At 63.2% G+C, this 111,209-nt stretch carries 112 protein-coding genes (1 of these 112 cut by a window edge); 54 read left to right on the top strand and 58 right to left on the bottom strand.

The features are described 5' to 3' along the window. Positions 1–23: 23 nt before the first annotated feature. From BSY16_RS01875 to BSY16_RS01860, 4 genes are all read left to right on the top strand, one after another. A complete protein-coding gene (locus BSY16_RS01875; RefSeq protein WP_502695995.1) occupies positions 24–512 on the top strand; it encodes a MarR family winged helix-turn-helix transcriptional regulator in 489 nt (162 codons plus the stop codon). 23 nt (positions 513–535) lie between these two features. After that, positions 536–1,243, top strand: coding sequence for a response regulator (locus tag BSY16_RS01870; protein WP_069058098.1), 708 nt, complete (start codon positions 536–538; stop codon positions 1,241–1,243). Between the two features lie 67 nt (positions 1,244–1,310). Next, entirely contained in the window at positions 1,311–2,693 is a 1,383-nt protein-coding gene (locus BSY16_RS01865) for an ATP-binding protein (RefSeq protein ID WP_069058097.1), read from the top strand. A gap of 19 nt (positions 2,694–2,712) precedes the next feature. Then, complete coding sequence (locus BSY16_RS01860) at positions 2,713–3,297, top strand: DUF1349 domain-containing protein (protein ID WP_069058096.1); 585 nt, start codon at positions 2,713–2,715, stop codon at positions 3,295–3,297. Positions 3,298–3,307: 10 nt separating this feature from the next. On the opposite strand, the gene BSY16_RS01855 is transcribed toward BSY16_RS01860, so the two are convergent. The 4 genes from BSY16_RS01855 to BSY16_RS01840 all read right to left on the bottom strand — a co-directional run bounded on the left by BSY16_RS01855 (position 3,308) and on the right by BSY16_RS01840 (position 5,641). Then, complete coding sequence (locus BSY16_RS01855) at positions 3,308–3,649, bottom strand: tRNA-binding protein (RefSeq protein ID WP_069058095.1); 342 nt, start codon at positions 3,647–3,649, stop codon at positions 3,308–3,310. Between the two features lie 21 nt (positions 3,650–3,670). After that, complete coding sequence (gene proC, locus BSY16_RS01850; protein ID WP_069058094.1) at positions 3,671–4,489, bottom strand: pyrroline-5-carboxylate reductase; 819 nt, start codon at positions 4,487–4,489, stop codon at positions 3,671–3,673. Between the two features lie 2 nt (positions 4,490–4,491). Next, positions 4,492–4,992 carry a type III secretion system chaperone family protein gene (locus BSY16_RS01845; RefSeq protein ID WP_069058093.1) on the bottom strand — a complete coding sequence of 167 codons (501 nt, stop codon included), beginning with the start codon at positions 4,990–4,992 and terminating at the stop codon, positions 4,492–4,494. Between the two features lie 391 nt (positions 4,993–5,383). Continuing rightward, positions 5,384–5,641 carry an accessory factor UbiK family protein gene (locus tag BSY16_RS01840; RefSeq protein WP_069058092.1) on the bottom strand — a complete coding sequence of 86 codons (258 nt, stop codon included), beginning with the start codon at positions 5,639–5,641 and terminating at the stop codon, positions 5,384–5,386. 241 nt (positions 5,642–5,882) lie between these two features. On the opposite strand from BSY16_RS01840, the gene lgt reads away from it, so the two are divergent. The 7 genes from lgt to BSY16_RS01805 all read left to right on the top strand — a co-directional run bounded on the left by lgt (position 5,883) and on the right by BSY16_RS01805 (position 12,865). After that, positions 5,883–6,695, top strand: a complete 813-nt coding sequence (gene lgt / locus BSY16_RS01835) for a prolipoprotein diacylglyceryl transferase (RefSeq protein ID WP_069061312.1) — start codon at positions 5,883–5,885, stop codon at positions 6,693–6,695. Between the two features lie 14 nt (positions 6,696–6,709). Beyond that, a complete protein-coding gene (locus BSY16_RS01830; protein ID WP_069058091.1) occupies positions 6,710–7,810 on the top strand; it encodes a class I SAM-dependent methyltransferase in 1,101 nt (366 codons plus the stop codon). Between the two features lie 101 nt (positions 7,811–7,911). Further along, on the top strand, positions 7,912–8,703 hold the full coding sequence (gene pgeF / locus BSY16_RS01825; RefSeq protein WP_069058090.1) for a peptidoglycan editing factor PgeF: 792 nt from the start codon (positions 7,912–7,914) through the stop codon (positions 8,701–8,703). A gap of 36 nt (positions 8,704–8,739) precedes the next feature. Continuing rightward, entirely contained in the window at positions 8,740–9,891 is a 1,152-nt protein-coding gene (locus BSY16_RS01820) for a M24 family metallopeptidase (protein ID WP_069058089.1), read from the top strand. A 116-nt stretch (positions 9,892–10,007) separates the two neighbouring features. Further along, on the top strand, positions 10,008–10,796 hold the full coding sequence (locus BSY16_RS01815; RefSeq protein ID WP_069058088.1) for a hypothetical protein: 789 nt from the start codon (positions 10,008–10,010) through the stop codon (positions 10,794–10,796). Positions 10,797–11,087: 291 nt separating this feature from the next. After that, positions 11,088–12,020 (top strand): ribose-phosphate pyrophosphokinase, encoded by a 933-nt coding sequence (locus BSY16_RS01810; protein ID WP_069058087.1) that lies wholly within the window; start codon positions 11,088–11,090, stop codon positions 12,018–12,020. 155 nt (positions 12,021–12,175) lie between these two features. Beyond that, on the top strand, positions 12,176–12,865 hold the full coding sequence (locus BSY16_RS01805; protein ID WP_069058086.1) for a Kazal-type serine protease inhibitor family protein: 690 nt from the start codon (positions 12,176–12,178) through the stop codon (positions 12,863–12,865). Positions 12,866–12,946: 81 nt separating this feature from the next. On the opposite strand, the gene BSY16_RS01800 is transcribed toward BSY16_RS01805, so the two are convergent. The 3 genes from BSY16_RS01800 to BSY16_RS01790 form a co-directional block, all read right to left on the bottom strand. Beyond that, complete coding sequence (locus BSY16_RS01800; RefSeq protein ID WP_069058085.1) at positions 12,947–13,321, bottom strand: DUF779 domain-containing protein; 375 nt, start codon at positions 13,319–13,321, stop codon at positions 12,947–12,949. A 138-nt stretch (positions 13,322–13,459) separates the two neighbouring features. Then, a complete protein-coding gene (gene adh, locus BSY16_RS01795) occupies positions 13,460–14,968 on the bottom strand; it encodes an aldehyde dehydrogenase (protein ID WP_069058084.1) in 1,509 nt (502 codons plus the stop codon). Between the two features lie 159 nt (positions 14,969–15,127). After that, complete coding sequence (locus BSY16_RS01790) at positions 15,128–16,087, bottom strand: helix-turn-helix domain-containing protein (protein WP_069058083.1); 960 nt, start codon at positions 16,085–16,087, stop codon at positions 15,128–15,130. A 222-nt stretch (positions 16,088–16,309) separates the two neighbouring features. On the opposite strand from BSY16_RS01790, the gene BSY16_RS01785 reads away from it, so the two are divergent. Then, a complete protein-coding gene (locus BSY16_RS01785; protein WP_150129846.1) occupies positions 16,310–17,494 on the top strand; it encodes a benzoate/H(+) symporter BenE family transporter in 1,185 nt (394 codons plus the stop codon). A gap of 3 nt (positions 17,495–17,497) precedes the next feature. Here the strand turns inward: BSY16_RS01785 and BSY16_RS01780 are convergent, their stop codons facing one another. Further along, positions 17,498–18,952 carry a hypothetical protein gene (locus BSY16_RS01780; RefSeq protein WP_150129845.1) on the bottom strand — a complete coding sequence of 485 codons (1,455 nt, stop codon included), beginning with the start codon at positions 18,950–18,952 and terminating at the stop codon, positions 17,498–17,500. A gap of 242 nt (positions 18,953–19,194) precedes the next feature. Here BSY16_RS01780 and BSY16_RS01775 point away from each other — a divergent pair, with 242 nt between their 5' ends. From BSY16_RS01775 to BSY16_RS01755, 5 genes are all read left to right on the top strand, one after another. Beyond that, positions 19,195–19,803, top strand: a complete 609-nt coding sequence (locus BSY16_RS01775; protein ID WP_069058080.1) for a 50S ribosomal protein L25/general stress protein Ctc — start codon at positions 19,195–19,197, stop codon at positions 19,801–19,803. Positions 19,804–20,039: 236 nt separating this feature from the next. Further along, positions 20,040–22,427, top strand: coding sequence for a putative bifunctional diguanylate cyclase/phosphodiesterase (locus BSY16_RS01770; protein ID WP_069061311.1), 2,388 nt, complete (start codon positions 20,040–20,042; stop codon positions 22,425–22,427). Between the two features lie 20 nt (positions 22,428–22,447). Continuing rightward, on the top strand, positions 22,448–23,197 hold the full coding sequence (locus tag BSY16_RS01765; RefSeq protein ID WP_069058079.1) for a substrate-binding periplasmic protein: 750 nt from the start codon (positions 22,448–22,450) through the stop codon (positions 23,195–23,197). A gap of 72 nt (positions 23,198–23,269) precedes the next feature. Beyond that, positions 23,270–23,986, top strand: a complete 717-nt coding sequence (gene pth / locus BSY16_RS01760) for an aminoacyl-tRNA hydrolase (RefSeq protein WP_069061310.1) — start codon at positions 23,270–23,272, stop codon at positions 23,984–23,986. 245 nt (positions 23,987–24,231) lie between these two features. Continuing rightward, the gene (locus BSY16_RS01755) at positions 24,232–24,570 is read left to right on the top strand and encodes a hypothetical protein (protein ID WP_069058078.1); all 339 of its coding nucleotides are present in this window, start codon (positions 24,232–24,234) and stop codon (positions 24,568–24,570) included. A 60-nt stretch (positions 24,571–24,630) separates the two neighbouring features. Here the strand turns inward: BSY16_RS01755 and BSY16_RS01750 are convergent, their stop codons facing one another. Further along, positions 24,631–24,867 carry a hypothetical protein gene (locus tag BSY16_RS01750; protein ID WP_083242801.1) on the bottom strand — a complete coding sequence of 79 codons (237 nt, stop codon included), beginning with the start codon at positions 24,865–24,867 and terminating at the stop codon, positions 24,631–24,633. 78 nt (positions 24,868–24,945) lie between these two features. On the opposite strand from BSY16_RS01750, the gene BSY16_RS33230 reads away from it, so the two are divergent. Continuing rightward, positions 24,946–25,380 carry a DUF7684 family protein gene (locus BSY16_RS33230; RefSeq protein ID WP_502696015.1) on the top strand — a complete coding sequence of 145 codons (435 nt, stop codon included), beginning with the start codon at positions 24,946–24,948 and terminating at the stop codon, positions 25,378–25,380. Between the two features lie 35 nt (positions 25,381–25,415). Here the strand turns inward: BSY16_RS33230 and clpS are convergent, their stop codons facing one another. After that, positions 25,416–25,727, bottom strand: a complete 312-nt coding sequence (gene clpS, locus BSY16_RS01740; protein ID WP_069058077.1) for an ATP-dependent Clp protease adapter ClpS — start codon at positions 25,725–25,727, stop codon at positions 25,416–25,418. 160 nt (positions 25,728–25,887) lie between these two features. Here clpS and ychF point away from each other — a divergent pair, with 160 nt between their 5' ends. Beyond that, positions 25,888–26,991, top strand: a complete 1,104-nt coding sequence (gene ychF, locus BSY16_RS01735) for a redox-regulated ATPase YchF (RefSeq protein ID WP_069058076.1) — start codon at positions 25,888–25,890, stop codon at positions 26,989–26,991. A gap of 43 nt (positions 26,992–27,034) precedes the next feature. On the opposite strand, the gene BSY16_RS01730 is transcribed toward ychF, so the two are convergent. Then, positions 27,035–28,156, bottom strand: a complete 1,122-nt coding sequence (locus BSY16_RS01730; protein ID WP_069058075.1) for a hypothetical protein — start codon at positions 28,154–28,156, stop codon at positions 27,035–27,037. A 120-nt stretch (positions 28,157–28,276) separates the two neighbouring features. On the opposite strand from BSY16_RS01730, the gene BSY16_RS01725 reads away from it, so the two are divergent. Then, positions 28,277–28,762: a MaoC family dehydratase gene (locus BSY16_RS01725; protein WP_069061307.1), complete on the top strand. Its 486-nt coding sequence runs from the start codon at positions 28,277–28,279 to the stop codon at positions 28,760–28,762. Further along, entirely contained in the window at positions 28,749–29,216 is a 468-nt protein-coding gene (locus BSY16_RS01720) for a MaoC family dehydratase (RefSeq protein WP_069058074.1), read from the top strand. The genes BSY16_RS01725 and BSY16_RS01720 overlap by 14 nt, the downstream gene beginning before the upstream one ends. A 136-nt stretch (positions 29,217–29,352) precedes the next feature. Here BSY16_RS01720 and BSY16_RS01715 read toward each other — a convergent pair whose 3' ends face one another. The 6 genes from BSY16_RS01715 to BSY16_RS01690 form a co-directional block, all read right to left on the bottom strand. After that, the gene (locus tag BSY16_RS01715; RefSeq protein ID WP_069058073.1) at positions 29,353–29,895 is read right to left on the bottom strand and encodes an adenine phosphoribosyltransferase; all 543 of its coding nucleotides are present in this window, start codon (positions 29,893–29,895) and stop codon (positions 29,353–29,355) included. A 110-nt stretch (positions 29,896–30,005) separates the two neighbouring features. Further along, positions 30,006–30,884: a cytochrome c1 gene (locus tag BSY16_RS01710; protein WP_069061306.1), complete on the bottom strand. Its 879-nt coding sequence runs from the start codon at positions 30,882–30,884 to the stop codon at positions 30,006–30,008. A 26-nt stretch (positions 30,885–30,910) separates the two neighbouring features. Beyond that, a complete protein-coding gene (locus BSY16_RS01705) occupies positions 30,911–32,179 on the bottom strand; it encodes a cytochrome b (RefSeq protein WP_069058072.1) in 1,269 nt (422 codons plus the stop codon). Positions 32,180–32,193: 14 nt separating this feature from the next. Beyond that, positions 32,194–32,772: a ubiquinol-cytochrome c reductase iron-sulfur subunit gene (gene petA, locus BSY16_RS01700; protein ID WP_069058071.1), complete on the bottom strand. Its 579-nt coding sequence runs from the start codon at positions 32,770–32,772 to the stop codon at positions 32,194–32,196. 263 nt (positions 32,773–33,035) lie between these two features. After that, on the bottom strand, positions 33,036–34,904 hold the full coding sequence (locus tag BSY16_RS01695; protein WP_069058070.1) for an ABC transporter ATP-binding protein: 1,869 nt from the start codon (positions 34,902–34,904) through the stop codon (positions 33,036–33,038). A 91-nt stretch (positions 34,905–34,995) separates the two neighbouring features. Next, positions 34,996–36,849 (bottom strand): ABC transporter ATP-binding protein, encoded by a 1,854-nt coding sequence (locus BSY16_RS01690; RefSeq protein WP_069058069.1) that lies wholly within the window; start codon positions 36,847–36,849, stop codon positions 34,996–34,998. A 350-nt stretch (positions 36,850–37,199) separates the two neighbouring features. Here BSY16_RS01690 and BSY16_RS01685 point away from each other — a divergent pair, with 350 nt between their 5' ends. Then, a complete protein-coding gene (locus tag BSY16_RS01685; protein WP_069058068.1) occupies positions 37,200–37,661 on the top strand; it encodes a tRNA (cytidine(34)-2'-O)-methyltransferase in 462 nt (153 codons plus the stop codon). A gap of 1 nt (position 37,662) precedes the next feature. Here BSY16_RS01685 and BSY16_RS01680 read toward each other — a convergent pair whose 3' ends face one another. Further along, positions 37,663–38,871, bottom strand: coding sequence for an MFS transporter (locus tag BSY16_RS01680; RefSeq protein ID WP_083242799.1), 1,209 nt, complete (start codon positions 38,869–38,871; stop codon positions 37,663–37,665). Continuing rightward, positions 38,868–39,440: an NADPH-dependent FMN reductase gene (locus tag BSY16_RS01675; RefSeq protein WP_069058067.1), complete on the bottom strand. Its 573-nt coding sequence runs from the start codon at positions 39,438–39,440 to the stop codon at positions 38,868–38,870. Before BSY16_RS01675 ends, BSY16_RS01680 begins: the two co-directional genes overlap by 4 nt. A gap of 71 nt (positions 39,441–39,511) precedes the next feature. Between BSY16_RS01675 and soxR the strand changes: the two genes are divergently transcribed. After that, entirely contained in the window at positions 39,512–39,973 is a 462-nt protein-coding gene (gene soxR / locus BSY16_RS01670; RefSeq protein WP_069058066.1) for a redox-sensitive transcriptional activator SoxR, read from the top strand. Between the two features lie 10 nt (positions 39,974–39,983). Here the strand turns inward: soxR and BSY16_RS01665 are convergent, their stop codons facing one another. Beyond that, entirely contained in the window at positions 39,984–41,264 is a 1,281-nt protein-coding gene (locus BSY16_RS01665) for a hemolysin family protein (protein WP_069058065.1), read from the bottom strand. A gap of 112 nt (positions 41,265–41,376) precedes the next feature. Continuing rightward, positions 41,377–42,249, bottom strand: coding sequence for a LysR substrate-binding domain-containing protein (locus BSY16_RS01660; protein ID WP_069058064.1), 873 nt, complete (start codon positions 42,247–42,249; stop codon positions 41,377–41,379). Positions 42,250–42,343: 94 nt separating this feature from the next. On the opposite strand from BSY16_RS01660, the gene BSY16_RS01655 reads away from it, so the two are divergent. Next, the gene (locus BSY16_RS01655) at positions 42,344–42,736 is read left to right on the top strand and encodes a tautomerase family protein (protein WP_069058063.1); all 393 of its coding nucleotides are present in this window, start codon (positions 42,344–42,346) and stop codon (positions 42,734–42,736) included. 4 nt (positions 42,737–42,740) lie between these two features. Here the strand turns inward: BSY16_RS01655 and BSY16_RS01650 are convergent, their stop codons facing one another. Beyond that, entirely contained in the window at positions 42,741–42,998 is a 258-nt protein-coding gene (locus BSY16_RS01650; protein ID WP_069058062.1) for a hypothetical protein, read from the bottom strand. Between the two features lie 276 nt (positions 42,999–43,274). Here BSY16_RS01650 and hemF point away from each other — a divergent pair, with 276 nt between their 5' ends. The 3 genes from hemF to BSY16_RS01635 all read left to right on the top strand — a co-directional run bounded on the left by hemF (position 43,275) and on the right by BSY16_RS01635 (position 44,885). Continuing rightward, positions 43,275–44,186 carry an oxygen-dependent coproporphyrinogen oxidase gene (gene hemF / locus BSY16_RS01645; protein WP_069058061.1) on the top strand — a complete coding sequence of 304 codons (912 nt, stop codon included), beginning with the start codon at positions 43,275–43,277 and terminating at the stop codon, positions 44,184–44,186. A 95-nt stretch (positions 44,187–44,281) separates the two neighbouring features. Then, positions 44,282–44,533 carry a hypothetical protein gene (locus BSY16_RS01640; protein ID WP_069058060.1) on the top strand — a complete coding sequence of 84 codons (252 nt, stop codon included), beginning with the start codon at positions 44,282–44,284 and terminating at the stop codon, positions 44,531–44,533. 160 nt (positions 44,534–44,693) lie between these two features. Continuing rightward, on the top strand, positions 44,694–44,885 hold the full coding sequence (locus BSY16_RS01635) for a DUF1059 domain-containing protein (RefSeq protein WP_069058059.1): 192 nt from the start codon (positions 44,694–44,696) through the stop codon (positions 44,883–44,885). Positions 44,886–44,896: 11 nt separating this feature from the next. On the opposite strand, the gene BSY16_RS01630 is transcribed toward BSY16_RS01635, so the two are convergent. The 3 genes from BSY16_RS01630 to BSY16_RS01620 are packed head-to-tail and all read right to left on the bottom strand — an operon-like array spanning position 44,897 to position 47,399. After that, complete coding sequence (locus tag BSY16_RS01630; RefSeq protein ID WP_069058058.1) at positions 44,897–46,156, bottom strand: CCA tRNA nucleotidyltransferase; 1,260 nt, start codon at positions 46,154–46,156, stop codon at positions 44,897–44,899. Further along, positions 46,153–46,785, bottom strand: coding sequence for a CoA pyrophosphatase (locus BSY16_RS01625; RefSeq protein ID WP_069058057.1), 633 nt, complete (start codon positions 46,783–46,785; stop codon positions 46,153–46,155). Before BSY16_RS01625 ends, BSY16_RS01630 begins: the two co-directional genes overlap by 4 nt. Further along, on the bottom strand, positions 46,782–47,399 hold the full coding sequence (locus BSY16_RS01620; RefSeq protein WP_069058056.1) for a DUF1285 domain-containing protein: 618 nt from the start codon (positions 47,397–47,399) through the stop codon (positions 46,782–46,784). Before BSY16_RS01620 ends, BSY16_RS01625 begins: the two co-directional genes overlap by 4 nt. Positions 47,400–47,615: 216 nt before the next feature. On the opposite strand from BSY16_RS01620, the gene BSY16_RS01615 reads away from it, so the two are divergent. From BSY16_RS01615 to BSY16_RS01595, 5 genes are all read left to right on the top strand, one after another. Next, positions 47,616–48,629 carry an AAA family ATPase gene (locus BSY16_RS01615; protein WP_069058055.1) on the top strand — a complete coding sequence of 338 codons (1,014 nt, stop codon included), beginning with the start codon at positions 47,616–47,618 and terminating at the stop codon, positions 48,627–48,629. A 14-nt stretch (positions 48,630–48,643) separates the two neighbouring features. Then, a complete protein-coding gene (locus BSY16_RS01610; protein ID WP_069058054.1) occupies positions 48,644–49,564 on the top strand; it encodes a DUF58 domain-containing protein in 921 nt (306 codons plus the stop codon). After that, positions 49,561–52,368 carry a DUF4159 domain-containing protein gene (locus tag BSY16_RS01605; RefSeq protein WP_069058053.1) on the top strand — a complete coding sequence of 936 codons (2,808 nt, stop codon included), beginning with the start codon at positions 49,561–49,563 and terminating at the stop codon, positions 52,366–52,368. The genes BSY16_RS01610 and BSY16_RS01605 overlap by 4 nt, the downstream gene beginning before the upstream one ends. Before the next feature lies 1 nt (position 52,369). Beyond that, positions 52,370–54,442: a hypothetical protein gene (locus BSY16_RS01600; protein ID WP_069058052.1), complete on the top strand. Its 2,073-nt coding sequence runs from the start codon at positions 52,370–52,372 to the stop codon at positions 54,440–54,442. A gap of 197 nt (positions 54,443–54,639) precedes the next feature. Further along, entirely contained in the window at positions 54,640–55,176 is a 537-nt protein-coding gene (locus tag BSY16_RS01595) for a glyoxalase superfamily protein (RefSeq protein WP_069058051.1), read from the top strand. Between the two features lie 42 nt (positions 55,177–55,218). On the opposite strand, the gene BSY16_RS01590 is transcribed toward BSY16_RS01595, so the two are convergent. Next, positions 55,219–56,178 carry a LysR family transcriptional regulator gene (locus tag BSY16_RS01590; protein WP_069061304.1) on the bottom strand — a complete coding sequence of 320 codons (960 nt, stop codon included), beginning with the start codon at positions 56,176–56,178 and terminating at the stop codon, positions 55,219–55,221. 94 nt (positions 56,179–56,272) lie between these two features. On the opposite strand from BSY16_RS01590, the gene BSY16_RS01585 reads away from it, so the two are divergent. Continuing rightward, entirely contained in the window at positions 56,273–57,247 is a 975-nt protein-coding gene (locus BSY16_RS01585; RefSeq protein WP_069058050.1) for an MBL fold metallo-hydrolase, read from the top strand. Between the two features lie 27 nt (positions 57,248–57,274). Here the strand turns inward: BSY16_RS01585 and BSY16_RS01580 are convergent, their stop codons facing one another. Further along, positions 57,275–57,781, bottom strand: coding sequence for a GNAT family N-acetyltransferase (locus BSY16_RS01580; protein WP_083242797.1), 507 nt, complete (start codon positions 57,779–57,781; stop codon positions 57,275–57,277). Positions 57,782–58,061: 280 nt separating this feature from the next. Between BSY16_RS01580 and BSY16_RS01575 the strand changes: the two genes are divergently transcribed. Continuing rightward, on the top strand, positions 58,062–59,048 hold the full coding sequence (locus BSY16_RS01575) for a glutathione S-transferase family protein (protein ID WP_069058049.1): 987 nt from the start codon (positions 58,062–58,064) through the stop codon (positions 59,046–59,048). Between the two features lies 1 nt (position 59,049). Here the strand turns inward: BSY16_RS01575 and BSY16_RS01570 are convergent, their stop codons facing one another. Beyond that, positions 59,050–59,550 carry an NUDIX domain-containing protein gene (locus tag BSY16_RS01570; protein ID WP_069058048.1) on the bottom strand — a complete coding sequence of 167 codons (501 nt, stop codon included), beginning with the start codon at positions 59,548–59,550 and terminating at the stop codon, positions 59,050–59,052. Between the two features lie 209 nt (positions 59,551–59,759). On the opposite strand from BSY16_RS01570, the gene BSY16_RS01565 reads away from it, so the two are divergent. The 4 genes from BSY16_RS01565 to BSY16_RS01550 all read left to right on the top strand — a co-directional run bounded on the left by BSY16_RS01565 (position 59,760) and on the right by BSY16_RS01550 (position 63,008). Then, a complete protein-coding gene (locus BSY16_RS01565) occupies positions 59,760–60,662 on the top strand; it encodes a metallophosphoesterase family protein (protein WP_069058047.1) in 903 nt (300 codons plus the stop codon). Positions 60,663–60,793: 131 nt separating this feature from the next. Next, positions 60,794–61,441, top strand: coding sequence for a tetratricopeptide repeat protein (locus BSY16_RS32250; RefSeq protein ID WP_069058046.1), 648 nt, complete (start codon positions 60,794–60,796; stop codon positions 61,439–61,441). Between the two features lie 194 nt (positions 61,442–61,635). After that, positions 61,636–62,154 (top strand): RNA polymerase sigma factor, encoded by a 519-nt coding sequence (locus BSY16_RS01555; protein ID WP_069058045.1) that lies wholly within the window; start codon positions 61,636–61,638, stop codon positions 62,152–62,154. Further along, positions 62,154–63,008: an anti-sigma factor family protein gene (locus tag BSY16_RS01550; RefSeq protein WP_069058044.1), complete on the top strand. Its 855-nt coding sequence runs from the start codon at positions 62,154–62,156 to the stop codon at positions 63,006–63,008. The genes BSY16_RS01555 and BSY16_RS01550 overlap by 1 nt, the downstream gene beginning before the upstream one ends. Positions 63,009–63,060: 52 nt before the next feature. On the opposite strand, the gene BSY16_RS01545 is transcribed toward BSY16_RS01550, so the two are convergent. The 3 genes from BSY16_RS01545 to BSY16_RS01535 form a co-directional block, all read right to left on the bottom strand. Then, complete coding sequence (locus BSY16_RS01545; RefSeq protein ID WP_069058043.1) at positions 63,061–63,534, bottom strand: VOC family protein; 474 nt, start codon at positions 63,532–63,534, stop codon at positions 63,061–63,063. A gap of 132 nt (positions 63,535–63,666) precedes the next feature. Next, positions 63,667–65,376: a 2-isopropylmalate synthase gene (gene leuA, locus BSY16_RS01540; protein ID WP_069061302.1), complete on the bottom strand. Its 1,710-nt coding sequence runs from the start codon at positions 65,374–65,376 to the stop codon at positions 63,667–63,669. A gap of 388 nt (positions 65,377–65,764) precedes the next feature. Continuing rightward, a complete protein-coding gene (locus BSY16_RS01535; protein WP_069058042.1) occupies positions 65,765–66,343 on the bottom strand; it encodes an ATP-dependent Clp protease proteolytic subunit in 579 nt (192 codons plus the stop codon). A gap of 269 nt (positions 66,344–66,612) precedes the next feature. Here BSY16_RS01535 and BSY16_RS01530 point away from each other — a divergent pair, with 269 nt between their 5' ends. After that, positions 66,613–67,191 (top strand): HupE/UreJ family protein, encoded by a 579-nt coding sequence (locus tag BSY16_RS01530; RefSeq protein WP_069058041.1) that lies wholly within the window; start codon positions 66,613–66,615, stop codon positions 67,189–67,191. A gap of 33 nt (positions 67,192–67,224) precedes the next feature. On the opposite strand, the gene queF is transcribed toward BSY16_RS01530, so the two are convergent. From queF to BSY16_RS01515, 3 genes are all read right to left on the bottom strand, one after another. Further along, positions 67,225–67,689 carry a preQ(1) synthase gene (queF, locus tag BSY16_RS01525; protein ID WP_069058040.1) on the bottom strand — a complete coding sequence of 155 codons (465 nt, stop codon included), beginning with the start codon at positions 67,687–67,689 and terminating at the stop codon, positions 67,225–67,227. A 2-nt stretch (positions 67,690–67,691) separates the two neighbouring features. Continuing rightward, entirely contained in the window at positions 67,692–68,603 is a 912-nt protein-coding gene (locus tag BSY16_RS01520) for a cation diffusion facilitator family transporter (protein WP_069058039.1), read from the bottom strand. A 131-nt stretch (positions 68,604–68,734) separates the two neighbouring features. Beyond that, complete coding sequence (locus BSY16_RS01515; RefSeq protein ID WP_069058038.1) at positions 68,735–70,924, bottom strand: anthranilate synthase; 2,190 nt, start codon at positions 70,922–70,924, stop codon at positions 68,735–68,737. Between the two features lie 398 nt (positions 70,925–71,322). Here BSY16_RS01515 and BSY16_RS01510 point away from each other — a divergent pair, with 398 nt between their 5' ends. The 3 genes from BSY16_RS01510 (at position 71,323) to BSY16_RS01500 (ending at position 73,085) form a co-directional block, all read left to right on the top strand. Further along, positions 71,323–71,619: a hypothetical protein gene (locus BSY16_RS01510; RefSeq protein ID WP_150129843.1), complete on the top strand. Its 297-nt coding sequence runs from the start codon at positions 71,323–71,325 to the stop codon at positions 71,617–71,619. Positions 71,620–71,724: 105 nt separating this feature from the next. Next, complete coding sequence (locus tag BSY16_RS01505) at positions 71,725–72,477, top strand: extensin-like domain-containing protein (protein ID WP_069058036.1); 753 nt, start codon at positions 71,725–71,727, stop codon at positions 72,475–72,477. Positions 72,478–72,578: 101 nt separating this feature from the next. After that, on the top strand, positions 72,579–73,085 hold the full coding sequence (locus BSY16_RS01500) for a DUF1993 domain-containing protein (protein ID WP_069058035.1): 507 nt from the start codon (positions 72,579–72,581) through the stop codon (positions 73,083–73,085). A 41-nt stretch (positions 73,086–73,126) separates the two neighbouring features. Here BSY16_RS01500 and BSY16_RS01495 read toward each other — a convergent pair whose 3' ends face one another. The 10 genes from BSY16_RS01495 to BSY16_RS01445 form a co-directional block, all read right to left on the bottom strand. Then, on the bottom strand, positions 73,127–74,806 hold the full coding sequence (locus BSY16_RS01495) for a formate--tetrahydrofolate ligase (RefSeq protein ID WP_069058034.1): 1,680 nt from the start codon (positions 74,804–74,806) through the stop codon (positions 73,127–73,129). Positions 74,807–75,032: 226 nt separating this feature from the next. After that, positions 75,033–76,190 carry a DUF2333 family protein gene (locus BSY16_RS01490; protein ID WP_069058033.1) on the bottom strand — a complete coding sequence of 386 codons (1,158 nt, stop codon included), beginning with the start codon at positions 76,188–76,190 and terminating at the stop codon, positions 75,033–75,035. Beyond that, entirely contained in the window at positions 76,183–77,484 is a 1,302-nt protein-coding gene (locus tag BSY16_RS01485) for a DUF6638 family protein (protein ID WP_069058032.1), read from the bottom strand. Before BSY16_RS01485 ends, BSY16_RS01490 begins: the two co-directional genes overlap by 8 nt. Positions 77,485–77,494: 10 nt before the next feature. After that, a complete protein-coding gene (locus tag BSY16_RS01480) occupies positions 77,495–77,902 on the bottom strand; it encodes a helix-turn-helix transcriptional regulator (protein ID WP_069058031.1) in 408 nt (135 codons plus the stop codon). Positions 77,903–77,913: 11 nt separating this feature from the next. After that, positions 77,914–78,162: a type II toxin-antitoxin system RelE family toxin gene (locus tag BSY16_RS01475; protein ID WP_069058030.1), complete on the bottom strand. Its 249-nt coding sequence runs from the start codon at positions 78,160–78,162 to the stop codon at positions 77,914–77,916. Positions 78,163–78,222: 60 nt separating this feature from the next. Beyond that, positions 78,223–80,133: an AAA family ATPase gene (locus tag BSY16_RS01470; protein WP_069058029.1), complete on the bottom strand. Its 1,911-nt coding sequence runs from the start codon at positions 80,131–80,133 to the stop codon at positions 78,223–78,225. 3 nt (positions 80,134–80,136) lie between these two features. Beyond that, entirely contained in the window at positions 80,137–81,285 is a 1,149-nt protein-coding gene (locus BSY16_RS01465; RefSeq protein ID WP_069058028.1) for a hypothetical protein, read from the bottom strand. 187 nt (positions 81,286–81,472) lie between these two features. Next, positions 81,473–82,561, bottom strand: coding sequence for a hypothetical protein (locus BSY16_RS01455; protein ID WP_069058026.1), 1,089 nt, complete (start codon positions 82,559–82,561; stop codon positions 81,473–81,475). Between the two features lie 173 nt (positions 82,562–82,734). Then, positions 82,735–83,112: a c-type cytochrome gene (locus BSY16_RS01450; RefSeq protein ID WP_069061301.1), complete on the bottom strand. Its 378-nt coding sequence runs from the start codon at positions 83,110–83,112 to the stop codon at positions 82,735–82,737. A gap of 27 nt (positions 83,113–83,139) precedes the next feature. Continuing rightward, entirely contained in the window at positions 83,140–83,727 is a 588-nt protein-coding gene (locus tag BSY16_RS01445) for a thymidine kinase (protein WP_069058025.1), read from the bottom strand. A 229-nt stretch (positions 83,728–83,956) separates the two neighbouring features. On the opposite strand from BSY16_RS01445, the gene BSY16_RS01440 reads away from it, so the two are divergent. From BSY16_RS01440 to aptA, 6 genes are all read left to right on the top strand, one after another. Continuing rightward, on the top strand, positions 83,957–84,916 hold the full coding sequence (locus BSY16_RS01440) for a choline ABC transporter substrate-binding protein (protein ID WP_069058024.1): 960 nt from the start codon (positions 83,957–83,959) through the stop codon (positions 84,914–84,916). A 145-nt stretch (positions 84,917–85,061) separates the two neighbouring features. After that, on the top strand, positions 85,062–85,931 hold the full coding sequence (choW, locus tag BSY16_RS01435; RefSeq protein WP_069058023.1) for a choline ABC transporter permease subunit: 870 nt from the start codon (positions 85,062–85,064) through the stop codon (positions 85,929–85,931). After that, the gene (gene choV / locus BSY16_RS01430; RefSeq protein ID WP_069058022.1) at positions 85,931–86,971 is read left to right on the top strand and encodes a choline ABC transporter ATP-binding protein; all 1,041 of its coding nucleotides are present in this window, start codon (positions 85,931–85,933) and stop codon (positions 86,969–86,971) included. Before choW ends, choV begins: the two co-directional genes overlap by 1 nt. Positions 86,972–87,056: 85 nt before the next feature. Further along, positions 87,057–87,821: a HugZ family pyridoxamine 5'-phosphate oxidase gene (locus BSY16_RS01425; RefSeq protein WP_069061300.1), complete on the top strand. Its 765-nt coding sequence runs from the start codon at positions 87,057–87,059 to the stop codon at positions 87,819–87,821. A gap of 183 nt (positions 87,822–88,004) precedes the next feature. Beyond that, the gene (locus tag BSY16_RS01420; protein WP_069058021.1) at positions 88,005–88,346 is read left to right on the top strand and encodes an ArsR/SmtB family transcription factor; all 342 of its coding nucleotides are present in this window, start codon (positions 88,005–88,007) and stop codon (positions 88,344–88,346) included. A 177-nt stretch (positions 88,347–88,523) separates the two neighbouring features. After that, on the top strand, positions 88,524–89,849 hold the full coding sequence (gene aptA, locus BSY16_RS01415) for an omega-aminotransferase AptA (RefSeq protein WP_069058020.1): 1,326 nt from the start codon (positions 88,524–88,526) through the stop codon (positions 89,847–89,849). A 58-nt stretch (positions 89,850–89,907) separates the two neighbouring features. Here aptA and BSY16_RS32650 read toward each other — a convergent pair whose 3' ends face one another. From BSY16_RS32650 to BSY16_RS01400, 4 genes are read right to left on the bottom strand one after another with little or no spacing between them, the layout of a single operon-like run. Beyond that, the gene (locus tag BSY16_RS32650; protein ID WP_286157169.1) at positions 89,908–90,498 is read right to left on the bottom strand and encodes a DUF4166 domain-containing protein; all 591 of its coding nucleotides are present in this window, start codon (positions 90,496–90,498) and stop codon (positions 89,908–89,910) included. Then, on the bottom strand, positions 90,499–91,530 hold the full coding sequence (locus tag BSY16_RS32645; RefSeq protein ID WP_286157168.1) for an SDR family NAD(P)-dependent oxidoreductase: 1,032 nt from the start codon (positions 91,528–91,530) through the stop codon (positions 90,499–90,501). It abuts the gene before it with no gap. After that, a complete protein-coding gene (locus BSY16_RS01405) occupies positions 91,527–91,937 on the bottom strand; it encodes a thiol-disulfide oxidoreductase DCC family protein (RefSeq protein ID WP_069058019.1) in 411 nt (136 codons plus the stop codon). Before BSY16_RS01405 ends, BSY16_RS32645 begins: the two co-directional genes overlap by 4 nt. A gap of 38 nt (positions 91,938–91,975) precedes the next feature. Continuing rightward, on the bottom strand, positions 91,976–92,470 hold the full coding sequence (locus BSY16_RS01400) for a GNAT family N-acetyltransferase (protein WP_069058018.1): 495 nt from the start codon (positions 92,468–92,470) through the stop codon (positions 91,976–91,978). 113 nt (positions 92,471–92,583) lie between these two features. On the opposite strand from BSY16_RS01400, the gene BSY16_RS01395 reads away from it, so the two are divergent. From BSY16_RS01395 to BSY16_RS01380, 4 genes are all read left to right on the top strand, one after another. Further along, entirely contained in the window at positions 92,584–93,453 is an 870-nt protein-coding gene (locus BSY16_RS01395; RefSeq protein ID WP_069058017.1) for an aldose 1-epimerase family protein, read from the top strand. Between the two features lie 74 nt (positions 93,454–93,527). Next, complete coding sequence (gene ade, locus BSY16_RS01390; RefSeq protein ID WP_069058016.1) at positions 93,528–95,222, top strand: adenine deaminase; 1,695 nt, start codon at positions 93,528–93,530, stop codon at positions 95,220–95,222. Positions 95,223–95,276: 54 nt separating this feature from the next. Then, the gene (locus BSY16_RS01385; RefSeq protein ID WP_069058015.1) at positions 95,277–95,477 is read left to right on the top strand and encodes a hypothetical protein; all 201 of its coding nucleotides are present in this window, start codon (positions 95,277–95,279) and stop codon (positions 95,475–95,477) included. Beyond that, positions 95,474–95,743 carry a ParE family toxin-like protein gene (locus BSY16_RS01380; protein ID WP_069058014.1) on the top strand — a complete coding sequence of 90 codons (270 nt, stop codon included), beginning with the start codon at positions 95,474–95,476 and terminating at the stop codon, positions 95,741–95,743. The genes BSY16_RS01385 and BSY16_RS01380 overlap by 4 nt, the downstream gene beginning before the upstream one ends. On the opposite strand, the gene bglA is transcribed toward BSY16_RS01380, so the two are convergent. Continuing rightward, the gene (bglA, locus tag BSY16_RS01375) at positions 95,740–97,383 is read right to left on the bottom strand and encodes a beta-galactosidase BglA (RefSeq protein WP_069058013.1); all 1,644 of its coding nucleotides are present in this window, start codon (positions 97,381–97,383) and stop codon (positions 95,740–95,742) included. The two genes, BSY16_RS01380 and bglA, sit on opposite strands and share 4 nt — an antisense overlap. A gap of 297 nt (positions 97,384–97,680) precedes the next feature. On the opposite strand from bglA, the gene BSY16_RS01370 reads away from it, so the two are divergent. Continuing rightward, positions 97,681–99,774 (top strand): oxidoreductase, encoded by a 2,094-nt coding sequence (locus BSY16_RS01370; RefSeq protein WP_069058012.1) that lies wholly within the window; start codon positions 97,681–97,683, stop codon positions 99,772–99,774. 37 nt (positions 99,775–99,811) lie between these two features. On the opposite strand, the gene BSY16_RS01365 is transcribed toward BSY16_RS01370, so the two are convergent. From BSY16_RS01365 to BSY16_RS01335, 7 genes are all read right to left on the bottom strand, one after another. Beyond that, the gene (locus BSY16_RS01365; RefSeq protein ID WP_069058011.1) at positions 99,812–101,266 is read right to left on the bottom strand and encodes a M20 family metallopeptidase; all 1,455 of its coding nucleotides are present in this window, start codon (positions 101,264–101,266) and stop codon (positions 99,812–99,814) included. Positions 101,267–101,394: 128 nt separating this feature from the next. Beyond that, positions 101,395–102,939: an ABC transporter substrate-binding protein gene (locus tag BSY16_RS01360; RefSeq protein ID WP_069058010.1), complete on the bottom strand. Its 1,545-nt coding sequence runs from the start codon at positions 102,937–102,939 to the stop codon at positions 101,395–101,397. Positions 102,940–102,968: 29 nt separating this feature from the next. After that, a complete protein-coding gene (locus BSY16_RS01355; RefSeq protein ID WP_069058009.1) occupies positions 102,969–103,832 on the bottom strand; it encodes a serine hydrolase in 864 nt (287 codons plus the stop codon). A gap of 1 nt (position 103,833) precedes the next feature. Further along, a complete protein-coding gene (locus BSY16_RS01350; protein WP_069058008.1) occupies positions 103,834–105,459 on the bottom strand; it encodes an ABC transporter ATP-binding protein in 1,626 nt (541 codons plus the stop codon). Further along, a complete protein-coding gene (locus BSY16_RS01345; protein WP_069058007.1) occupies positions 105,456–106,274 on the bottom strand; it encodes an ABC transporter permease in 819 nt (272 codons plus the stop codon). The genes BSY16_RS01350 and BSY16_RS01345 overlap by 4 nt, the downstream gene beginning before the upstream one ends. Further along, positions 106,271–107,215: an ABC transporter permease gene (locus BSY16_RS01340; protein WP_069061299.1), complete on the bottom strand. Its 945-nt coding sequence runs from the start codon at positions 107,213–107,215 to the stop codon at positions 106,271–106,273. Before BSY16_RS01340 ends, BSY16_RS01345 begins: the two co-directional genes overlap by 4 nt. Before the next feature lie 179 nt (positions 107,216–107,394). After that, a complete protein-coding gene (locus BSY16_RS01335; RefSeq protein ID WP_069058006.1) occupies positions 107,395–108,300 on the bottom strand; it encodes a LysR family transcriptional regulator in 906 nt (301 codons plus the stop codon). A 295-nt stretch (positions 108,301–108,595) separates the two neighbouring features. Here BSY16_RS01335 and BSY16_RS01330 point away from each other — a divergent pair, with 295 nt between their 5' ends. Then, the gene (locus tag BSY16_RS01330) at positions 108,596–109,510 is read left to right on the top strand and encodes a sugar kinase (RefSeq protein ID WP_069058005.1); all 915 of its coding nucleotides are present in this window, start codon (positions 108,596–108,598) and stop codon (positions 109,508–109,510) included. Positions 109,511–109,525: 15 nt separating this feature from the next. Here the strand turns inward: BSY16_RS01330 and der are convergent, their stop codons facing one another. Both der and BSY16_RS01320 read right to left on the bottom strand, forming a co-directional pair. Then, positions 109,526–110,959: a ribosome biogenesis GTPase Der gene (gene der / locus BSY16_RS01325; RefSeq protein WP_069058004.1), complete on the bottom strand. Its 1,434-nt coding sequence runs from the start codon at positions 110,957–110,959 to the stop codon at positions 109,526–109,528. A 37-nt stretch (positions 110,960–110,996) separates the two neighbouring features. After that, positions 110,997–111,209 carry the 3' portion of a tetratricopeptide repeat protein gene (locus tag BSY16_RS01320; RefSeq protein WP_069058003.1) on the bottom strand. The gene runs 459 nt beyond the window's last position, so 213 of the gene's 672 nt are visible here — the last part of the coding sequence; its start codon lies off the right edge, out of view — the gene reads right to left on this strand; it ends in the stop codon at positions 110,997–110,999.

The raw sequence follows: 111,209 nt of genomic DNA, 5'->3' as shown, positions 1-111,209 counted from the left end.
ACAGCATGAAAGGAAATGACAACGTGGCCCGACAGATGCCGGACAAGAACGGCGCAAGCGAGCTGCACGCGGACGCCATGACGGGCGACGGCCGCATCGACTTCGAAATTATCGAGGGCCTGTTCTTCGCCTATCGCGACTTCATTTCCGATCCCGACGCGATCCTGGAAAAGAGCGGCTTCGGCCGCGCCCATCACCGCGTCGTGCACTTCGTCAACCGCGAACCCGGCATGACGGTCGCCGATCTCCTCGACACGCTGAAGATAACCAAGCAGAGCCTGGCGCGTGTCTTGAAGGAGCTCATCGATTCCGGCTATATCCAGCAGGTGGCGGGGCCGGAGGATCGTCGTCAGCGCAAGCTCTATCCGACAAAAGCCGGGCGGGAACTTGCACTGGCACTCGCCGAGCCGCAATCCCGCCGCATCGCCCGTGCATTCGAAGAGATGAACGCAAACGACCGCCGGGCGGTGATCCAGTTCCTCACCGGCATGCAGAACACAAAGACCGAATGACAGACTGACTGGAGGACAAGACGATGACCGCTGCCGGCGCGCCCTCCGACGACGCTTCCCACCTTCTCGTCGTCGATGACGACACCCGTATCCGCGAACTTCTGAACCGCTACCTGATGGAACAGGGTTTTCGCGTCACCGTCGCAGGCGACGCCGACGAGGCGCGGCGCAAGCTGCGCGGCCTCGATTTCGACCTCATCATCATGGACGTGATGATGCCCGGCGAAAGCGGCCTGTCGCTGACGAAGAGCCTGCGCGACATCCGCCCCGTGCCGATCCTGATGCTGACGGCGCTCGCCGAATCGAAAGCGCGCATCGAAGGCCTGGAGGCCGGCGCCGACGACTATCTGTCAAAACCGTTCGAACCGCGCGAACTGGTGCTACGCATCAACAACATCCTGAAGCGCAATGCCGCCCCCTACGCGCCCAAGATCGAGCAGGTCATGTTCGGCCCCTACACGTTCTCCATCGTGCGCAAGGAGCTGAAACGCGGCGGCGACACCATCCGCCTGACGGACCGCGAACAGGAAATCATGCTGCTCTTTTCGTTGCGTGCCGGCGAGACGATCCCACGTCATGAACTGATCGGCGAAGAAACGGACGTCGGTGAACGTACTATCGACGTGCAGATCAACCGTTTGAGGCGTAAGATCGAAGAAGACCCTTCCAATCCGGTGTGGCTGCAGACCGTGCGCGGCATCGGCTATCGATTGAGTGTGGAGCAAGTCTGACCGTGTGCTGCCAACTACCATCCCAGGATAAGCCCATCGCGTCGTTCCACGCGGAAATGCCGGTGCTATGACCACCTTCGAGACATTCAAGCGCGATATCGAGCGCGCGCCGGCCCTTGGCTGGAAGCGTTTCGGCCGCTGGATGCGCCGGCAACTGCCGACAGGCCTCTATGCGCGCTCGCTGCTCATCATCATCATCCCGATGGTGCTTCTCCAGTCGGTCGTCGCCTTCGTCTTCATGGAACGCCACTGGCAGCTCGTCACGCAGCGCCTTTCCACGGCCGTCACCCGCGACATCGCCGCCATCATCGACCTGATCGAAACCTATCCGCAGGACACCAACTATACCGAGATCGCCCGCATCGCGCGCGAACGGCTGGAGCTCAACGTCGCCATCGAGCCGGGTACAGAACTGCCGCCGCCGCGTTCAAAACCGTTCTTCAACATCCTCGATGAGATTCTCAGCGAAGAAATCGTCCGGCAGATCCGCCGGCCCTTCTGGATCGACACGGTCGGCGAAAGCAATCTCGTCGAGATTCGCATCCTGCTCGACAACAAGATTCTCCGCGTCTACGCGCGGCGCAACCAGGCCTACGCCTCCAATACGCATATCTTCCTGCTCTGGATGGTCGGCACCTCGCTCGTGCTGATCGGCATCTCCATCCTGTTCCTGCGCGGCCAGATCCGCCCGATCCTGCATCTGGCGCAAGCGGCGGAAAGTTTTGGCAAGGGCCAAAAGATGCGCGAGGACTTTGCGCCGCGAGGTGCCGATGAGGTGCGCCGCGCCGGCCTCGCCTTCATCCTGATGCGCGAGCGCATCGAACGCCAGATGGAGCAGCGCACAGCAATGCTCACCGGCGTCAGCCACGACCTGCGCACCATCCTCACCCGCTTCAAGCTGCAACTGGCGCTTGCCGGCGACAATCCGGACCTGCAAGGCCTCAACAAGGATGTCGAGGACATGCAGACCATGCTCGAAGGGTATCTCTCCTTCGCGCGCGGCGATGCGGAAGAGGATGTCGGCGAGCTGCGGCTTTCGAACCTGTTCGAGAAATTTTCGCTGGAGGCGGAACTGCACGACCGCGCCTTCTCCAGCGATATCGACGGCGACGACCAAGTCATGGTGCGCCCGACCGCCTTCAGCCGCCTCGTCGGAAACCTCGTCTCGAATGCCATGCGCTATGCCAAGACCGTGCATGTCGAGGCGCGCCACCGCGCCAAATGGCTGACGATCACGGTGGACGACGACGGGCCGGGCATTCCCGAGCGCTCGCGCGACGATGTCTTCAAGCCGTTCTTCCGCCTTGACGAAGCGCGCAATCTCGATGCGTCGGGCACCGGCCTTGGTCTTGCGATTGCGCGCGACATCGCACGCAGCCATGGCGGCAATGTCACGCTCTCGGACAGCCCGATGGGCGGCCTGCGGGCGACGATCCGTATTCCTGCCTGATAATCGACGGGGTGAGCCGATGAACGACGACCCCTTCAACGATATGGCCTGGCTCAACCCGCCGACGGCGACCTCGGTTCGCGATGGCCATCTGCATCTCCGCACGGGCCTCAAGACCGACTTCTGGCAGCGCACCTATTACGGCTTCCAGCCGGACAGCGGCCATTTCCTGCATCGGCAATGGACCGGTGATTTCACGCTGGAAACGACGTTTCGCGGACAATACGAAACGCTCTACGATCAAGCGGGCCTGATGATCCGCCACGACGAAAGAAGCTGGGTGAAGTGTGGCATCGAATACACCGATGGTGCGAAGCATTTCAGCGTCGTCGTGACGCGCGGCCATTCGGATTGGTCCGCCTTCCGCATCGATCACGATTTCGACCTGATTTCCGTACGCGTCACCCACAATGGCGACTCGCTTTTCATCCAGTATCGGACGGATGCCATGACCGAATGGCGCGTGGCCCGCCTCGCCTATTTCCCACCGGAATTTTCGGAGCTGTCCGTCGGGCTGATGGCCTGTTCGCCCCAGCGCGAGGGTTTCGAAGCTGAATTCACCGACTTCCGGCTAGGGCCGCCGCTGTCGCGCGATATTCACTGACCTTTTCGGATCAGCACATCTTCTTGCCGTTCGGCACCGGGTGATCAACACCGGCGAGAACGATCGCACCGGCTTCATCCTCGAAACCGAGCGTCAGGACTTCCGAGCGCACCGGGCCGATCTGGCGCGGCGGGAAGTTGACGACGGCGAGCACCTGGCGGCCGACGAGGTCTTCCAGCGTATAGTGCACGGTGATCTGCGCCGACGACTTCTTGGTGCCGATCTCGGGGCCGAAGTCGATCGTCAGCTTGTAGGCCGGCTTGCGCGCTTCCGGGAAGGGCAGCGCTTCGATGATGGTGCCGACGCGAATATCGACGCGTTCGAAATCGGCATAGGTAATGGTTTCGGTCATGGAATATTCCTTGGAAGGCTATCAGCCCGCCAGTTCCTCGGCGCGCGTGCGGGCGGCGGCGATCGCCTTGTCGAAGAGCGGCTGCATACCATCCTCCGCCATGAGGACGGCAAGAGCCGCGGCAGTGGTGCCGCCGGGAGAGGTCACGTTCTGGCGCAGACGGCTGGCGTCGTCGGGGGACTGGTGAAGCAATTCACCAGCCCCCGCGACGGTTTCCCGTGCGAGACGCATGGCGAGGTCCGCCGGCAGGCCAGCTTTGCGACCCGCCTCCGCCATGCACTCGACGAGATAAAAGACATAAGCCGGGCCGCTGCCCGAGACCGCCGTGACGGCGTCAATATCGCCCTCGGTCGCGACCCACTCGACGGGGCCGCTCACCTTGAGCAAAGAATGCACGAAATCGCGCTGCGTTTCGGAAACACGCGCATTGGCGAAAGCGCCCGTGACACCGCGGCCGATCATCGCCGGCGTGTTGGGCATGGCGCGCACGGTGGCGGCCTCGCCGAGATGGCTTTCGAGATTGGCGATCGTCTTGCCGGCAGCGACCGAGACGACGACCGTCTCAGGCCCTACGAGACCCTTCAACGGCGGCAGGACCTGATCGATGACCTGCGGCTTCACGGCAACGAAGATCACGCCGGCCTTCACGCCTTCAGGCGCAGACGTCTCATGACGCGCGCCGTTGTCGGCGATCAGCTTGGCCATGGCAGGCTGCGGGCCGGGATCGATCACGATCACCGAGGAGCCGGAAATGCCGCTTTTCAGCCAGCCGGCCAGCATCGCGCCGCCCATGTTTCCAGCGCCGATGAGAACAATGGGGCCCGAAGCTGCAACCGCCATCTTCAAGCCTCTCCGACTGTCTCGAAAAGCACCGCATCGACGGCGGACTGGGCGTCCATGCCGGACCAGACGACGAACTGGAACGCCTGGAAATAGGCTTCGCAGGATTCAAGCGCGCTGGAGAGCAGCACCTCGACCTGTCGGTTCGTGGGCTCCGCGCCGCCGGCGAGCAGCAGCGACTGGCGGAAGATCACCACGTCCTCGCGGCGCCACAGGTCGAAATGCCCCATGAGCACCTGCCCGTTCACATGCGACAGCAGGCAATGCACTTCGGTGACCCGGCTTTCCGGGACCTTGATGTCGAAGGCGCAGGCAAGGTGCAGCGCCTCGAACTCTTCCATCCAGGAGAAGGAGACGTGGTAGTCCGCCCACTTGCCTTCGACGGTCATCGCGATCTCGTCTTCGCCCGACCGCTCGAATGTCCAGTCATTGTTGGCTGCGACGAATTCGATCATATCGACCGGGTTGGACTGACGTCCGATATCCAATTCCATAAGGCTCATGCATCACCTTCTAGGCCGGAAGGCATGCGCTATCGTGCTTACACACACGGCGCGGCAAACCAAACTCCGGAAACAACACTGAATGATTGCTCGGCACTACAAGCACTCTGGACGACTTACCCTGTCCGAAGCTTGCGCTGCCATTCTCGAATCATCATTTAAAATCAGTGTATAACGGCGGAGTCACGGCGCCAGCCCCTAAGCCGCCATTTTCTCCGCCCGGTTGTGGACAGAGGTTGTGAAAAAGATTCAGGTGGGGCGGGTAAGGGACTCTGCGAAAACAGCTTTTCGGAAGTGTCCACAGGGGTAAAAATTTTATTAAAAAAAACGGTTGGCGCGATGTGAATCACGCCAACCGAGTCCTGATGGTCAAAACCTGTGCTGAAACGGCTCAGCCGTTCGCGTTGAGACGGGCTTCCAGGGCCTCGATGCGCTTCAAAAGCGCGTCGTTTTCGTCCCGCGCCTTGACTGCCATTTCGCGCACCGCTTCGAATTCCTCGCGCTTGACGAGGTCCATGCCGTTGATGAAGCGCTCGGCCTGAGCGCGGAACACCGTCTCGGCCTCCTTGCGCACGCCCTGCGCGGCGCCGGCGGCATCGGTCATCAGCTTGGCGAAGTCGTCGAGAATGCGGTTCGCACCGGTGGTCATGGTCTGCCCTCCTCGGGTGTCGATGGTGGTCCTGCGGGCATTCCTATCCCGCGCCTTGGCACTGAGGTAGGGTTTGACGGCGCGGCTTGCAAGCGGATTCCGGTGGATCGGCGCCCGTGGCAGCCGCTGCGGCACCCCCCATCACGATTTATCGCCTTGACCCTGCCACGAGGCGTCGCCATCTTCCGCGCAAAACAGGAAGATCAAAACCTTGACGAACATCGCCCAGCTTTTCGCCATCATGCCCTATCCGGAGATCGACCCGATCGCCTTTTCGATCGGCCCCGTCGCTGTGCACTGGTATGGCATCGCCTATGTCGTGGGCATCATGCTGGGCTGGTTCTATGCGCGCCGGCTGGTCGAGACGCCGCGGCTGTGGGCTGGCGAGGCACCGGCAACGCGCGTGCAACTTGACGATTTCCTCGTCTGGGCGGCCGTCGGCATCATTCTGGGTGGCCGTATCGGTTACATCCTGTTCTACGATTTTCCGAACGTCGCCGCCGATCCCCTGCGCGCCCTCCAGGTGTGGAACGGCGGCATGTCCTTCCATGGCGGCCTTGCCGGCACGACGCTCGCCATGATCCTGTTTGCCCGGCGCAACGGCATTGCCATCTGGAGCCTGTTCGACATCGTCGCCGCGGTGGTGCCTATCGGCCTGTTCTTCGGCCGCATCGCCAACTTCGTCAACGGCGAACTCTGGGGCCGCCTTTCCGATGCGCCCTGGGCCGTGATCTTCCCGGAAGCCGGCCCCTTCGCCCGCCACCCGAGCCAGCTCTACGAGGCAGGCCTGGAGGGCATCGTGCTGCTCGCCGTCCTGGCGATCGCCATCTACCGTTTCGGCGCGCTGAAGCGCCCCGGCCTCGTCACCGGCATCTTCGTGGCAGGGTATGCCCTCTCGCGCATCACGGTCGAATTCTTCCGCGAGCCGGATCCGCAGCTCGGTTATCTCCTCGGCGGTTGGCTGACCATGGGCATGCTGCTGTCGCTGCCGATGCTGGCACTTGGCCTCTGGGCGATTGTTCGCGCCCGTGCGGCTCGCCCAGTCAGCGCCTGAGCGGACGGTAGCCCATGCCGACACCCCTCGCCCGCAAGATCAAGGCGCTGATCCGCATCAACGGCCCGATCAGCATCACCGACTATTTCGCACTCTGCCTCGCCGATCCCGAACACGGCTATTACCGTACCCGCGACCCCTTCGGCCGCGCCGGTGACTTTGTCACCGCACCGGAGGTGAGCCAGCTCTTCGGCGAAATGCTCGGCATCTTCCTCGTGCACGCCTGGCAGAAGCATGGCGGACCGGCAGAGGTGCGGATCGCCGAGATCGGCCCCGGCCGCGGCACGATGATGGCCGATATGCTGCGTGTCATCGTCAAGCTCGCGCCGCAGCTTTACGAGACCGCGACGATCCACCTGATCGAGACCAGCCCGAAGCTGCGCGCCCTCCAGCATGAGACGCTCGGCATGCACGCCGCGCGCGTCACCTGGCACGACAGTTTCGAGGAGCTGCCGGACGGCTTCGTGCTGCTTGCCGCCAACGAGCTTTTCGACGCCATCCCGATCCGCCAGTTCATCAAGACCCCATCCGGCTTCCGCGAGCGCATGGTCGGCCTCGATGCCGAGGACGAACTGACCTTCGCCGCCGGGGTCGCCGGCATCGATCCGGCCCTGCTGCCGGACCATCACAAAAATGTTCCCGACGGCACGATCTTCGAGATCGCTCCGGCCCGCGAAGCGGTCATGGCGACGATCGGCGAGCGCATCGCCCGCTTCGGCGGCACCGCATTGGCGATCGACTACGGTCATTTCGTCACCGGCTTCGGCGATACGCTCCAGGCGGTGCTGAAACACGACTTCGACCCGCCGCTCGCCCATCCCGGCGAGGCCGACCTGACAAGCCATGTCGATTTCGAGCGCCTTGCCGGCGCGGCTGCCGCGGCCGGCCTCCATGTGCACGGCATGCTGCACCAGGGCGATTTCCTCGTCGGCCTCGGTATCGGCGAACGCGCCTCCGCGCTCGGCCGTCACCGCGACGAGGCGACGCAGCAGTCGATCCTGAACGACGTCGCCCGGCTTGCCGGCTCCGGCGCGGGCAAAATGGGTGATCTTTTCAAGGTCTTGGCCGTCGGCAGCGCATCGCTTTCACTTTTTCCTTTCCGCCAGCCGGATTGACAGAGGGGGCAAGGCCCGACAACATCCGGCCCGATTTGCAGCCCGCATGCCCCGGCGACATTTTTGCCTGGCGATCCGTCCCCAAGCCCAGCCGAGAGACCATGAAGGACCAAGCATTTCCCGCCCCGATCGAAAGCCCGCTGCTGGCAGAACGTGCCGGCAAAACGGTGCAGCACGGCTTCTTCACCCGCGCCGGCGGCGTCTCGCAGGACATCTATCGCGGCCTCAATGTCGGCCTCGGCTCGAAGGATGAGCGCAAGAACGTCATCGAGAATCGCGCCCGCGTCGCCCGCTGGTTTTCCGCAACCCCCGAGCGCCTCGCCACGGTGCATCAGGTCCATTCGCCGGATGTCGTGGTTGTCGATGATAGCTATGACGGTGCCCGCCCGGAGGCCGACGCGATGGTCAGCGCCACGCCCGGCATCGTGCTCGGCGTTTTGGCTGCGGACTGCGGCCCGATCCTGTTCTGCGACCCCGACGCCCGCGTCGTCGGTGCCGCTCATGCCGGCTGGAAGGGCGCGCTCTACGGCGTGCTGGAAAGCACCATCACCGCCATGGAAAAGCTCGGCGCCAAGCGGCAAAACATCCTTGCCAGCCTCGGTCCCTCCATCAGTCGGCGCAACTACGAGGTCGGCCCGGAATTCGTTGAGCGTTTTCTTGGCGTCGACAAGGCCTATGCGCGTTATTTCACGCCGTCGGGAAAGCTCGATCACGCGATGTTCGACCTGCCGGGCCTGACCACGCAACGCTTGAGCGATGCCGGGGTGACCGCGGAAAACCTGGATATCTGCACCTATCCCGACGAAGATCGCTTCTTCTCCTACCGGCGCACGACGCACCGTCAGGAACCCGACTACGGCCGCCAGATATCGGCGATCATGATACGGGCGTAACGCCCCAAAACAGACGAAGACGACGGAGACACCACAATGGCACTTCACTTCGATACCGAGGAATACGCCAACCGACTCCAGCGCCTGACCGCCCGCATGCGGGAGGAAAAAATCGACGCCATGCTGCTTTTCGCGCAGGAGAGCATGTACTGGCTGACCGGCTACGACACGTTCGGCTACTGCTTCTTCCAGACGCTGGTCGTCAAGGCCGACGGCAGCATGGTTCTGCTGACGCGTTCGGCGGACCTGCGCCAGGCGCGCCACACCTCCAACATCGGGAAAATCGAGATCTGGATCGACCGCATGAATGCGGACCCGACGATGGATCTGAAAAACCTGCTGTCCGATATGGATCTGCTCGGCTGCCGCATCGGCATCGAATATGACACGCACGGCCTGACCGGCCGCAATGCCCGCCAGCTCGACATCCAGCTCCAGAGCTTCGGCCAGATCGTCGATGCTTCGAACATTGTCAGCCGGCTCCGGCTCATCAAGAGCCCTGCCGAGATCGCCTATGTCGAGCGCGCGGCCGTCCTCTCGGACGACGCGCTGGCTGCCGCCCTGCCGCTCATCGTGCCGGGCGGTGACGAGGCCGCGATCCTTGCCGCCCTGCAGGGCGCCGTGCTCGCCGGCGGCGGCGATTATCCCGCCAACGAATTCGTCATCGGCTCCGGCGTCGATGCCCTGCTCTGCCGCTCGAAATCCGGCCGGCGCCGGCTCGATGCCCAGGACCAGTTGACGATCGAATGGGCCGGCGTCAGTGCCCGCTATCATGCCCCGATGATGCGCACCGCCCTCATCGGCGAGCCGACCGCCCGCCACCGCGAACTCTACAGCACCTGCCGCGAGGCCATTCAGGCGATGGAAATGGTGCTTCGCCCCGGCAACACCTTCGGCACCGTTTTCGAGACCTTTGCCCGTATCATCGATGAGCGCGGCCTCGCCCGCCATCGGTTGAACACCTGCGGATACTCGGTCGGCGCCCGCTTCGCCCCCTCCTGGATGGACCTGCAGGCCTTCCTCCTCGGCAATCCCCAGGAAATCGAGCCGAACATGTCGCTCTTCGTGCATACGATCATTTTCGATTCCGATAGCGGCACCGCGATGACGCTCGGCCAGACCTATCTGACGACGACCGACACGCCGAAGCCGCTGTCACGCTACGGGCTTGATTTCATCGCGGTGTGATGGATCGATCGCCGGCCTGCCAGATCCCGCAATTGACAGGCCTTCGGCCGATACCCATAAATCGTTGCGGGGCACGGAGGAGGCAAAAGGCCTTCGGAGAAACACGGACGAGAACGATGCAAGAGCTGATGAAGCGGCTGGCAGTGATCGGCCTGATTGCCGCCCTTGCCGGCTGCAACAGCACCGACGCGCTGACACCACAGGTCGATGTCGGTGGCGGCGGGTTCAATTCGCCGCCCGTCACCCAGAACGACCTTGATCAGATGAGCGCCCAGACGACGTCTGTAACCACGACGCCGGCCACCTCGACAACCCAGAGAACGGCCTTCACGCCATCGGCCGAGGCCGGCAGCACGACGGGCGCGGATACCGCCGGCACGCTGGAGGCCCAGGCCGATGCGCTCGCCCGCAACAATACCGGCCGCAACACGACGCAATCCGACACCACACTCGCCCGCACCACCGCACAACGCTCGCTCGCGGCGGAAACATCGACCGGCGCGGAAGAGGTTGCAGCCGTCTCGCCCACAGCCGAGACCGGCGAGACGATCCGCTTCCTGCCGATTATCGGTGCGCCGGTCGAGGCCGTGACCCCGCTCTCCAAGCGCCTTGGCGCTGAAGCCCGCTCGAACGGCCTGAAGATCCGCAGCGCCTCCGACAATTCCAGCAAATACATCCTGAAGGGCTACTTCTCCGCCTTGAACGACGGTGGCAAGACGACCGTCGTCTATGTCTGGGACGTTCTCGATGGCAGCGGCGCGCGGCTGCACCGCATCCAGGGACAGGAAACCGTCTCGGGCACCGCATCGGATCCGTGGGCTGCCGTACCGTCCCGCACGATGGAAGGCATCGCCCAGAAGACGATCCGCCAATATCTCGACTGGCGCGGCACTGCGCCGGGTTAAGGGAGCCGGACAAACCCTCCGGGCGAAGGCTTGCCAGGAGATTTTCATCCGCCCGTCGGGAGCCGACCAAAGGCAGTGTTATCGGCATCGACAAGGGTCGGCGACGACGCGAAAGGCAAAAAGCACCAGCAGGTCGATCCCGAGAGGTTTTGTTAGGCACTCCGGGACTGCTGAAACGGTAAATCACAGCGAAATGCGAAGATTCGCTTTTCCGATGCGGCAAGGCCCTTGCATTCGCGGTTTGAGCCGCTTAAACGCCCCCCATCAGCTTAATCCACAGGCGGACCATAAATGAAGGTTTTCGCGGGCAATTCGAACCGGCTTCTGGCCGAAGCGATCTGCAATTATCTGAATGTTCCGCTCGGCCGGGCTACGGTCAGACGCTTCGCAGACCAGGAAATCTTCGTAGAAATCCAGGAGAATGTGCGCGGCGAGGACGTTTTCGTCGTGCAGTCGACCTCGTTCCCGACCAATGATCACCTGATGGAAATGCTCATCATGATCGATGCCATGCGCCGCTCCTCGGCGCGCCGCATCACGGCCGTGATCCCCTATTTCGGTTATGCCCGTCAGGACCGCAAGCCCGGTCCGCGCACGCCGATCTCGGCAAAGCTCGTCGCCAACCTGATCACCGAATCCGGCGCCGACCGCGTGATGACGCTCGACCTGCACGCCGGCCAGATCCAGGGCTTCTTCGACATCCCGACCGACAACCTCTACGCCGTGCCGATCCTGGCGCGTGACGTAAAGGAAAACTACAATCTCGAAAACGTCATGGTCGTCTCGCCGGACGTCGGCGGCGTGGTGCGCGCCCGCGCGCTTGCCAAGCGTCTCGATTGCCAGCTGGCGATCGTCGACAAGCGCCGTGAGCGCGCAGGCGAATCCGAAGTCATGAATGTGATCGGTGACGTCACCGGCAAGGACTGTCTGCTGATCGACGACATCGTCGACTCGGGCGGCACGCTCTGCAACGCTGCCGAAGCGCTGCTCAAGAACGGCGCGACCAGCGTCACCGCCTATATCACGCACGGCGTGCTCTCCGGCGGCGCCGTCGCGCGCGTCACCTCTTCCAAGCTCAAGGAACTGGTGATCACCGACTCGATCCAGCCGACTACGGCCGTCCAGTCGGCGCACAATATCCGCGTCATCTCGACTGCCAACCTGCTCGGCGAAGCGATCAACCGCACCAGCGCGGAAGAGTCGGTTTCCAGCCTCTTCGACTGAAGCCAATCCGGCGGTCGCAAGTCCCGATCTGGCCCATGCCCTGCATAGGTTGCGTGACCTAGCGCGTCTCAATCAGCCCCTGTTTTTTAAGCCAGCGCCAATACCGGATCTATCGGTTTTGCGATAGGGTCCACTAAGATTCGCTAGGAGGACCCATGACTTTGATATCGCCTTTCTTATCCCGGCTGGCGGGACGCATAGCCATCCTTCTCGCCGCCGGCACGCTGGCGGCTTGCCAGGTCGATGTCGACCAGGGCGGCGGCTACGACCCACGCCCGCAGATGTGCACCAGGGAATATGACCCGGTTTGCGGCTCGCGACCCGGTGATATCCAGACGTTTCCCAATGCCTGCGAAGCGCGCTCCAGCGGCTTCCAGATCGTCGGTCGCGGTGAGTGCCGTCCCGGCGGTCGACCGGACCCGCGTCCGGATGAAGGCCGTGCCTGCACGCGCGAATATGCACCGGTCTGCGGCTCGCGTGGCCGTGACCGCCAGACGTTTGCCAATGCCTGCGAGGCACGCTCGAGCGGCTTCGACGTCATCGGCCGCGGCGAGTGCCAGATCCGCCGTCCCGACAGTGGCTGGACTGACAGCGGCGACGGCCGGGATCGTCCGCGCGATCGGGATCGGGATCGCGAGGACAACCGCAGCGACCGCGAGCGGGAACGGGATCGCAACCGCGATGAAGGGGACCGCGAGCGTCCGCGTGATCAGCGCGCCTGCACGATGGAATACAATCCGGTCTGCGGACAGCGTGGCCGTGACGTCAAGACCTTCGGCAATACCTGCTCTGCGGGCGCTGCAGGCTACCGCGTCATTCGCCCCGGCGAGTGCCCTGCACGCTGAGCATCAGTTCGACCAACGCGCATGACCAGAACCCCGCCGTCCAAACGGCGGGGTTTTGCATTTGAGCCAACCGGGTGACGTTCAGCGTGCGGGTAGCGGACAGGCCTCGCCACCGCCGAACAGGCGCGAGCGGGTGAGGAAGCGTTTTTCCCGGCCATTGTCGAGCGAGAACATACCGCCGCGGCCGGGCACGACGTCGATGATCAGCTGCGTGTGTTGCCACACCCCGAACTGGCTCTCGCTGATATAGACCGGCACGCCGCCGATCTCGCCGAGCTTCACGTCCCGGTCTCCGACGATGTAGTCGTCCGCCGGATAGCACATCGGTGACGAGCCGTCGCAGCATCCCCCCGACTGGTGGAACAGGATTTCGGGATGATCCGCCTGGATCTCCCGGATGAGTGCAAGGGCGGCATCGGTCGCCACCACGCGCGGTTCGGTCGCAATTTCAGACATGGCACGGCTCCCTTGACGCGTTTTCCCTCCCCCCGGGCAGCGGGGAGAGGGATGGGGCGTGGAGCAACGGCGGACAGGGCTCCACCACCCGTCGATCGCCTTCTCTCGGGGAGGCCGGGGAGAAGGACGGGCGGTCGCTCAGAAGAAACCGAGCGCCTTGGGAGAGTAGCTGACCAGCATGTTCTTGGTCTGCTGGTAGTGGTCGAGCATCATCTTGTGCGTCTCGCGGCCGATGCCCGACTGCTTGTAGCCGCCGAAGGCAGCATGGGCCGGATAGGCATGGTAGCAGTTGGTCCACACACGACCGGCCTGGATATCGCGGCCGAAGTGGTAGCAACGGTTCGCTTCGCGGCTCCACACGCCGGCGCCGAGACCGTAGAGCGTGTCGTTGGCGATGGCGAGCGCTTCCGCATCGTCCTTGAAGGTCGTGACCGAAACCACCGGTCCGAAGATTTCCTCCTGGAAGATGCGCATCTTGTTGTGACCGCGGAAGACGGTCGGCTTGACGTAATAGCCGCCGGAAAGGTCGCCGTCGAGATCGTTGCGCCCGCCGCCGGTCAGCACTTCCGCACCTTCTTGCCGGCCGATGTCGATATAGGACAGGATCTTTTCCAGTTGCTCGGAGGAGGCCTGCGCCCCGATCATCGTCGCGGTGTCGAGCGGGTTGCCCTGCACGATCTTTTCGACGCGCTTGATCGCCTTTTCCATGAAGCGATCATAGATCTTTTCATGCACCAGCGCGCGGCTCGGGCACGTGCAGACCTCGCCCTGGTTCAGCGCGAACATCGCAAAACCTTCGAGCGCCTTGTCGAGATAGTCGTCGTCCTCGTTCATCACGTCGGAGAAGAAGATGTTCGGCGACTTGCCGCCCAGCTCCAGCGTGACCGGAATGAGGTTCTGGCTGGCATATTGCATGATCAGGCGGCCGGTCGTCGTCTCGCCGGTGAAGGCGATCTTGGCGATGCGCGGGTTGGAGGCAAGCGGCTTGCCGGCTTCCAGACCAAAACCGTTGACGATGTTGAGCACGCCGGCCGGCAGCAGGTCGCCGATGAGTTCGGCCCAGACGAGGATCGACGACGGCGTCTGTTCGGCGGGCTTCAGCACGACGCAGTTGCCGGCGGCAAGGGCCGGTGCCAGCTTCCAGGTGGCCATCAGGATCGGGAAGTTCCACGGAATGATCTGGCCGACGACGCCGAGCGGCTCGTGAAAGTGATAGGCGATGGTCTCGTGGTCGACCTCGCCGATCGTGCCTTCCTGCGCGCGAACACATGAAGCGAAGTAGCGGAAATGGTCGATCGCGAGCGGAATGTCGGCGGCGAGCGTTTCGCGCAGCGGCTTGCCGTTATCCCAGGTTTCGGCGCGGGCGAGGAGGTCGAGATTGTCCTCCATGCGCTGGGCGATCTTCATCAGGATGTTGGAGCGCTCGGTTGCCGAGGTGCGGCCCCACTTGTCCTTGGCGGCGTGGGCCGCGTCGAGGGCGAGCTCGATATCGGCAGCGTCGGAGCGGGCGACTTCGCAGAGCTTGCCGCCGGTGATCGGCGTGATGTTGTCGAAGTAGCGGCCCGCCACCGGCTCCTTCCATTCACCACCGATGAAATTGCCGTACTTCGCCTTGTACGGGTTTTCGACGATCTTCTGATGCAGCATGTCAATTCCTCCCAAAGAGACCCGGTTGGGCCGTCGAGAGCATGGTGCTGCGCTTCGTGGGGGAGCGGTAGAGGCCAGCCGGCGATGGCGGCGGGGACTGTTTCAGAATTGAGACAGGTGGATGCGACAGGCTGTGCTGCGCCGCAACATTCCGGGCATTCAGTTGATGGAGAGCTTCTTCATCTTCCGATAGAGCGTCGCGCGGCTGATGCCGAGCAGGTCCGCCGCCTGGCTGACATTGCCGCCGGCGCGCGTGAGGACGCGGCGAAGGGCTGCGCGCTCCGCGTCGTCGAGGTCACGCCCCTCCTCCGCCCGGTCCTCGTGCAGCAGATCGGAGGCCGCAATGCCGGTCGCGATCCGCCGGTCGTCGAGGCCGAGCATCTGACGGGCGGCGCGCGTGGCGCCGAGCACGAGATCGTCGCGATCGACCGCCAGCAGCGCCGGCGCGGTACGGCTTTCGGCCGGCACGAGAAGGATGCGGGCTGTGGAAAAGGCGCGGCGGAAGAGGCCCGCCTCGATGCGGGCAGCCGCATCACGCACCGCTTGCGAGAGGATCGACATGGTCATGTCGTTGGCATCGTCACGGCATGTGGAAATGTCGATGGCGGCAGCGATACGACCGGTGTGATCGCGGATCGGCGCCGTCGTGCAGGACAGCCCGGTGTTTTGCGAGAGGAAATGCTGGTCGCGCAGAATAAGCACCGGCCGCTCGTCGGCAAGCGCCGTGCCGATGCCGTTGGTGCCGACGCTCGCCTCGCTCCAGACGGTGCCGGACCAGAGCCCGACACCACGGAAATCGCGGTCGTCACCCGCAGCACCACGCCGTTCGAGCGCTATGCCGTTCTCGTCCGTCAGCAGCAGGCAGCAACCGGCCTTGCCGACCGTGGCGAAAAGCCGGTCGATCTCGCCGCGCGCCTCTTCGATCAACACGCTGGAGCGGGCGCGGGCATGGTGGAATTCGGATTCTGTCAGTCGCCACGGCACGCGGGCTTCTTCCGGCGTCAGGCCGTGCAGGGTCAGGCAGCGACGCCAGGAAGCAGCCACAGGGGAACTCGCCGCCGCCGAGGTATGGGCCGCAACGGTGTTCACATGATCCGCGTGATCGAAACGCGCAGACATCCGCTCTCCTCCCGAGGGCTTCCGACCGATCGTCGCATAAAAATACAACGCACCAGACTATACCCATGTTTCGGACGGCTGGTCCAGCCGGACGAAGGTCCAAGATCGGGTCGACCGTTTTGGGCTACGGCTTTTGACCCGCCGGCAGCGTCACAAGCCTGTTTCCAAGCCCCGCGCCGCCTGTTACCAGTGCAGCACATCCTTTTCAGCATCGATCCTGCCATGTTCCGTGACTTTTCCGCCCAAGCCCTGTTCATGGGCCTGCTCACCGCCTTTGTCGGCTTTGCCAGTTCCTTCGCCGTCGTCCTGCATGGCCTGACGGGTGTCGGCGCCACGGAGGCACAGGCCGCGTCCGGCCTGATGGCGCTGTCCGTGTCGATGGGCGTTTGCGCCATCGTGCTGAGCGCCGCGACGCGCCTGCCGATTTCCATCGCGTGGTCGACGCCGGGTGCAGCACTGCTCGCCAGTTCCGGCGCGGTCGAGGGCGGGTTTGCCACGGCGGTCGGCGGCTTTCTCGTGTGCGCCGTGCTGATCATCATTGCCGGACTGTGGAAGCCGCTCGGCCGCATGGTCGCGGCCATTCCGGCGACGCTCGCCAATGCCATGCTTGCCGGCGTGCTGATCGGGCTGTGTTTTGCGCCGGTGAAAGCCATTGCCTTCGATCCGCTGCTCGGCCTGCCCATTGTCATCGCCTGGGTCGTCGTCGGCAGCATCAACCGGCTCTACGCCGTGCCGGCAGCGCTGGCCGCCTTCGTCGTGGTGCTCGCCTTCGGCATCGACATTCCGGAGGGCGCTTTTGCGGGGCTTGGCGAATCGCTGCTGCCGAAGCCGGAACTCGTGATGCCCGCCTTCACGCTTGCCGGCCTGGTCGGCATTGCCCTGCCGCTCTTCATCGTCACCATGGCGTCGCAGAACATTCCGGGCATCGCCGTCCTGAAGGTGAACCACTACGAGCCCAAACCCGGCCCGCTCTTCGCCGTCACCGGCTTCTTTTCCCTGCTCTCCGCGCCCTTTGGCGGCCATGCGGTCAATCTTGCCGCCATCACCGCCGCCATGTGCGCCGGCAGCGACGCACATCCCGACCCGGCCAAACGCTACTGGTCGGCGATCAACGCGGGCATTTTCTATGTGATCTTCGGCCTCGCCGCCGGCGCGGTCACGGCCTTCGTCAGCCTCGCCCCGCCGATCCTCATCCAGGCGGTGGCCGGCCTCGCGCTGATCAGCGCATTCGCCGGCTCGGCACTCAACGCCTTCAAGGAACCGGAAAGCCGCGAGGCGGCGGCGGTGACTTTCCTCGTCACCGCCTCGGGCGTCTCGTTCGCCGGAATTTCCGGCGCATTCTGGGGGCTGATCGGTGGTGGCCTGATGCTGGCGCTTGCAAGGTTCACGGCAAAGCGCCGCGGCTGACCCTTACTGCTGGAACGGCAACGGCTGGCCGTTGATCAGCACCTTGCCGTCCTCGCCGACCTTCAAATCCCAGGCCTGCGCCCCGCTACCCGCGTCGCGCGCAAGCCCCTTCATCATCAACAGACCGAAAGCCGCCTGGCCGAACTGCGGCACGGCAGCGGCGTTCTTCTGGAGATAGGCGACGGTCTTGTCGAACGAGCGCATGGTGATCGTCACGTCGGCGCTGTGGCGATCCTGCTGGTCGGGATAGACCAGCATCTTGCCGGAGAGGTGCACGTCGTAGATCGGCGAGACGGCGGAAACATCCTCGAACTCGACCGTCATCGTGCCGTCCGGCAGCACGATCTTGCCGATCTCCTTGTTCTGCTCCTCCGTCAACGGCTCCGATTTGGTGAAATCCGCATGGTCGACGAGGTAGTTGACGGCACCTGCAAGATCCAGATTGGTGACGGCCGCCTTGAAGGTCGCCCGCTCGGGCACCGCCTCTGCAAAGACCGCCGGCAGGACCCCGGCTGGGGCTTTCGGTTTCTCCACGCCGAAGCCGAAGCCCACGCGCGTGGAATGGGCGATGCCGTTCATGTTGATATCGTAGGTGACAGTGTCAGCCCCGAAGAGGCCCTTGTCCGTGCCGACCGTGACGTTCGACGCCTTGATCGTTTCGGTCAGATTGTCGAAGACCGGCAGGGAGGCACGCAGCATCTCCTTCAGCCGCGCGGCATCCGCCGCCTCGAGCTTGTCCTTGTGCATGTTGTCGAGAATGAAGAAGACGAGGTCCTGCATCACCTTGTAGCGGGCGCCATCCATGCTGACATCGATATCGATCGTATCGGCGCCGATATCGACCCGGCCACTCGGCCCGCCGGTAATCGTCTCGGCAAAGGCCTTCATCACGCCCGTGCTCGTCACGTCGAGCGTACCTTCTCCCCGCTTCTCGGCCGCAACGCGCATCGCGGTTTCGCCGATGCTGGCCGTGACGCTCTCCTGCGGCGAGGTGGTGGAGAAGGCGATCTTCTGCGCCGTCCAGTCTGCGGAGGTAAAATAGAGAATCTCCGGATCATAGATCCCGTCGAGCTTCATCGAATCGATGAGGTAGGTGAAGGAATTCTTGCCCGGTGCTGCATCGACCGTGCCCTTGATGTCGAAACTGTCGTTCGCCTCGACGCGATAGGTGCCCTCCGGCATCGGCCTGAGATAGGCGGTCATCGGCTTCAGGCCTTCGACGGTCACCGGCCCCGTCTTCGCCTTCTCGAGTAGCACCGTCGGGTTGAAGCGCAGCTCGTAGAACGAGGAGGCGGCCTTGACGGTCACGAGGCCGGCGTCGATCATCTCCTGCGGCAGATAGCGGGTGAGCCGCTGCTGGATGCTTTCAGCCTCGGACGGCGAAACCTGCTGGGCCAAGGCGGGGCTCGCGAATACGAGCGCAAATGCGGCCGAGGCCATCAGGGTCTGTCGTCTCATCGGGGTCTCCTTCGCCGAACCGCTTCCTACCGAACATCCAATCACGGCGGCACCGTGTCAATCCGGGGTCAATCCGGGCCGAGGCCTTGCATTTCCGGGCATTCTCGTTTATCGAGCCCCCGTCCGCGTAGACACCCTTGGAGGCAACGCGGATGAGGCTTTCACGAAATCCTCAAGTTTTGCGCTGCTAGCGAATGCGCCAGCCGTGGAAAACTCTCCAGTAACACACGAAAGGTAAAGTCATGAGCCACGAAACTTACGAGCTCAAGGCCGAAACACGCGAACGGGTTGGTAAGGGGTCCTCCCGTGAACTTCGCCGCAACGGTCTTATTCCTGCAGTTATCTACGGCGACAAGCAGGCCCCGCTTTCCATCGCCCTGTCGACCAAGGACGTCACGCAGCGTATCCACGCCGGCGGCTTCAAGACGACAGTTGCCACGATCGACGTCAACGGCGAAAAGATCAAGGTCCTGCCGAAGGACTTCCAGCTTGATCCGGTCCGCGACTTCACGATGCATGTCGACTTCCTCCGCGTTTCGGGCAACACCCACGTCGTGGTCGAAGTTCCGGTTCACTTCATCAACGAAGAGAAGTCCCCGGGCATCAAGGTCGGCGGCGTCCTGAACATCGTTCGTCACGCTGTCGAACTGCATGCTCTGGCCGGCGACATTCCGGAATTCCTGACGGCTGACCTGTCCGGCCTCAAGGTCGGCGACGGCATCCACATCTCGAACATCAAGCTGCCGAAGGGCACGAGCCCGGTCATCACCGACCGCGACTTCACGATCGCCACGATTGCCACCCCGGCAGCCGGCGTGCGGGAAGAAGAAGCCGAAGGCTCCGCAGAATAATCCCTTCCAAAGGGATCGTTCGGAAAACCCCGCATTCTCCCGAATGCGGGGTTTTTCTTTGCCCGCTTGCCGGCACTACCGTGGCGGGAGGTTTGAATTATCAGCACTTTTCCGGATCGGTATTTCAGCAACATTTAAGACTTTGGTGAAAAGCTAAGCCTCTAAAAATGACGAAGACCAAAGAGGGGCACTATGGGCTGGCTTCGCACCATGGCAGGCGGGCAACCGGCATGAAGATGCATTCGGTGGAAAGCCGCTTCATTGCCATCGTCATCGGCGCCCTGCTCGTCTTCGTCGCTCCCCTGTTCGTCCTGTTCCTCATCCTTTCGTCCGATCGTGTCGCGCGCGAGCGCCTGCAGAACACCGAAGTGCTGCTGGAGGCCAATGTCCAGGCGCTCGGAAAACCGCTGTGGGATTTCGACAAGGACAGCATCGACCAGATCGTCACGGCACTCCAGGCCGAGGCCGATATCAGCTTCGTGCGTGTTCGCGACAGTTCGGACGTGATCGACATCCGCAAGCCGGCGGTGAGCCCCGATCCGGACGACGCCCGTTCCGTCGTCAAGACCGATATCCTCTATCGGGCGAGCGACGGCATCAAGAAGGTCGGCACGGCCGAGATCTGGCTGCGCAAGCAGGGCCTGTTCGCTCGTTTTACGAAGGACGAGATGACGATCTTCGCCATCTTCTTCTTTGCCGTCGCAACGCTGTTCACCGCCGCCATCATCGGCAACCGCATCACCATCATCCGGCCGCTGATGCGGCTGACGGCGGCCATAGAGGCCACGCGCCGGCTCGGCTCACGCCATCACGTCGACTGGACGTCGAACGACGAGATGGGCGCACTCGCCCATAATTTCAACGAGATGCAGAGCAAGCTGGAGCGCGAGGAGAAGGAACTCAAGCTGGCGCACGCCCGCGCCACCGACATCTACAATCTCACCCCGGCGATGCTCTTCTCCATCGATGGAGACAACCGCATCACCGCCGTCAGCGACTACTGGCTGACCGCTACCGGCTATCGCCGCGAAGCGGTGATCGGCCAGGAATTCACCGATTTCGTCGTCGAGGAATCGCGCGAGGCCTACCGCAAGCGCCATACCACCAGCATGGAAAACGGCGGCATCTGCGAGGTCACCGTGCGCTTCCGCTGCGCCGATGACAGCGTCATCGACGTGCTGATCCTGGAGACCGGCGTCGAGGCAAGCAACAGCCGGCAGGCCTTGTCGCTCTCGGTCATGACCGACGTCACCGACCTCAAGGAGGCGGAAACCCGCAACCACCGCCAGGCGATCACCGATCACCTGACGGGACTGCTCAACCGTCAGGGTTTCGAAGCCGTGCTGGACGACCTGATCGGCGAAGCCGACAAGCTCGGCCAGCAGCTCGCCTGCCTGTTCGTCGACCTCGACCGCTTCAAGTGGATCAACGACAATCTCGGCCACGCCGCCGGCGACGACGTGCTGTGCCAGGTCGCGATGCGCCTGCGCCGCCAGCTGCGCGCCAACGATGTGATTGCGCGCCTTGGCGGCGACGAGTTCGCCATCCTGCTATGCGCGCCCAATGCCCGCCAGCTCGCCATGGATATCAGCGATCGGCTGGTCGCAAGCCTGCGCGCGCCGCTAATCGTCAACGGCGCGGAACTCAATGTCAGCGCCAGTATCGGCGTCGCCGTCTATCCCGACCATGCCGAGACGGCCGCCTGCCTGCTGCAAAAGTCGGACATGGCGATGTATGCGCGCAAGCGCAGCGGCAAGAACGGCGTGCAGCTCTTCGACAACAACATGGTCGACATCGCCCGCAAGCGGCTGGAGACAGAGCAGTTCATCGACCAGGGCCTGCGCGACGACTGGTTCACCGCCCATCTCCAGCCGATCGTCAGCCTGTCGGACGGGCGCGTCGCCGGCTTCGAGGCCCTGATGCGCCTCAACCACCCCGAACGCGGCCTTTTGCCGCCGGCCGAGATCATCGGCATTGCCGAGGAGAATGGCTCGATCGGCCAGATCGGCGACGCCATCCTGTCGAAGGCCATTGCGAGCCTCGCGGTCATTTCCAGGCTCGACGGGCTTGCCGACAGCTATCTCGCGGTCAACTTCTCGCCCCTGCAGTTCGAGCCCGTCCTGCCCGCGCGCCTTGCCGCGCTGCTTCTCCAGAACGGTATCACGCCGTCGCGCATCGTCGTCGAGATCACCGAGGCCGTGCTGATGCTCGATAATCCGGTGGTACGCGACGTGCTCGACGCGCTCTCCGACCTCGGTTGCCGCATTGCACTCGACGATTTCGGCACGGGCTATTCCTCGCTCAGCTACCTCAACCGCTTCCCCGTCGATATCGTCAAGGTCGACCAGTCTTTCACCCGTTCGCTTTCGAGCGACCAGCCGGACGTGCGCCGCAAGAGCCGCATGCTGGTCGAAGGCATCCGCACGATTTCGCACCAGATGGGCTGCGCTGTGGTGGCCGAGGGCATCGAGACCACCGAGCAGTGGGACATCCTCCAGGCGATGAACATCGAATTCGGCCAGGGTTACCTGCTCAGCCGGCCCCTGCCGCTTGACGCGCTCATCGAAAAGCTGGACGAATTCGCAAGGCCCGCCGTGCCCAAGCGCCAGGCGATAGCATCCTGAGAGGACCAGGGGACGAGACGATGAAGACACTGCTTCTCACGCTTTGCCTGTCGCTTGCTCCCCTTTCCGCGCCGCTTGCCGAAACCCTGCATTTCGTCACCGAGGAATACGCGCCCTTCAACTACACGAAGGACGGCAAGGTCACCGGCATCGCAGTCGAGCAGGTCGAGGCGATCGCCAAGGCGGCCGGCATCGATTACAAGCTGGAGATCATGCCATGGGCGCGCGCCTTCGCCATGGCGGAAAGCCAGCCGATGCATTGCGTCTTTACCACGGGCTATAACCGCGAACGAGCCGACCGTTTTCTCTGGGTGAACCCGCTCCTGAAGGATGAGATGGTTTTGCTGAAACGCAAGGACGGCAGCAAGGGGCCGGCGACACTCAACGCAGCGCTCGGCATGAAGGCCGGCTCGCAACGCGGCGATTTCGCCGTCGAGGCGCTGGAAGACCTCGGCTTCAAGGATATCGATCTCGCTGCCGACATCGACATCAGCGTGCGCAAGCTGCTCTCAGGACGCATCGACCTGATGCCGACCTCCGTCAAGACCTACGAAAACCTGGTGAAGCAAGGGCAGCCGGTCGAAAAGGCCATGCTGATGGCCGGCCAGATCTACGGCCTCGCCTGCCAGAAGGACACGCCGCCGGATCTCATCAGGCGCCTTCAGGCAGAACTCGACAAACTGATCATGAGCGGCGAGCAGGACCGCATCTTCACCGCCTACGGGCTTCCGCCAAACACCCACACGGCACAAAACGGCGCGAAGAAATAACCGCAGGCGGTTGACTTCCGGCCGCTTTCGCGGTGGTGAAGGCAACGACAGATCCTTTTGGCGGACCATTCCATGCTGATCATCGCCGGGCTCGGCAATCCGGGCGCAAAATATGCGGGCAACCGCCACAATATCGGTTTCATGGCGCTGGACGCGATCCATCGCAAGAACCCGTTTTCGCCCTGGTCGAAGAAGTTCAAGGCCGAGATCTCGGAAGGCGAACTTGCCGGCGACAAGGTACTGCTGATCAAGCCGCAAACCTTCATGAACCTTTCGGGCGAATCCGTCGGCGAGGCCATGCGCTTCTACAAGCTCGCGCCGAAGGACATCGTCGCAATCTACGACGAGCTGGACCTCGCCGCCGGCAAGGCGCGCATCAAGACCGGTGGCGGCCATGGCGGCCACAACGGCATCAAGTCGATCGACGCCCATTGCGGCCGGGAGTACCGGCGGCTGCGCCTCGGCATCGGCCATCCCGGCGTCAAGGAGCTCGTTACCAACCATGTGCTCGGCGATTTCGCCAAGGCCGACCACAGCTGGCTCGATCCGCTGCTCGACGAACTGGCGCTCAATGCCGACATGCTGGTACGGGGCGAGGATTCGCAACTGATGAACAAGCTGGCGCTCGCCGTCGGCGGCAAGTCGGAGGAGAAGGAAGCGGCGGCGAAAAAGCCCGCCGCCCAGTCCCACATCCGCCCGGCGCGCAACCACGCCCAACCGAAGATCCTGCCGACGACCGGGCCGATGGCGGAAATGCTGAAAAAGCTGCTCGGCAACAAGGGCGAGTGATTTTTAGAGTACTTTCGGGAAACGGCGTGGTGGCCACACCACCGAAACCGCTTCACAGCGTGGCATTGCAGCAGGTGCGCGAGAAATAGAGCCGATGGTGCCGGACACGCGGCCGGCTGCGGTCATGTTGTCTGCATTGCTCCGGGAGCGGCCATTCCTGTTGCGCGCCGTGCTCCTGTGCCGTGGGGTGCTTTCCGGCGCGCAAGGTGTAAGCTGACCAGCATTCAAGATCATGGAGGTGATGCATGCCCCGTTTCCTTGCCGTTTACACTATTCGGCCCGAGGACGTCGCGTCTTTCCGAAGCCTTCCCAAAGCCGAGCAAGACGCTATCGATGCCATCGGCGTCAAACAGTGGGCGGCCTGGGAGGAAAGAAATACTGCGTCTATCCTCGATCGTGGCGGCATGGTGGGAAAGACGACACGTGTCACCAAGGACGGCGTCGCCAAAGCGGTCAATCCATTCTGCGGCTATCTGGTGGTCGAGGCTGAAACCGCCGATGCCGCCGCGCGACTTTTCCACGACCACCCCCACATCACGGTCTTTCCCGGCGACGGCGTGGATATCATGCCCTTTGTAACCTGACCGCCGAGGAGTGATCAGGCCGCTGTCATGCGGCGGCCTGTCTGACGTCAAAGGAAGGCTTCACGAAGCCGAGAATTTCACCGTCACGCCGCGCTGCCGAAAATAGGCCTGCATGAGCTTCCTGCCGGAGCGGTTGTTCTGCACGAGCCTGGACGGGTCGAATACGGCCTCTTTCAAACCCTCGCGCGTCAACGCGGCCTTGAGAGTCGCGATATGCACGTCGATGTCGGCATTGTCCGCTTGAAGTGATTCATAAATGCGGTTTGTTGCATCCGCTACGGTCGGTTCGCTCACCATTACGCTCCTGTTGTTGTTCGGCAGGCGCTTATCACACTTTTCGGCGTGACCCTACTGCGCCGAAAAATACCGTCTTCGATGGGTGGCAATGGATTGGAACATCGTGACCGCTTTCGAAAGTACAGCACCAGAAGCGGACCAGCGGGGACCGACCCCTTGCGGTCGAGATGCCACGACAGCTTCGCGCCACTTGCGGTCATTCTGCTTCCAACTTACACCTTGGCTATGGTCCTTGCCCGCAAAGTAGTCCTTCACAGTCCCATCTCTGACACGGCTGATCTCGCAGGGTTTGTCGAGCGGTGCCTTTCTGAGGGCGTGTTCCTGCTCGCAATTGTCGGACCGGGCGCGGACAAACTGGAAGATGAGGTGGATTGGATCGTTGTTGGCGACGGCAACGATCCCAGCCGCTTCCTTTGCACCACATCACACCCGAACGATCCCCTTGAAGAGGTCATCGGCATGGCGAATGCCTTCGATGCCGACCGCGGTGGGGTGGAGCAAGTATTTCTTTAGTGCGAATGGATTGATGCCACCAAGCGCAGGCCGAGCTACTCTTCCGGCTCGGTCTGGAAAAGCAGCGGGAAACCGGCTTCCTTGGCGAGGTCCGTCGCTTCTTTCGCCTTGGTCTCCGCAATATCGCGGGCGCAAACCACGACGACGCAGGTGCCCATCTTGTGTGCGGTGATCATCACGCGCTGGCTCGCATCCTCGTTCATGCTGAAGACCGCCTTCAGCACCAGCACAACGAATTCGCGCGGCGTGTAGTCGTCATTGACAAGAATGACCTTGTAGAGCTTCGGCCGTTCCAGCTTCGGCTTGGTTGTCGTCTTCGGGGTCAGGGTGACATCATCGTTGCCCATCGGAAGCCCTCCTCGTGAGTGTGCCTTCGAGCGATGTAGGCATCATTGTGCATCGCGAGAAGGGGGAGTTCAAGAGCTGCGCATGCGGCAAACACTTGACCCTGCCCCGTCCTTCCCCCATAGCGGGGGCAACGATTTTCGAGACGAATGGACCACCTCAATGGGTTTCAAATGCGGTATCGTCGGACTGCCGAATGTCGGCAAGTCGACCCTCTTCAATGCGCTGACCAAGACGGCGGCGGCGCAGGCGGCAAACTATCCCTTCTGCACGATCGAACCGAACACCGGCGAAGTGGCGGTTCCCGATCCGCGCATGAAGGCGCTTGCGACCATCGCAGGCTCCAAGGAGATCATCCCGACGCGCATCTCCTTCGTCGACATCGCCGGCCTCGTGCGCGGCGCCTCGAAGGGGGAAGGCCTCGGCAACAAGTTCCTCGCCAACATCCGCGAAGTCGACGCCGTGGTGCATGTGCTGCGCTGCTTCGAAGATGACGACATTACCCATGTCGAGGGGCGCATCAATCCGGTCGGCGACGCCGACACGATCGAGACCGAGCTTATGCTCGCCGACCTGGAAAGCCTTGAGCGCCGCGTCGAGCAGACGCGCAAGCGCGCCGCCAGCAAGGACAAGGAATCGCTCTCGCAGCTGCCGATCATGGAAGCCGTGGTCAAGCTCCTGAACGAGGGCAAGCCGGCCCGCCTTCTGCTGAAGACGCTGGCGCCTGAAGAGATCGAGATCCTGAAGGGCCTCAACCTCCTGACGTCGCATCCGGTTCTCTACGTCTGCAACGTCGCGGAAGGCGATGCATCGACCGGCAACAGCCATACCGAAGCCGTGGCCGCCATGGCCAAGGAACAGGGCGCCGAATGCGTCATCATCTCGGCTGCGATCGAGTCCGAGGTCGCCCAGCTTCCGGAAGAGGAAGCTCAGGAATTCCTCTCGGCGCTCGGCCTTGAGGAAGCTGGTCTCGACCGTCTCATCCGCGCCGGTTACCACCTGCTCGACCTGATCACCTATTTCACCGTCGGCCCCAAGGAAACCCGCGCCTGGACCATCGTGCGCGGTACCAAGGCGCCGCAGGCCGCCGGCGTCATCCACACCGATTTCGAACGCGGCTTCATCCGCGCCTTCACGATCGCCTATGACGATTACATCGCCTACAAGGGCGAAGTCGGCGCGAAGGAAGCTGGCAAGGGCCGCGACGAAGGCAAGGAATACGTGGTCCAGGACGGCGACGTCATCCACTTCCGCTTCAACACCTGAAGCAGCCGTTCCGCATCGCCGACAGCCGATCCGCTGCCGCCCTTTACCGAAGGGGCGGCAGTTTTTCTTTGAGCGCCATGGGCAGCGGCGTGACCGCCCATCGCCGGAAATGCGGCCAGCCAATGCCGATGGTCAGCACGACGACGCCGACGATCAGCAGCGTCAGGAAGACATAACCCTCCGGTGCGGCCTCGATGCCCTGGAGAAGGCTGGCGATCGCCAGACCGAGGGACACAAGGCCGGACGTGACGAAAGCCCGCCGGTCGATGATCAGTCCGATCGCCATGAGGACGATGACGATGCCGACAATGATCAGCGCGTCCGGCAGCCCCTTGCTGCCACTGAACAGCTGCTCATTGGCGAAGTCGCCCAGGAACACGAAGGCCAGCATCGCGTAGAGCAGCGCGGGTGCGGTGATGAGATGCAGCCAGAAAGCGATATCGGACCGGCGTGTGACGCGGAACCGGTCCGACAGGTCATAGACCATCGCCAGCGAAATGAGACCAAGCGCCGCGACAAGGAAGATGGCCGACGCGACGACCGGATGATCGGCAAGGACATCCGCGCTTCCCGTGAAGCGTGAAAGAGCGAGGAAAATCAGGCCGAGAGCGGTCGCAGCCAAGGAAAGGAACCACAGGCTCAGCGACAGTGGGATGCGATAACGCCAGTAGAACGGTGGCAGGAGGATCGCGAACGGCAGCATGACGAGCAAGAAATGCAGAACGGGTTCCGGCTCCGGCTGGCCGATGAAGCTATCGAGGGCGATGACCGTCGTCACGAAGATCCAGTGGACATAGAGAAGCGTCAGCAGTACCGCCGGCAGCGCCAGCCGCTGCCGTTTCACGAGGATTTCCGCCAGCACGATGATAACCGGCAGCGCGGCGAGGAAGGCACCGACACCCCAGACGCCTGCCATGGCAATCGCCACGCCGATGGTGATTAGCACGTCGTGGAAACCGCGGACGAAACGTGGTGCTTCCGTGTCCTCGATCGGGGAAATAGCGCGATCCTCAGCGGAGCCGGCAATGTCGAGCGTATCAGCCTTGGACGGCGATTGCAGCGTCACGCCGCGCGCCGCCATATAGGGCAGCAACGTGCCCGCCTGCTCGGCGGAGATGAGGCCCTCGCCGGCCGCTCCGTCGAGCACGGATTTCAAGGTCTGCATGGATCACTGTCTCCTCGTGCCGCAGGGAGCGCCACCTTACCCGCGGTCGGCGAGGTGGCAAGCGCATGAGCGGACAAGACCTTGCAAAACCGTGCCGCGCTCGCCATTGTTTTTCGAAACATGACGGATCAGGCAGTGACGACCTACACATTCGAAGACTTTACACCTGGACGCCGCTTCGACTTTGCCGCGCGGACCCTGACAACGGACGAAATCATCGCCTTCGCAAGCGAGTTCGATCCGCAGCCGATGCATCTCGACGAGGAGGCCGGCCGCGCCAGCATTCTGGGCGGGCTTGCGGCCTCCGGCTGGCACACCAGCGCGCTGATGATGCGCATGCTCTACGAGGCCTACATAAACGGCTCCACCTCGGAAGGCTCACCCGGCGTCGACCTGATGGAATGGAAGCGGCCGGTGCTTGCCGGTGACACGCTCGGCGGTCACTGCGTGGTGCTGGAGGCCCGCGCCTCACGCTCGCGGCCGGAGATCGGCATCGTGCGCATGCGCGCCGAGGTGACCAACCAGCGCGGCGAGCTCGTCGCGGTCTCGGAATATATCAACATGATGCGCCTTGCCGAGAAGGAAGCCGACCATGCGCATGGCTGAGCTTTATCCCTTCAACGAAACGGTCGAAATCGGCAGCCTCACCTTTACGGCAGAGGACATCATCCGCTTTGCCAAGAGCTTTGATCCGCAGCCCTTCCACCTCGATGCGGAACTCGCCAAACACGCCCTCTTCGGCGGGCTCTGCGCCTCCGGCTGGCATTCTGCGGCCGGGTGGATGAAATGTTTCGTGCCGTTCTGGGTGCGTGAATGCAAGCGGCTCGCGAAAGAGGGTATCGTGCCGCCGAACCTCGGCCCCTCCCCGGGCTTCACGAAACTCGGTTGGCTGAAGCCGGTCTTCGCCGACGACACGATCACCTATTCGGTGACGCTGATGGCATCGCGCGAGCTCGCCTCGCGCCCCGGCCGCCTCGTCAACACGATCCTCTGCGCCGGCAGGAACCAGAACGGCGAGCCGGTCATCCGGTTCGAGAGCACGGTACTGGAATTCGTCTGAACGCTATTGAGCGTCGAGCTTCCCCTCATCCGGCCCTTTGGGCCACCTTCTCCCCAGCGGGGAGAAGGTGGCCCAAAGGGCCGGATGAGGGGGCCGGCGATGCGTCTAAAGGATTCCCGTGGAACGGGATCAGGGCTCAATGCCCGTCGAAGGAAACCAGCGTACGGACTTCCACATCCAGCGCTTCCAGCTTCTTGCGGCCGCCGAGTTCCGGCAGGTCGATGACGAAGCAGGCGGCGACGATATCCGCGCCGATCTGACGCAGCAGCTTTACTGCCGCTTCCGCCGTGCCGCCGGTGGCGATCAGGTCGTCGATGAGGATCACCTTCTCGCCCGGCTTGATGGCGTCCTTGTGCATCTCCATCTCGTCCACGCCGTATTCCAGGCTGTAGGCGATGCGTACGGTCTCGTGCGGCAGCTTGCCCTTCTTGCGGATCGGCACGAAGCCGGTCGACAGCTGGTGCGCCATGGCGCCGCCCAGGATGAAGCCGCGTGCCTCGATGCCCGCGACCTTTGCGATACCGATGCCCGCGTAAGGGTGCACCAGCTCGTCTACCGCGCGGCGGAAGGCGCGCGGATTGCCGAGCAGCGTGGTGATGTCGCGGAACATGACGCCGGGCTTCGGATAGTCCGGGATGTTGCGGATCGCGGCAATGAGTTCGTTTTCAAGTGTGGACATGGTTTTCCCGACTGCGGAGGGGTTCGCCCGATTATTGCAGGTGCGGCGCCCACCCTCAACAAAAAAGGCGGCCCGGAGGCCGCCTTTTCAACCGAGTGCCATAAGGCTGCTCAGTGTTCCTTGTTCGCGTAGACCGACTTCTTCGTCAGGTAGATCAGGCCGGTGAAGATCAGCAGGAAGACCATGACCATGAAGCCGGTGCGCTTGCGCTCTTCGAGGTGCGGCTCCGCAGCCCACATCAGGAAGGCGGAAACGTCGTGCGCGTACTGGTCGACCGTCTGCGGAGAACCATCGTCATAGGTGACCTGGTCGTCGGAGATCGGCTTGGCCATGGCGAGCGCTGCGGCACCTGCGAAGTACGGGTTGAAGTGCGTGCCTTCAGCGACTTCGACATGCGCCGGCTTCTCTTCATCGTAGCCCGTCAGCAGCGAGTAGATATAGTCCGGCCCGCCTTCCTGGTACTGCGTGAAGATGTCGAAGACGAACTGCGGGAAGCCGCGGGTGATGCCGCGCGCCTTGGCGATCAGCGAGAAGTCCGGCGGCGCTGCGCCGTTGTTCGAGGCGGCAGCCGCTTCGTGGTTCGCATAGGGCGACGGGAAGTGGTCGGACGGAACGGCCTTGCGGGTGAACATCTCACCGTCGCTGTTCGGGCCGTCCTGCACTTCGTAGTTCGCCGCGAAAGCCTTGACCTGCGCTTCCGAGTAACCGAGGCCTTCCAGCGTGCGGAAGGCTACAAGGTTCATCGAATGACAGGCCGAACAGACTTCCGTGTAGACCTTCAGGCCGCGCTGGAGCTGGCCCTTGTCATACTTGCCGAACGGGCCGGCAAAGGACCAGTCCTGCTCTCTCGGCTTGTGCATCGGGTAGTGCGGCGTGGCGTGTTCCGCCTCGGCACCAGCGGCAGGCGCTGCCTCTTCCGCCGTGGCGAAGGAGACGCCGAGACCGGCGACGAGTGCGAGCGCCAGAATGCCTGAAACAAGCTTTTTCATTGTCATGGTTCCTTTCTCGCTCGCTCTCAGGCTTTGGCCAGCTTGGCGTTTTTCTTTTCCAGAACCGCTTCCGTGATCGAATTCGGAATGCGCTTCGGGGTCTCGATCAGGCCGAGAACCGGCATGATGACGAGGAAGAAGCCAAAGTAGTACAGAGTGCCGAGCTGCGAGAGGATGACGTAGATGCCTTCTGCCGGCATCGCGCCGAGCCAGCCGAGCAGGATGGCATTGGCCACGAAGATCCAGAAGAACAGCTTGTACCAGGGGCGATAGACGGCGGAGCGAACCTTCGACGTATCGAGCCAGGGCAGGAAGAACAGCACGATGATCGCACCGAACATCACCAGAACGCCGCCGAGCTTCGAGTCGATCGGGCCGACGTTGAAGGTGATGGCGCGCAGCATCGCGTAGAACGGCAGGTAGTACCATTCCGGAACGATGTGCGCCGGCGTCTTCAGCGGATCAGCCGGAATGTAGTTGTCCGGGTGGCCGAGATAGTTCGGCATGTAGAAGACGAACCAGGCAAACGCGATCAGGAAGACCGAAACGCCGAGTGCGTCCTTGAGCGTCGCATAGGGCGTGAAGGCGACCGTGTCGGTCTTGGACTTCACCTCGACACCGGTCGGGTTGGTCTGACCGGTGACGTGCAGCGCCCAGACGTGCAGGATGACGACGCCGGCGATCATGAAGGGCAGCAGGTAGTGCAGCGCGAAGAAGCGGTTCAGCGTCGGCTGATCAACGGCAAAGCCGCCGAGCAGGAACTGCTGGATCCATTCGCCGACCCACGGGAAGGCCGAGAAGAAGCCGGTAATAACCGTCGCACCCCAGAAGGACATCTGACCCCAGGGCAGAACGTAGCCCATGAAGCCGGTTGCCATCATCAGAAGGTAGATGACGACGCCGAGGATCCAGAGGATTTCGCGCGGCGCCTTGTAGGAGCCGTAGTAGAGGCCGCGAGCGATATGCAGGTAGACTGCGATGAAGAAGAAGGACGCACCGTTGGCGTGCATGTAGCGCAGCAGCCAGCCGTGGTTGACGTCGCGCATGATCTTCTCGACCGAAACGAAGGCCTCGTTGACGCTGGCGATATAGTGCATGGCCAGAACGATGCCGGTCAGGATCTGCACGATCAGCATCACCGACAGCATGGCGCCGAAGGTGTAGGCATAGTTCAGGTTGCGCGGGACCGGGTAGGAAACGAAGCTGTCATGGATCATGCGCGGCAGAGGCAGGCGCGAGTCGACCCATTTTTCGATGCCAGTCGTCGGCTGGTAGGTTGAATGTTCAGCACTCATTATCAGGTGTCCCCTCAACCGATCTTGATGACTGTATCGGATACGAACGAAAAGGTCGGCACAGCGAGGTTCTCAGGGGCGGGGCCCTTACGAATACGACCAGCGGTATCGTAGTGAGAACCATGACAGGGACAGAACCAACCGCCGAAATCGCCGGCCTGGCCGAGCGGAATACAGCCGAGGTGGGTACAGACGCCGACCATGATGATCCAGTTTTCCTTGCCCTCTCCCGCCGAGCGATCGAGGTCCGTCGCCTGCGCGTCGGCCGCGATGTTGGCGTTACGGGCAACCGAGTCCTTGAGATCACCAAGCTGGACGGCCTTGGCTTCCTCAACTTCCTTGTCGGTACGGTTGCGGATGAACACCGGCTTGCCGCGCCACTTGACGGTCAGGGACATGCCGGGCGTCAGGCTGGAGACGTCGACATCGATGGCGCCGAGCGCCAGCGTCGACGCATCCGGGCGCATCTGGTCGATGAACGGCCAGGCGACAGCCACGCCGCCCACGACGCCCGCCATACCGGTGGTCAGGTAAAGGAAATCGCGGCGAGTGGGCTCGCCCAGGGATTCACTTGATGTCTCGTGTTCGCTCACGGCTAAACCATCCTCTCACGCAATGTCTGCGGAAACCCGCCACGCCCCTTGGAAACCGGTCAAGTCCGGACACAATACGGCCATAGATTCCCCGTCAATCCGGCGCGTTCTATGCTTGATCGCAAATTATGTCTAGCCTTGGCAAGGGGAGGTGGGCACATTGTCGCGGGAAAAACGAGGCATCTTGACAAGGTGCAGGCATCACCTTGAACATCCAGCGCTTCCCGGCTGAAAAGGCAGTCGCGAAACGACGATTTGCGGCTCTATTGCGCCGCTTCCTCATGCCCGAGGAAGCCGCCCGACTGACGCGACCAGAGATCCGCATAGAGCCCGCCTCTGGCAACGAGCTCCGCATGGGTCCCCTCCTCCACGATATCCCCGCGGTCCATGACGATCAGGCGATCGAGAGCCGCGATGGTGGAAAGGCGATGGGCTATGGCGAGCACGGTCTTGCCGCGCATCAGCCGCTCGAGGTTTGACTGGATCGCCGCCTCGACTTCGGAATCGAGCGCCGACGTTGCCTCGTCGAGCACCAGGATCGGCGCATCCTTCAGCATGACGCGGGCAATGGCGATACGCTGGCGCTGGCCGCCGGAAAGCTTGACGCCGCGCTCGCCGACATGGGCGTCGTAGCCACGGCGACCGCGCAGGTCTTCGAGTGCGAGGATAAAATCGTGCGCCTCAGCCTTCTTCGCCGCCTCGATCACTTCCGCCTCGCTCGCATCCGGATTGCCGAACAGGATGTTGTCGCGGATCGAGCGGTGCAGCAGCGCCGTGTCCTGACTGACCATGCCGATATTGGCGCGCAGGCTCTCCTGCGTGACCCCGGCAATGTCTTCGCCGCCGACAAGGATGCGCCCGCCCTCGAGATCGTAGAAGCGCAGCAGCAGATTGACCAGCGTCGACTTGCCGGCCCCGGACCGCCCGACAATGCCGACCTTTTCGCCCGGCCGGATCGACAGCGACAGGTTGTCGATGACGCCGGACGCGCGACCATAGTGGAAACGGACATTCTCGAAGCGTATCTCGGGGCGCACGACCTTCATCTCGGTCGCATCCGGCTTGTCGACGAGGCCGATCGGCTGGGAAATGAGGTCGGCAGAGTTCTGGATCGTGCCGATGTTGCGCATGATGCTGTTCAGCTGCGTCATCAACCGGTTGAGCAGGAAGTTGAGCCGGAGCACCAGCGCCATGGTGAAGGCGACGGCGCCGGAGCTGGCAATACCGCCGAGCCAGAGATGGATGGAGAGCACCGCCATGGCCACGATCATCAGGCCGGAGACGAACGCCATGGAAGCACGCACGCCGGTCAGGAACCGCGTGAAGTTGAGCGTCGTCGCCTGGAAGGTATCAAAGCCATTGCGCATATAGCGGTCGTTCGCATCGTCGCGGCCGAACAGTTTCAGCGTCTGGATGTTGGAATAGGCATCGACCATGCGGCCGCTGAGCATGGATGCGGCCTCGGCCGTCTGGCGCGAATGCTCGCGGATACGCGGCACGAAGTAGCGCGCCAGCACGGAAAAGACCGCAAGCCAGACGACCAGCACGGCGGCAAGCCGCCAGTCGAGCTGGCCGAGCAGCACCAGCGTCGAAGCCGTGTAGATCGTCACGAACCACACGCTTTCCATGAAGGAGGTGATGACATCGCCCGTCGCCTGCCCCGCGGACCAGACTTTCGTGACGATGCGGCCGGAAAAATCGTTCTGGAAGAACGAGAGCGACTGGCGCGCGACATGCACATAGGACTGCCAGCGCACCAGATTGTAGAAGCCGGGCGTGATGACCTGCTGGTCGACGAGTGCCGTCAGGAAGGTGACGACGAACCGCACGAGGCCGATCAGCCCCAGCATCAGCAGGAGTTCCGGCCCATGCGCCGCGATCAGCCCGCTCCACCCGTCACCAGGCTTGACCGTCGCCAGAATATCGACCAGTCGCCCGACAAACCAGAACGTTGCCGCCTCGATGCCCGCCGTGATGCCGCCCAGCACCAGCATCGCCGCAAAAGGCGCCTTGGCCTGCCCAACATAGAACCAGATGAAAGCAAACAGTCCCTGCGGCGGCCGCAGATCATCCCGCCGCGCAAAAGGCTGAATCCAGTTCTCGAACCAGGAGAAGAGCGTGCGGAAGGTCATGCCTCCGATATAGGCGGTTTTGGGCGGCGGACAACTTAAAGATTGGAAAGGTGAAGGCCGGTCTCCATGTCCTGGAGACCGGCCTTCCTGTTTACTCCGCCGCCACTTCCGCGTTGGCGTCATCCGCGATGAAGCCGCCGGACTGGCGGGTCCAGAGGTCGGCGTAGATGCCGCCCTTGGCGACGAGTTCGGCGTGGGTGCCGGTCTCGTGCAGGTGGCCCTTGTCGAGCACGACGATGCGGTCCATCTCCGTCAGCGTCGAGAGGCGGTGAGCGATCGCGATCACCGTCTTGCCCTGCATGAGGGCGAAGAGGTTTTCCTGGATCGCCGCCTCGACTTCCGAGTCGAGCGCCGAGGTCGCCTCGTCCAGCACCAGGATCGGCGCGTCCTTCAGGAAGACGCGGGCGATTGCGATACGCTGGCGCTGGCCGCCGGAGAGTTTCACGCCGCGTTCGCCGACCTGGGCATCGAGACCGGCGCGACCCTGCTGGTCGGTGAGGCCTTCGATGAAGTCCCAGGCATTCGCCCGCTTCGCCGCCTCGATGATCTCGACATCCGTCGCGTCCGGGTTACCGTAGGCGATGTTGTCGCGGATCGAGCGGTGCAACAGCGAGGTATCCTGCGTCACCACGCCGATCTGCGAGCGCAGGCTGTCCTGCGTGACCGTCGCGATGTCCTTGCCATCGATCGTGATCTTGCCGGATTCGAGATCGTAGAACCGCAAAAGCACGTTCATCAGCGTCGTCTTGCCGGCACCGGAGCGGCCGACGAGGCCGACCTTTTCGCCAGCGCCGATCGACAGCGACAAGTCCTCGATCACGCCCTTGTTCTTGCCGTAGTGGAAGCGGACGTGGTCGAAGTTGATCGCGCCCTTTTCCGCCGCCAGGGCGGGCGCCTGCGGACCATCCTTGATGTCATGCGGCTTGGTCATCATGCCCATGCCGTCATAGACCGTGCCGATGTTCTCGAAGAGCGCGGTCACCTCCCACATCACCCATTGCGACATGCCGTTGATGCGCATGGCAAGGCCGACGGCCACCGCCACCGCACCGACCGACACGTCGCCGGTCATCCAGAAATAGATGCCGAGTGCTGCCGTGGCGAACATCGTGATGACGTTGTTAATGTCGATCGCGATGTTGAACAGCGAGATCTTGCGCATCTGGTTGTGCACAGTCTGCAGGAACTGATCCATGCCGTCGCGGGCATAGGTCTCTTCCCGGCCGGCATGCGAGAACAGCTTTACCGTCGCTATGTTGGTGTAGCTGTCGACGATCCGGCCCGTCATCATCGAGCGCGCATCCGCCTGCTCGCGCGAAATCACCATGAGCTTCGGCACGAAGTAGCGCAGGATGCAGACGTAGATGGCGAACCACACGATGAGCGGCACGACGAGACGCAGGTCCGCCGAGGCGATGATCGCGATCATCGAGACGAAGTAGCTCACCACATAGATGAAGACGTCGATGATCTTCATCACCGTCTCGCGCACGGCCAGCGACGTCTGCATGACCTTCGTCGAGACGCGCCCGGCGAACTCGTTGGAGAAGAAGGTCATGCTCTGGCGGATGAGGTAACGATGCATCTGCCAGCGGGCGATCATCGGGAAATTGCCCGCAAGCGCCTGGTGCATGGTCATCGTGTGCAGCGCGCCGACAACGGGAATGACGATGAGCAGCAGCGCCGCCATCCAGATCAGCGTGCCGCCTTCCTTGGCGAGGAACGTGTTCGGATCGCTGTTCGACAGCCAGTCGATGATGTTGCCGAGGAACTGGAACAGCAGGACTTCCGCGATGCCGAGCACCATGGAGCAGAAGCCGAGCACGGCAAGCCAGGGTGCTGCCGGCTTCGTATAGTGCCATAGGAAGGCAAAAAGACCCTTCGGCGGCAGCGAAGGAGCCTCGGGGGGATAGGGATTCAAACGTCTTTCGAACCAGCCGAGCATGGCTTTCTCCGTAATGAAAAGACGGACCCGGGACGGACGGCGCAAAACGGGCGCTGTCAGGAACGGAATTCCGGTAGGATTGCCGCGCGGCGAGAAAAAACGTCACACGGCGATTTAAAGTCAGGATGCGATGGGATTTTGAGCGGCGAGGTGCCTAAGCGAGACGAGGCTTGATTCCAGCCGGGAGGCGCAGCCGATTCGATAATTGCATCAGGAACCTCCCTTTTCTCGCGTTGTAGATGCGCCTTGGTTAGCTCGAAACGACGCAATTTGCCAGATGCTTTGTCGCAATTTCGCCGTTCGGGGCAAATCTGTTGCCATAGCGCCACATCCCGGTTAGGCGAAACACCATGTCCGACCTGCGCATCGCCCTCTATCAACCCGACATAGCCGGCAATACCGGCACGATCCTGCGTTTCGCCGCCTGCCTCGGCCTTTCGGTCGACATCATCGAGCCGGCGGGCTTCGACATATCCGATCGCAACCTGAAACGCGCCGGCATGGATTACCTCGCCACTGTCGCACTGACACGACATGTGAGCTGGGAGCACTTCGAAAACTGGCGGTCGGCAAGCGGTCGCCGCCTCGTGCTCGCCTCCACCAAGGCCGCGGAGCATTACACCGACTTCGCCTACCGGCCGGACGACATCCTGCTGCTGGGCCGCGAAAGCGCCGGCGTGCCGGATCACGTGCACGACACAGCGGGCGGCCGGGTGCTGATTCCCATGGTCGAAGGCCAGCGCTCCATCAACGTTGCGCTCTCCGCCGCGATGATCTGCGGCGAGGCGCTGCGCCAGACGGGTTTTGCCTGACCTAGCCATGGCCCGGCCGGGCGAGTCGAATGGTCGTGGCCGCAATGCCGAGCACCAGCACGACCGCACCGACAATCGCATAGGCACCGCCAAATCCGGACGCCGTGATGAGCGGCTGCGAGACGATCGGTGACAGGAATTGCCCGGTGAAGATGCTCGATACAAGCAGGCCCGAGATACGGCCGCGCAGGTTCGGCGGCGTCAGCAGCATCGCGGCGGCCGTGAAATTCGGCATGATCGTACCCATGCAGATGCCTGAAACCGCCAGCGCCGCCAGCACGCCGGCATAGCTTGTGGCGCTGGAGAGCAGCAGGAACGACACCCCTATGGAGACGAATCCAAGGCCGAAGACACCCATCGTGCCGAGCATCCGGCGGACCGGCGCGAAAACGAGCGAACTCAGCACCCCGACGAACTGCCCCACCCCGATCGCCACGCCAGCAAGGCTCGGTGCAGCAAAGCCGAGCGATTCGAGATAGAATGGAAGCTGCGTCGGGATCATGTAAAAGGCGATCATGTTGATCGCGGCGGCGAGGAATAGTGCGGCCAGCAACGCCACCGTGCGGCCACTGAGCCCGCCCTCGCCCCGGACCATCTCGGCCGGGCGAGCACGGCGCGGCTCGGGCAGGAACACAAGCGCTGCCGGCACCAGCAGGATCGCCACGGTGTAGATGAGGAACGGCCCGCGCCAGTGGATTTCCGCAAGGAACCCGCCCCCCGTCAGGAAGGCCGTGCCACCGATCCCCACGAAGGCCTGTTGCAGGCCCATGTAGCGATCCCGCGCCGCCCCCTGGAAGAAGTCTCCGACCAGCGCCGTCGTCGCCGTCATGATGCCGCCGACCGCAAGGCCGAGCACCGCGCGGCCGATCAGCAGGCCCGGCAGCGTATCGAGGAAGAGACCGGAGGCGCCTGCCACGGCAAATAGCGCAAGCGAGGCGACGAGCAAGGGCTTGCGGCCGAAACGATCGACAAGAAAACCGGCGGCCGGCGAAAACAGCGCGATGAACAGTGCAGGCAGCGTTAGCACCAGCCGGCTGAGCAGCGCAACGTTCTCGACATCGGCAAACCGCACGGCAATGCCCGGCAGCGAGGCGGAAATCGTCGCCCCGGACATGATGGTGAGCGTGCTGATGAAGAGCATCGTGGCATTGCGCCGGATCTCGTGCGGAGAGCGGGCGACTTCCGCCCCCGCATAGTGTTCTGGCTTCATGCCGCGACCTCGTCGTAACGTGTTGTGATGCGCGCCGACTTCAGCGCGTTGGCCCACCAGTTGAGGCGGTTCAGGAGAACGGCAAGCTGTCCGTTGAGCTGGCCGGGGCGGAAGGGATTGCCGACGGGATCGAACTGGGTCCAGGCGTGGGCAAGGCTCACTGTCTCGCGAATCACCACCGCATGCAACTCGGCAAAGACCAGCCGCAGCTGCTCGACGGCGCGCAGACCACCGGAAACGCCGCCATAGGAGATGAAGGCGATGGGCTTGGCGTGCCATGGCCGGAAGCACGAATCGATGATCGCCTTCAGCGCAGCCGGATAGGCGTGGTTGTATTCCGGCGTCACGATGAGGAAGGCGTCCGCCTGCGAAACCCGGCTTTCGACGAGCTCTGCCGAAGCCTCGTCCAGGCCGCCGGGCGTGAAGGTCAGTTCGACCGGGTCGATGCGGATGATGGTGTACTGGCCAAACCTGGCAAGCTCCGGCTCCAGCCATCCCGCGATCGTATCGGCAAAACGCCCTTCGCGGCCGCTGCCATAGATGAGGGCGATGGTCAGTCTGTCAGTCATGTCGTTGCTCCGTCTTGGAAAAGCAGGGAGCCGCTGGTATAAAACCTCAACCAAAGTTGAGGTCAACAGCCATGACGGAAAAATGTCCGAGCAATACGATGCCCAGGGAACTCACCGTCGGCGAGGTTGCCGAGCGTAGCGGTGTGGCGGTGTCCACCCTGCATTTTTATGAGACGAAGGGGCTGATCCACAGCCAGCGCAACCGCGGCAACCAGCGGCGTTATCCGCGCAGCATTTTGCGGCGTGTGGCAGTGATCAAGGTGGCGCAGCGCACCGGTATCCCGCTGTCGGAAATCGCAGACGCGCTCTCGGTGCTGCCGCACGACCGTCCGCTGACCGTGCGGGACTGGCGCAACCTCTCGGAAACCTGGCGCGGCCAGCTCGACGAGCGAATCGCCCGGCTCACCAAGCTGCGCAACCAGCTTGACGGCTGCATCGGCTGTGGCTGCCTGTCGATGCGGGAATGTCCGTTGCGCAATCCCTGGGATACACTTCGCGAACAAGGACCGGGCCCTAGACTGCTCGAGCCCTGATTCCGTGTTGTTAATCCAGACGCGTGGCGAGCAGCTTGTCGACGCGGCGACCGTCCATGTCGACGACCTCGAAGCGCCAGCCCTGGGTTTCCGTGACTTCGCCGGTCTTCGGCAGCTTCTGCAGCGATTCGATGACGAGGCCCGCAGCGGTCTGGTAGTTGCGGCGCGCGGGAAGGGAAAGTCCAAGGCGATCGGCCATTTCGTCGATCGGCATCGCGCCGGCGATCAGCCAGGACCCGTCCTCGCGCTGAACGGCATGGTCGTCGTCGCCTTCATCGATATCCGCACGGAAGACGCCGGCAATCGCTTCCAGCACGTCGGCCGGCGTGATGACACCTTCGAAGTGGCCGTATTCGTCATGGACCAGCATCATCGGCACTTCGGAATTGCGCAGCTTGTCGAGCACACGCATCGCGTCCATCGAATCCGGCACGATCGGCGCGGCGCGAACGAAGGAGCGGATGTCGAGCGGCTGGCCTGATAGCAGGGCGGACAGCAGTTCGCGCTTCTGGACGATACCGACGATGGTTTCCGGGCCGCCATCGGCGACCGGCAGACGGGAATGCTGGCTCTCGACGAGATATTGGTGGATTTCCTCGACCGTATCGCCAAGGTCGATCCAGTCGACGTCGTTGCGCGGTGTCATGAGGCCGCGTGCCGCGCGGTCGCTGAAGCGCATGACGCCCGCGATCATCAGCTTTTCGCCTCCCTCGATCACGCCGGCGGCTTCCGCTTCGGCGACGATCGTCTTGATCTCTTCGTCGGTGACGACGCTTTCGGCAATCTGGTGCTGGCCGAGCAGGCGGAAGATCAGCCGTGTCGAGGCATCGAGGATCCAGACGGCCGGCGCGCCGATTTTCGACAGCAGCGACATGGCGGGCGCCACGAGCGCTGCAAAACGCTCGGGGTTGCGCAGCGCGATCTGCTTCGGCACCAGCTCGCCGACGACGACCGACAGATAGGTGATGAGGAAGATGACGATACCGTAGCCGAGCGGATCGGCCAGCCAGTCCGGCACACCCTCGGCAAAAAGGATATCGCGCAGGCGGCTACCAAGCGCCGCGCCGGAGAACGCACCGGCGAGAACGCCGATAAGCGTGATGCCGATCTGGACGGTGGAGAGGAACTTTCCGGGATGCTCGGCGAGTTTCAGCGCCGACGCAGCACCACGCGAGCCCTGGGCCGCCATGGTCTTGAGCCGGGCTTTACGCGCTGAAACGATGGAAAGTTCGGAAAGGGCAAACACCCCGTTGAGGAGGATAAGGAAGACGGCAATCGCGAGTTCGAACAAGGACTCTGAGCCGTGCTTTAGAACCGCAACGGCGCCTTTCTGTTGATGACAATGGCCGCAAGATAGGGGTGCGACGGGCCGGCGTCAATCGAACTTGCCAATCACAGTCGTATCAGAACGGCGCCACAAGCATTTCGAGCAGAATATCGCGCAGCCGCGAGACCGGAGCGGCAGGAACCGCGTCTGCCGTGTGCAGCATCAGGTCGACGCTGCCGAGTGCCGGCAATCCGGCCCGTTCAGGGTCGAGGAACCGCAGATGCGGCGGCATGCCGGTGGTGGTGCGGATCGTCACGCCAAGCCCTGCCGTGACCGCCGCCCACAGCCCGGCGAGGCCGGGACTGGCAAAGACCTGCCGCCACTCGCGCCCTGTGGACGACAGCGCCTCGACCGCCGCTGCACGGAACGAACAGGGCGGATCGAAAGCAATGAGCTGCACCGGTTCCTCGAGCGGCACCTCGTAATCGGCAGCAGCGATCCAGACGATCGGGTGCGTGGCGATATGCTGGCAATGCGCGCTGCGCTGGCCACCCCAGGTGACGGCCATGTCGAGATCGCCGCGTTCCACCGCCGCCACCAGCTTGGCGCCGCGATCCACCCGCGCTTCCACCCTGAGCTTCGGATGCGCACGCGAAAACCGGCCGAGCACCGGCGGCAGCGAGGTCTCGGCAAAGTCCTGCGGGATACCGATCCGGAGCCAGCCGTCGAGCGCCCGGCTGGAACCGAGCATCATCATCGCCTCGTCATTGAGCTCCAGGATGCGCACCGCATAATCATAGAGCGCCTCGCCTGCATCGGTCAGCGCCAACCCCCTGCCCTGCTTGGTGAACAGCATCTGGCCGCTGACGTCCGTGAGCTTTTTCAGCTGCAGGCTGACGGCCGGCGGCGTGCGTCCCAGCGCCTCAGCCGCCTTGGCGAAGCTGCCGAGCCGCACCCCGGTGACGAAGGTGCGCAGCACGTCCATGTCGAAGTTGCGCGGCAAAACCATTCAGTTTTCCAAAACTATCATGGCAACACTTCTCAATTTTAAAAATGATAGTCGCGCAATAGGCTCATCCCGTCAACAGAGACAGGAGACGACCATGCCCTTCCTTCACATCCGCATTGCCGGGAAAAACCTCACCGACAGCGAACGCCTGCACATCCAGGACGAGGCGACGCGCCTTGCCGTCACCCTGCTCGGCAAACGCGCCGAAGCGACCGCCGTCTTCGTCGAGGAAACGCCGGTTCCGAACTGGACCGTCGGTGCACGCCGGTTACCGGTGGCTGCCTACTTCGAGATTCTCATCAGCGAGGGAACCAATACGCCGGATGAAAAGGAACGCTTCATCCAGGCCGGATACGCCCTGCTGGAGGAAATTCTCGGATCACAACTCAATCCGGTGACCTATGTCGTCATCCGGGGCATCGCGATGGAAAACTGGGGTTACGGCGGCCGCACGCAGGAGAGCCGCCGGATCGCCATGGCGGCATGAGCTGTCAGTCGGCGCTCGGCAGCCGGCGCATGGTGAACTCGATGCGATCGCCGTCCATCGTGCGCCAGCTCTCCACCTCGGTCCAGTAGGCAGCCTTCGGCCAGAGGTCGAACCATTCGCGCGCCTTGTCCCGCGCCGCCTGCCGCTCGAGGCAGAAGGTTTCACGAACGAAATGGCCTTCGCGCGCGGGGTTTTCGCGGCGGTGGCGTTCGATCTGGCGCCGGAGCCCTTCGAGAGGGGGCGGTCCGGGAACACGCGCCATGCAGATTTCCTCCTGGCAGCACATTCTATGGGGTAAAGATAAGCTGGCACCGCCCGTTTTGCGAGTCCCGCCTTCCCCAGCCGATCCTCCCCTCGCGGTTGCCAAAAGGCGCAAAGTTAAGGAATGTGACGAAAATGCGATTCGGCGCTGCAGCGCCGCGTGTCATTCATGACGCGCAAAGGTCGCGGTAGCATTTGAATCTGCTGCATAACTTTGCCATTAAACCGATTCAGATTTAACGACGAAGTCATGCGGTAAGCGCCAGCGGGAAGCACCATGGAACGACCAGACCTGCCGAAAGGCCTGCCCGACGACATCGAAGACAAAAAGAACGCCGCCCGCGCCTGGTTCGAGCAACTTCGCGGCGCGATCTGCGCGAGCTTCGAGGCACTCGAGGACGAGCTGGAAGGCCCGCTTTCCGACCAGCAGCCCGGCCGTTTTGTCGCCAAGGACTGGCAGCGCGACAATGGCGAAGGCGGCGGTGGTCGCATGTCGATGATGGACGGCCGCGTCTTCGAAAAGGTCGGCGTGCACACCTCCACTGTCCATGGCGAGTTTTCTCCGGAATTCCGCAGTCAGATCCCCGGCGCGGAGGAAGATCCGCGCTTCTGGGCCTCCGGCATCTCGCTGATCGCCCATCCGGTGAACCCCAACGTGCCGGCCGTGCATATGAACACGCGCATGGTCGTCACCACCAGCCACTGGTTCGGCGGCGGTGCGGACCTGACGCCGGTGCTCGACCGCCGGCGCATGATGGACGACCCGGACACTGCGCTCTTCCACAAGGCGATGGAAATCACCTGCAACCGCCATCCGGTTGCCGACCACGCCAGGTACAAGGACTGGTGCGACGAGTATTTCTTCCTGAAGCACCGCAACGAACCGCGCGGCACCGGCGGGATCTTTTTTGACTGGCTGCATTCGCCGGACGAGCTTGGCGGCTGGGACGCCGACTTCGCCTTCACGCAGGACGTCGGCCGCGCCTTCGCCATGGTCTATCCGCGGATCGTGCGCTCGAACTTCAACAAGGGCTGGACGGAAGAGGACCGCGACGAACAGCTCGTGCGCCGTGGCCGCTATGTCGAGTTCAACCTGCTCTACGACCGCGGCACGATCTTCGGCCTGAGGACCGGCGGCAATGTTGACTCCATCCTCTCCTCGCTGCCCCCCGTGGTGCGCTGGCCCTGAGACCGGGCTAGCTCTCTCACTCTCCGCCTTGTGATTATCGGCCCTACCGCTTTCGTGGTAGAGTGACCCTGCATGATTCCACGGAGGAGGCAGTCATGAATTTCGCAGTACAGGATGCGACGACCGCGGGTCTCGACCCGCAATCCACCGATTTTCTCGATCGTTTTGCAGAAACCATGCGTGCCGAAAGCGGCATGGACCTACCGCATGCCTATTTCGTCGAGGAAGCCCGGCGACGGCTTGCCGGCGGCACCATCTATCACCTCGCCGATCATCACACGAAACCGGAACAGTTCCAGTCATCCGCCTGCTTCGACGCCTGGGCAAAAGGCGAAGACGCCGCCTGACGGCACATCCGGTCGGCTCGAATACTCCACCCCCTGGTGGAACCACGGGTCACTTCACCCGTTTTCGAGGACGGCTTTTTCAGCCGCAGACCCGGTCGCGGTTTGGCCGATCAGGCCCCATCTGCTACACTGGTCCCATTGAAACGACAGGAGATAGGTCATGAGACTTTTTGAATGCGGTTCACTCGTCCCCGGATGCGACTGGCATACGCGGGCCAATGACGACGCCGAAGTCGTGCGCCGCGCCGTCGAGCACATGCGCACCGCCCACGGCGAAACGATGATCCGCGAAAGCACCGTCGATCACATCAAGGAACGCATCGTCGACGAAAAAGCCGCCGACGCCGCCTGACGGGTTACCGATCAGCCCTCCTTGGCGAGGACCTCCAGCCGGGCAAGCAGTTTTGCCCGGCCCTCATTGAAATTGCCACCCACCCACTCGTCTTCGATCGCCCCCAACACGGCACCGACCTTCGGCCCGGCAGCGACACCGGCAGCGAGCACGTCCGCGCCAGTAAGCGGGAAAGATGGTTTCTGCCATTTCTCCGCCTTGGCAAGCAGGCGCTGGCACAGGCCCGCGAAGGACAGCGCCTCGGCATCGCCAAGGCCTTTGGCTCTCGCCGAGGAAAGTGCCAGTTTCAGCCGCATCGTCAGGCCGACCGGACCGTTGCGGTAGAGCAGCCGCTCGAACGCCGTCTCAGCCAGTTTCGGCGCAATCTCCGGCGCCGATGCCCAGTAATCGAGGTTTGCCGCCTCCGCCTTCGATAGCCGCAGCCGCTCGGCAAGCGCTTTCAGCCGCTCGCGATCCGGCGGCACGATGGCGGCGAGGCGCAGCAGCGCATCCGGCTTCCAGCCAAACACCTTTTCCGCGTCGACCAAAGCCGGGATCGCATCGATGCCCCACTTTTCGGTTTCCGGCAGGATTTCGGTCAGCACGCCCGCCTGCCGCATCCAGAGCAACGCCCGACCCGGATCCGGGGCTGCGAGCAGCTTTTTCGTCTCGGACCAGACCCGTTCTGCCGAAAGTTTTCCGAGACTGCCCTTCGCCCGCGCGCAGGCCTTCAAGCCTTCCGCATCCGGCCGGCCACTGCCATAGAGCGCGAAGAAACGGAAGAAGCGCAGGATGCGCAGATGGTCTTCCGCGATCCTCGTTCCGGCATCGCCGATGAAACGCACCGTGCGGCTTTCGATATCCGGCAGGCCGTTGACGAGATCGATGACGGTGCCATCCGCCGTGGCATAGAGCGCATTGATCGTCAGATCGCGCCGCTCGGCGTCCATCTGCCAGTCGGTGCCGAAGGCAACCTCCGCCCGGCGGCCGTCCGTCGTGACGTCGCGGCGCAGCGTCGTCACCTCGAAGGGATTTCCATCGATGACGAGCGTCACCGTGCCGTGCTCGATGCCCGTCGGCACGGCCTTGATACCGGCAGCTTTCGCCCGCTCGACGACCGTTTCAGGCCTGAGCGTCGTCGCGATATCCACATCGGCGACCGGCAGGCCCATCAGGCTGTTGCGCACGGCACCGCCCGCCACGCGCCCCTCACCGCCGTCGCTGTTCAACAGCGCCAGCACGCGCACGAGCGCCGGATCGGAAAACCACGCCTCGCCCGAAACAGACGTCATGCATAAAGCCTTTCATAGATCACCCGCACGATGCCGGCGGTGATGCCCCAGATGTTATGCCCGTCATAGGGCATGCGATAATAATGCCGCTCGCTGCCAAGCCAGACGCCACTGCCCCGCTCGTGGTTGCGCGGGTCCATGAGGAAGGACAGCGGCACGTCGAAAACCGTTTCCACCTCCGTCGGGTTCGGGATCAGCTCGAAGCCCGGCTGCACCACCGCGAGCACCGGCGTGATGGAAAAACCGGACAGCGCCTTGTACTGCGGCAGGCGGCCGACCGGTTCGACGAAGCGGCGGTCGAGACTGATCTCCTCTTCCGCCTCGCGCATGGCCGCGGCCTCCACATCTTCGTCCTCGTCATCCACCGCCCCGCCCGGAAAGGCGATCTGACCGGAATGCTTGCGCATGGTCGCGGTGCGCTGCGTGAAGATCACACGCGCCTCCTCCCCATCGTCGATGACCGGGATGAGCACGGCCGCATCGCGAAGCGTCATGCCTTCGATATGCGGAATGACCGAGGGATTAAGCAGGCTGTCGCCATGCTCGCGCCAGCTCTCGTCGCCGAGCGTCAGCGCCTGTGCCATGGCCCGGCGACGAAATTCTGCAGCACTATAGGGTGGAAAACTCATCGGGACAGCGCATCCAGCTCGGCAGCCGGCATGACTGGAAAGACCACGCCGCCGGAGCGAACCGCAAACATCTCGACGCCGTCGATCTCGATGGTTTCGCCAAGATCGACCAGTTCGTACATCATCGCCCGCGAAACCAGCGCCTCCAGCCGGCCGCGCACCAGCAGATAGGGTTTCAGCTCGTTGTTTTCGCCCGCGATGACGAAGCGCAGCGGATGTTCTGGCCCTGCCTCCACCACATCGCCGACATTGGTGCGGAAGGTCAGCGTCTGCGCTGCGCCTTCCCCGCTCGCATTCATCTCGACGGCCAGGAACGGCGCGTCGACGATGCGGATGCCGACGCGCTCGACCGGCGTCACCAGATAGGTCCTGCCGTCCTCGTCCTTGCGCAGCACCGTCGAAAACAGCCGCACCAGCGGCGCGCGGCCGATCGGCGTGCCCATATAGAACCAGGTGCCGTCGGCGCGGATTTCCATGTCGATATCGCCGCAGAACGGCGGATTCCAGCGCTCGACCGGCGGCAGGCCGCGCCCACCGGTTTCAGCGGCTGCCCGCGAGATCAAGGCGGCCAGTCCCGCCGCATCGGTGCTTTCGCGAATTTCGCCCGTTGCCATTGTTCCGTCCCGGTTGAACCCTATCTCCGCGAGAGGGCCTTGTTTTTTCAAGAGGCCCTGCTTTTCAAGAAGAAAGGGTGGATACAGCCTTTTCTCACGAGATAGTCATTTCGTGGCCGCTTGTCAGCCACGGGTGAGCTAATAAGCTTTCTATGTAGAGCGCGGATGCGGCAAGGCCACGATTCGCCAAGAGTTAAACCGGTACTGGAGATGACCATGGGCGTTCAGAATTCCCCCGAGGCAGGCCTGGACGAAAAAGCGGTGATCGCGGCTGCCGAACGCGCACTCTCCGATATCGCCATCATCCGCAACGAAGTCGCCAAGGTCATCTTCGGTCAGGAAAGCGTGGTGGAACAGACCATGCTCGCCGTGCTCTCGGGCGGCCATGCCCTGCTCGTCGGCGTGCCGGGCCTTGCCAAGACCAAGCTGGTCGCCACCCTCGGCACCGTGCTCGGCCTCGCCTCGAGCCGCATCCAGTTCACGCCCGACCTCATGCCCTCCGATATCCTCGGCTCGGAAGTGATGGACCAGGACGACAACGGCAAGCGCTCCTTCCGCTTCGTGCCCGGCCCGATCTTCACCCAGCTCCTGATGGCCGACGAGATCAACCGCGCCTCGCCGCGCACCCAGTCCGCCCTCCTCCAGGCCATGCAGGAGTATCACGTCACGGTCGCCGGCCGGCCGAACGACCTGCCGAAGCCGTTCCACGTGCTCGCAACCCAGAACCCGCTGGAGCAGGAAGGCACCTATCCGCTGCCGGAAGCCCAGCTCGACCGCTTCCTGCTGCAGGTCGATGTCGACTATCCGGAGCTTGCCGCCGAACGGCAGATCCTGCTGGAAACCACCGGCGTCCACGAGGCACATGCGAGTGCTGCCATTTCCGCCGAACGCCTCATCGAAATCCAGACCCTCATCCGCCAGATGCCGGTGAGTGAGAAGGTGCTCGACGCAATCCTGTCGCTCGTGCGCTCCGCCCGCCCCGGCAACGGCGTTTCCGACACCGACAAGCACGTCGCCTGGGGCCCAGGCCCGCGCGCCGGCCAGGCGCTGATGCTCTGCAGCCGCGCCCGTGCACTCTATGAAGGCCGTCTCGCGCCCTCCGTCGACGATGTGCTGGCGCTTGCCGAACCCGTTCTGCAGCACCGCATGGCGCTGACCTTCGGCGCCCGCGCGGAAGGCATGTCGGTGCGTGACGTCATCGCAAGCCTCGTCCGACAGGCGGGCGGCTGAGCGGAGAAAAGCGCATGGCGTCCGTCGGCCAGATCGTCCAACCGACCCCGACCCGCGAGGTGCTCTCGCGGGCGCAGGCGCGTGCCGCCCTCATACCCGATTGCATGGTGGAGGCGCAGCGTCTCGCCAACACGGTGATTGCCGGCTGGCACGGCCGCCGCAAGCGCGGCATTGGTGAGAATTTCTGGCAGTTCCGCCCCTATGTCGACGGCGAAAGCCTGTCGCGCATCGACTGGCGCCGATCCGCCCGCGACGACCATACCTATGTGCGCGACCGCGAATGGGAGGCCGCCCACACCGTCTGGATCTGGGCCGATCTTTCGCCCTCGATGATGTACAAATCCACCTTCGGCGCCGTCTCGAAGGAAAGCCGCGCATTGGTCCTCATGCTGGCGCTGGCCGAAATCCTCGCGCGCTCCGGCGAGCGCATCGGCTGCCCCGGCATCATGGAGCCGATCGCCGCGCGCAACGCCGCCGAGCGCCTCGCGACCGCCCTCATGCACAATGGCACCACCGGCGGCCTGCCGGATACCAGCATGATCCGCGGCAACAGCGACATCGTGCTGATCGGTGATTTTCTCGATCCGGTCGAAGACGTGATGGACCGGCTCGGGCCGCTGGCCCGACGCGGCCTGCGCGGCCATGTCGTCGAGGTTGCCGACCCGGCGGAGGAAACCTTCCCCTTTAGCGGTCGCACCGAGTTCACCGACCCGGAAAGCGGCCTGAAGCTTACCGCCGGCCGTGCGGAAACGCTCAAGGACGACTACGCCCGCGCCTATATCGCGCGCCGCGAAAACCTTGCCGACAGCCTTCGTCACCTCGGCTGGAGTTTCGTGACGCACCGCACAGACAGGCTCGCCTCCGAAGCCCTCGTTTCGGTCCATATGTATCTTTCCGGCATGCCGGCGATGAAGACGGAAGGCCGTGGCCGATGAGCGCGTTTGCCTTTGCCTTTCCCGCCGTGCTGGCCACGCTCGTGCTGCTGCCGGTCATCTGGTGGCTGCTGCGCCTGACCCCGCCGAAGCCGCTCACCGAGGTTTTCCCGCCCTTCGCCATTCTCGCCTCGATCATGAAGCGCGAGGAAACACCGGCACAAAGCCCGTGGTGGCTGACCCTGCTGCGCATGCTGATGGCCGCCGCCGTCATCTTCGCCATCGCCGATCCGGTTTTCAACCCGCGCACCAACACGCTGGCGTCGAGCGGTCCACTGGCGCTTGTCGTCGACAACAGCTGGGCATCCGCCACCGACTGGCAGCGCCGCATCGACACGGCCTCCACGCTGATCGACGATGCCGAAAGCCGCGACGTGCCGATTGCGCTCGTGCTGACCGCCGACCGGCAGCACGATGCGGTGCCGGTCGATGCCGCAACCGCCCGCACACGCCTTGCCGCCGCCGAGGCCCGGCCCCTGCCGGCAGACCGCGCGGCCGCCGTCGCGTCGCTGCGCACCGCGCTGGACGGCACGGCACCCGGCACAATCGCCTTCATCAGCGATGGCATCGCGGGCGGCGAGACCGACGATACGGTCACCGCCCTCCAGGCGCTCTCGCCCGCCGAGTTCCGCATGATCCAGAATGACGGCGCCTCCGCCGTCGCCATCACCAATGCGACGAACGGCGCCGACGCCCTTTCCGTCACCCTGACCCGCCTCGACGGCGGCCCGGCACGCAGCCTGCCGCTCACCGCCCACGATTCCCGTGGCCGACCGATTGCGTCCGGCACGGCGGATTTTGCGGCCGGCAGCACGAGCACGACGGGTACGATCACCGCCCCCTTCGAACTGCGCAACGATTTCGCCCGCATCACCATCGATGGTCTCGCCAATGCCGGCGGCACCTACCTGCTCGACGACGGCTTCCGCCGCCGTCGCGTCGCCTTCCTCTCCGGAGAGGTGGTGGATGCGAGCCAGCCGCTGCTCTCGCCGCTGCACTACATCAACCGGGCACTCGCGCCCTATGCCGACCTGATCGAGCCGAGCGTCGCCGACCTTTCCGTCGCCGTGCCCGAACTTCTCGAACAGAATCCGTCTGTGCTGATCATGGCCGATATCGGCCGCCTGCCGGAAGACGTGCAGAGTGCGGTTCAGCGCTGGGTGGACGCCGGCGGCATGCTGATCCGCTTTGCCGGCCCGCGCCTTGCCGCAGCACCCGCCGATGACCCGCTCGTGCCAGTGCTCCTGCGCAAGGGCGAACGCGCGCTTGGCGGCGCGCTTTCCTGGTCCGAGCCGCAGCCGCTCGCCGCCTATCCGCAAAACAGCCCGTTCTTCGGCATGCGCGCGCCGGAAAACATCCTCATCAAGCGCCAGGTGCTTGCCGAGCCGACGCCGGATCTCGCCGAGCGCACCTGGGCCGGCCTTGCCGACGGCACGCCGCTGGTGACGACAGGCCCGCTCGGCTCCGGCCGCATCGTGCTCTTCCATATCAGCGCGGAAACCGGCTGGTCCAATCTGCCACTGTCAGGCGATTTCGTGGAAATGCTTCGCCGCACCGTGCAACTGTCGCGCGGCGGCGGTGTCTCCACCAGCGACGGCGAACAGAGCCAGGGCTTGCCGCCCTACCGCCTGATGACGGCGAACGGCACGCTCGCCGCCGCGACCGGCGAGGCAAAACCGCTCGCCAGCGGCGATGGCACGCGCAAGATCGCCAGCTTCGACAACCCGCCCGGCCTCTACGGCACGGAAGACGGCTATGTCGCCCACAACCTTTACCCGCCGGGCCATGAAATCCGTGCGCTCGCGGTGGCCGAGGGTGCCGCGATCTCGCGCGAACCGCTCGCCGGCAGGGAGACCTGGTCACTGAAACCACATCTCTTCACACTGGCAGCCCTGCTGCTCATCGCAGACTGCGCCATCGTGCTGTTCATCGGCGGTGCCTTCGCCGCCGCCCGCGGCATGCCGAAGCGAGGGGCGACCGCCGCCGTGCTGCTGGCGCTCTTCGCCGGCGCGCTTGTGGCGCTGCCATCGGAAAGCCGCGCGGACGATGCGAAACCCGGTGACGAGACGATCCTGTCGCGGCTCGACACGACGCACATCGCCTATGTCGTCACCGGCGAGAGCGAGGTCGACAATATCTCCGAGCGCGGTCTTGCCGGCCTGACGGAGTTCCTCACCTACCGCACCACGCTGGAGCCCGGCCAGCCGGTTGGAGTGGACATCTCCAAGGACGAACTGGCGCTCTACCCGATCATCTACTGGCCGGTGAGCGCGACCGCCGCCATGCCGTCCAGCGCCGCGATCAGCCGCATCGACGCCTATATGCGCAACGGCGGCACCGTGCTCTTCGATACCCGCGACCAGTTCGTCTCGCTCAACGACACCGCCACCAGCCCGAACACCGAGCGGCTTCAGGCGATCCTCGCCAGTCTCGACATTCCGCCGCTGGAACCCGTTCCGGCCGATCATGTGCTGACCAAGGCCTTCTATCTGCTGGCGAATTTCCCCGGCCGCTATGCCGGAAGCCCGCTGTGGATCGAGGCGGAACTCGATCGCGCGGAAGATCCATCGCGTCCCGCACGCGCCGGTGATGGCGTGTCACCGATCATGATCACCGGCAACGACTTTGCCGGCGCTTGGGCGGTCGATGCCAACGGCATGGCGCTCTTGCCGACCGTGCCGCCGGACGAGGTGCAGCGCGACCACGCCTTCCGCGCCGGCGTCAACATCATGATGTACATGCTCACCGGCAACTACAAGGCGGACCAGGTGCACGTGCCCGCCCTCCTCGAACGGCTGGGGCAATGACATGACCATCCAGTTCTCCCCCTTCCTGCCCTGGATCGCCATCGGCGCGATCGGTCTCGTCGGCCTGCTGCTCGCAGCCCTTGGCTTCTGGCGGGGCCTGCGCGGCTCGTTCGTGCGCGCGCTCGCCTTGGCCCTGCTGGTGCTGGCGCTCGCCAATCCGGTCTTCCTGCAGGAGGATCGCGAGGCGCTGTCGACCATCGTTCCGGTCATTGTCGACCGCAGCCAGAGCCAGGACAACGAGGAACGCACCGCCCAGACCAATGCCGCGCTGGAAGGCATCAAGGAACGTTTGGCACGCTACCCGCGCATCGAGCCGCGCATCGTGGAAGCCGGCGACGACGGCACATCCGACACGCCGTCCACCCGTCTCTTCGATGCCCTGAATTCCGCGATCGCCGATGTGCCGCGCTCGCGTGTCGGCGGCGCGATCCTCATCACCGACGGCCAGGTGCACGACATTCCGGACGCCGCCGCGTTCTCCGGCTTCGATGCCCCGATCCACGGGCTTGTCACCGGCCGGCCCGATGAGTTCGACCGCCGCATCGAGGTTGTCAGCGCACCGCGCTTCGGCATTGTCGGCGAACCGCAGGAACTGAAGTTCCGCGTGGTGGACGACGGCACCGGCCCCGAGACGGCGGCGCGTGTCACCGTGCGCCTCAACGGCAACGAGATCGCCTCGGAGATCGCCCAGCCCGGCACCGAGCAGCCGCTCGGCTTCACCGTGCCGCGCGGCGGCAACAACATCCTCGAATTCGAGGTGGACCCGGTCCAAGGCGAGATCACCACCGCCAACAACCGCGCCGTCCATGTCATCGAAGGCATCCGCGAGAACCTGCGCGTGCTGCTCGTCTCCGGCGAACCGCATGCCGGGGAGCGTGCCTGGCGCAACCTGTTGAAGTCCGACACCGCCATCGACCTCGTGCACTTCACCATTCTGCGCCCGCCGGAAAAGCAGGATGGCACGCCGATCAACGAACTGTCGCTGATCGCCTTCCCGACCCGCGAGCTTTTCGTCGACAAGATCAACGAGTTCGACCTCATCATCTTCGACCGCTACCAGCACCGCGGCGTGCTGCCGATCCTCTACTACGACAACATCGCGCAATATGTCGAAAACGGCGGCGCGCTGCTGATTGCGGCCGGTCCCGAGCATGCAGGCAATGATTCCATCGCCAGCACGCCGCTCTCCGTCGTGCTGCCGGCGAACCCGACCGGGGCGATGAACGAGGCTGCCTTTTACCCTCGCCTCTCGGACCAGGGCAAAAAACATCCCGTCACACGCGGACTTGAAGGTGCCGGCGAAGAACCGCCGCGCTGGGGACGCTGGTTCCGCACCGTCGATGTGCAGCGCCCGCAGGGCAATGTCGTGATGGAAGCCAATGACGGCAAGCCGCTGCTCGTGCTCAACCGTGCCGGCAAAGGCCGCGTCGCCATGCTCCTCTCCGACCAGGGCTGGCTGTGGGCGCGCGGCTTCGAGGGCGGCGGGCCGCATGTCTCGCTCTATCGCCGCACCGCGCATTGGCTGATGCAGGAGCCGGCGCTGGAGGAAGAGGCGCTGACCGCGCGCACCTTCGGCCGCACCCTGCAGATCAACCGCCAGACGATCGGCGACGCGCCCGGCGAAGCAACGATCAAGCTGCCCTCCGGCGCAACGCAGCAGGTGGCGCTCACGGAAGCCGAACCCGGTCTCTACCGCGCCGAAATCCCGACGACGGAAACTGGCCTTTACGAAATCACCAACGATGACCTGAGCGCGCTCGTGCATGTCGGCGCGGTCGATGCGCCGGAGTTCAAGGCGACGATTTCGACGACGGAAACGCTGAAACCGCTTGCCAACGCCACGAAGGGCACCGTGCGCCGCCTCGTCGACGCGGAAGGCCAGACGGTCTCGCTGCCGCAGGTGCTGCCGGTCTCCGGCCAAGTCCGCACCGTCGACGAGAACCGCCTGTCGCTGCGCATGACGGACGAGACGGTGCTGAAGGGCATCAACTCGCTGCCGCTGTTTGCCGGCTTTGCCGGCGTCGGCCTGCTGCTGCTCGCCTTCTCCGCGACGTGGTATCGCGAAGGCCGCTAGTTCCATTTTTCGATCTGGCGCCGCCTCCGCCGTTGGGTTAGTCTTAGCCCTACGGCCGGAGGCGGCCGGCAGACCCGCGCCTTTCTGAAGGCATGGCGAACGCCTCCCCAAAAAACCTTTCTCCACCGTTCATCGTTGGGCGAAGGCGTCGGCAATGCGGGCACTGACGAAGACTTCGCCGGAGATGAGGAACGGACATGCGCGACTATCGCGATGCAAAGGCCATGGCGAAAGCCATGCGGGAAACACTTGCCACCCGCAATATCGAGATCACCCACAGCGAAGCCCTGGAAATCGTCGCCCGCCAGTTCGGCGTCGAGACCTGGAACATCCTGTCCGCCAAGATCGAGGCAAAGCCGCCGTCTGCCGGCATCGAATTCGAGCAGGCGGTGCCGATCGTGCGTATCTTCGACGTGGCGAAGGCGCACGAATTCTACCTCGGCTTCCTAGGGTTTTCGGTCGACTGGGAACATCGCTACGGTGACAACTTCCCACTCTACACGCAGGTCTCCCGCGCCGGGCTGCGCCTGCACCTGTCAGAACATGCCGGCGATGCCACGCCGGGCGGCAACATGGTCGTCTACATGAAGGGCATTCGCGCCTTCCAGAAGGAGCTGATCGGCAAGGACTACCGCTACATGAAGCCGGGCCTGGAGGACGAAGGTTCGCGGCTGGAGGTGACGGTCATCGACCCCTTCCAGAACCGCATCCGCTTCATGGAACTGAAGGATTAGCCGGCGCCGTTGTGAAGAGGGGTCCCACCCCTCTTCCTTCCGTCACGCAGCGGCCTGCGCCATCGCCCGCCAGTCATCCGGTGCAGCGGCAAAGATGTCCCTGATCTGGTCGCGCAACCACAGGCCAGCCGAATCGTTTTCGGCATGGCGCGGCCAGACCATCGCAACCGGCGGAAATTTCAGGTCGACCGGAACCGGGCTCAAGGCAAGTCCCAGCATGGATGCATAGCGACGCGCGATGCGGGCGGGAACCGTTGCGATGACCGGGCTTGCCCGCGCTGTCAGCAGAACGGACATAAAATCCGGCGCGGCGGCCACCACATTGAGGTCCGCTCCGGCAAATTCCAGCGCTCCCTCCAGGCACCCCTTGAGGCTATCCGAGTGGGAAATGACGGCATGATCGGCTTGCTCGTAGGCCTCGAGTGGCACCGGATTGGCAAGGCGCAGCAGAGCGGGATTGTAGCAGCACATCACCTCAGCGTCGTAGAGCACCTCGATCGAGTGGCGCGAGGCAGGTGAATACTTGCAGCCGACAGCCATATCGAGCACGCCAGCATCCAGCAGGGCGTCAAGCCGATCCTCATGATAGCTGGGAGAAAGCAGCCTGATACCGGGCGCAACCTGCCGCAGGCGGGCAGTCAGGTCCGGCAACAGCAGCAAGTCCACCGCCGACGACATGCCGATGCGGAAAACGCGGTTTTCCGTCGCCGGATCGAAGACATCGGCAGATACAAGGGCAGCCTGCGCCTGGTTCAAGGCATTGCGGATCGGCCCGGCCAGCTTGCTTGCCCGCACGGTCGGTCGCATCGTCTGCCCGACGCGGACGAACAGTTCGTCCTGAAAGAGCACTCGCAGCGTCGAAAGATTGTGGCTCATCGCTGGTTGCTGGATTTTCAGCCGCTTGGCAGCGCGCGTGACGTTGCCCTCCTCCATCAGCGCGTCGAAGGCGACGAGCAGGTTGAGGTCGAAGGAGCGGAGATTGAAATGATCGATAGTATCCATGAGCCACATCGATTTGATTGCTGACCACTCCGAACATAAGTCTCCCTCAGGTGCTTGCAAGGCCACGCCACGACAATCCTTCAAGGAGACTTCCATGCTCAGCCGCAGATCGGTTCTCAAGGGAACCGCAACCGCCGCGCTCGCCGCCGGCACCGTCACCATGTTCCCCGAGCTTTCCTTCGCAAAGGCACCGCTCCAGTCCTTTCAGGCACCGGGATTTTATCGCCTGAAGCTCGGGGAGCTTGAAATCACCGCGCTGTCAGACGGCACCATTCCGCTTCCGCTGGAGACACTCTACACGCACACGACGGGGGAAAAAGCGCGCGCTGCACTCGCCGCCGCCTTCAAGCCGTCGCCCACCCAGACCTCGATCAACGCCTACCTCGTCAATACGGGCGAACGCCTCGTGCTGATCGATGCCGGTACCGGCGCCTATCTCGGTCCGTCGCTCGGCAAACTCGCCGCCAATCTGGAAGCATCGGGATATCGCGTCGAAGACATCGACGACATCCTGCTCACCCACATCCACACCGATCACTCTGGCGGTCTCGCCGTGGACGGAAAGCGCGTCTTCCCCAATGCGACCGTGCGGGTGAACAAGCGGGACCTCGATTTCTGGATGGATGCTGCCGCAGCTGAAAAGGCGGCCGGTGCGCTGAAGACCCAGTTCAAGGAAGCACAGGAATCGCTGAAACCCTATCTCGACGCCGGTAAGTTGGAAGCTTTCGGTGACAATGCCGAGGCCGTTCCGGGCATCGGCACGATCCTGAGAGCGGGGCATACTCCCGGGCATAGTTCATTCGTCGTGGAAAGCGGCGGCCAAAAACTGGTCTTCTGGGGCGATATTACGCACGGCGATGTCTTGCAGTTCGATGAACCGGGCGTCGCAATCGAGTTCGATATCGATCAGGACAAGGCGATCAAGGCGCGGACCGCTGCCTTCACGGAAGCGGTCGACCAGGCCTATCTCGTGGCCGGTGCCCATATTGCGTTTCCCGGCATCGGCCATGTCCGCCGCGACGAGACCAACTATGACTGGGTACCACTCAACTACAGCGGCGCGCTCTGAGACAAAAAGGGGCCGATGGCCCCTTTTTCATGGCCGCCAGGCAATAACGCCCTTCAGCCGCTCGTGCGTGTCCTCGGCAAAGGGCATCACCAGCACGCGCGCGGGATCGACCGGACCGGGGAAGGCCAGCGCATTCCACGCGACCTTTTCGAAGCCGAGCGGGCCGTAATAGGGCGGGTCACCGACGAGGACGACGGCTTCGGAGCCCTTGCGCTTGGCGGCGGCACAGGCGATGCGCAGCAATTCGCGGCCGATGCCCTTGTTCTTGTGCGAGGGGCGCACGGCGAGCGGGCCGAGCAGATGCCCCTTCACGCCGCCGGCCATCACCGGCGTCATCCGCACGGAGGCAACCGTTTCGCCATCATCCGTGCAGACGAAGGAGAGCGACAGGTCGTGCGGCCCCTGCTCGCGGATGCGCGCAGCCGCGCGGACATGCCGGCCTGGGCCAAAGGCTTCTTCATTGATATGTTCGATGGCGGCGTCGCGGGAGGTGTCTTCCGTCAGGTAGACGATATCGTGCTTGAGCATGTTCATGGATCTGGGAACCGGATACGAAGCTGGGGATGCTGGTTATCGCGCCACCGCGAGGGGCGCAGCAGGGGCATCAGCGTCGTCGTGGGCTTCCCGGGTAGAACATGCCTATCGTCTTCCTCGCCGGCTTGAGCGCCGATCCTGATCAGCGCGGATAGCAGAAATTTTGCCTCTGTCAAAGAGCAAAACGCACTGTTCATCAAAATGCGCCTATCCACATCCCGCCCATGGGCTATCTATGACCTCATGTTTGAGCCGCGACGTGCGGCAGAAGGAGACCATCATGGGCATGCTTGTTGACGGCGTCTGGCACGACGTCTGGTACGACACGAGCGCGACGAAGGGCCATTTCAAGCGCGCCGCCTCGCAGTTCCGCAACTGGATCACGCCGGATGGCGCGCCGGGCCCTTCGGGCGAAGGCGGCTTTGCCGCGGAAGCCGGACGCTACCATCTCTATGTGTCCTACGCCTGCCCCTGGGCGCACCGCACGCTGATCTTCCGCAAGCTGAAGAAACTGGAGGATCTGATCACCGTTTCCGTCGTCGATCCCCTGATGCTGGCGAAGGGCTGGGAATTCAAGGGCGAGAACGGCGGCACGCTCGATCCGCTGTTCGGCGCCTCCGCCCTCTACGAGGTCTACCAGAAGGCGGACCCCGGTTATTCCGGCCGCGTCACCGTGCCGGTGCTGTGGGACAAGAAACAGAACCGAATGGTCTCCAACGAATCGGCCGAGATCATCCGCATGTTCAACTCCGCCTTCGACGGCATCACCGGTTCGCGAGACGACTACTATCCGGAAATCCTGCGCGCCGAGATCGATGCCCTGAACGATGCGATCTACGACACCGTCAACAACGGCGTCTACAAGGCCGGCTTCGCGACGACGCAGGAGGCCTATGAGGAGAGCGTCACGAAACTCTTCGAGATGCTCGACAGCCTGGAAGAGCGCCTGTCGACGAAGCGCTACCTTACGGGCGACCGCCTCACCGAGGCCGACTGGCGGCTCTTCACGACGCTCGTGCGCTTCGACCCGGTCTATGTCGGCCACTTCAAGTGCAACATCCGCCACATCGCCGACTATCCCAACCTGTCGGGCTATCTGCGCGAGCTCTATCAGGTGCCGGGCGTCGCCGAGACGGTGAACATGCGCCACATCAAGGAACACTATTACCGCAGCCACACGACGATCAACCCGACGGGCATCGTGCCGGTCGGCCCGGCGCTCGATCTCACCGCCGCGCATGACCGGGATCGGTTGAAAGCGGCCTGAACTACCAAAAGTCTGCAAAAGGCGCCCGGCCGGCGAGTTCCTTCAGCCGGCGCCGGGTTGCCGCAGTCGTCTCGACCGGCAGGGCGTCGAGCGCGAAGAACGCGGCCTCGACGATCTCGCGATCCTTCAGGCGCGGCGCCGTCTGCACGACACCGTCACACCGATAGAGCAGCACGTGGTCGCGCTTGCTGGTCTGGCGGTTGAAGTAGACATGGACGAGCGTCGGCGGCGTGCCGACGACGAGGTTGCCCTCCTCCCGGATTTCCTTGGCGAGCGCCTCCAGCGCCGTTTCCCCACGCTCGATGCCGCCACCCGGCATATGCCAGCCCGGCACATAGCTGTGGCGCACGAGGAAGATGCGGCCGGCTTCATCGAAACAGGCGGCGCGCACGCCCATCGTCATGCCGCGGGCGAGCGCGAAATAGCTGTGCACCACGCGCGTGGCGAGCTTTGCCAGCAGGCTGCGGGTCGGCGGCGGGGTGGTCGGCGTGTCTTGTTCCATTGCGGCACTTCGCCGGAACCTTTCCCGCAAATCAAGCCTTCGGGGCCAAAGGTCCGGGAATATACACGCCTTGCGTTTCCCTTGCCCGGCATATGCACTACAGCGCCGCGCGTCATTCCTGACGCGCAAAGGTCGCTGTAGAACTTTATAGTTGCTGCATAACACCTTAAATCGATTCCGATTTTAGGTGTTATGCAGTATGGAAGGCTATGTTCAGACTTGCCCATATATCGGATGTCCATCTCGGCCCCTTGCCTGCCCTCACCTTCCTGGAACTGTTTTCGAAGCGCATCACCGGTTTCGTCAACTGGCATCGCAACCGCCGCCGGCACCTGTTCACCAACACGCTCGACATCGTGCTCGAGGATATCGAGCGGCGCGACCCGGACCATCTGGCGATCACCGGCGACCTCGTGAACCTCGCTTCTTCGCTGGAAATCGCGGCCGTGAAGAAATGGCTGCCGGAAGCCGGCACGCCGGAGCATGTTTCGGTCGTGCCGGGCAACCACGACGCCTATGTGCGCGGCGCCTACGAAAAATCCACGCGCGCCTGGTATCCCTACATGCGCGGCGATGCGGCCCCGGCGGAATGGCAAGAGGACATGCATGTCTTCCCCTATCTGCGGGTGCGCGGTCAGGTGGCGATCATCGGCTGCTCGACGGCCGTCGCCACGCCACCCTTCTCGGCCTCCGGTTACTTCGGCTCCCGCCAGGCCCGCGAGACGGTCAACATGCTGCGCGCTGCCGGCGAGGCCGGCCTATTCCGTGTGGTGCTGATCCATCATCCGCCGATCCGCGGGGCGACGTCGTTCCACAAGCGCATGATCGGCATCCGCCGTTTCGCAGCCACCGTCTCGACCGGCGGGGCGGACCTCGTGCTGCACGGCCACACCCATCTCAACACCGTGCACTGGCTGCCTGGCCAGATAAAGCAGATCCCGGTCGTCGGCATCGCGTCCGCCTCACAGGGGCCTGGCGGCCACAAGCCACCGGCCGGCTACAACCTCTTTTCGATTTCCGGCGCACCGGGCAGCTGGAACGTCATGCGCGAGCGTTTCGCCTTGGCGCCGGACGGCCTTGCGCTGACGCTCGCGGAAACGACGCGTTTTTAAAGCGGCCGAATAAATCCCTCTCGCCATCCGTAACAAGTCCTCAGAGCATCCTGCCATACGAAGCCCGCAAAAGGCAGGCATGCTCGCAGACGGCCAGCGCCCCCGCAGACGACCCGACGAGAGGGAACCCCATGACCATGCTCCGCCACACCATGCTGCTTTCATTCTGCGCTGCCGTCTCGCTGACGGCGCTCTCCACCGCCCGCGCCGCGGATTCCGATACCACGACGCCGCCGGTCGCGACCGAAACGACGACGACCTGCACCGACGGCAAGATCTGGAACGAGGAAAAGAAGGAATGCGTCGCGCCTGAGGATCTGAAGCCGGCCGAAGTGACGCCGACCGAGAGCAAGCCGGTCGAAGGCACACCCGCCGACGACAAGGCCAAGACGGAAGAGCAGAAGAAGACCGAGCGCGAAATCGACGACAAGCTCTATGAGGCTGCCCGCGAATTCGCCTATGCCGATCAGTATGAGAACGCGCTGCGGGCACTGCGCGCCGCTTCCGACCAGGAAGACCCGCGCATCCTCAACTATCTCGGCTACAACACGCGCAAGCTCGGCAACATTGAACTCGGCATGAGCTTCTACAAGCGGGCGCTGCAGAAGGATGAGAACTACATCCTCGCCCGCTCCTATATGGGCCAGGCCCTGATCGAACAGGGCGACATCGAGGGCGCCCGCGTCCAGCTCGTCGAAATCCGCGATCGCGGCGGCGAGAACACCTGGGCCTACCGCGCCCTGCTCCAGTCGCTTGGCGGTGAGCGCACAACCTACTGACATCGCTGCCGGCATCGTCCAAAAACGGGACGATGCCGGCCAACACAGGAACAATCGTTGAGGGAACGCGGGAAACTGCGCTCCGGGTTGCCGTTCATGCTTGCAGGCATTAGGAAGAATGTTTCATATCAGACGGTCGCTACCCGCCCGGGAGCGAATAGAGTTTTGATCCCGAACGTTTCCTTGGAAAAGCAATGCGTCCGACGGCAGAATCGAATGAGTTCCGGCGAGATTTGGTCAATTTGCTGCCGAAGTTGCGCCGTTTTGCGATGACGCTGACGCGCAACAGCAGCGATGCGGATGACCTGGTCCAGGAAGCATGCGAGAGGGCTATCACGCGAAGCCATCTCTGGAACGGGGAAGGCCGGCTGGAAAGCTGGGTTTATGCCATGACACGCAATCTCTGGGTGGACGAAATCCGCAAGCGAAAGGTCCGCACAGGGTCCGGCACTGTAGATGTTGCCGAGCAGGATAGCCTGCACATCGAAGCGTCGGCCGACAAGGCCGTCTATGCCAAGCAGTTGCACAAGTTGATCATGACCATGCCGGAGGGGCTTTCGAGCGTCTTCCTGCTGGTGAACGTTGAAGGCCACAGCTACCGGGAGGCGGCGGATATCCTTGGGATACCGATCGGCACCGTGATGAGCCGGCTTTCTGCGGCCCGCATCAGGCTCGCGGCCATGATCGCTGAACAGACCGAAAGGAGGGCCTGATGGTGGAGAGTACACAGGGTCTTCCGCTCGAAATTCGATTGTCGGCCTATCTGGATGGCCAACTGCCACAGACGGAAGTAGACGAAATCGATGCCATCCTCGCCGAAGATGACGACGCGCGCGTTGTCTTCGAAAAGCTGAAGCTCGGCAGCGAATTCGGCGCCCGCGCCTTCGACAGGATGCTGCAGGACCCGATCCCGCTCGATCTCGTTCGCACCATCAAGGACGTAGGCAAGAGCGAGGACGAACAGCCCAAATCGGGTTTCGCCGCCATTCCGGTCGCCGCCGCAGCCCCGCGCCGTCCGTCGGCGTTCTGGCCGAAGGCACTGGCCGCATCGCTTGTGATCTTCATCGCCGGTGGCGCCGCCGGATATCTCGTCTCCGAGCAGCAGGGTGCCGCGGAAGCACCGCTCCAGATCGCCGCCGCCCGCACCTGGCTCGACGACATCGCCGACTATCACCGCATCTACTCGCGCCAGACGCGCCATCTCGTCGAGGTACCGGCAAGCGAACAGGACCATATCGTCGAATGGCTCTCCGCCAGCACCGGCGTGACCTTCACACTTCCCGACCTTTCGGCCCAGAACCTCACCTTCGAAGGCGCCCGCCTGCTCGTTGCCGGCGGCAAGCCGACCGCGCAACTGCTCTACCGGGATGCCGAAAACGAGATCTTCGCCATCTGTTTCCTCCAGAACAGTACCCCGGTCGAGGGCAGGACGGATCTGACAGAGAGCATGCGCAACGATATCGGCCTCGTCTCCTGGCAGAGGGGCAACGCCTCCTTCGTCGTGGTCGGGCCTTCGGCAGATCCGAACCTGGAGCGCATTGCGGAAACGGTTTCCGCAAGCATCTAGCCCGCAGGGTGGCGACGAACGGACGCATGCGCCCGTTCGCGCCGGAAAGATTTCAGCCGCGCCGTGCCGCCTCGATCGCGGCGACGTCGATCTTCTGCATCGTCATCAGAGCGTCGAAGGCACGCTTCGCCTCGCTGCCGCCTGCCCTGAGTGCTTCCATCGCGACGCGTGGCGTGATCTGCCAGGATACGCCCCACTTGTCCTTGCACCAGCCGCACTCACTTTCCTGCCCGCCGTTTCCAACGATCGCGTTCCAGTAACGGTCGGTTTCCTCCTGATCTTCCGTCGAGATCTGGAAGGAAAATGCCTCCGACTGCTTGAATGTAGGGCCGCCATTCAGGCCGATGCATGGAATGCCTGCAACGGTGAATTCAACGACCAGGACATCTCCCTGCTTGCCATCCGGATAGTCGCCGGGGGTACGGATGACGGCACCGACGGAACTGTCGGGAAAGGTTTCCGCGTAAAAGCGGGCAGCGGCCTCGGCGTCCTTGTCGTACCAAACGCAGATGGTGTTCTTTTCCATGACGTGATCCTTTCGACTGTGGTTTCGCTTCAATGTGTAGAAGACGAACCAACCTTCGCCAGTCCGACACGCCCTAAAACAAAAAAGCCCGGCAATATTATTGCCGGGCTTTTTCATTCAGTCGGTGCTCGATCAGCCGCGAGCGGCCAGCACCCGATTGGCGGCAGAAACGATCGCTTCGAGCGAGGCCGTCACGATGTTCGTGTTGATGCCGACGCCGAAGATCTTTCCGCCCGGATGCTCGACCTCGACATAGGCAATGGCGGCCGCGTTGGAACCGTGCTGGAGCGAATGCTCGGAATAATCCGCAACAGACATCGGAATGCCGAGATAGATCGACAGCGCGTTGATGAAGCCGTCGATCGGGCCGGTGCCCTTGCCTTCGATGCGCTTCGTTTCGCCACCGTCGGTCACTTCCGCGGCGACGATGCGCGTGCCCTTCTGGCCCGCATCATCGGGATAGGTGTGGTGGTCGACGAAGCGCAGCCGCGTGCCCGGCTGCGTCACGTAGCGCTCCATGAAGCTCTCATGGATGCGCTTCGAGGGCAGTTCCACGCCTTCCTCGTCGGTGATGCGCTGGATCTCCTCGCGGAACTCCACCTGCAGGTTGCGCGGCAGGTTGATGCCGTAATCTTCCTGCAGGATATAGGCGATGCCGCCCTTGCCGGACTGCGAGTTGATGCGGATGATCGCCTCGTACGAGCGGCCCACATCCTGCGGGTCGATCGGCAGGTATGGCACCTCCCACAACGGCTTGTTGGCCTTCTTGATGGCCTTCATGCCCTTGTTGATCGCATCCTGGTGCGAGCCGGAGAAGGCCGTATAGACCAGCTCGCCGACATAGGGATGGCGCTCCGGAATGGCCATCTCGTTGGAGTACTCGTAGACCGCCTTGACGCGCTCGATGTCGGAGCAGTCCAGCTTGGGATCGATGCCCTGCGTGTACATGTTGAGCGCCAGCGTCACGACATCGACATTGCCGGTGCGCTCGCCATTGCCGAACAGCGTGCCTTCGACACGGTCAGCACCCGCCATCAGCGCCAGTTCCGTCGCGGCGATACCGGTGCCGCGGTCATTGTGCGGGTGCAGCGAGATGATGACGTTCTCGCGGTTGTCGATGTTGCGGCACATCCACTCGATCTGGTCGGCGTAGATGTTCGGCGTCGCCATCTCGACCGTCGAGGGCAGGTTGAGGATCAGCTTGTTGTCCGCGGTCGGCTTCACGATCTCGACGACCGCGTTGCAGATTTCCAGCGCCACTTCCAGTTCGGTGCCGGTAAAGCTCTCCGGCGAATATTCGAAGCGGTAGCCACCACCGGCCTTGGCGGCCATGTCGGTGATCATCTTGGCCGCATCGGTGGCGATCTGCTTGATACCGTGAACGTCCTTGGCGAACACAACACGGCGCTGCAATTCGCTCGTCGAATTGTAGAAGTGGATGATCGGGTTATGGGCGCCTTCCAGCGCCTCGAAGGTGCGGGTGATCAGCTCCGGGCGGCACTGCACCAGAACCTGCAAGGAGACGTCCCGCGGCACGTTGCCCTCTTCCACGCACCAGCGCGCGAAGTCGAAGTCGGTCTGCGATGCGGAGGGGAAACCGATCTCGATTTCCTTGAAACCCATGTCGAGCAACAGCTGGAACATGCGGGCCTTGCGGTCGTGGCCCATCGGGTTGATCAGCGACTGGTTACCGTCGCGCAGGTCCACCGAACACCAGATCGGTGCTTCGGTGATCGTCTTGCCCGGCCAGGTGCGGTCGGGAATGTTGATCGTCGGGTAGGCCTGATACTTGACGGCCGCGTCGGGCATGCCCTGCTTGGGGGTGTGGGTCTTCAAAATCATCGTTTTCGTCTCTTCGTCGTCCCGGCATTCGCGAAAGCGTCTTAGCGCAAGCAGGCGCATTTTGCGACGGCGAATGCTGGCCGTGGGCGGCCAAACCGGAATTAATGCGTAGGGTGAAACGAGGAGCTATTGCCGGGCGGGCTTTGTCGGCCGCCGGGCGCTCCTCAACGAACCCGGCAACCGCGCGTAAGGCCGAGAAGAAGAAGCGAGGAGAAGCCGCGCGAACGCTCGCGAACAGCTTCGCTGCCGCGGGAAACTCGTTCAATGATCTGTGCGCTGGTCTTCAACATAGGGCCGTCTATACCGGCGGGATGGCGAAAGCGCAAGCACCAAAGAAAAAGCCCTCCGCAATGGGAGGGCTTCATCCTGTTCAAAAAGACTAAAAGCCTCAGATATCGCTCTGCGAGCTAACGATGCGCGAGACGAGGCCGTAGCCCTTGGCCTCTTCGGCGGAAAGCCAATAGTCGCGGTCGGTGTCCTTGGCGATCTTTTCGATCGGCTGGCCGGTCGCTTCGGAGAAGATCCGGTTCAGGCGCTCGTTCATCTTGATGATTTCACGCGCCTGGATCTCGATGTCCGATGCCATGCCGCGGGTGCCGCCCGACGGTTGATGCAGCAGGAAGCGGGTGTTCGGCAGGCAAATGCGGCGCTCCTTGGGAGCGGCGACATAGATCAGCGCACCGGCGGAGGCGACCCAGCCCGTGCCGATCATCCAGACCTTCGGCTTGATGAACTTGATCATGTCATGGATCGAATCGCCCGATTCGACATGGCCGCCCGGCGAATTGACGTAGATGCGAATATCTTCGTCGCCGGCGGCGGCAAGCGCCACGAGCTGCGAGCAGACCTTCTGCGCCAGTTCCTGATTGATCGGCCCGTAGATGAAGATCGAACGCGACTTGAATAGATTCGCCTCCGTTTCCTTGCCCAGGGGCAGTTCCGTCTTCTTGTCGTCCTCGTCGCTCATCCAAAGTCTCCGATTGCTCGTCAGAATAGTCCTGTCGCTGTCAGATAATGCGACTCACTGGCCAAGACAATGCAACAAAACCGATAAGGGGCGATAGAGCCTGTCGGCGACACTGGAAAACAGGGTAAATGCGCTCACTGCCGCACGGAACCGGAGCCTGTCCATACGCAATTTGCGTATGGACTTGGCCGCAGTCCCATTCGTAGGATGCGGTTCTCATTTACGAAATACGCTGGTTCGCTCCCGGAGCCAGCGGAACAGGGGACCCCATGATCAGACGCATGACGCTGGCACTCGCTGCACTTGCCGCCACGACGGCGCCGGCCTTCGCCCATCTCAATCCGGAAGAGCACGGCTCCTTCATGGCCGGCTTCTCGCATCCGCTGTTCGGCCTCGATCATATTCTGGTGATGCTCGCTGTCGGCCTGTGGGCCGCGCAGATCGGCGGCAGGGCGCTGTGGGCCGTGCCGGCTGCCTTCGTCACCACCATGGCCATCGGTTTCAGCCTCGCCGTCTCCGGCATCGCCCTGCCCTTCGTCGAGCCGGCGATTCTCGCCTCGGTCGTGGCACTCGGCCTGCTCGTCGCCATGGCTGTTAAGCTGGACACCGTCATGTCGGCCGCAATCGTCGCCGTCTTCGCCCTCTTCCACGGCCATGCGCATGGCGGCGAACTCGGCGCGGCCGGGGCCTGGCAGTTCGGCATCGGCTTCGTCGTTGCGACGGCGCTGCTGCATGGTGCCGGCATCGGCCTAGGTCTCGGCATCGCCCGGCTTTCCGGCGGCGCGCTCGCGGCGCGCATCATCGGCGGTCTGACCGCGCTTACCGGCCTGGTCCTCGCTTTCGGCTGAGACCACCAAGGCGGCGGTCAAACCCGCCGCCTTTTATCCGCGACCGCGATAGGGCTGCACGCCCTGGTCCGGAATCCACACACCCTGTGGCGCTTCGCCCGTTTGCCAGAACACGTCGATCGGAATGCCGCCGCGCGGATACCAGTAGGCGCCGATCCGCAGCCATTTCGGCTGCAACAGATCGACCAGCCGCTTGGCGATGTCGATGGTGCAATCCTCGTGGAAGGCGCCGTGGTTGCGGAAGGAATGCAGGTAGAGCTTCAGCGACTTCGATTCGACCAGCCATCCGTCCGGAATGTAGTCGATGACGATATGCGCGAAATCCGGCTGGCCGGTCATCGGGCACAGCGAGGTGAATTCCGGCGCCGTGAAGCGCACGACGAAATCCGTACCCGCATGGTTGCTCGGCACCTTTTCCAGCACGGCGGTTTCCGGGTTGACGGGCAGATCGACCGCCTGCCCCAGTTGCGACAGTCCCGATACGTCAGTCTTGCTCATCGTCACGCCTCCTCGATCTTGACCCGGATGCCATGCGCCTTTTCCGTCTCGGGCTCAACATGGATGGCGATCTGCGCGCCGGGCTGCACGGTGCGGATCGCATCCTCCAGCCGGTCGCAGATGTCATGCGCCTGCCCGACCGGCATGGATGCCGGCACGACGAGATGGAAGTCGACGAAGGTCGCCGACCCGGCCCGCCGCGTCTTGAGGTCATGAACGCCGAGCGAGCCTGTGCCATGGGCGGCGATCGCCGCCTGAATGGCGTCCGCCTCCCCTGGCTCCACAGCGTGGTCCATCAGCCCGTCGACCGAATGCGCGATGACCTTCCAGCCCTGATAGAGAATGTTGAGTGCAACGAGCACGGCGAGCAGCGGATCGAGCACCGCATAACCGGTCACAATCGCCAGCACGAGGCCAACAAGCACGCCGATGGAGGTGACGACGTCGGAGAGAATATGCTGGCCGTCCGCCGAAAGCGCGGGCGAGCGGTAACGCCGTCCAGCACGGATGAGCACGAAGGCCCAGATCGCATTGATCACACCCGCCAGGAAGTTGATCGCCAGGCCGAGCACAGGCGCTTCAATCGGAGTCGGCGCCAGCACTGCGGGCACCGCCTCCTTGACGATCAGCAGCGCCGCCACGACGATCAGCACGCCCTCGATAACCGCCGACAGATACTCCGCCTTGTGGTGGCCGAAGGGATGCGTCTTGTCGGCGGGTTTTGCCGCATAGCTGATCGCCGCAAAGGCGACGATGGCGGCAACCACGTTGACGCTCGATTCCATGCCGTCCGAAAGCAGTGCTACCGACCCCGTCACCCACCAGGCGACGAGCTTGAGGCCCATCACGCCCAGCGACAGCGGGATGCCCCACAAGGCGAGGCGCTTGACCGTCTTGCTGTCTGAATTTTCCATACCGCTCTCCATGCGCATGCAACCGAGTTGCAAAAACCTGGCCCATCAACGCAAAACCGCGCGCACGGGGGACGTGCACGCGGTTTTTCTCTGCGGTTCCTATCGGCCAGTTCGGCCGTTTTGTCAAAGCCTCAGGCGGCTTTTACCTTGGCTTTCTTGGCAAGGTGCGCCACCACGTTCTCGATCATGCGCATGCCGGCATCCTGGCCGAGCGTCATGATCGATTCCGGATGGAACTGCACCGCAGCCACCGGCTCGCTGGCATGCTCGATGCCCATGATCGTACCGTCCTCGCTTTCCGCCGTGATGATGAAATCACGCGGCAGGGTCGAGGGATCGGCAAAGATCGAATGGTAGCGACCGACCGTCACCTCGCGGCCAAGGCCAGAGAAGACGATGCCGGGTTCCAGCACGCGAATGCGCGAGGGCTTGCCGTGCATGGGCACGGCGAGTTGGCGCAGGTCGCCGCCATAGGCTTCGGCCAGCGCCTGGAGTCCCAGGCAGACGCCGAAGATCGGCAGGTTGCGGGCGCGCGCCTTCTTGATCGTCGCCTTGCAGTCGAAATCCTTCGGCGTGCCAGGGCCGGGCGACAGCACGACGAGATCCGGCTTGATGCGGTCGAACACCTCTTCCGGCACCGGCGTACGCACGGTCGTGACGTTCGCGCCCGTCTGGCGGAAGTAGTTGGCGAGCGTGTGGACGAAACTGTCCTCGTGGTCGACGAGCAGGATGTTCACCCCTGCCCCCACTGCCGCGACATCGCGCTGCACCTTGGCGGCGTTGCCGGACTTCGCATCACGAATGGCTGCAATCATGGCGGATGCCTTCAGTTCGGTTTCGGCTTCTTCTTCTTCGGGGTTCGAATCGTAGAGCAGCGTGGCGCCGGCGCGGACTTCTGCGATACCGTCCTTGATGCGAATGGTGCGCAGCGTAAGCCCCGTGTTCATGTCGCCATTGAAGCCGACCATGCCGATCGCCCCACCATACCATGCGCGCGGGCTCTTCTCATGCGCCTCGATGAAGCGCATCGCCCAAAGCTTCGGCGCGCCCGTGACGGTGACGGCCCAGGCGTGCGACAGGAAGCCATCGAAGGCGTCCATGTCGTCGCGCAGGCGGCCTTCGATGTGATCGACCGTGTGGATGAGGCGCGAATACATCTCGATCTGCCGGCGGCCGATGACCTTGACCGAACCCGGCTCGCAGACGCGGCTCTTGTCGTTGCGGTCGACGTCCGAGCACATGGTGAGTTCGGATTCGTCCTTCTTCGAATTGAGCAGCTTCAGGATCTGTTCCGAGTCGGCAATCGGATCCTCGCCGCGCTTGATCGTGCCGGAAATCGGGCAGGTCTCGATACGGCGGCCCGACACGCGCACGAACATTTCCGGCGAGGCGCCGACGAGATATTCCTGGTTGCCGAGATTGATGAAGAACGAATAGGGCGACGGGTTGATCGCTTTCAGGCGGCGCGAGATTTCCGAGGGCTTGCTTTCGCAGCGCTCGAAGAATTTCTGGCCGGGCACGACCTCGAACAGGTCGCCGCGACGAAAGCTTTCCTTCGCCTTGACGACGAGTTCGGCATATTCGCCCAGACGGTGATCGCCGTGCGGCGGGATGACATCGACGGTCTCGAAGGGTTCGGAGGCAATAGCCTCGCCCTTGCCTTCGGTCGAAAGCCCGTCCTTGGAGAAATCGTAGCGGTCGATCCAGGCCTTGGCCGCATAGTGGTCGACGACGAGGATTTCATCCGGCAGGAACAGCACCATGTCGCGCTGGTCGGCCGGCCGCGTCAGCTTCAGGTCGATCGCGTCGAACTGGAAGGCAAGGTCGTAGCCGAAGGCGCCATAGAGGCCGAGGCTGGCGTCCTGGTCCGAATGGAAGAGATCGGTAATCGCGCGCAGCACCGTGAAGACCGTCGGCATCTTCGAGCGCTCTTCCTCGGTGAACACCCGGTCGGGCAGCTTCACGTCGAGGTCGAGGCGATGGGCCGTATGGGCGCCCAGCGCCAGTTCCGGAACGGCGGCCAGACGGTCGGCGATGAGAGACAGCAGCACCTCGCCACGCGCGTTGTAGGCTTCGATCCAGGCGGAGCGGCCGAAGGAGGAGATGCCGAGCGGCGGATCGACGACGGCGGTATCCCAGCGGGTGTAGCGGCCCGGATACTCGTAGTTCGACGAGAAGACCGCGCCGCGGCGTTCATCGAGCTTGTCGACATAGGCGGAAATCGCGTTTGCATAGTCAGCTGCGCGGCGGCGGCGCGTGACGGTTACCCCGCCCCTCGTCTCATAAGCTTCGCCGCCGTCTTCCAGAATTCTCGTGGCCATTCCCCAACTCCGTTTCAGGCCCGGTCTCCACAAGGCGGCCAAACACAAAAAAGCCGCCTCGAAGGTTCCGGGCGGCTTGTCGTCTCAATCACGCATGACTGGTCAAGGCCGCCTCAGCGAACCCACCACCAGCCAGCAATGTTGATCATCTTTTTCATGGAACGGAGTGTTAGCGTGAAGTGCGCGCCTACGCAAGACCGACGGCACGGCTTTCCGAATGTTGCGCAATGGTACCGGCCTTCAGCTTTCTTGCCCCGTTAAGCGGTAGGGCGGCGAAACAATCTGTCAAGATCGCGAATTTTCGCCATGTCTGGACATTTGCCCCATTATTGAGCATGTGCTAATGGCACGCCTTGGAAACCAGTGATATCAAGGCAAAAATACCCATGGTCGACGTCATGGTGGAAGAGTTCCGCGAAATACAACTTCGGATCGCGGAGAAGCTCGAACAGCACGAAACCCCGGAATTCAAAGCGCTGGACGGCCGGATCGCGAGTGTTTTCAACGCCATATACCGGCACGTGCCAAGAAATGCCGAAGAGACACGCACGATGGTCGGCTTCTTTCTCGACATCATCGAAAACAATGATACCGGTGACAACGTCCATCTCATCGCGCGCGTGCGCACGCTTACCGTGCCCCCAACCGCCCCACGCCCGCCGGACATGGAAATCACCGGCGGTGCCGGCATCTAAGACCGCGTCGGCAACCAAATTCGTTCCCCCGCGTTTCCTCGCTGATTTTGTCAGTCGGGAGACGAACCCATCGCCACGATCCGCCGCATAGCCCCTTTTGCCGCCATGCTCGTTCTGGCGGGTGCCGCCGACCTTCCGAAAGAAGGCCCTCTTCCCGCCGCCCGGCCGGAACAGCAGGTCGAGGAGGACGCCGGCAAATCGCCCGAGGACACCACGCAATCCGCTGCTGAAAGTGCGAAAGCCGAGGCTGAGCGCAAGGCAAAGGAAGAAGAAGCCAAGGCCAAGGAACGCCCCCACGAAGATGGCAAGGAACAGGCCGCCTGCCGCACGGAACTGAAAGCCATCGGCGCAACCTTCGAGGAAGCCGCCGCCGTCAATGACGGCAAGGCCTGCGGCATCGACAGGCCGGTCCTGCTCAAGGGGCTGGCAGGCGATATCAAGCTCGAACCGCAAGCAACCATCCGCTGCGACACGGCGCTGCAGCTTGCACACTGGGTGGAAGGCGCGGTGAAACCCTCGCTTGAGGCCGCCATGCCGGGCGAGGCGATCACCGGTGTGGCGCAGGCCTCTGCCTATGTCTGCAAGAACCGCAACGGCGCCGAGGAAGGCAGGATTTCCGAGCACGCCTTTGGGAATGCCATCGACATCGCCGGCTTCTCGCTGAAGAGCGGTAAGACGATCACCGTTCGCCCGGCGGACAAGGATTCAAGCCTCGAAGGCGCCTTCCAGCGCGCCATCACCGAAAGCGCCTGCCTCTATTTCACCACCGTGCTTGATCCCGGCAGCGACGCGGCGCATCAGAACCATCTGCATCTCGACGTCAAGGAACGACGAGGCGGCTACCGCTATTGCTGGTAGACCCCGTTTATTTCAAACCGTGCCTCAAAAGGTGGTGCGGCGACACCTATCTGTAGGGCGGCCCGTTGCGGCCCAATCATTCAGTCCAAAGGTCCCCCACCATGTCGATCTCCCCCTACGAACTCTCGATTCCCACCTTCCAGCGTGGCTTCGCCGTTTTGTCAAAACTGCTCGACAAAGCCGAGGCCTTTGCAGAGGAAAAGAAGATCAAACCGGAAATTCTGGTGAACGCACGCCTGTCGCCCGACATGCTCTCGCTCGCCGGCCAGATCCAGCGTCTGAGCGACACCGCCAAGGGCGCCGCCTCCCGCCTCACCGCCACGGAGGCCCCGAGCTTCCCGGATGACGAAACGACGCTTGCCGACCTGCGTGCCCGCATCGACAAGACGACCACCTACCTCACCTCGGTACCGGAGACCGCCTATGAGGGCGCTGCAGAGCGCTCCGTCGTGCTGAAGACACGCGGGCAGGAAGTGCACTTCACGGGCAAGGACTATCTCCTGACCTTCGCACTGCCCAACTTCTACTTCCACCTGACGACCGCCTACGCGATCCTCCGTCACAATGGCGTTCCCGTCGGCAAGCTGGATTTCCTCGGCCGGACGTAAGCCAAACGATAAGGGGCGCCGAAGCGCCCCTTTTTACGTTCTCAGAACAGTCCCTCGATATAGCCCTGCTCGTTCAGGAAAATCTTCTCCGACGACGGCACCTTCGGCAAGCCCGGCATGGTCATTATCTCGCCGGTGATAACAACGACGAAGCCGGCACCGGCCGAGAGCCTGACCTCGCGCACGGGCACGGTATGGCCGGACGGCGCGCCGCGCAGGTTCGGGTCGGTCGAGAAGGAATATTGCGTCTTGGCCATGCAGACCGGCAGGTTGCCGTAGCCCTGCTCTTCCCAAACGCGCAATTGGTCGCGCACCGACTTGTCGGCGATGACCTCGCCGGCATGGTAGATGTCCTTGGCGATCGTCTCGATCTTCTGGAACAGCGGCATTTCGTCCGGATAGAGCGGCGAAAACTGCGACAGGCCGGATTCGGCGAGTTCGACGATCTTGTGCGCCAGTTCCTCGATGCCGGCCGAACCCTGAGCCCAATGCCTGCAAAGGATGGCCTCGGCGCCAAGCGTCGCGACATAGTCCTTCACCGCCTGGATTTCCGCGTCGGTATCCGAGATGAAATGGTTTATGGCGACAACGACGGGCACGCCGAATTTCTTGACGTTCTGCACATGCCGGCCAAGATTGGCGCAGCCCTTCCTGACCGCGTCGATGTTCTCCTTGCCGAGTTCGTCCTTCTTGATGCCACCATTCATCTTCATGGCGCGCACGGTGGCGACGATGACCGCCGCATCCGGCTTCAGCCCGGCTTTGCGGCATTTGATGTCGAAGAACTTCTCCGCCCCCAGATCGGCTCCGAAGCCGGCTTCCGTCACCACGTAATCGGCGAGTTTCAGCGCCGTGGTGGTGGCGACCACCGAGTTGCAGCCATGCGCAATATTGGCAAACGGCCCGCCATGCACGAAGGCCGGGTTGTTCTCCAGCGTCTGCACGAGGTTCGGCTGCATGGCATCCTTCAGCAGAACCGTCATCGCGCCGTCCGCCTTGATATCACGGGCAAAGACCGGCGACTTGTCGCGGCGATAGCCGATGATGATGTTGCCAAGGCGCTTTTCGAGGTCCTTGAGGTCCATCGAAAGACAGAGAACCGCCATGACCTCGGAGGCCACGGTGATGTCGAAGCCCGTCTCGCGCGGATAACCATTGGCGACACCGCCGAGCGAACCGACGATGTGGCGCAGCGCCCGGTCGTTCATGTCCATCACGCGCCGCCAGGCGATGCGCCGGATGTCGATATTCTGCTCGTTGCCCCAGTAGATGTGGTTGTCGATCAGCGCCGACAGCAGGTTGTGTGCCGAGGTGATGGCGTGGAAATCGCCGGTGAAGTGGAGGTTCATGTCCTCCATCGGCACGACCTGCGCATAACCGCCGCCGGCCGCCCCGCCCTTCACGCCGAAGCACGGCCCTAGCGAGGCTTCGCGGATACACGTCACCGCCTTCTTGCCGATGCGGTTGAGGCCGTCACCCAAACCAACAGTCGTCGTCGTCTTGCCCTCGCCGGCCGGCGTCGGGTTGATCGCCGTGACGAGGATCAGCTTGCCGTTCTTCTTGCCCTTCTGCTCGGCAATGAACTCGGCGCTGATCTTCGCCTTGTCATGGCCGTAGGGCAGCAGATGCTCGGCGGGAATGCCGAGCTTTGCGCCGATCTCCAGGATCGGTTTCTTCTTTGCAGCGCGGGCAATTTCGATATCGGATTTCACATCGGCCATGCAGTGTCGCTCCCTTTTGGCATCGCTACCGCGCCAGGTCTCCTCTCCCGGATACGGTGCTTTGCCTTATGTGTTGGCACGCCATTTCAGCGTGAAGCCGGACGCCGCGCCACGCTGGAATTTGCCGCCTGCTAGATCAAAAACGACATGCGGATACAAATTTGCGTCCAAAACGAAAACGGCGCGCGTTTTGTGTACGCGCGCCGGTTTAAAAGCCTTTTCTGAATTACCGCGCCAGCACGTCGCGCATCTCGACGAGGTTCGAGCGCACGCGCAGGATATAGAAGCCCATCGTGGCCAGATGTGTCGGCATGATCCAGCCGTCCTCACGACCGTTCGAGATGATGGCCGGCTGGATGTTCAGCGCAGACCGGAGCTGCTTGATGGTCTCAACCCAGAGCGGCTCGATGCCGCGCGCCTTAATCACCGCATCGAAATCCACGCCAGCCGCCGACAGAATGCCATAGTAGCCGTAGAGCTGGCCGTAGGCGAACCAGAAGCGATCGTCTGCCCGCGTGTCGAACCAGCCGCCATTGTGGAACTCCGAGCGCTCGCGGATGATCGCCGAGGTGGAGCCGATATCGTTGGCGATGCGGTCGAGGAACTCGATCAGGTTGTCCGAGCGGCTATCGAAGATCGCGTCGCAGGACTCGAGCGAGGTGTTGAACTTGCGCAGGTCCACCATCGCCGTGCGATAATAGTTCGGCGTCGGCGTCTTCGGCAGCAGCGAATCCGAGCCGAAATACCAGGTCTCCTCATCGAACTGGATATTGCCGCGGGCGCGCTGGAGATCCGCATTGATGCCGGATGTGCCGCGCACGCGGCCGAGCGAATCGACGAGTTCCACGGACGTGCGCCGGATCGCCTGGTTGACGCCGCGCTGGAACGAGGCCTTGTTGTCGAACCACGGCGTGCTGTCCCAATCCAGTCCGAACAGCCCCAGCTTGTAGAGCAGCATCGACGAAATCCAGGCATTCTGGTTGACGTTGAAGTTGATCAGATCCGCCGTGACATCGACGATCGCCGAGCGAACGCAGGTTTTCGGCTCCGGCTCCACGACTTCGCCCGTCGCGGGCGTTGTCGTGGTTGTGGTCGTCGCAGTGTCGGTGGAGGCTGTTTCCTGCTTGCGCTGGGCGAGATTGTAGCGGTTCGCATAATCCGGGTCGAAACCGGTCCACATCTGGGTCTGCCAGATGAAATAGGCGTAAAGCCCGAAGAGGACGAGAAGCCCGATACCGATCGGCCCCTTGATGATCCAGCTGCGCGCGCGATACCAGTTCGCCACCGTGATGAACGGCCACAGAATCCAGGCGATCACCAGACCGATGCCTCGGCCAATGGCCGCGAAGATGCGTTGGAAAAACGCGACGATCGGGTCAAGCATTGGTGTCGTCCTCTCTGATGCCGTAAAGTTTGCGGCGGAAGCCAGCCTTGTCTTGCAGATAGGTCCGCGTCAACGTCGCAACAACATAGGCGCGGAACTTTTCGCTGTATTGCTCGTAGGCCGCGTAGAAACCCTGCTTGTCGAAGACGAAGCGGGAAACGAAGTCATAGGGAACCATCTGCGAAATCAGCCGGTTGACCAACCACTGGTCCGGATGGTCAGGGGCGGCGCGCACGAGCTGGAAGCGCCGCTCCGGCGCTGCCTCGTTGATCTTGATCTCGCCCGTGGCGGCCACCGTGCGGATCGCCTCCTGCAGGAAAGGATAGGTGCCGTCGCGCGCTACAAGCGCGGCGTTGCGATGCATCCATGTCTGCAGCCAGATGCGGTCCGCCTTCTCGAGGTCCGTCGTCGGGTCGCCCTGGTTGACGAGGTTGAGGATGGTCATCTCCGCACGGTGCTGGAACAGGCCGGACTGATCCACCCAGGAGGCGCGCGGCAGCTCGAGCCGCTTGGTCGAGGCGAGGAACTCGAAGATGCGCTTGTGATCGTCGAGCGCGATGTAGCTCACCTGCCATGGCCGCGAGCGCCGGAAACCCGGCACGGTCGGGTCGCAGATCACCGTCGTCGTCTTGTCATCGAGGAAGACATAGACGCCGCCGAAATGGTTCGCCCAGTAGGCCTCGTGCCGGAAAACCAGTTGGTCCGGCACCAATGCATTCTGGCGAATGTCGCCGGTCTGCTTGGCAAGCTCGACCATGCGGTTGAGCATCACATCGTCCGACCAGGCATTCGGCACCGTCTTCAGCCGATCGACCAGACTGCGCAGTTCACCCGCCTTGCCAAGCATGTCCTCGGCCGACAGCACCTTGAAGCGCACCTCGTTGATCGACAGCAGGTCGTCGATGTCGTTGACGACCGACACCGAGTCCTCGATCTCGCCATAGAGCGCATCGCGGATAGTGATCGCATTGATCGCCCGCGCATTGGCGGAGAAAAACTCGTGCATCAGCGCGGCGGTGTTGGAAAAACTCGTATGCACCACCGGTAGGTTGACCTGCTCCGGCGTCATGATGACGAACCGCCGGTTGACCCGGTTCGGATCGAGATAATCCCGGTCGCCCAGCTCATCCGCGATTTCAGGCGAAAAGCCGGTCATGTCGATGCGAAAGCTGGTGAGCGCCGTGCGCCGCATGCCGAACCCGTCCAGCGCCTTGTTGTAGCGCTCGACCAGGTGCGGCTCATCGACCGGCAACAACCGGCCATAAATCAATTCGGCTTCGAGGAGGCGTTTCATGCGTCGTAGATCATTCGTTTACCGACCGTTTGCTGTCTTCGCCCCAGAAGAGGTCGTCGAGATCGACGCGAAGCGTCTTGGCAATGCTCCTGAAAACCGAAATGCTGCCTTCCTTCTTCCCGGTCTCGATCTCGGAAAGATAGCCTGCACTGACTCCGATCGCCTTCGCCAGATCCTTGCTCGTCATGCCGCGGAAGTCGCGCCAGACACGGATCGGACTTTCCCCGTCGATCAGTCGGTCGACGAACTCGGAGGGAACCCGGAGGTCGTCGCCTTCCGCAATGCGCCGCTTGGCTTCGTCATAGGCGGCCACGTCTTCAAGCATTTCCGCCATTTCGACGAGCGCGTCATATTCGGCGCGCGCGAGCACGACCATCTCGTCACCGCTTGGCGTGGTAAACTTGGTTACCTTGTTCATCACACGCTCCCTCAGTAAATGCTTCCACGGCTATCGACTTCGAGTACATCGAGTACGTTGCCGTTTTCGTCAAAGATCACGCGCCAGTTTCCGACTCGCAATCTGAAACCAATCCGTCCCTGGAGCTTCTTTACGTTGGCCTTCAACGTTTCTGGATCAGTCGCATACTGATAAATCTTCCGTCTGATCCTATCGGCCTCGTTCCTCGGTATCCGTGCGAGCGTCCGCAAGGCAGGGGCATGGAAGACAACCTGTTTCATAGACACTAAGCCTCGCCACCGGAACAGGCAACAGAATTCGCTGTCAGCTAACTACGCGCCTCACCACCGCCCCTCCGCCTTCATCGTCTCCATCTCACGGATCGCCTTTTCGCGCTGGCGTTCGCGGCGGATGATGTCGGTGACGGCGGCGTCGTCGGATTTGTCGGTGTAGCGGAATTCCGAGTCGGCATAGCGGTTGATCTCTTGGAGAACCATCTCCATCGAGATCGGCCCGCGCAGTTCCTCGATCATCGCCTTCTTCTCGTCGTAGCCCTTGTGCATGAAGGCTTGCGGCGTGGCGAACCAGTCGTCCGGCAAGTCCACGTCCATGGCGCGCATCTTGATCGCGTCGGTGATGTTCTTGATCGCGCGGCCGGTGAAGCGCGGCTCGGCGATCTTGATGCGGTGGAGGTACGCGCCGACATCGGCGAGCGACTTGACCGCACCGTGCTCCTTCTCATGCGCTTCCCAGACGGCGAGAAGGCCGTCTTCCTGCGGCCTGGCATGCTGCTCGTAGGAGGTCGAAACGGCGCGCTTGATTTCCTGCCCCTCGAAAAGCTTGTGCTCGCCGAGCGGGATCGAATGGTTCTTGCCGACCAGCATGGCAAAAATGTCGATGTAATCGTCTTCTGTTTGCGGCCCGTCCACCAGCCAGCGGGCACCGGCGCGCTGGCGCAGGGCATCGTCGACATTTTCCGGATAGTTGGAGAACATGCCGAAGGTGCAGTTGCCGCGAATGACCGTGGATGCGCCGGCAAAACTTTCCATCAGCACCGCCGTCACTTCGTGCTGGCCGGCGGATGCCCGGTCGTCGGAGCGCTTGGCGGCCACCTGGTCGACGTCGTCGATCGTGCCGAAGCCGATCGCCTTCGGATTGATGACGTTGTTGACGAATTCCTTGCAGTTCTGGCCGGACTTGCCCTGATAGGAGGAAATCTGGTCGACACCGAAATTCTCGTAGTGGAAGGCGTAGCCGGCGATTTCGCAGTAATCGTTGACGAGGCCGGCAAGCATCTGGATGAGGATCGTCTTGCCGGTGCCCGGCATGCCGTCGCCGATGAAGGTGAAGAGGAAGCCGCCAAGTTCGACGAACGGGTTCATCTGCCGGTCGAAATCGTAAGCCATCAGCATCTTGGCGAGCTTCATCGCCTGGTACTTGGCGATGTGGTTGCCGATGATCTCGTTCGGCTGCTTAAAGGTCATGACGAGCGGCTTGCGCTTCTGCCCCGGCGCCACGTCGAAGCCGGACAGTGTAAAATCGTCCTGCTCGATGCGGATATGCGCGTTCTCGAAACCGGCAAGGCCGGTGAAGCGCGCCCTGCGACCGATCAGACCCTCGATGGCAACCCGCGAAAACGCGCGTGCTCGGCTGACGAGCGCCGCATCGTCCGGCGCGCCAGCAATGGTGCGGTCGAGGCCGGCGACCATGCTCTTCAACGCATCCTGCGGCGTATCGAACAGATAATCCGGCTCGCCACCGTCTTCCACCGGTTCGCCCTCTCCCGGCAGCGTCGCGCCGAGATAGGCCGCGAAGGTGAAGGCGGCGATGTAGGCTGATGCGGCGAGCAGCGCCTTGAACTGGTTAGCCTCGTCGCCAGCCAATGGCGAAGCAAGGTTGCGCGATTGCAGGCCTTCGAGATTGGTCTGGCGGGAGAAGGCGTCCGTCACCGCCAGCGCCACCTGCACCCCACGCCGCGCGCGGAAAAGCACGGCATGCTGCTGCGGCGAAAGCAGCGGATCGGCCAGGCGCACGGATTGGATTGTTTTCGCCAGCTCCACCTCGCGCGTGCGCCGGGTGCCAGCGGTAGAGACAGTGGAGACGAAGCGTCGCCCGGTGCCAGCAAGTGCCGTACCGCTCTTGCCGTCTTCGCTTTCGAGGATGACGAGCTTGGTGACGAGGCTCTGCGCCATGGCCTGATGCTTGGCGATATCGTCTTCGTGGATCGTCGTCAGTCCGGCATTGAGGCTCATGAATTAGCCCTCGCTGATCACCTGGTTTCCGGAAATCACATGTACCTTGTAGGCGCCGAAGATGCCGGCGGTCTCGCCGGCCGCATACAGCGCCTGGTAGGCATCATGCGGCACGAGCGCATGTTTTTCATAGGCGCTGACGCCCATGCGGGCGGCTTCGAGGTCGTCGGTCTCGATGTGGAATTCCTCCTGCGCCGGGGTGGAACTCCAGAAACCCTTCTGCGCCGGGCGCTCGGCCTTGGAGAACACCTCCTGCACCGTCCAGGTCAGCAGCCAGGCGTTCTCCGGCTTGCGCACCTTGGAGAGGATTTCGTTGACGCGCTCGTTGTTCTCGGTGATGCCGGCCGAATAGAACGGTCCGAGCACGATGCGACGCAGCTGCTTGGGATGCAGCGTCGGGAAATCCTTGTCGAGATTGGTGGCGATCGTGACCGGCGTCAGCGAATAGGCGCTGTTCTTCAGCGTGAAATCGTCGAAGCGGCTGGCAAGCTCCGGGTTGAGCAGGCCGCCGACCGGCAGCGGAATATCCACATCCGGATTGAGCTTGCCGTCCTGCCCGACCAGCATCTTCATGACGTTTTCGCTCGAATCCTCGATCGTCGCCATATAGACCATCGGCAGCGTCGCCGTGCCATCGAAGGCACCCCAGCAGACGACGTAGTAGGGCCGCATGGTCTTCGGGTTGACCGCCACCCGGATCGTCTCGGGCAGCACGAAGGGTGAAAAAATGTCGCCCTTGCCGATCTGCTCGAGATAGAGCCGCTCGGCCATACGTGACTGGAGATCGGTCGGGAAGGCCTTCTGGCGCAGGATGAAATCCGCCATCTCGCCGCGAAGCTGGTCGGCATTCGGAATGGCCGCGAGGCGTTTTTCCGCACTCTGCCGGTCGTTTTCCAGCTCCAGCACGTTCTGGTAGACCGGAAATCCGCTTTCCGCCCGCGAGACACGGAACTGCTGGACGAAGCCGATGCGGTTTTCCCAGCAGGCAAACGAGGCCTTCAGCCGCGCCAGATAGGGCACAACGACCTCACCCACCACGCTGTTGCGGTAAAGCGGCGAATTGCGATCTCCCAGAAAGATCTCAAGGCCACCCAGGGCCGACCGGATGGTCGAGAAATACTGCGCGATGGCGCTGTCGGCGGGGACGTTCATTGCACCAGATCCTTGGCAGTCCAGGGCTGCCCCTCATCCGGCCTACCGGCCACCTTCTCCCCGCAAGCGGGGCGAAGAGGATATGCCGCTGTGTTTTCCCAAGCCATTAACGTTTCTCGGGGCAGGTCCCCTCGCCCCGCTTGCGGGGAGAGGGTTAGGGTGAGGGGCAATGGCATGCCTGCAACCATCACTGCTTCACATAGTTCGCAGTGTTGTGCTTATCCATCACCGCCTGGAAGCGGCGGGCAAAGGCGTCGTCGGCGAGCTTCTTGCGGCGCTGGATGTCCTGGGTCGACAGCATGTTCTTCTCGTGCATTTCGAGAAGGTCGCCAATATGGCGCTGGGCCGCCGAGCCGATGCCGGCCATGGTCTCTTCCGCGGCGGTATCGACCTGCGAACCGAGCGTGTTGATCTTGTGCGCGACGTCCTGCTGGGCGGCCGTCTTCAGCGAATCCTCCAGCGCCTTGTAGAGCACGATGCGCTGCTCGGTATCGATCGTCAGCTTGTTGATCAGCGTGTTCTGCGCGGCGATCTGGTTGTTCAGCGAATCGACGAAGGTCTGGAACATCGAGGTGTAGCGCTCCAGCGTCTGGCTTTCGGCCAGAAGCTCCTGCTCTTTTGCCTGCATCTGGTTGTATTCGGTCGCCAGCGCCGAACGCTCGCCTTCGAGGTCGGTGCGCGCCTTCTGGTCCGTCGAGGCGGCGATGCGGTTTTCGAGGTCCATGAGAAGCGGATTCAGTTCCTCGATGCGCTTCTGCGTCGCCTCAAGGTTCACCATCGTGCCCTTGCGGCGTTCGATAACCTGAACGAGGCTCGCCTCGGAGGTCTTGTAACGCTGGTCGAGGATCGACTTCTGCTCTTTCAGGATGCCGACGATCGTGTCGGACTTGGAGAGCAGTTCCTGCAGGTTGCCGGCGAGCGACATGTTGCGCACGCGGTCGGTGCGCATGCGCTGCATCTTCTGCTTGGAGAAGATGCCGATGAATTTTTCGTAGCCCGTATAGCTCTTCATGCTCTCGAATTCGGTACCAAAAATGTTGGTCGCGTCTTCGAGGCCGATGATGAGGTCGGCGATGTTGCCTTCCATCACCTTCTGCTGATTGATGACATCCGAGATACGGGCGTTCTCGATGTCGAAATTGACGTCGCCGAGCTTGGTGTCCGCCTTGGCGAACTGGTCGAGTACGGTGCTCGACTGATCCATCTTGCTGCGCATCTGGTTCACGACGCTGCGCGTCTTCTCGATTTCCGCATCGAAGTTCTGAAGTGTGGCCATGCCTTGTCCCCTTAAAACTCTCCACGGCAGACGTCTGCGCCGTCCGATTTATTCCATCGCAGCAACACTATACGATTTCAGACAGATAGGAACCTGCCCGCCAGCATTACGAGACAAGATGTGGGACGCAGGAGAATACCCGCAAGGCCCGCGTGAAAATTTTCGGTGTGCGCCTAGTAGCCAGCCGGCGCCTTGAGATAGGCGATGAGATTGGCGATATCCTCGATCTTCCTGAGACCGGCGAAGGTCATGCGCGTGCCCGGCACCATCGCCTTGGGCGAAAGGAGATACTCGGCAATCTGCGCCTCGTTCCAGACGCGGCCGCCATCGGCAAAGGCGCGCATCGCCGGAGAATAATTGTAGTCCGCGATGGTCGCGACCGGGCGGCCGACAATGCCGGCGAGCGTCGGCCCGACGCGGTTGACCTGTTCCGTCGAGTGACAGGGCGCGCATTTCTTGAAGACCGTCTTTCCCGCGACCGCATCGCCCTCCGCCAGCGCGGGGGCGGCAAGACAGAGGGAGGCGGCGACCAATGCGAGAAGATGTTTCATCATTGTCCTTGTCCCCGCCCTTCGCCGTCAATCGGCGTTCATGATGTCGTCCCAGTGGCGGCGGCAATAGGAAACGTACTTGTCATTGCCGCCGATTTCCACCTGTGCGCCATCCTTTGCCACCTTGCCATCTGCGCCGAGTCTCACGACCATCGTCGCCTTGCGGCCGCAATGGCAGATGGTGCGCACTTCGCGCATTTCGTCGGCGATGGCGAGCAGCGCCTTCGAACCGGGGAAGAGCTTGCCCTGAAAATCCGTGCGCAGGCCATAGGCCATGACCGGAATGGAGAGCCGGTCGGCGACGCGGGCAAGCTGCCAGACCTGCTCTTCGGAAAGGAACTGCGCCTCGTCGATGAAGACGCAGGCGATGTCGCCCTCGCCGTCGCCCTTCAGTTCTTCGATGTGGCGGTAGAGATCGTCGGTGTAGTCGAAGGCGATGGCATCCGAGGTCAGCCCGATGCGCGAGGAGATGCGGCCCTGGCCGGCACGATCATCGAAGGAGGCGATGAAGATCGCCGTGCGCATGCCGCGTTCGCGGTAATTGTAGGACGCCTGCAAGAGCAATGTCGACTTGCCCGCGTTCATCGTCGCGTAACTGAAATAGAGCTTGGCCATGATTTTCTCCGTCCCTGCCTCATGACGCGGGAAGGCGCAATTTTCCAGCCGGAAAGGGCGGAAAACCACAGAAAACAGCGCGGCCCATCCGTTGCGACATCCATGTGCACAATTGCGAACCGGCCCGAAATTTATTGGACGATTCAGCAGCTTCCGGTTACGCCAAGGCGCTTGAAAGCATATCGTTTTGATGATTGGCTAAACAACCAGTTATAAGGGGAGCTATAAAATGAAGACTGCATCGCCATTGAAGACCTTTCTTGCCGCCGCCGTATCCGTCCTCGCACTTGGCGTCGCCCATGTTTCGGCCGCCGAAGCGGAAAGCTGTGGCAAGGTCCGTTTCTCGGATGTTGGCTGGACGGACATTACCGCCACGACCGCGACCGCGACCGTCGTCCTGAAGAGCCTCGGCTACGAAACGGAAACCACCGTGCTCTCCGTTCCGGTCACCTACACCTCGCTCAGCAACAAGGACATCGACGTCTTCCTCGGCAACTGGATGCCGACCATGGAAGCCGATATCAAGCCGTTCCGCGAGGACGGCTCGGTCGAGACCGTGCGCGAAAACCTTGAGGGCGCGAAGTACACGCTCGCGACCAATGCCAAGGGCGCCGAACTCGGCATCAAGGACTTCGCCGACATCGCCAAGCAGAAGGACGCGCTCGGCAACAAGATCTACGGCATCGAGCCGGGCAATGACGGCAACCGCCTGATCATCGACATGGTTTCCGGCGATAAGTTCGGCCTCACGGGCTTCGAGGTCGTCGAATCGTCCGAACAGGGCATGCTGGCGGAAGTGGCCCGCGCCGAGCAGGAAGGCACCCCGGTCGTCTTCCTCGGCTGGGAGCCGCACCCGATGAACGCCAACTTCAAGCTCACCTACCTGACAGGCGGCGACGACGTCTTCGGCCCGAACTTCGGCGGCGCGACGATCTACACCAACGTACGCAAGGGCTACACCACCGAATGCCCGAATGTCGGCAAGTTCCTGCAGAACCTCAAGTTCTCGCTGGAGATGGAAAACCAGGTCATGGGCAAGATCCTGAACGACGGCAAGGATCCGGAAACGGCAGCGACCGAATGGATCAAGGCAAACCCTGCGGCCATCGAGCCGTGGCTTGCAGGCGTGACCACCAAGGACGGTAGCGGCGAGGCCCTGCCGGCTGTGAAAACGGCACTCGGTCTCTAATAGGCCGAAAAAGGGCGGGGAGGAAACTTTCCCGCCCTTCTTGCCTCCGGATACTGCATTCCAGCAAGCAGGCCCGAGCGGCCTTGCTTGCCGCGTGTTGCGAATCTAGCGTGCATCGTCGAACTCCAGCCAGGGACATACTCTCGTGGATTGGCTTACCGTCTCAAAAATTCCGATCGGTCCGATCGCCAAGGAAGCCGTCAGCTGGCTGACGACGAATGGCAAGGGACTGTTCGATTTCCTCAAGGTCTTCCTGCAGGCCGGCATCGATGCCGTGCTCTTCGTGCTGCAAGGCCCCTTCTCCAGTGCCGGCGGCAAGTTCGGTTATGCGATAGCGCTCATCCTGCTCGTCACGGGCGCGAGCTGGTATTTCCGCCGCTCGATCGGCGTCGCGGTCTTCACCTTCCTCGGCCTGCTGCTCATCGTGAACCAGGGCTACTGGAAAGAAACGACGGAGACGCTGGCGCTCGTGCTGGCGGCGACCGGCGTCAGCATGGTCGTCGGCGTGCCGCTCGGCATCGCCGCCGCGCGCCGGCCGTGGTTCTACTCGATCCTGCGGCCGATCCTCGATCTCATGCAGACGATCCCGACCTTCGTCTATCTGATCCCGGCGCTCATTCTCTTCGGCCTGGGCATGGTGCCCGGCCTGATCGCAACGGTGATCTTCGCTATCCCCGCGCCGATCCGCCTCACCCGCCTCGGCATCATTTCGACGCCGCCTTCGCTGGTCGAAGCGGCCCAGGCCTTCGGCGCGACGCCAAGCCAGGTGCTGCGAAAGGTGGAACTGCCCTTCGCGACGCCCCAGATCATGGCGGGTCTCACCCAGACCATCATGCTTTCGCTCTCGATGGTGGTCATCGCCGCCCTCGTCGGCGCCAAGGGTCTTGGCGTTCCGGTGGTCCGTGCGCTCAACACCGTGAACATCTCCATGGGCTTCGAGGCCGGTCTCTGTATCGTGATCCTGGCGATCATCCTCGACCGCCTCTTCCGCTCTTCCGACGATGGAGACGCATGATGACTGAATCCGTCGTCTTCAAGAACGTCTCCATCATCTTCGGCGACAGCCCGCAAAAGGCGCTCGCGATGGCCGATGCGGGCAAGTCCCGCGACGAGATCGGCGCGGAAACCGGCCTCGTGCTCGGCGTCGCCGATGCCACGCTGTCGATCACCGAGGGCGAAATCCTCGTGCTGATGGGCCTGTCCGGCTCCGGCAAGTCGACGCTTCTTCGCGCCGTCAACGGGCTTGCCCCGGTGGTGCGCGGTGATGTGCAGGTGAAGGCCGGCAGCGGCAGCGTGAACCCCTACGCATCGACACCCAAGGCGCTGCGCGACTTCCGCATGCACACCGTTTCCATGGTGTTCCAGCAGTTCGCGCTGCTGCCCTGGCGCACCGTCGCAGACAATGTCGGCTTCGGCCTCGAGCTTGCCGGCGTGCCAGATGCCGAGCGCAAGGCCCGCGTTGCCGAACAGCTCGAGCTCGTCAACCTCGCCAAGTGGGCAGACCGCAAGGTGAACGAGCTGTCTGGCGGCATGCAGCAGCGCGTGGGCCTCGCCCGCGCCTTTGCAACGGGCGCACCGATCCTGCTCATGGACGAGCCGTTCTCGGCGCTCGACCCGTTGATCCGCACGCGCCTGCAGGACGAGCTGCTGGAGTTCCAGCGCCGGCTGAAGAAGACCATCCTCTTCGTCAGCCACGATCTCGACGAGGCCTTCCGCATCGGCAACCGCATCGCCATCATGGAGGGCGGACGCATCATCCAGTGCGGTACGCCGCAGGATATCGTGAAGAACCCGGCCAACCAGTATGTCGCGGATTTCGTGCAGAACATGAACCCGATCACCATGCTGACGGCGCAGGACGTCATGCAGCAGGGCGCCTCCGCCAATGGCGGCGTAACCGCAACCGCGACACGGGAGACCCCGCTCGTCGACATCCTCGACGCTATGTCGCGCACGCCCGGCAATGTCGGCGTCGTCGAAAACGGCACGGTGATCGGCACGATCAGCGCACAGGACGTCGTGACCGGATTGACTCGGCACCGTCGTCGCGGCTGACAGACCGCCCCGATCGGATTAGATAAGGCAGCGCCGAAAACGGGCGCTGCCTTTTTCATTTGGAAAGACGACCGGAGCAAGCATGATGGCCGAGAAGGATAAACCAAGCGTTCTGCGCGAAACCGACGATGACGCGCGTCGCCTTGCCCGCACCCTGCTGCGGTCGGCCCGAAGCTGCGCACTCGCAGTCATCGAGCCGGAAAGCGGCGCGCCCTTCGCCAGCCGCACGCTGACCGGCACCGATACGGACGGCACGCCGGTCATCCTCGTCTCGGCGCTTTCCGTCCACACCCAGGCGTTGCGCCGCGATCCCCGCGCCTCGCTGCTCGCCGGCGAGCCCGGCAAGGGCGATCCGCTCGCCCATCCGCGCCTGACGGTCATCTGCGAGGCCGAGGAGGTGGCGCGCGACAGCGACGCTCATGCGGCATTGCGTGCGCGATTCGTCCGCCGCCACCCCAAGGCAAAGCTCTACGTCGATTTCCCGGATTTCGCCTTCTTCCGGCTCGTGCCGCTGCGCGCCCATCTCAACGGCGGCTTCGGCAAAGCTTTCGTGCTCACCGCCGACGACCTGCTGATTCACTCGGCCGCCCGCAGCGCGCTCGCTGACATGGAAGCCGGCGCCATCGAACACATGAACAGCGATCATGCGGAAGCAGCCGGCATCTATGCGCGCCACTATTGCGGTGCGAAAGACGGCGAGTGGACCATTGTCGGCCTCGATGCCGGCGGTATAGACCTTGCGAGCGGTGACAAATTGAAGCGACTGGAGTTTTCACGCGAACTTGATCAGGCCGTGGAACTCCGCAGCGAACTTGCGCGTTTACTGAAAGAAACCAGAGCGACCGGCTGAAGAACCGGCATTTCCGCAACCGTCCGCTTGGACGCTTTCTGCGATTGCGGTATGCGTTTATCGCTATGCGTGCAGCATACCCCCATTTCTGGCTCTTGATGAAGGGGGTTTTGTTTATATGCTAACAAGCGGATTAACATAAAATCATATGATTTGAAGCGGAAGCGCCCGAAGGAGTTTCAGATGGACAAGATTTCAGACGCAGAACATGCGCAGGCCGAAGTTGCATCCGACTTTCTTTCCGCCATGGCGAACCCGAAGCGCCTGCTCATTCTGAAGGTTCTTGTCGAGGGTGAGATCGCCGTCGGAGCCCTGGCAAACCAGGTCGGCCTCAGCCAATCGGCCCTGTCGCAGCACCTGTCGAAGCTGCGTGCGCAGAATCTCGTGACCACCCGTCGCGATGCCCAGACGATCTACTATTCGAGCAAGTCGGACGCCGTTCTGACAATCCTCGATTCGCTTGATCGCATCTACAAGGCTGCCGCCAGCCATGGAAACGCGGAAAAGAAGCTCCGTATCGCCTGAATGGCGCTGAAAAGCCCTGATTCGTAACGCCTCGGATGGCGATCCGAGGCGTTTTGCGTGGAATCATCGTCTTGACGACGTGAATCGCCTTGATACTTTGACCACCGGGTAAAAATCCAACCATCCGCGTTGCCAGCCGGGACGGCCCCCGCATTCCAAAGGCCATGGAGAGACCGCATGTCCAACCGCCTCAACACCCCCAACGATCTGCGTGCCTTCTGGATGCCGTTCACGGCAAACCGGCAGTTCAAGAAGGAACCGCGCCTCTTCGTCGGCGCCAAGGACATGTATTACACCACCCATGACGGTCGCCAGGTGCTCGATGGCACCGCCGGCCTCTGGTGCGTCAATGCCGGCCACTGCCGCCCCAAGATCACCGAGGCGATCCGCGAACAGGCCGGCGAACTCGACTATGCACCCGCCTTCCAACTCGGCCACCCCAAGGCCTTCGAGCTTGCCAACCGTCTCGTCGACATCGCGCCCGAGGGCATGAACCATGTCCTCTATACCAATTCCGGCTCGGAATCGGTCGAGACCGCGCTGAAGGTCGCGCTCGCCTACCACCGCGCCAAGGGTGACGGATCGCGCTTCCGCCTGATCGGCCGCGAGCGCGGCTATCACGGCGTCAATTTCGGCGGCATATCCGTCGGCGGCATCGTGTCCAACCGCAAGATGTTCGGCACGCTGCTGACAGGCGTCGACCACATGCCGCACACCCATTTCCCAGACAAGAATGCCTTTACCCGCGGCGAGCCGGAGCATGGCGGCGACATTGCCAGCGAACTCCAGCGCATCGTCACCCTGCATGACGCCTCGACCATCGCCGCTGTCATCGTCGAACCGGTCGCCGGTTCCACCGGCGTGCTCATTCCGCCGAAGGGTTACCTCCAGAAGCTGCGCGAAATCTGCACGCAGCACGGCATCCTGCTGATCTTCGACGAAGTCATCACCGGTTTCGGCCGCCTCGGCGCACCGTTCGCCGCGCAGTATTTCGACGTGAAGCCGGATATCATCACCACCGCCAAGGGCCTCACCAACGGCGTGATCCCGATGGGCGCCGTCTTCGTGACCTCCGAGATCCATGATGCCTTCATGAACGGCCCGGAGCACATGATCGAGTTCATGCACGGCTACACCTATTCCGGCAACCCGATCGCCTGCGCCGCAGCCCTCGGCACGCTCGACACCTACAAGGAAGAAGGCCTGCTGACCCGCGCGAGCGAACTCGCCTCCTACTGGGAAGACGGCCTGCATTCGCTGAAGGATTGCCCGAATGTCATCGATGTCAGAAATGTCGGCCTGATCGGCGCCATCGAACTCGCCCCCATCGCCGGCGAGCCGACCAAGCGCGCCTTCAACGCCTTCCTCAAGGCCTACGAAAAGGGCCTGCTCATCCGTACGACCGGCGATATCATCGCGCTCTCCCCGCCGCTCATCATCGAGAAGCACCATATCGACGAACTGTTCGGCAAGCTGCGCGAGGTGTTGCAGAACAATATCTGACCCGATCCATCCGGCAGATTGCGAATGGCGGCTCCGGCCGCCATTTTTGTTGGTGCGGTCAGATCCGCCGCAGGCGGCCGGAGTAATGCACGACCGTGCCGATACCCGGCAATGCGATCGGCACGTCGAAGCAGAAATCCTCGCCCTCCGCCCATTCCCGCGCCTCACTGCGCGGCGCGAGCCACAGCGGCATGGGAACGCCGAGGATGGACCAGCCCCGCATCACCATCGTCAGGCCGGACGCATTGGAGGGCAGGTCGAAGGAAAACCGCATCGGGCCGAACCGCTCGACGAGACGGTCGCCGCGCTGCCCGAGCTCGCTCGTAAAGGCATGGCCGGCAAAATCCCGCGTCCAGCGTTCGACGCCGTTGCGTTCGACGAAGGAGACGTGCAGATCGTGCTCACCCTCCGGCGGAAAACGCATGACGGCGCAGACAAGACGGGCAAGAGGCGAGCCGCCCCGTTGCACCTTCCCGCGCCCGCAAGCGCCTGCATCGCCGACGATATCGTGCATGTCACGGACGGGTTTCGGCATGACCGTATAGGCCGGCCCGATGACACGGCGGTAAAGCGGCACGTAGGGCCAACTTTCGACCGCCCGAAAAATGGCAAGCCTGTCGAAATGCGGATTGAAGTCATCGAGCGTCACCTAGCCCGCCGCGTGGCGCGCACCGGGCGCCAGCCGCCCGGCGGCAAGGGCGTTTGCGAGCACATGGGCGGCAATGGTCGAGATTTCCGGCCCATCACCGTTTTCCGCAATCAATGTCCAGCGGCCCACCACCGGTTCGCCCTCCGATATGCCCTTGACCTCGATCGCCATGGCCGACCGATCGGTGCCGAGACGCGCGCTCAGCTTCTGAAGCGGCAAAAGCCATCGCGCGAAGGGTGACAGCGAGCGGACCCAGCCCCATCTCACCGGCCAGCTGAGGAGCCAGAGCGTCAGAAGCTGAAAGGCGAATTCCGGCCCAGCACGAAACGTGGTCGCCGGCTTTCCGGGAACGGCACTCGGAACGATATCGTGATCCGGCACATCCGCCAGCGCCACCAGCCGCCGGATCGGCACGCGGCCGGGGACGCGGTAGTCCTGAACATGAAGCCGATGCCAGCCCGTTTCCTGCCGCCAGCGCCGGCCATGCCAGAGGCGCACAGGCTTGCCGACATAGCTCAGGATCGCCGCCGCAACCGAGGCGCCCGCCGTTGCGCGGTTGGAGGCGCTGATCGAGGTTTCGACCGAGCAGATCTCCTCCATGCCGCGGGACAGTTCCGCGATCACGGCACCGGATAGCGCCGGTACGCTGGAGCCGCCGGACACCACCGCAACGCCTGCCGCCTTTGCCACTTCGTCCAGCCGTCCAATGCCGCAGACGAAATCGCGAGCGTCCGCCAAGTCTATATAGTGCACGCCGCAAGCGATGCAGGCTTCCACGACCTGGTAGCCGCTCCCCTGAAAGGGGCCGGCCGCATCGATCAGCAAGAAGGGGCGAACCGCTTGAAGGGCAGAGCGAAGATCGCCATTCCGATCCACGACCAGCGGCTGGGCATTGGGCAATTCCGCGGCAAGCCGTTCCGCCGCTGCGGCATTCCGGCCGGCGACCAGCACCGCCCAGCCATCCGCTGCCAGCCGTTTTGAAAGCCGCGCGCCAAAGCCACCGTAACCGCCCAGCACGATAACGCTTTTCACAGCACTCGATCCGCATCACCCGGTGACGGCACCCAGCAGGCGTCGCGCCGCCCGAAAATGCGGTAGCGGTTTCGCGCGAGCCAGCGATAGACGGGGTCGCGCAGGAAACGCGGGATGGCGCGCAGCAGGGAAACCGCCTTCCAGGGCCAGCCGAGGCCGGCATAGATCGCCAGTACCGCATCGCTGTCCCTGAACAGCCGATCACCCGCAACAACGATCATCGATTCCGGATTGGCCGGATCGATGCCGAAGCGACGATAGAGCGCTGCCCCCACCTCCTTCTGCATGGAGGCGAGGCGAAAATGCCTGTTGTGATCATGCTTGAGCACGAATTGCGCATTGGCTGTGCAGAGAATGCACTCCGCATCGAAGACGATGATCGGGCCTGCCGCGTCGTTCCGGTTCATACGCCCAGCATAAGGCCGGCCCCTCTCGCCAGCAACCGTTAAGCCGCGGGTGGAAGTGTCTTTTCGTAGCGCCAGATCTCCAGATCAAACGGCCCCTCGACGGTGTCCAGCCGGTTGACGACGGTGCCGGCGAGCGCCCATCCGCATTTCTCGTAGAAGCGCGCTGCCCGATGATTGCCGATCGCGCAGGCAAGCCAGGCCGTCGTCACGCCATGCGCGGCAAGACGCTGCTCGGCATCCGCCACGAGCGCCGCCGCCATGCCCGTACCCCGCCCCTCCGGCGCGACGAACAGCTGGTCCAGCTCATCGTGTTTGATGGCACAGAAGCCGAGCGGTGCGCCGAAATCACCGATAACCCGCACATCGGCGAGCATGCTCTGCAGGCGCTCTGCAAAACTCTGGAGCGTGCGCAGGCGGGCAAGTGCGGCCGGAAGCAATGCCGCATGCGCATCCTGCCAGCCGGCATGCCATAGCTGCGCAAGCGCATCGATCTCGGAAGTCTCGGCCTGTCGTATGATAGGGGATACCTGCATCCATTCCTCTGTCTGCCACGCAATTGCCGATACCTAGCCGCGTCGGGATAGCGCTTGCAAGCCCACTCGGTTTCGGCGCTATTGTGCCGCGCAGAAACCATGGGGCCACGATCATGCCGACCATCACCCGCATAGCAAACGACGTCCTCTCGATCGAGGTTTCCTCGCTCGGCGCCGAAATGCAGGCTGTTACGACACGCGACGGCGCCAACTGGCTGTGGAACGGTGACGCCGCCTTCTGGACCGGGCGATCACCGGTGCTCTTCCCGATCGTCGGCAAGGCGCCGGACGATACGCTCCTGATCGACGGAAAACCTTACACGATGGCGCAGCACGGCTTTGCCCGGCGGCGGGAGTTTTCGCTGGCCAGCGCAACGGCAACCCTCTGCCGCTATACGCTGGACGCCACCGAAGACACCCGTGCTACCTATCCGTTCGACTTCCGGCTGTCCGTCGAGCACAGCCTCGATGGCCCGACCCTCACCGTCGCCGCCAAAGTCGAAAATCGCGGTGATGTCCCCATGCCCTTCGGCTTTGGTTTCCACCCCGCCTTCCTCTGGCCATTGCCCGGCGGCGACGGCAAGCCGCATGTGGTGACGCTCGACAATGGCGCCGAACCAAAGCGCCAGCCGCTGGAAAACGGCCTGCTGTCCCAGGCTCGGGAAACCTCACCCTTCTGCAAAGGCCGGCTCGTTCTTGCGCAAGGCCAGTTCGAAAACGACGCCCTGGTTTTCCCAGAAGGCGCGGGCGATGGTCTGACCTACCAAGCCGAGGGCGGGCCGGCGCTGAAATTCCATTTCGAAAACCTGCCGAACCTCGCGCTCTGGACCAAGCCCGGCGCACCCTTCCTCTGCATCGAGCCCTGGCATGGCACGGCGGCGGAATTCGGCGGCTCACGCGAATTGAAGGACCGGCCCTACACGACCGTGCTTTCCGCCGGCGAAAGCAGGCGTTTCGCCTTTTCCGTGACATTTCCGGTCTGAAGTTTCACCGCATCGGCCCTTCCCTCTTCCCGCGGTACCGCTAGAGTCTCCCAAAAGGATTCGGAGACTTCGCCATGACCGACTTGGAACGCTTCATCGATCAGGGAACCGGCCGCGAGCCCGCCGATATCGTGTTGAAGGGCGGGCAGTTCTTCGATCTCGTGACGGGTGAACTCGTCGCTTCGGACATCGCGATTTCGGGCGACCGCATCGTCGGCACCTGCGGCGACTACCGGGGCCGCACCGAAATTGACATTTCCGGCCGCATCGTCGTTCCCGGCTTCATCGATACCCACCTTCACATCGAATCCTCGCTGGTGACGCCGCACGAATTCGATCGCTGCGTGCTGCCATACGGCGTGACGACCGTCATCTGCGATCCGCACGAGATCGCCAATGTGCTCGGCAGCGAGGGCATCGAGTTTTTCCTCGACAGCGCGCTCGAAACCATCATGGACATCCGCGTGCAGCTGTCGAGCTGCGTACCGGCGACCCATCTGGAGACATCAGGCGCGGACCTGCCGATCGAGCGCCTGCTGCCCTTCCGCGACCATCCGAAGGTCATCGGCCTGGCGGAATTCATGAATTTCCCGGGCGTCATCCACAAGGATCCCATCTGTCTCGCCAAGCTGGACGCCTTCCAGGGCGACCATATCGATGGCCATGCGCCGCTGCTCTCCGGCAACGATCTCAACGGCTACCTCTCCGCCGGCATCCGCACGGAACATGAATGCACGACCGCCGAAGAGGCGCTGGAAAAGATCCGCAAGGGCATGCACATCCTCGTGCGCGAAGGCTCGGTCTCCAAGGATCTGCTGGCGCTGCTGCCGATCATGACCGAGCGGCTTTCACCGTTCATCGCGCTCTGCACGGACGACCGAAACCCGCTCGACATCGCCGAACAGGGCCATCTCGACTATATGATCCGCACCGCGATCGGCCACGGCCGCGCGCCGCTCGCCGTCTATCGCGCCGCCTCGATTTCCGCCGCGAAGGCCTTCGGACTGCGCGATCGCGGCCTCGTTGCGCCCGGCTGGCGGGCCGACCTCGTCGTTATCGACACGCTGGAAAACTGCAAGGCGGAGATCGTGTTCTCGGGCGGGCGGAAGGTCGATGACGCGCTCTTCGCGACCCGCAAGCCCGTGGCACCCGTCGGCCTCGACAGCGTCAAGGCGCGACCCGTCGCCGCCGCCCATTTCGCAGTTCCCGTCACGGACGGCGAAACGCCGGTCATGGGTGTGCTGCCGGGCAAAATCATCACCGAGCACCGCCGCTACCGCCTGCCTTCCAAGGGCAACCAGACCACCATCGACCTCGCGCAGGACATCATCAAGGTCGCCGTCATCGAACGTCACGGCAAGAACGGCAATCATGCCAACGGTTTCGTTCAGGGTTTCGGGCTGAAGAAGGGCGCCATCGCCTCGACGGTCGGCCATGACAGCCACAATATCTGCGTCGTCGGCGTCGACGAGGATGACATGGCGCTCGCCGCCAATCGCCTGGGCGAAATCAAGGGCGGCTTCGTCGTGGTAGAAGACGGCAAGGTGACCGGCGAAATCGCGCTGCCCGTCGCCGGCCTGATGAGCCTCGAACCCTACGAGACGGTCCGCGACACGCTGCACCACCTGCGCCAGGCCGCCTTCGCGCTGGGTGCGACGCTGGAAGAACCCTTCCTGCAACTCGCCTTCCTCCCACTCCCCGTCATCCCGCACCTGAAGATTTCGGACAAGGGCATGGTGGATGTGGACCGGTTTGCGCTGATCGGGTGAGGTTTGCCATCCGACGCTCCCTTCGCGTACAATACGTACGACAAGGAGCGCGGCATGACCAAACTGGAGCAAATCGAAAAGAGCGTCTCGGAACTTAGCGCAGAAGAGTTCGAGCGGTTCTCGGCCTGGTTCGAAGCACTTCAGGCTGAACGATGGGACCGGGATCTCGTCGAGGATGTGGCTAACGGCACATTGGACGAACTCGCTGAACTCGCCTTGGCAGAATTCCGCAGCAATCGGACACGATCGCTTTGAAACACCAAGCCACGAACGCGTTCTGGACGTGTTACGAGGCGTTGCCATTCCACATCCGAGAGCAGGCCGATAGAAATTTCGCTCTCCTCAAAGCCGATCCGACGCACCCATCTTTGCAACTCAAGCCGGTCGGGCGCTTCTGGTCCGTCCGCGTCGGCCTCTCCTGGCGGGCGCTGGCCGTCCACGATAACGAGACACAGACACTCGTCTGGTTCTGGATCGGCTCGCATGCCGAATATGACCGGCTCGTTGGGCGAAAACGCTAAAGCCGCACGCACGCCATATCCAGCCCGTCCAGCTCGATCGTCCCGTCCTTCAGCTTCGCACCGAAGCCGGGCACCGGCAGTGGCTCGCCGAGCTTCAGCGATTTCGCCGGCACGAACTCGGCCTTTTCCCGCGTCAGGTTGAAGACGAAGAGCAGTTTTTCGCCGCCCTTCTCACGGGTGAAGGCCAGGATGTCCTGGTTTGAGTGCAGGAAGGCCATGTCGCCGTCGTGAAGCGCGTCATGCGCCTTTCGGAAGGCAAGCGTCGCGCGGTAGTGGTTGAGCACGGAGCCGGAGACCTTTTCCTGCGTGTCCACGGCGTGGCGGGCGTGATCCTCCGGCACCGGCAGCCAGGGTTTTCCCGTGCTGAAGCCGGCATGGGCCTCATTGTGCTGCCAGGGCATCGGCGTGCGGCATCCGTCGCGGCCCTTGAAGGCCGGCCAGAAGCGGATGCCGTAGGGATCGCGCAGGTCCTCGAAGGCAAGATCGGCTTCGGTCAGGCCGAGCTCTTCGCCCTGGTAAAGGCAGATCGAGCCACGCAGGGTCGAAAGCAGGGTGATCGCCAGCTTGGCAACGCGCTCGCGCTCCTCCGGTGTCTTGATGAAGCGGCTGACATGGCGGTTGACGTCGTGGTTGGAGAAAGCCCAGCAAACCCAGCCGTCCGTCACCGCTTTCTGAAAACTCTGCACGCATTTGCGCACATGATCGGCAGTGAAATCCGGCCCGAGCAGGTCGAACGTGTAGCACATGTTCAGCTTGTCGCCGCCGCTGGTATACTCGGCGACCGTCTTCAGCGAGCGCGCGCCGTCGCCCACCTCGCCGACCGTCATGCGCCCCTCATACTCGTCGAGCAGCGCCCGGAAGCGTTTCAGGAAACCGACATTCTCCGGCTGCGTCTTGTCGTAGCGGTGCGTCTGCATGCCGTAGGGGTTGACGTCTGGCGCATCGAGGCCGATCCCGTCGGGGTCCGGCTCATGGGGCGGGTTGTCGCGCAGCTTCTTGTCGTGGAAGTAGAAGTTCACCGTATCGAGGCGGAAACCATCCACCCCGCGGTCGAGCCAGAAGCGCACGGTCTTCAGAAGCGCGTCCTGCACATCCGGATTGTGGAAATTGAGATCCGGCTGCGAGGTCAGGAAGTTGTGCATGTAATATTGCTTGCGCACGCCGTCCCATTCCCAGCCCGGGCCGCCGAAGATCGACAGCCAGTTGTTGGGCGCCGTGCCGTCCGGCTTCGGTTCGGCCCAGACATACCAGTCCGCCTTGGGGTTCGAACGGCTGGACCGGCTTTCCACGAACCATTGATGCTGGTCTGATGTGTGCGAGATCACCTGGTCGATGATGATCTTCAGGCCGAGGCGGTGGGCCTCCGCCAGCATGGCGTCGAAATCGGCGAGCGTTCCGAACATCGGGTCGACATCGCAGTAGTCCGAAACGTCATAGCCCATATCCCCCATCGGCGACTTGAAGAAGGGTGACAGCCAGATCGCATCGACGCCGAGTGACGCAATGTGCCCGAGCCGCTTCGTGATGCCGCGAAGATCCCCCATGCCGTCGCCGGTCGTATCCTGGAACGAGCGGGGATAGACCTGATAGATCACCGCGCCGCGCCACCAATCCTCGGCCTTCTTGTGGGACTTCGCCATGCGTTCGCGCTCCGGCTTCTGTTTCGATAGGCCAGATGTAACGCGCACCCCGGGGAGCGTAAACGGGCGAACGGAGATTTTCCGGGTGATAGGCGCACCGGTCAAACGAGAGCCGGGTCAAAACCCAAACGGACCCATCATGACGAAACGGACTAAGATCAAAACTGTTTGCCATGAAGGAATTATACAAACGTATAGCAATTCTCTTGCCTGCTTGTGCGTTCCCGATATCCTGTCGATCATCCGACCGCCGCACCCTCTAGCGGCGGACCACAGCTTCTTTCAGGATGACAGGCCATGACCCGAGATCCCCGCTTCGATATTCTCTTCGAACCCGTCAAGATCGGCCCGGTCACGGCGCGCAACCGTTTCTACCAGGTGCCGCACTGTTCCGGCATGGGTTACCGCTATCCGAATGCGGAAGCCCAGCTGCGCGGCATGAAGGCGGAGGGTGGCTGGGCTGTCGTCTCCACCCAGGAAGCCGAAATCCACCCGACCTCCGACCTGACGCCGGCCAACGAAGCCCGGCTTTGGGATGATGGCGACCTGCCGGCGCTATCGGCCGTGACCGAACGCATCCACGCCCATGGCAGCCTCGCCGCCATCCAGCTCGTGCACAACGGCCTGCATGTCGCCAACCGTTTCAGCCGGATGATCCCGCTCGCCCCGTCCCACACCATCACCGACAGCCTCGATCCCGTCCAGGCGCGCGCCATGGACAAGGCCGACATCGCCGACATGCGGCGCTGGTATCGCAACGCTGCACTCCGCGCCAAACGGGCCGGCTTCGACATCGTCTATCTCTATGCCGGCCATGACATGAGCGTGCTGCAGCACTTCCTGTCCCGCCGCCATAACGACCGCAGCGACGAATATGGCGGCTCGTTCGAAAACCGGCTCCGGCTGTTTCGCGAAATCATCGACGATACGCGCGAGGCGATCGGCGATACCTGCGCGCTCGCCATACGCCTGGCCGTCGACGAACTGATGGGGCCGACCGGCATCACCAGCGAGGGGGAAGGCAAGGACATCATCACAGCCCTTGCCGAGCTTCCCGACCTTTGGGACGTCAACCTGTCCGACTGGTCGAACGACAGCCAGACGGCCCGCTTCTCCGAGGAGGGCTATCAGGAGCCCTATACCCGCTTCGTCAAATCCGTCACCACCAAGCCGGTGGTGGGTGTCGGCCGCTATACGTCACCGGACAGCATGGTGCGGGTGGTCAGGCAGGGCATTCTCGATTTCATCGGCGCGGCACGCCCGTCGATTGCCGATCCCTACCTGCCGAAGAAGATCGAGGACGGCCGCATCGACGACATCCGCGAATGCATCGGCTGCAACATCTGTACCTCCGGCGACAACACCAACGTACCGATGCGCTGCACGCAGAACCCGACGATCGGCGAGGAGTGGCGCAAGGGCTGGCACCCGGAGATCATCGCAAGGGCCGAAACACCCGAGCCCGCCCTCGTCATCGGCGGCGGCCCGGCCGGCCTGGAGGCCGCACGGGCGCTTGCCGAGCGCGGCGTCGATGTGGTTCTGGCGGAAGGCGGCGGCGAATGGGGCGGCCGCATCGCGCGCGAATGTCGCCTGCCGGGGCTCGCCACCTGGGGGCGTGTGCGCGACTGGCGCGTCGGCCAGCTCGGCACCCGAGTCAACGCCGAACTCTACCTGCACAGCCCGCTTTCCGCCGACGACGTGCTGCAATATGCCATCCCCCATGTGGCGATCGCCACCGGCGCACGCTGGCGCACCGACGGCGTCGGCCGCACCCATCGCACGCCGCTCGATTGTCTGGCGGAAGGCACCGTCGTCTCGCCCGATGCCATCCTCTCCGACGGCGCCCAGGCAGTGCCCGCCGATGGCCCGGTCGTCGTGTTCGACGACGACTGTTTCTACATGGGCAGCGTGCTTGCCGAACTGCTCGCGAAGGCCGGCCGCACGGTGATCTTCGTGACGCCCGAAGCCCAGGTATCTCCCTGGAGCAAGAACACGCTGGAACAGGGCCGCGTCCAGCGCCGCCTCATCGATCTCGGCGTCGAGATCATCACGGCACAAGCACTTGGCGGCCGCACGAAGGATCAGTTGGAACTGTCCTGCATCTACAGCGGCAGGATTCGGCCGATCGATTGCGCCACGCTCGTGCCCGTCACCGCCCGCCTGCCGGACGAAACGCTTTGGCTGGCGCTCAAGGCGCGGGAAGACGAGTGGGCCGATGCCGGCATCAGGACCGTGACCCGGCTCGGCGATTGCCTTGCACCCGGCCTGATCGCCGCAGCCGTCTATTCCGGCCACCAATATGCCCGCACCTATCAGGAGCCCGTCGACGTCGATCAGGCTCCGTTCCAGCGCGAGGACATCGCGAGGCTGATTGGACAGTGTCCGGCGTAAGCTGCCGCCGGGCAAACCAGCTCTGTCTCGGTCGCGTTTATGCCCGTTCCGGCAACTTCCCACCCGGCATCACATCCACGGGGATCGGGCAGACATAGGGTTTTCCATCTGTTTTCTCCCGCCATTCGGCCTTCGCCGCGGCAAGCAGGTCCGGCGTGGTCAGCAGCGAAAGCCCGGTGGCGGCGAGCGCCTTGGCGGCGTGCGCCATCGCCTTGTGTGCGGCGGGGCTCCTGCCCTGCGCCACCACCTGCCAGGTGTGCGGATTGGTGCCGATCGCCCAGGCGGGCGTCCAGCATTGCGCCGTCGGCGTCACCCAGCTGACGTCACCTACATCGGTGGAGCCGGCGCGGAAATGGGATTCGCCTTCGAAGGCGCGCAGGCCGAGATGCAGCGGTGTCGAGCCGTCGATCCGGGCGTTGGAGAAGACGTCGTCCTTGATCCGGTAGAGCCGGATGCTGCTGCTGATCGCCTCCTCCGTGAAGGTCTCCTGGATCGACCGGGCAAAGGCGATGTCCCGCTCGTCGAAAGCGACGGGGCCGAGCGCCACCAAATTTTCGTGCAGCGCCGTCTCCAGCGTGAGATTGGGCAGGAGGTTGGTCGAGGCGGTGTCGAAGACGATCTCCACCTCCGTCTCCGTCATCATCGCCGCGCCACGGGCCACCTTGTCCACTCGTGCCGCGAGAGCCAGCGCCTGCGCCATTTCCGGTGCGCGGATCAGATACATCACCTCGGCCTTCGCCTGCACGACATTCGCCGCCTTGCCGCCCGCATCGGTGATGGCATAGTGCACCCGGCAATCCTGCGGCATGTGCTCGCGCAGGAAATTGACGCCGACATTCATCAGTTCCACCGCGTCGAGCGCCGAGCGGCCGAGATGGGCAGCGTTGGCCGCATGGGCGGCAATGCCCTTGAAGCGGTAGAAATATTCGAGCACAGCGAGATTGTTGGTCGAGCGCACGCCGTTGAAGGGGGCCGGATGCCAGGTCAGCGCAGTGTCGACATCGTCGAACAGGCCGGCCCGCACCATGAAGGTCTTGCCGGAACCGCCCTCCTCGCCCGGGCAGCCGTAGTAGCGCACCGTACCGGGCAGGTTATGCGTCTTCAAATGACGGGAGAGCGCAATGGCCGCCATCAGCGAACCGACGCCAAGCAGATTGTGACCGCAGCCATGGCCAGTGGCACCATCGACAGCCGGCTTCGCCTCGGCAATGCCAGCGAGCTGGCTCATGCCGGCCAGCGCATCGAATTCCCCCAGGAAGGCGATGACCGGGGCGCCGCTGCCGGCCTCGCCGATGAACGCCGTCTCCATGCCGGCGACGCCACGGCGCACGGCAAAGCCGTTGTCCTCGAGCGCCTTCGCCAGAAGCGCCGAGGATTGCTGCTCCTCGAATTTCAGCTCGGCGAAATCCCAGATGCTGTCGCTGATCGTCGTAAAATCGGGCGCCATCGCCTCGATTGCTGCGGAAAGTGCCGCCACGGCATCCCGATCCATAATCCGTCCTCGCTTCTATCCACCCGCAGACAACAGCGGGCCAAGCGCCCGGCGGATAGGCCGCCGGGCCGCAATGATTGTGATCAAACTGGTCCGCGCCGGGGCCGCCTGCGGCGCGGAAACCGGGCCTATTCCTCGACCGACACTTCCCAGAGACGGGCGTTCGACTGCCAGACCGGCTGGCCCTTCAGAGCCTTCGTCGCGCCCCAGACGTCGACCATGTCGTAGAGGAAGATGCCGGGCATCTCCTTCAGCATCAGCTCGTGGAATTCGTCGAAGATCTTCTGGCGCTTGGCCTGGTCGGCCTCGACATAGGCCGCCTTCATCAGCTCGATCGCCTTCGGGTCGTCCCACATCAGCGAGGCGTTCTCGTCCTTGTTGCCGACATAGAAGGCATACATCAGCGCCGGGTCGAGACGCGGCGATACCGACTGGGAAATGACCTGGTAGTTGCCCGAGCGGCGGCGATCGACCTGGGTCGCGTAGTCGAGAACCTCGATCTGCACGTTGAGGCCCACCTGCTGCATCATCGCCTGCGCCATGACGGCAGCCGGGAAGCTCGGCACGTTGCCGCGCTTGTTGGCGATGATCGAGATCGGCTCGCCATTGTAGCCGGCGTCCGCCAGTTCCTTCTTCGCAGCCTCGATGTCATAGGGCAGCCGCTTCTTCTGCGTTTCGCTGAAGTAGACGGAGTCCTGCGAGACCATCGAGCCGTTCGCCTCGCCGGTGCCATTGGAGGCCGCAGCGACGAGTTGGTCGAGGTCGAGCGCCATCGCCATGGCGCGGCGCACGCCGGGCTTGCTCAACACCTTGTCGCGGGTCTGGATGTAGAGGAGGTTCTTGCCGTTGTTGCGCGCAACGATGAGCTGGGTCTTCTCGCTATCCTTGAATTCCGGGATGAGGTCCGGCGAGATTTCCGCCGTGTCGAGCACGCCGGACTGGAGGCCTGCCTTGATGGTCGAGGCATCCGGAATGATCATGAACTTGACGCCATCGACGAGCGGCCGCTTGGAGCCGACCATGCCGTCCGGCTGGCCATTGTTTTCCGGCGAGACGTAGTCGGCGAACTTGGTGAGGTGGATGTATTCACCCTTCTTCCACTCGTCCCACTGGAACGGGCCGGTGCCGATCGGTTTGGCGAAGCTGCCGTCCGCAGCGACGGAGTCCGGCGAAATGATGCCGGTAAACCCGCATTCCGGCCTCGACATCAGGCCGAGGAAGACGGCGGACGGCTTTGCAAGCTTGATCTCGACCGTTCCGGCATCGACCGCGGTTACGCCGGTCACTGCCGCAGCACCGCCCTCGGCAAAATCCTTGATGCAGGTCCATTTCGTGTCGGGCTTCAGGTAGCGCGTCCAGTTCCACACCACGTCGTCGGCCGTCAGCGGCTTGCCGTTGTGGAATTTCACGTCGGTGCGCAGCTTGAACGTATAGGTCAGGCCATCGGCCGAGGTCTCGAAGCTCTTGGCGAGCAGCGGCTTCACCTCGCCGCCATTGTTGTAGCCGACGAGACCCTCGACGATGTGCAGGATCACGCTGTCGGTGTTGCCGTCGCGGTTGACGCCGGGATTGCTGCTGCGCAGGTCCGAACTCAGCGCCACAGTGACGTCGCGCGCGGTGGCGATCTGGGTTGCGGCGATGAGGGCCACACCCGAAAGAAGAAGCTTTTTCATTGTTCTACCCTCTGTTCTGTCGTTGGTTGTCATGTGTTGAATCCGTCCCAGCAGGCGCGTGAAAGCCTGCCGATCGTCTCGAGCGCCATCGTATAGCCCGGCGTGCCGTCGGGCATGGCCAGCGGCACCGCGTCCGTAAAGGCGGCGATGATGTAGAAGGGTGCGCCGTCGCGGTAGACGATGCCGGCATTCATGCGGCCGCGCTTGCCCGTACCGCCCTTGTGCGCCACCACCGTGCCGAACGGCAGGCGCGAGGGGATGGCGTAGCGCAGGATCTGGTTCTTCAGCGTCTGCAGGGCATAGGCGCAGAGTTCCGGCGAGGTGCCGAGCCGCGCCACCGCCTCGGCAGATGTCTGCGCGTCGAGGATCGTCTGGAGGAGGAACATCTGGTCGCGCGCCGTCGTCGTGGTGACGGAGGTCAGCGCATGATCCGGCGAAAGCGCCAGCGGCGGGATGAGGAAGCGGTGGTGCGTGCCCTCCATGCCGATTGCCTTGCAATAGGCACCGACCTCTTCCAGCGTCAGGCGCTCGAACACCATCTTGGTGCAGACATTGTCGCTCAGCACCATCATGCCGGTAATGGCATCGCGTAGCGAAATGACGATGCCAGGCGTCAGGTAGCGGAACATGCCGCTCGCCACTTCCTCGGCAAAACGCGCCTCGTAGGTGATCTGCTCGTCAAGATCGAGCCGACCCTCGTGCACCGCCTTCAGCGCGGCCATCATGATCGAGGTCTTGCGTGTGCTGGCCGACGGCGTTTCCTCGCCGGCGCCGCGTTCGATCGTCTCGCCGGTCCGGAGATTGCGGATCGCGAAGCGCGTCACGAAGGGCTGTGCGTCGCAGATCCCGGCAAGCTGCTCGGCGACGGAAGGGGCGTTCGAAGACGTGTTCACATCAATTCTCCAGGCGCCATTTCAGGGTCACGCCGCCCCGTTCGTTCTGGTCGAGCGCGGGAATGGCCGAGAGAAGCCGGCGCGTATAGGCCTCCTTCGGGCTGTCGAAAATCGTGTCGCGGTCGCCCTGTTCGATGATACGGCCGTCCTGCATGACGACGACGCGGTCGGCGACCTGCTCGACCACGCCGAGGTCGTGGCTGATGAACAGGCAGGAGAAGCCGTAGCGGCGTTGCAGATCGGAGAAGAGGTCGAGCACCTGCGCCCGGACCGTCACGTCGAGCGCGGAGACCGGCTCGTCGGCAATCAGGAAGCGCGGGCGGCGGGCAATCGCCCGGGCGATCGCCACGCGTTGACGCTGACCGCCGGAAAGCTCGTGCGGATACCGTTCGGCATAATCGGTGCCAAGGCCGACCTCCTCCAGTGTTTCCAGCGCGCGTTTGCGCTTGGCCGCGGCATCCAAGCCCGGCACCAGCCGCAAGGCCTCCTCGACCAGCGCCTGGATGGTCATGCGCGGATCGAGTGAGGAATAGGGGTCCTGGAACACCATCTGGCAGTTCAGGCGGTAGTCGGTCCAGTCGGCATCACGCGACCGGCCCTGGAAGCGGATTTCGCCGCCGGTTTCCTTGACGAGGCCGGCAATGGTGCGGCCGAGCGTCGTCTTGCCCGAGCCGGAACCGCCGACGAGTGCCACCACCTCGCCCTCGTGTATATCGATGCTGACACCATGCAGCGCCCGCTTCGCCTTGCCTCTGCGGAGCAGCGACTTGCGACCCGCATAGTCGACGACGATATCGCGGGCCGACACCATCGGCGCCTTCGCCGTATCGATCGCCCGCACCTCGCCGCGGAAGGGCAGCGAGGAGAGCAGCTTCTTGGTATAGGGATGCTGCGGTGCTTCCAGCAGGTCCTCGGTGCGGCCGTGCTCGACGATCGCGCCCTGCTCCATCACCACGATGCGGCTGGTATAGCGTGCCACCATGGGAAGGTCGTGGCTGATCAACAGCACGGCGGTGCCCTCGGCCCGCGTCAGCTCCACCATCAGTTCCATCACGTCGCGCTGGATGACGGCATCGAGCGCGGTGGTCGGCTCGTCGGCGATCAGCAAAGCCGGCTTCAGCAGCATGACGGAGGCCAGCATGATGCGCTGGCGCATGCCGCCGGAGAACTCGTGCGGATAGGCCGTCAGCGCGCCCTCGGGATCGCGGATGCCGACGCGCTTCAGCATGTCGAGGATGCGGGCACGACGTTCTTCGGGAGACGCCTTGCTGTGCAGGATGAGACCCTCCTCCAGCTGCCGCCCGATGGTCATCGACGGGTTGAGCGAGGTCATCGGCTCCTGGAAGACGACACCGATCTCCGCGCCGCGCAGGCTGCGCAGCTCGCGGTTCTTCATCGTCAGCACGTCCCGGCCCTTGTAGAGCACCGAGCCACCCGTCACCTTGATGGCCGGCGGCAGGAGCGAGATCAGGGCACGTGTCGCCAGCGTCTTGCCCGAGCCGCTTTCGCCGACGATCCCGAAGATCTCGCCCGGCGCGATGTCGAAGGAGACGGCCTTGACGACCTGCCGGTGGTTATGCGCGACCGCCAGGGAGAGGTCGCGAACGGTCAGCAATGTATCCGTCATTTCAGGCCTCTCATGCGCGGGTCGAGCCTGTCGCGAAGGGCGTCGCCCAGAAGATTGATGCCGAGCAGCGTCAGCGCGATGCAGAGGCCGGGAAACAGGCCGAGCCAGACGGCCTGCTCGATAAAGGGGCGGCCGGCGGCCAGCATGTTGCCCCAGGTCGGTGCCGGCGGCGGCACACCAAGGCCGAGGAAGGACAGCGCGCTTTCCGAGAGGATCGCCCAGCCGAACATGGAGGTGGCGAGCACGGTGATCGGCGCCAGGCAGTTCGGCAGGATATGGCGGGCCATGGTGTAGAGCTCGCCATTGCCCATGACCCGTGAAGCCTCGATGAACTCCCGCTCGCGCAGCGACAGCACGGCGCCCCGCACCACGCGTGCCATGGAGGGCGTATAGGCGATGCCGAGCGCAAAGATGATGCCGTACTGGTTGGCGCCGAACACCGCTAGCAGGCCAAGCGCCAGCAGGATGCCCGGAAAGGCGAGCAGGGCATTGTTGACCGCCATGATGACGCCATCCACCCAGCCACGCGCATAACCACTGACGAGGCCGATCAGCGTGCCGCAGATGGTAGCGAAGCCGACCGTCAGAAGGCCGATCCACACGCTGGCGCGGGCGCCGACCATCAGGCGGCTCAGCACGTCGCGGCCGAACTCGTCGGTGCCGAGGAGGTGGCTCGCATCGGGTGCGGCAAGGCGCGCGGTGAAGGAGAGCTGCATCGGATCGAACGGCGTCCAGACGAGGCCGAGGGCGGCGGTGGCGAGCAGCAGGGCGATGAGGACGCCGCCGATGAGCGCGTTGAGAGAGACCTTTTTCATTCGGCGACAACCCGCGGATCGAAGAGGGGATAGAGAAGGTCGATCACGAGGTTGACCAGCACATAGGAGAGCGAGACGAACAGCAGGCAGCCCTGGATGACCGGGTAGTCACGGGCAAAGATGCTGTCGACCATCAGGCGACCGAGACCCGGAATGGTGAAGACCGTCTCGATGACGGCGATGCCGCCGAGCAGGTTGCCGAGAATGAGGCCGATCATCGTCCAGGTCGGGCCGAAGGCGTTCTTGAAGGCGTGGCGCCAGAGCACCGCACTTTCGGAAAGCCCCTTGGCCCGGGCATGGGTAATGTAATCGAGCCGCAGCACTTCCAGCGTCGAGGCGCGCGCCATGCGGATCAGCACGCCCGCTTCATGGATGACGAGGGTCATGATCGGCAGTACGAGATAGAGCAGCCCGCCGACGAAATTCTCGCGGATCGACACGTAACCCAGCACCGGCAGCCAGCCGAGTTCCAGCCCGAAGAACAGCAGCAGCAACAGGCCGAGCCAGAAGGTGGGGATGGAGAGGAGAACGGTCGCTGTTCCGACAAGAGCCAGATCCGTCAGGCTGTTCTGGCGCCAGGCGGCGATCACGCCGGCCGGCACGGCGATCAGGCTGGCCAGAAGCACGGCGACGAGCACGATCTCGGCGCTGACCATGAAGCGCGACACGACCAGCGGCAGCACCGCCTCGTCATTGACGATCGACTGGCCGAAATCGCCCTGCAGCACGTTGCCGGCCCAGATCAGGAATTGCTGCGGCATCGGCTTGTCGAGACCAAGCTCGGTGCGCATGGCGGCGATCTGATCGGGCTCGGCCATGTCGCCGAGCATCAGCGCGGCGGGGTCGCCGGGAATGAAGCGGATCAGCGCGAAAACCGTGATCGACACGAGCGCGATCGTCGGAAGCGCCATCACCAGGCGGTTCAGGATGAATCTCAGCATTGTTTCCCCACGATTGATGGCCATCATTCCCGGCGACCGTCATCGGTTTCGTTGGGAACGACTATGAGTGATTGAACAAAAACGTGCAATATTATGCGTTTTTGTCATATGCCTATGCAGACTCGGCCCATCCTCGCCCGCATCAGACAGGGCACAGGAGCCGCCTCACTTGGCTGATTTCATTTGCTATTCTGCGAAAATTGAATCTGCCTCTTCAGAGCGTCGCTCAGTGCCTGCGCGGCGATGGACAACGGAACGCCATCGGCGCGTGCTAGACCGAATTCCTGCGTGCTGCGCGGCACGAACGGGCGGTGCACCACCGGAAGGTGACGATAGAGATTCGCATAGAAGCTGCTGATGATCGTGACGCCCAGCCCATGCGCCACATAGGAACAGGCGGAACTGTTGGTGTGGGTCTCGATCTTGACCAGTTGCTTCACCCCTGCCCGCTTGAAGGCCTGGTCGAGCGCCATGCGGTTCGGCCTTTGCCGGCCGATGAGGATGAGCGGCACATTGCGCAGGTGCTTTGCGGTGACTTCCTCCAGTTCGGCGAGCGGATGCCCCTCCGGAATGACGCAGACGCTTTGGCCGCTGGCAACTCTATCGACCACGATGCCCGGCCCGACCTCCCCTTCCATGCGCAGGAAACCGAGATCGATGGTCCGCTCCTCGACGAGCTTGTTGATGGCTGTCGTCGATTCGAAGAAGGTCTCGATGCGCACGCCGGGAAAGGCACGCACATAGTCGATCAGCATGGCGGGCGCGAAATTCTCCCACATGCTGCTCGGCAGGCCGATCCGCACGGTTTCCGGCCCCGAAGCGCCGTTGCGCAGATCCTCCGCATGCCCGGACATGCGGTCGACGGCAAGCAAAACGTTCTCGGCGTCCCGCGCCAGGATCGTCGCCTCCGGCGTCGGGATCAGCCGTCCCTTGTCGCGGGCAAACAGCGTCAGCGCCAGATCGGATTCGAGCTGTGCCAACAGCCGGCTCACACCCGACTGGCTGAGCCCCATGGCCTTGGCCGTCGCAATGGTCGAACCCGTGGCGAGAAGCGTGCGCAACACTTCGAGCTGCTTGATGTTCATGAGGCCGGCACCTTTGACGGGTGAGAGTTGATCACGATCCATGGACAAGGCTCGACCGGAAGGGTCGGCCACCCAGGTGAGCGCGGACTTGCTGGTTACGGATGAAGCAATGAAGCGCGGCGCGTCAAGATTCGTCTTGCATCAGCGCGATCAAACAGGCCGCGTTCGGGTCGAGGCCGGTCGTCACGGCGGCACATCGCATGCGCTGCGCAGAAAGCGCCGGCATAGCCTTGCCCCGCCAACTCTTTGATCGTATTTCCTCTTTCCGGCGGAGTGAACCGGAGGATTTCAGGACATGGCAGGACGGCTGCTTTCGATCGGCGAGTGCATGGTGGAACTGATGCAGGCCGAAGGCGGCCTGCTGCGCAAGGGTTTTGCCGGTGACACCTTCAATACCGCCTACTATGCCCGCCAATACCTGCCGTCGGACTGGAGCGTCGACTACGTCTCCGCCGTCGGAAAGGACATGATTTCCGACGAAATGCTCGCCTTCATGGAAGCGCATGGCATCGGCACCGGCCATGTCGCCCGCATCGAGGGCCGTTCGCCCGGCCTCTACATGATCCACCTGAAGGATGGCGAGCGCAGTTTCTCCTACTGGCGCTCCGTCTCCGCGGCAAAGCTGCTGGCCCACGACGGCGACCGGCTGCGCACTGCCATCGAAGCCTCCGACATCGTCGTCTTCTCCGGCATCACCCTGGCAATCGTGCAGCCGGAGGATCTCGACACGCTGCTCGCGGAGCTTCGCCGCGCCAAGGCCTCGGGCAAGCGCATCGTCTTCGATCCGAATATCCGCCCACGCCTCTGGGACGATACCGAACGCATGCGCGCCACCATCACCGAAGGCGCGCGCGCCGCAACGCTGGTCATGCCCAGCCTCGACGACGAGACGACCCATTTCGGCGATGCCTCGCTGGAGGAAACGCTTGTCCGCTACCGGACCCTCGGCGTTGAAAACCTGGTCGTGAAGGATGGTGACAAGGGCGCAACGCTCGTCTTCGGCGCCGAACGCAGCCATGTGCCGTCTGCCGAGGTCAGGACGATTGTCGACACCACGAGCGCCGGCGACAGTTTCAACGGTGCCTTCCTGGCCCGCCTCGCTACCGGTGCGAGCCCGCAGGAGGCGGCACGCTTCGCTGCCGAAGCCGCCGCCGCCGTCATCCAGCATCACGGCGCGCTGGTCCCCAAGGACAAGCTGCCGAAAGACTGATCGAAAGGGCTGCGCTCAGCGCCGCTTCTTCGCCTTAGAGGCGAACGGGTTATCCGCCGCCTTGAAGTGGATGCGGATCGGCACGCCCGGCAGGTTGAAGTCGGCGCGCAGGCCATTCGTCAGATAGCGGATATAGGATTCCGGCAGCGCATCGGGGCGCGTGCACGAAATCATGAAGCCCGGCGGGCGGGCCTTCACCTGCGTCATGTATTTCAGCTTCAGGCGGCGGCCCGAAACGGCCGGTGGTGGATGCTGCGTCTGCTGTGCATCGAGCCAACGGTTGAGCTTGGCTGTCGAGATGCGGCGGTTCCAGGTGCGGTCCGTCTCGATGACGGCCTGCATCAGCTTGTCGAGGCCGCGGCCCGTCTGGCCGGACACCGGCACGGCGCGAATGCCGCGCGCCTGCGGCAGCAGCCGCTCGGTCTTTTCACGCAGCTCCGCAAGCACCGCCTGCGGATCGTCGATCAGATCCCACTTGTTGAAGGCGAGCACGGCCGCACGGCCTTCGCGCAGCACGAGATCGACGATCTGCAAGTCCTGCTTCTCGAAGGGAATGGTGGCGTCGAAGATGATGACCACCGTCTCGGCAAAGCGGATGGCGCGCAGACCGTCGGCGACGGAGAGCTTTTCCAGCTTCTCCTGCACCCTGGCCTTGCGCCGCATGCCGGCCGTGTCGAACATCTTGATCGTGCGGCCCTTCCAGTCCCATTCGACGGAAATCGAGTCGCGCGTGATACCGGCTTCCGGGCCGGTCAGCAGCCGGTCTTCGCCAAGGAAGCGGTTGATCAGCGTGGACTTGCCGGCATTCGGGCGACCGACGATGGCGACGCGCAGCGGCTTCGTCTCGTCATATTCCGGCTCGTAGTCGTCGTCCTTTTCCACGCCTTCGGCAGCCGCCTCGGCGCGCAGGTCGACATCGGTGACGGCTTCGTTTTCTTCGGGATAGGCGCGTTCCTCGCCGATTGCGGCAACGATCGCGTCACGCAGATCCAGCATGCCCTGACCATGTTCGGCGGAAATCCCCGTCGGCTCGCCAAGGCCGAGCGTGAAGGCATCGTAAAAGCCACCATCGGAGCCACGGGCTTCCGACTTGTTGGCGACGAGCACGACCGGCTTGCCCTTGCGGCGCAGCATGTCGGCCAGCGCCTGGTCGACGGGCGTCAGGCCCATCTTGGCATCGACGACGAAGAGCGACAGGTCCGCCTCGTCGATCGCGGCTTCCGTCTGGGCGCGCATGCGGCCCTGCAGCGTCTCGGGTGCTGCCTCTTCGAGACCGGCAGTGTCGATGATGCGGAATTTCAGGTCGATCAGGCGGGCATCGCCCGGCCGACGGTCGCGGGTGACGCCGGGCGTGTCATCGACAAGCGCGAGCTTCTTGCCCACGAGCCTGTTGAACAGGGTGGACTTGCCGACATTGGGGCGTCCGACAATGGCGACGGTGAAGCTCATGAACGTGTTCCGTTTCGGTGGTCCGGTGAATACCGGATCAGGAGGACAGCTTGCCGCTTGCGGCAATCAGGTCAAGCAGCATCTGCGCGCGGTTGGCAACGTTGCGCGGGCTTTCGCTGTCATTGATGATGGCATCGAACCATTCCTTGGCACGGGCATAGTCCTCGTGCTTGAAGGCGGAGAGGCCGAGAACTTCGCGCGCGGAATGGCGCTGTGCGCTTTGCGGGGTCGCAAGCTGCTCGGCTTCGGC

The organism is Sinorhizobium sp. RAC02, assembly GCF_001713395.1.
Taxonomy (GTDB): Bacteria; Pseudomonadota; Alphaproteobacteria; order Rhizobiales; family Rhizobiaceae; genus Shinella.
This window is presented reverse-complemented; position numbering and strand designations above follow the sequence as displayed.

Coding starts and splice junctions, on each gene's coding strand:
- BSY16_RS01790 (WP_069058083.1), bottom strand. CDS start 16,087: ATGTCTGCGCGTTTCGATCACGCGGATCATGTGAACACCGTTGCGGCC.
- BSY16_RS01685 (WP_069058068.1), top strand. CDS start 37,200: ATGTCCGACCTGCGCATCGCCCTCTATCAACCCGACATAGCCGGCAAT.
- BSY16_RS01340 (WP_069061299.1), bottom strand. CDS start 107,215: ATGCTGAGATTCATCCTGAACCGCCTGGTGATGGCGCTTCCGACGATC.
- BSY16_RS01710 (WP_069061306.1), bottom strand. CDS start 30,884: ATGAAAAAGCTTGTTTCAGGCATTCTGGCGCTCGCACTCGTCGCCGGT.
- choV (WP_069058022.1), top strand. CDS start 85,931: ATGACTGAATCCGTCGTCTTCAAGAACGTCTCCATCATCTTCGGCGAC.
- BSY16_RS01515 (WP_069058038.1), bottom strand. CDS start 70,924: ATGGCCACGAGAATTCTGGAAGACGGCGGCGAAGCTTATGAGACGAGG.
- BSY16_RS01545 (WP_069058043.1), bottom strand. CDS start 63,534: ATGGAAAAGAACACCATCTGCGTTTGGTACGACAAGGACGCCGAGGCC.
- der (WP_069058004.1), bottom strand. CDS start 110,959: ATGAGCTTCACCGTCGCCATTGTCGGACGCCCCAATGTCGGCAAGTCC.
- BSY16_RS01365 (WP_069058011.1), bottom strand. CDS start 101,266: ATGGATCGGGATGCCGTGGCGGCACTTTCCGCAGCAATCGAGGCGATG.
- BSY16_RS01480 (WP_069058031.1), bottom strand. CDS start 77,902: ATGAACAAGGTAACCAAGTTTACCACGCCAAGCGGTGACGAGATGGTC.
- BSY16_RS01690 (WP_069058069.1), bottom strand. CDS start 36,849: ATGCTCGGCTGGTTCGAAAGACGTTTGAATCCCTATCCCCCCGAGGCT.
- BSY16_RS01595 (WP_069058051.1), top strand. CDS start 54,640: ATGCGCGACTATCGCGATGCAAAGGCCATGGCGAAAGCCATGCGGGAA.
- BSY16_RS01785 (WP_150129846.1), top strand. CDS start 16,310: ATGTTCCGTGACTTTTCCGCCCAAGCCCTGTTCATGGGCCTGCTCACC.
- BSY16_RS01730 (WP_069058075.1), bottom strand. CDS start 28,156: ATGCAGACCTTGAAATCCGTGCTCGACGGAGCGGCCGGCGAGGGCCTC.
- BSY16_RS01615 (WP_069058055.1), top strand. CDS start 47,616: ATGGGCGTTCAGAATTCCCCCGAGGCAGGCCTGGACGAAAAAGCGGTG.
- BSY16_RS01860 (WP_069058096.1), top strand. CDS start 2,713: ATGAACGACGACCCCTTCAACGATATGGCCTGGCTCAACCCGCCGACG.
- BSY16_RS01495 (WP_069058034.1), bottom strand. CDS start 74,806: ATGGCCGATGTGAAATCCGATATCGAAATTGCCCGCGCTGCAAAGAAG.
- pgeF (WP_069058090.1), top strand. CDS start 7,912: ATGAAGGACCAAGCATTTCCCGCCCCGATCGAAAGCCCGCTGCTGGCA.
- BSY16_RS01405 (WP_069058019.1), bottom strand. CDS start 91,937: ATGAACCGGAACGACGCGGCAGGCCCGATCATCGTCTTCGATGCGGAG.
- ychF (WP_069058076.1), top strand. CDS start 25,888: ATGGGTTTCAAATGCGGTATCGTCGGACTGCCGAATGTCGGCAAGTCG.
- BSY16_RS01720 (WP_069058074.1), top strand. CDS start 28,749: ATGCGCATGGCTGAGCTTTATCCCTTCAACGAAACGGTCGAAATCGGC.
- BSY16_RS01650 (WP_069058062.1), bottom strand. CDS start 42,998: ATGGCGCGTGTTCCCGGACCGCCCCCTCTCGAAGGGCTCCGGCGCCAG.
- BSY16_RS01840 (WP_069058092.1), bottom strand. CDS start 5,641: ATGACCACCGGTGCGAACCGCATTCTCGACGACTTCGCCAAGCTGATG.
- BSY16_RS01865 (WP_069058097.1), top strand. CDS start 1,311: ATGACCACCTTCGAGACATTCAAGCGCGATATCGAGCGCGCGCCGGCC.
- BSY16_RS01360 (WP_069058010.1), bottom strand. CDS start 102,939: ATGAAAAAGCTTCTTCTTTCGGGTGTGGCCCTCATCGCCGCAACCCAG.
- BSY16_RS01640 (WP_069058060.1), top strand. CDS start 44,282: ATGAATTTCGCAGTACAGGATGCGACGACCGCGGGTCTCGACCCGCAA.
- BSY16_RS01620 (WP_069058056.1), bottom strand. CDS start 47,399: ATGGCAACGGGCGAAATTCGCGAAAGCACCGATGCGGCGGGACTGGCC.
- BSY16_RS01345 (WP_069058007.1), bottom strand. CDS start 106,274: ATGAAAAAGGTCTCTCTCAACGCGCTCATCGGCGGCGTCCTCATCGCC.
- BSY16_RS01450 (WP_069061301.1), bottom strand. CDS start 83,112: ATGAAACATCTTCTCGCATTGGTCGCCGCCTCCCTCTGTCTTGCCGCC.
- BSY16_RS01750 (WP_083242801.1), bottom strand. CDS start 24,867: ATGGTGAGCGAACCGACCGTAGCGGATGCAACAAACCGCATTTATGAA.
- ade (WP_069058016.1), top strand. CDS start 93,528: ATGACCGACTTGGAACGCTTCATCGATCAGGGAACCGGCCGCGAGCCC.
- BSY16_RS32250 (WP_069058046.1), top strand. CDS start 60,794: ATGACCATGCTCCGCCACACCATGCTGCTTTCATTCTGCGCTGCCGTC.
- adh (WP_069058084.1), bottom strand. CDS start 14,968: ATGCTGCATCAGAAGATCGTCGAAAACCCGTACAAGGCGAAGTACGGC.
- BSY16_RS01695 (WP_069058070.1), bottom strand. CDS start 34,904: ATGACCTTCCGCACGCTCTTCTCCTGGTTCGAGAACTGGATTCAGCCT.
- BSY16_RS01455 (WP_069058026.1), bottom strand. CDS start 82,561: ATGGCCACACTTCAGAACTTCGATGCGGAAATCGAGAAGACGCGCAGC.
- queF (WP_069058040.1), bottom strand. CDS start 67,689: ATGAGCAAGACTGACGTATCGGGACTGTCGCAACTGGGGCAGGCGGTC.
- BSY16_RS01500 (WP_069058035.1), top strand. CDS start 72,579: ATGTCGATCTCCCCCTACGAACTCTCGATTCCCACCTTCCAGCGTGGC.
- BSY16_RS01395 (WP_069058017.1), top strand. CDS start 92,584: ATGCCGACCATCACCCGCATAGCAAACGACGTCCTCTCGATCGAGGTT.
- BSY16_RS01610 (WP_069058054.1), top strand. CDS start 48,644: ATGGCGTCCGTCGGCCAGATCGTCCAACCGACCCCGACCCGCGAGGTG.
- BSY16_RS01805 (WP_069058086.1), top strand. CDS start 12,176: ATGACTTTGATATCGCCTTTCTTATCCCGGCTGGCGGGACGCATAGCC.
- BSY16_RS01605 (WP_069058053.1), top strand. CDS start 49,561: ATGAGCGCGTTTGCCTTTGCCTTTCCCGCCGTGCTGGCCACGCTCGTG.
- BSY16_RS01520 (WP_069058039.1), bottom strand. CDS start 68,603: ATGGAAAATTCAGACAGCAAGACGGTCAAGCGCCTCGCCTTGTGGGGC.
- BSY16_RS01445 (WP_069058025.1), bottom strand. CDS start 83,727: ATGGCCAAGCTCTATTTCAGTTACGCGACGATGAACGCGGGCAAGTCG.
- BSY16_RS01565 (WP_069058047.1), top strand. CDS start 59,760: ATGTTCAGACTTGCCCATATATCGGATGTCCATCTCGGCCCCTTGCCT.
- BSY16_RS01590 (WP_069061304.1), bottom strand. CDS start 56,178: ATGGATACTATCGATCATTTCAATCTCCGCTCCTTCGACCTCAACCTG.
- BSY16_RS01425 (WP_069061300.1), top strand. CDS start 87,057: ATGGCCGAGAAGGATAAACCAAGCGTTCTGCGCGAAACCGACGATGAC.
- aptA (WP_069058020.1), top strand. CDS start 88,524: ATGTCCAACCGCCTCAACACCCCCAACGATCTGCGTGCCTTCTGGATG.
- BSY16_RS01385 (WP_069058015.1), top strand. CDS start 95,277: ATGACCAAACTGGAGCAAATCGAAAAGAGCGTCTCGGAACTTAGCGCA.
- BSY16_RS01530 (WP_069058041.1), top strand. CDS start 66,613: ATGATCAGACGCATGACGCTGGCACTCGCTGCACTTGCCGCCACGACG.
- BSY16_RS01440 (WP_069058024.1), top strand. CDS start 83,957: ATGAAGACTGCATCGCCATTGAAGACCTTTCTTGCCGCCGCCGTATCC.
- BSY16_RS01770 (WP_069061311.1), top strand. CDS start 20,040: ATGCATTCGGTGGAAAGCCGCTTCATTGCCATCGTCATCGGCGCCCTG.
- bglA (WP_069058013.1), bottom strand. CDS start 97,383: ATGGCGAAGTCCCACAAGAAGGCCGAGGATTGGTGGCGCGGCGCGGTG.
- proC (WP_069058094.1), bottom strand. CDS start 4,489: ATGGCGGTTGCAGCTTCGGGCCCCATTGTTCTCATCGGCGCTGGAAAC.
- BSY16_RS01470 (WP_069058029.1), bottom strand. CDS start 80,133: ATGAGCCTCAATGCCGGACTGACGACGATCCACGAAGACGATATCGCC.
- BSY16_RS01580 (WP_083242797.1), bottom strand. CDS start 57,781: ATGAACATGCTCAAGCACGATATCGTCTACCTGACGGAAGACACCTCC.
- BSY16_RS33230 (WP_502696015.1), top strand. CDS start 24,946: ATGGGTGGCAATGGATTGGAACATCGTGACCGCTTTCGAAAGTACAGC.
- soxR (WP_069058066.1), top strand. CDS start 39,512: ATGACGGAAAAATGTCCGAGCAATACGATGCCCAGGGAACTCACCGTC.
- BSY16_RS01655 (WP_069058063.1), top strand. CDS start 42,344: ATGCCCTTCCTTCACATCCGCATTGCCGGGAAAAACCTCACCGACAGC.
- BSY16_RS01765 (WP_069058079.1), top strand. CDS start 22,448: ATGAAGACACTGCTTCTCACGCTTTGCCTGTCGCTTGCTCCCCTTTCC.
- BSY16_RS01775 (WP_069058080.1), top strand. CDS start 19,195: ATGAGCCACGAAACTTACGAGCTCAAGGCCGAAACACGCGAACGGGTT.
- pth (WP_069061310.1), top strand. CDS start 23,270: ATGCTGATCATCGCCGGGCTCGGCAATCCGGGCGCAAAATATGCGGGC.
- BSY16_RS01350 (WP_069058008.1), bottom strand. CDS start 105,459: ATGACGGATACATTGCTGACCGTTCGCGACCTCTCCCTGGCGGTCGCG.
- BSY16_RS01715 (WP_069058073.1), bottom strand. CDS start 29,895: ATGTCCACACTTGAAAACGAACTCATTGCCGCGATCCGCAACATCCCG.
- BSY16_RS01800 (WP_069058085.1), bottom strand. CDS start 13,321: ATGTCTGAAATTGCGACCGAACCGCGCGTGGTGGCGACCGATGCCGCC.
- BSY16_RS01335 (WP_069058006.1), bottom strand. CDS start 108,300: ATGAACATCAAGCAGCTCGAAGTGTTGCGCACGCTTCTCGCCACGGGT.
- BSY16_RS01570 (WP_069058048.1), bottom strand. CDS start 59,550: ATGGAACAAGACACGCCGACCACCCCGCCGCCGACCCGCAGCCTGCTG.
- BSY16_RS01535 (WP_069058042.1), bottom strand. CDS start 66,343: ATGAGCGACGAGGACGACAAGAAGACGGAACTGCCCCTGGGCAAGGAA.
- BSY16_RS01630 (WP_069058058.1), bottom strand. CDS start 46,156: ATGACGTCTGTTTCGGGCGAGGCGTGGTTTTCCGATCCGGCGCTCGTG.
- BSY16_RS01505 (WP_069058036.1), top strand. CDS start 71,725: ATGCTCGTTCTGGCGGGTGCCGCCGACCTTCCGAAAGAAGGCCCTCTT.
- BSY16_RS01635 (WP_069058059.1), top strand. CDS start 44,694: ATGAGACTTTTTGAATGCGGTTCACTCGTCCCCGGATGCGACTGGCAT.
- BSY16_RS01575 (WP_069058049.1), top strand. CDS start 58,062: ATGGGCATGCTTGTTGACGGCGTCTGGCACGACGTCTGGTACGACACG.
- hemF (WP_069058061.1), top strand. CDS start 43,275: ATGGAACGACCAGACCTGCCGAAAGGCCTGCCCGACGACATCGAAGAC.
- BSY16_RS01585 (WP_069058050.1), top strand. CDS start 56,273: ATGCTCAGCCGCAGATCGGTTCTCAAGGGAACCGCAACCGCCGCGCTC.
- BSY16_RS01680 (WP_083242799.1), bottom strand. CDS start 38,871: ATGAAGCCAGAACACTATGCGGGGGCGGAAGTCGCCCGCTCTCCGCAC.
- BSY16_RS01830 (WP_069058091.1), top strand. CDS start 6,710: ATGCCGACACCCCTCGCCCGCAAGATCAAGGCGCTGATCCGCATCAAC.
- BSY16_RS01810 (WP_069058087.1), top strand. CDS start 11,088: ATGAAGGTTTTCGCGGGCAATTCGAACCGGCTTCTGGCCGAAGCGATC.
- BSY16_RS01490 (WP_069058033.1), bottom strand. CDS start 76,190: ATGCTTGACCCGATCGTCGCGTTTTTCCAACGCATCTTCGCGGCCATT.
- BSY16_RS01845 (WP_069058093.1), bottom strand. CDS start 4,992: ATGAGCCTTATGGAATTGGATATCGGACGTCAGTCCAACCCGGTCGAT.
- BSY16_RS01660 (WP_069058064.1), bottom strand. CDS start 42,249: ATGGTTTTGCCGCGCAACTTCGACATGGACGTGCTGCGCACCTTCGTC.
- BSY16_RS01625 (WP_069058057.1), bottom strand. CDS start 46,785: ATGAGTTTTCCACCCTATAGTGCTGCAGAATTTCGTCGCCGGGCCATG.
- BSY16_RS01420 (WP_069058021.1), top strand. CDS start 88,005: ATGGACAAGATTTCAGACGCAGAACATGCGCAGGCCGAAGTTGCATCC.
- BSY16_RS01705 (WP_069058072.1), bottom strand. CDS start 32,179: ATGAGTGCTGAACATTCAACCTACCAGCCGACGACTGGCATCGAAAAA.
- clpS (WP_069058077.1), bottom strand. CDS start 25,727: ATGGGCAACGATGATGTCACCCTGACCCCGAAGACGACAACCAAGCCG.
- BSY16_RS01855 (WP_069058095.1), bottom strand. CDS start 3,649: ATGACCGAAACCATTACCTATGCCGATTTCGAACGCGTCGATATTCGC.
- BSY16_RS01725 (WP_069061307.1), top strand. CDS start 28,277: ATGACGGATCAGGCAGTGACGACCTACACATTCGAAGACTTTACACCT.
- BSY16_RS01675 (WP_069058067.1), bottom strand. CDS start 39,440: ATGACTGACAGACTGACCATCGCCCTCATCTATGGCAGCGGCCGCGAA.
- BSY16_RS01820 (WP_069058089.1), top strand. CDS start 8,740: ATGGCACTTCACTTCGATACCGAGGAATACGCCAACCGACTCCAGCGC.
- BSY16_RS01330 (WP_069058005.1), top strand. CDS start 108,596: ATGGCAGGACGGCTGCTTTCGATCGGCGAGTGCATGGTGGAACTGATG.
- BSY16_RS01815 (WP_069058088.1), top strand. CDS start 10,008: ATGCAAGAGCTGATGAAGCGGCTGGCAGTGATCGGCCTGATTGCCGCC.
- lgt (WP_069061312.1), top strand. CDS start 5,883: ATGCCCTATCCGGAGATCGACCCGATCGCCTTTTCGATCGGCCCCGTC.
- BSY16_RS01400 (WP_069058018.1), bottom strand. CDS start 92,470: ATGCAGGTATCCCCTATCATACGACAGGCCGAGACTTCCGAGATCGAT.
- leuA (WP_069061302.1), bottom strand. CDS start 65,376: ATGATTTTGAAGACCCACACCCCCAAGCAGGGCATGCCCGACGCGGCC.
- BSY16_RS01465 (WP_069058028.1), bottom strand. CDS start 81,285: ATGAACGTCCCCGCCGACAGCGCCATCGCGCAGTATTTCTCGACCATC.
- BSY16_RS01370 (WP_069058012.1), top strand. CDS start 97,681: ATGACCCGAGATCCCCGCTTCGATATTCTCTTCGAACCCGTCAAGATC.
- BSY16_RS01780 (WP_150129845.1), bottom strand. CDS start 18,952: ATGAGACGACAGACCCTGATGGCCTCGGCCGCATTTGCGCTCGTATTC.
- BSY16_RS01550 (WP_069058044.1), top strand. CDS start 62,154: ATGGTGGAGAGTACACAGGGTCTTCCGCTCGAAATTCGATTGTCGGCC.
- BSY16_RS01555 (WP_069058045.1), top strand. CDS start 61,636: ATGCGTCCGACGGCAGAATCGAATGAGTTCCGGCGAGATTTGGTCAAT.
- BSY16_RS01510 (WP_150129843.1), top strand. CDS start 71,323: ATGGTGGAAGAGTTCCGCGAAATACAACTTCGGATCGCGGAGAAGCTC.
- BSY16_RS01755 (WP_069058078.1), top strand. CDS start 24,232: ATGCCCCGTTTCCTTGCCGTTTACACTATTCGGCCCGAGGACGTCGCG.
- BSY16_RS01600 (WP_069058052.1), top strand. CDS start 52,370: ATGACCATCCAGTTCTCCCCCTTCCTGCCCTGGATCGCCATCGGCGCG.
- BSY16_RS01485 (WP_069058032.1), bottom strand. CDS start 77,484: ATGAAACGCCTCCTCGAAGCCGAATTGATTTATGGCCGGTTGTTGCCG.
- BSY16_RS01475 (WP_069058030.1), bottom strand. CDS start 78,162: ATGAAACAGGTTGTCTTCCATGCCCCTGCCTTGCGGACGCTCGCACGG.
- BSY16_RS01870 (WP_069058098.1), top strand. CDS start 536: ATGACCGCTGCCGGCGCGCCCTCCGACGACGCTTCCCACCTTCTCGTC.